At 64.8% G+C, this 114047-nt stretch carries 106 protein-coding genes, 1 tRNA gene and 1 pseudogene (1 of these 108 cut by a window edge); 45 read left to right on the forward strand and 63 right to left on the reverse strand.

The window, feature by feature from the left end; all coding sequences use genetic code 11:
* Positions 1–12 precede the first annotated feature (12 nt).
* Positions 13–1365 carry a metalloprotease PmbA gene (pmbA, locus tag AC56LK_RS08380; protein WP_497184091.1) on the reverse strand — a complete coding sequence of 451 codons (1353 nt, stop codon included), beginning with the start codon at positions 1363–1365 and terminating at the stop codon, positions 13–15.
* Positions 1366–1460: 95 nt separating this feature from the next.
* On the opposite strand from pmbA, the gene yjgA reads away from it, so the two are divergent.
* The 3 genes from yjgA to AC56LK_RS08395 are packed head-to-tail and all read left to right on the forward strand — an operon-like array spanning position 1461 to position 3336.
* A complete protein-coding gene (yjgA, locus tag AC56LK_RS08385) occupies positions 1461–2060 on the forward strand; it encodes a ribosome biogenesis factor YjgA (protein WP_436104211.1) in 600 nt (199 codons plus the stop codon).
* On the forward strand, positions 2038–2658 hold the full coding sequence (mog, locus tag AC56LK_RS08390; RefSeq protein ID WP_497184092.1) for a molybdopterin adenylyltransferase: 621 nt from the start codon (positions 2038–2040) through the stop codon (positions 2656–2658). Before yjgA ends, mog begins: the two co-directional genes overlap by 23 nt.
* A 9-nt stretch (positions 2659–2667) precedes the next feature.
* A complete protein-coding gene (locus AC56LK_RS08395) occupies positions 2668–3336 on the forward strand; it encodes an alpha/beta hydrolase (RefSeq protein WP_497184093.1) in 669 nt (222 codons plus the stop codon).
* A gap of 12 nt (positions 3337–3348) precedes the next feature.
* On the opposite strand, the gene AC56LK_RS08400 is transcribed toward AC56LK_RS08395, so the two are convergent.
* Complete coding sequence (locus tag AC56LK_RS08400) at positions 3349–4674, reverse strand: aspartate aminotransferase family protein (protein ID WP_497184094.1); 1326 nt, start codon at positions 4672–4674, stop codon at positions 3349–3351.
* A gap of 116 nt (positions 4675–4790) precedes the next feature.
* Between AC56LK_RS08400 and AC56LK_RS08405 the strand changes: the two genes are divergently transcribed.
* Positions 4791–5345: a carboxymuconolactone decarboxylase family protein gene (locus tag AC56LK_RS08405; protein ID WP_497184095.1), complete on the forward strand. Its 555-nt coding sequence runs from the start codon at positions 4791–4793 to the stop codon at positions 5343–5345.
* A 4-nt stretch (positions 5346–5349) separates the two neighbouring features.
* Here the strand turns inward: AC56LK_RS08405 and AC56LK_RS08410 are convergent, their stop codons facing one another.
* From AC56LK_RS08410 to AC56LK_RS08420, 3 genes are read right to left on the reverse strand one after another with little or no spacing between them, the layout of a single operon-like run.
* Entirely contained in the window at positions 5350–6198 is an 849-nt protein-coding gene (locus AC56LK_RS08410; RefSeq protein WP_497184096.1) for a fumarylacetoacetate hydrolase family protein, read from the reverse strand.
* A gap of 43 nt (positions 6199–6241) precedes the next feature.
* Complete coding sequence (locus AC56LK_RS08415; RefSeq protein ID WP_497184097.1) at positions 6242–6595, reverse strand: c-type cytochrome; 354 nt, start codon at positions 6593–6595, stop codon at positions 6242–6244.
* A complete protein-coding gene (locus AC56LK_RS08420) occupies positions 6592–7134 on the reverse strand; it encodes a c-type cytochrome (protein WP_497184098.1) in 543 nt (180 codons plus the stop codon). Before AC56LK_RS08420 ends, AC56LK_RS08415 begins: the two co-directional genes overlap by 4 nt.
* A 49-nt stretch (positions 7135–7183) precedes the next feature.
* Here AC56LK_RS08420 and AC56LK_RS08425 point away from each other — a divergent pair, with 49 nt between their 5' ends.
* Genes AC56LK_RS08425 through AC56LK_RS08440 form a run of 4 tightly spaced genes read left to right on the forward strand, consistent with a single transcriptional unit; the run spans position 7184 to position 11396 of the window.
* Complete coding sequence (locus AC56LK_RS08425; RefSeq protein ID WP_497184099.1) at positions 7184–7624, forward strand: c-type cytochrome; 441 nt, start codon at positions 7184–7186, stop codon at positions 7622–7624.
* Positions 7621–8559, forward strand: a complete 939-nt coding sequence (locus AC56LK_RS08430; protein ID WP_497184100.1) for a cytochrome c oxidase subunit II — start codon at positions 7621–7623, stop codon at positions 8557–8559. The genes AC56LK_RS08425 and AC56LK_RS08430 overlap by 4 nt, the downstream gene beginning before the upstream one ends.
* Entirely contained in the window at positions 8556–11063 is a 2508-nt protein-coding gene (gene ctaD / locus AC56LK_RS08435; RefSeq protein ID WP_497184101.1) for a cytochrome c oxidase subunit I, read from the forward strand. The genes AC56LK_RS08430 and ctaD overlap by 4 nt, the downstream gene beginning before the upstream one ends.
* A gap of 3 nt (positions 11064–11066) precedes the next feature.
* Positions 11067–11396 carry a hypothetical protein gene (locus AC56LK_RS08440; RefSeq protein WP_497184102.1) on the forward strand — a complete coding sequence of 110 codons (330 nt, stop codon included), beginning with the start codon at positions 11067–11069 and terminating at the stop codon, positions 11394–11396.
* Between the two features lie 6 nt (positions 11397–11402).
* Here the strand turns inward: AC56LK_RS08440 and AC56LK_RS08445 are convergent, their stop codons facing one another.
* From AC56LK_RS08445 to AC56LK_RS08460, 4 genes and pseudogenes are all read right to left on the reverse strand, one after another.
* Entirely contained in the window at positions 11403–12722 is a 1320-nt protein-coding gene (locus AC56LK_RS08445; protein WP_497184103.1) for a PQQ-dependent sugar dehydrogenase, read from the reverse strand.
* A 97-nt stretch (positions 12723–12819) separates the two neighbouring features.
* Positions 12820–14094, reverse strand: a complete 1275-nt coding sequence (locus AC56LK_RS08450) for an MFS transporter (protein ID WP_497184104.1) — start codon at positions 14092–14094, stop codon at positions 12820–12822.
* 20 nt (positions 14095–14114) lie between these two features.
* Positions 14115–15512 (reverse strand): KamA family radical SAM protein, encoded by a 1398-nt coding sequence (locus tag AC56LK_RS08455; protein WP_497184105.1) that lies wholly within the window; start codon positions 15510–15512, stop codon positions 14115–14117.
* A 147-nt stretch (positions 15513–15659) separates the two neighbouring features.
* Positions 15660–17633, reverse strand: a pseudogene (locus AC56LK_RS08460) (acyltransferase family protein).
* Positions 17634–17833: 200 nt separating this feature from the next.
* Between AC56LK_RS08460 and AC56LK_RS08465 the strand changes: the two are divergent.
* Together AC56LK_RS08465 and AC56LK_RS08470 are read left to right on the forward strand one after the other, a co-directional pair.
* Complete coding sequence (locus AC56LK_RS08465; protein ID WP_497184106.1) at positions 17834–18289, forward strand: cache domain-containing protein; 456 nt, start codon at positions 17834–17836, stop codon at positions 18287–18289.
* A gap of 27 nt (positions 18290–18316) precedes the next feature.
* Positions 18317–20020, forward strand: a complete 1704-nt coding sequence (locus AC56LK_RS08470) for a methyl-accepting chemotaxis protein (protein WP_497184107.1) — start codon at positions 18317–18319, stop codon at positions 20018–20020.
* Positions 20021–20023: 3 nt separating this feature from the next.
* Here AC56LK_RS08470 and AC56LK_RS08475 read toward each other — a convergent pair whose 3' ends face one another.
* Positions 20024–20593, reverse strand: a complete 570-nt coding sequence (locus AC56LK_RS08475; protein WP_497184108.1) for a DNA-3-methyladenine glycosylase — start codon at positions 20591–20593, stop codon at positions 20024–20026.
* 166 nt (positions 20594–20759) lie between these two features.
* Between AC56LK_RS08475 and AC56LK_RS08480 the strand changes: the two genes are divergently transcribed.
* The gene (locus AC56LK_RS08480) at positions 20760–21617 is read left to right on the forward strand and encodes an HDOD domain-containing protein (protein WP_497184109.1); all 858 of its coding nucleotides are present in this window, start codon (positions 20760–20762) and stop codon (positions 21615–21617) included.
* 67 nt (positions 21618–21684) lie between these two features.
* Positions 21685–22854: a tetratricopeptide repeat protein gene (locus AC56LK_RS08485; protein ID WP_497184110.1), complete on the forward strand. Its 1170-nt coding sequence runs from the start codon at positions 21685–21687 to the stop codon at positions 22852–22854.
* A 12-nt stretch (positions 22855–22866) separates the two neighbouring features.
* On the opposite strand, the gene AC56LK_RS08490 is transcribed toward AC56LK_RS08485, so the two are convergent.
* The 7 genes from AC56LK_RS08490 to AC56LK_RS08520 form a co-directional block, all read right to left on the reverse strand.
* A complete protein-coding gene (locus AC56LK_RS08490) occupies positions 22867–23406 on the reverse strand; it encodes a DNA-deoxyinosine glycosylase (RefSeq protein WP_497184111.1) in 540 nt (179 codons plus the stop codon).
* 45 nt (positions 23407–23451) lie between these two features.
* Positions 23452–24723: a glucan 1,4-alpha-maltotetraohydrolase domain-containing protein gene (locus tag AC56LK_RS08495; protein ID WP_497184112.1), complete on the reverse strand. Its 1272-nt coding sequence runs from the start codon at positions 24721–24723 to the stop codon at positions 23452–23454.
* A gap of 275 nt (positions 24724–24998) precedes the next feature.
* A complete protein-coding gene (locus AC56LK_RS08500) occupies positions 24999–26501 on the reverse strand; it encodes an efflux transporter outer membrane subunit (protein WP_497184113.1) in 1503 nt (500 codons plus the stop codon).
* Position 26502: 1 nt separating this feature from the next.
* Positions 26503–29688, reverse strand: a complete 3186-nt coding sequence (locus AC56LK_RS08505) for an efflux RND transporter permease subunit (protein ID WP_497184114.1) — start codon at positions 29686–29688, stop codon at positions 26503–26505.
* Positions 29689–29692: 4 nt separating this feature from the next.
* Positions 29693–30895, reverse strand: a complete 1203-nt coding sequence (locus AC56LK_RS08510; RefSeq protein ID WP_497184115.1) for an efflux RND transporter periplasmic adaptor subunit — start codon at positions 30893–30895, stop codon at positions 29693–29695.
* A gap of 343 nt (positions 30896–31238) precedes the next feature.
* Entirely contained in the window at positions 31239–32075 is an 837-nt protein-coding gene (locus tag AC56LK_RS08515) for an alpha/beta hydrolase (protein ID WP_497184116.1), read from the reverse strand.
* Positions 32072–32287 carry a hypothetical protein gene (locus AC56LK_RS08520; RefSeq protein ID WP_497184117.1) on the reverse strand — a complete coding sequence of 72 codons (216 nt, stop codon included), beginning with the start codon at positions 32285–32287 and terminating at the stop codon, positions 32072–32074. Before AC56LK_RS08520 ends, AC56LK_RS08515 begins: the two co-directional genes overlap by 4 nt.
* Positions 32288–32425: 138 nt before the next feature.
* On the opposite strand from AC56LK_RS08520, the gene AC56LK_RS08525 reads away from it, so the two are divergent.
* From AC56LK_RS08525 to AC56LK_RS08540, 4 genes are read left to right on the forward strand one after another with little or no spacing between them, the layout of a single operon-like run.
* Complete coding sequence (locus AC56LK_RS08525; protein ID WP_497184118.1) at positions 32426–33385, forward strand: LysR family transcriptional regulator; 960 nt, start codon at positions 32426–32428, stop codon at positions 33383–33385.
* A gap of 32 nt (positions 33386–33417) precedes the next feature.
* Entirely contained in the window at positions 33418–33864 is a 447-nt protein-coding gene (locus AC56LK_RS08530) for an Mpo1 family 2-hydroxy fatty acid dioxygenase (RefSeq protein ID WP_497184119.1), read from the forward strand.
* A gap of 45 nt (positions 33865–33909) precedes the next feature.
* Entirely contained in the window at positions 33910–34848 is a 939-nt protein-coding gene (locus tag AC56LK_RS08535) for a DMT family transporter (RefSeq protein WP_497184120.1), read from the forward strand.
* The gene (locus AC56LK_RS08540; protein WP_497184121.1) at positions 34845–35333 is read left to right on the forward strand and encodes a GNAT family N-acetyltransferase; all 489 of its coding nucleotides are present in this window, start codon (positions 34845–34847) and stop codon (positions 35331–35333) included. Before AC56LK_RS08535 ends, AC56LK_RS08540 begins: the two co-directional genes overlap by 4 nt.
* Positions 35334–35611: 278 nt before the next feature.
* On the opposite strand, the gene hutI is transcribed toward AC56LK_RS08540, so the two are convergent.
* The 9 genes from hutI to ada all read right to left on the reverse strand — a co-directional run bounded on the left by hutI (position 35612) and on the right by ada (position 46493).
* On the reverse strand, positions 35612–36832 hold the full coding sequence (gene hutI, locus AC56LK_RS08545; RefSeq protein ID WP_497184122.1) for an imidazolonepropionase: 1221 nt from the start codon (positions 36830–36832) through the stop codon (positions 35612–35614).
* On the reverse strand, positions 36825–37439 hold the full coding sequence (locus AC56LK_RS08550) for a HutD/Ves family protein (protein WP_497184123.1): 615 nt from the start codon (positions 37437–37439) through the stop codon (positions 36825–36827). Before AC56LK_RS08550 ends, hutI begins: the two co-directional genes overlap by 8 nt.
* Entirely contained in the window at positions 37436–38824 is a 1389-nt protein-coding gene (locus tag AC56LK_RS08555) for a formimidoylglutamate deiminase (protein WP_497184124.1), read from the reverse strand. Before AC56LK_RS08555 ends, AC56LK_RS08550 begins: the two co-directional genes overlap by 4 nt.
* Positions 38821–39627 carry an N-formylglutamate deformylase gene (hutG, locus tag AC56LK_RS08560; protein ID WP_497184125.1) on the reverse strand — a complete coding sequence of 269 codons (807 nt, stop codon included), beginning with the start codon at positions 39625–39627 and terminating at the stop codon, positions 38821–38823. The genes AC56LK_RS08555 and hutG overlap by 4 nt, the downstream gene beginning before the upstream one ends.
* 17 nt (positions 39628–39644) lie before the next feature.
* Entirely contained in the window at positions 39645–41192 is a 1548-nt protein-coding gene (gene hutH, locus AC56LK_RS08565; protein ID WP_497184126.1) for a histidine ammonia-lyase, read from the reverse strand.
* A gap of 10 nt (positions 41193–41202) precedes the next feature.
* Positions 41203–42906 (reverse strand): urocanate hydratase, encoded by a 1704-nt coding sequence (gene hutU / locus AC56LK_RS08570; RefSeq protein WP_497184127.1) that lies wholly within the window; start codon positions 42904–42906, stop codon positions 41203–41205.
* 81 nt (positions 42907–42987) lie between these two features.
* Positions 42988–44658, reverse strand: coding sequence for an amidohydrolase (locus AC56LK_RS08575; RefSeq protein ID WP_497184128.1), 1671 nt, complete (start codon positions 44656–44658; stop codon positions 42988–42990).
* A gap of 93 nt (positions 44659–44751) precedes the next feature.
* Positions 44752–45441, reverse strand: coding sequence for a 2OG-Fe(II) oxygenase (locus tag AC56LK_RS08580; RefSeq protein ID WP_497184129.1), 690 nt, complete (start codon positions 45439–45441; stop codon positions 44752–44754).
* The gene (gene ada / locus AC56LK_RS08585) at positions 45438–46493 is read right to left on the reverse strand and encodes a bifunctional DNA-binding transcriptional regulator/O6-methylguanine-DNA methyltransferase Ada (RefSeq protein WP_497184130.1); all 1056 of its coding nucleotides are present in this window, start codon (positions 46491–46493) and stop codon (positions 45438–45440) included. The genes AC56LK_RS08580 and ada overlap by 4 nt, the downstream gene beginning before the upstream one ends.
* 146 nt (positions 46494–46639) lie before the next feature.
* Here ada and hutC point away from each other — a divergent pair, with 146 nt between their 5' ends.
* From hutC to AC56LK_RS08635, 10 genes are all read left to right on the forward strand, one after another.
* On the forward strand, positions 46640–47356 hold the full coding sequence (hutC, locus tag AC56LK_RS08590) for a histidine utilization transcriptional repressor HutC (protein ID WP_497184131.1): 717 nt from the start codon (positions 46640–46642) through the stop codon (positions 47354–47356).
* 82 nt (positions 47357–47438) lie between these two features.
* Positions 47439–47858 carry a response regulator gene (locus tag AC56LK_RS08595; protein ID WP_497184132.1) on the forward strand — a complete coding sequence of 140 codons (420 nt, stop codon included), beginning with the start codon at positions 47439–47441 and terminating at the stop codon, positions 47856–47858.
* Positions 47859–48096: 238 nt separating this feature from the next.
* Positions 48097–48423 (forward strand): thioredoxin TrxA, encoded by a 327-nt coding sequence (gene trxA, locus AC56LK_RS08600; protein WP_436104159.1) that lies wholly within the window; start codon positions 48097–48099, stop codon positions 48421–48423.
* Positions 48424–48564: 141 nt separating this feature from the next.
* Positions 48565–49827: a transcription termination factor Rho gene (gene rho, locus AC56LK_RS08605; RefSeq protein ID WP_312512806.1), complete on the forward strand. Its 1263-nt coding sequence runs from the start codon at positions 48565–48567 to the stop codon at positions 49825–49827.
* A gap of 183 nt (positions 49828–50010) precedes the next feature.
* Positions 50011–50280 (forward strand): type B 50S ribosomal protein L31, encoded by a 270-nt coding sequence (locus tag AC56LK_RS08610; RefSeq protein ID WP_436104157.1) that lies wholly within the window; start codon positions 50011–50013, stop codon positions 50278–50280.
* Between the two features lie 124 nt (positions 50281–50404).
* Positions 50405–52120 carry an ArnT family glycosyltransferase gene (locus AC56LK_RS08615; RefSeq protein ID WP_497184133.1) on the forward strand — a complete coding sequence of 572 codons (1716 nt, stop codon included), beginning with the start codon at positions 50405–50407 and terminating at the stop codon, positions 52118–52120.
* Positions 52121–52359: 239 nt separating this feature from the next.
* Complete coding sequence (locus AC56LK_RS08620; RefSeq protein ID WP_497184134.1) at positions 52360–52827, forward strand: hypothetical protein; 468 nt, start codon at positions 52360–52362, stop codon at positions 52825–52827.
* Between the two features lie 60 nt (positions 52828–52887).
* Positions 52888–52972: transfer RNA gene (locus AC56LK_RS08625), tRNA-Leu, on the forward strand.
* A gap of 254 nt (positions 52973–53226) precedes the next feature.
* Entirely contained in the window at positions 53227–54162 is a 936-nt protein-coding gene (locus AC56LK_RS08630) for a tyrosine-type recombinase/integrase (RefSeq protein ID WP_497184135.1), read from the forward strand.
* 3 nt (positions 54163–54165) lie between these two features.
* On the forward strand, positions 54166–54519 hold the full coding sequence (locus tag AC56LK_RS08635) for a hypothetical protein (RefSeq protein ID WP_497184136.1): 354 nt from the start codon (positions 54166–54168) through the stop codon (positions 54517–54519).
* Between the two features lie 27 nt (positions 54520–54546).
* Here AC56LK_RS08635 and AC56LK_RS08640 read toward each other — a convergent pair whose 3' ends face one another.
* On the reverse strand, positions 54547–54915 hold the full coding sequence (locus AC56LK_RS08640) for a hypothetical protein (protein WP_497184137.1): 369 nt from the start codon (positions 54913–54915) through the stop codon (positions 54547–54549).
* 163 nt (positions 54916–55078) lie between these two features.
* Here AC56LK_RS08640 and AC56LK_RS08645 point away from each other — a divergent pair, with 163 nt between their 5' ends.
* Positions 55079–55543 (forward strand): PH domain-containing protein, encoded by a 465-nt coding sequence (locus AC56LK_RS08645; RefSeq protein WP_497184138.1) that lies wholly within the window; start codon positions 55079–55081, stop codon positions 55541–55543.
* A 220-nt stretch (positions 55544–55763) separates the two neighbouring features.
* Here AC56LK_RS08645 and AC56LK_RS08650 read toward each other — a convergent pair whose 3' ends face one another.
* The 19 genes from AC56LK_RS08650 to AC56LK_RS08740 all read right to left on the reverse strand — a co-directional run bounded on the left by AC56LK_RS08650 (position 55764) and on the right by AC56LK_RS08740 (position 75730).
* Positions 55764–56309 (reverse strand): hypothetical protein, encoded by a 546-nt coding sequence (locus AC56LK_RS08650; protein WP_497184139.1) that lies wholly within the window; start codon positions 56307–56309, stop codon positions 55764–55766.
* Entirely contained in the window at positions 56306–56770 is a 465-nt protein-coding gene (locus tag AC56LK_RS08655) for a glycoside hydrolase family 73 protein (protein ID WP_497184140.1), read from the reverse strand. The genes AC56LK_RS08650 and AC56LK_RS08655 overlap by 4 nt, the downstream gene beginning before the upstream one ends.
* A complete protein-coding gene (locus tag AC56LK_RS08660; RefSeq protein ID WP_497184141.1) occupies positions 56770–57150 on the reverse strand; it encodes a hypothetical protein in 381 nt (126 codons plus the stop codon). The genes AC56LK_RS08655 and AC56LK_RS08660 overlap by 1 nt, the downstream gene beginning before the upstream one ends.
* 106 nt (positions 57151–57256) lie before the next feature.
* Positions 57257–57679 (reverse strand): hypothetical protein, encoded by a 423-nt coding sequence (locus tag AC56LK_RS08665; protein WP_497184142.1) that lies wholly within the window; start codon positions 57677–57679, stop codon positions 57257–57259.
* A gap of 3 nt (positions 57680–57682) precedes the next feature.
* A complete protein-coding gene (locus tag AC56LK_RS08670; protein WP_497184143.1) occupies positions 57683–60586 on the reverse strand; it encodes a LamG-like jellyroll fold domain-containing protein in 2904 nt (967 codons plus the stop codon).
* A complete protein-coding gene (locus tag AC56LK_RS08675) occupies positions 60587–61420 on the reverse strand; it encodes a hypothetical protein (protein WP_497184144.1) in 834 nt (277 codons plus the stop codon).
* Between the two features lies 1 nt (position 61421).
* Entirely contained in the window at positions 61422–63293 is a 1872-nt protein-coding gene (locus tag AC56LK_RS08680) for a hypothetical protein (RefSeq protein WP_497184145.1), read from the reverse strand.
* Complete coding sequence (locus AC56LK_RS08685) at positions 63290–64759, reverse strand: hypothetical protein (RefSeq protein WP_497184146.1); 1470 nt, start codon at positions 64757–64759, stop codon at positions 63290–63292. The genes AC56LK_RS08680 and AC56LK_RS08685 overlap by 4 nt, the downstream gene beginning before the upstream one ends.
* On the reverse strand, positions 64756–68733 hold the full coding sequence (locus tag AC56LK_RS08690; RefSeq protein WP_497184147.1) for a DUF4214 domain-containing protein: 3978 nt from the start codon (positions 68731–68733) through the stop codon (positions 64756–64758). Before AC56LK_RS08690 ends, AC56LK_RS08685 begins: the two co-directional genes overlap by 4 nt.
* Positions 68730–69134 carry a DUF1799 domain-containing protein gene (locus AC56LK_RS08695; RefSeq protein ID WP_497184148.1) on the reverse strand — a complete coding sequence of 135 codons (405 nt, stop codon included), beginning with the start codon at positions 69132–69134 and terminating at the stop codon, positions 68730–68732. Before AC56LK_RS08695 ends, AC56LK_RS08690 begins: the two co-directional genes overlap by 4 nt.
* Complete coding sequence (locus AC56LK_RS08700; RefSeq protein WP_497184149.1) at positions 69086–69436, reverse strand: hypothetical protein; 351 nt, start codon at positions 69434–69436, stop codon at positions 69086–69088. The genes AC56LK_RS08695 and AC56LK_RS08700 overlap by 49 nt, the downstream gene beginning before the upstream one ends.
* 37 nt (positions 69437–69473) lie before the next feature.
* The gene (locus AC56LK_RS08705) at positions 69474–70451 is read right to left on the reverse strand and encodes a phage tail tube protein (protein ID WP_497184150.1); all 978 of its coding nucleotides are present in this window, start codon (positions 70449–70451) and stop codon (positions 69474–69476) included.
* Between the two features lie 2 nt (positions 70452–70453).
* On the reverse strand, positions 70454–70645 hold the full coding sequence (locus AC56LK_RS08710) for a hypothetical protein (RefSeq protein ID WP_497184151.1): 192 nt from the start codon (positions 70643–70645) through the stop codon (positions 70454–70456).
* Entirely contained in the window at positions 70642–71091 is a 450-nt protein-coding gene (locus tag AC56LK_RS08715; protein WP_497184152.1) for a hypothetical protein, read from the reverse strand. The genes AC56LK_RS08710 and AC56LK_RS08715 overlap by 4 nt, the downstream gene beginning before the upstream one ends.
* The gene (locus tag AC56LK_RS08720) at positions 71088–71390 is read right to left on the reverse strand and encodes a head-tail joining protein (protein ID WP_497184153.1); all 303 of its coding nucleotides are present in this window, start codon (positions 71388–71390) and stop codon (positions 71088–71090) included. Before AC56LK_RS08720 ends, AC56LK_RS08715 begins: the two co-directional genes overlap by 4 nt.
* Positions 71390–71719 carry a DUF2190 family protein gene (locus AC56LK_RS08725; protein ID WP_497184154.1) on the reverse strand — a complete coding sequence of 110 codons (330 nt, stop codon included), beginning with the start codon at positions 71717–71719 and terminating at the stop codon, positions 71390–71392. Before AC56LK_RS08725 ends, AC56LK_RS08720 begins: the two co-directional genes overlap by 1 nt.
* Before the next feature lie 58 nt (positions 71720–71777).
* Complete coding sequence (locus AC56LK_RS08730; protein ID WP_497184155.1) at positions 71778–73820, reverse strand: ClpP-like prohead protease/major capsid protein fusion protein; 2043 nt, start codon at positions 73818–73820, stop codon at positions 71778–71780.
* Positions 73821–73970: 150 nt separating this feature from the next.
* On the reverse strand, positions 73971–75503 hold the full coding sequence (locus AC56LK_RS08735) for a phage portal protein (RefSeq protein ID WP_497184156.1): 1533 nt from the start codon (positions 75501–75503) through the stop codon (positions 73971–73973).
* Positions 75503–75730: a DUF6148 family protein gene (locus tag AC56LK_RS08740; protein WP_497184157.1), complete on the reverse strand. Its 228-nt coding sequence runs from the start codon at positions 75728–75730 to the stop codon at positions 75503–75505. The genes AC56LK_RS08735 and AC56LK_RS08740 overlap by 1 nt, the downstream gene beginning before the upstream one ends.
* A 183-nt stretch (positions 75731–75913) precedes the next feature.
* Between AC56LK_RS08740 and AC56LK_RS08745 the strand changes: the two genes are divergently transcribed.
* A complete protein-coding gene (locus tag AC56LK_RS08745; RefSeq protein WP_497184158.1) occupies positions 75914–76423 on the forward strand; it encodes a hypothetical protein in 510 nt (169 codons plus the stop codon).
* 12 nt (positions 76424–76435) lie between these two features.
* Entirely contained in the window at positions 76436–77140 is a 705-nt protein-coding gene (locus tag AC56LK_RS08750; RefSeq protein WP_497184159.1) for a hypothetical protein, read from the forward strand.
* Between the two features lie 61 nt (positions 77141–77201).
* On the opposite strand, the gene AC56LK_RS08755 is transcribed toward AC56LK_RS08750, so the two are convergent.
* The 9 genes from AC56LK_RS08755 to AC56LK_RS08795 all read right to left on the reverse strand — a co-directional run bounded on the left by AC56LK_RS08755 (position 77202) and on the right by AC56LK_RS08795 (position 85632).
* A complete protein-coding gene (locus tag AC56LK_RS08755) occupies positions 77202–77477 on the reverse strand; it encodes a Mor transcription activator family protein (RefSeq protein ID WP_497184160.1) in 276 nt (91 codons plus the stop codon).
* Positions 77477–79552, reverse strand: a complete 2076-nt coding sequence (locus AC56LK_RS08760) for a phage terminase large subunit family protein (RefSeq protein WP_497184161.1) — start codon at positions 79550–79552, stop codon at positions 77477–77479. The genes AC56LK_RS08755 and AC56LK_RS08760 overlap by 1 nt, the downstream gene beginning before the upstream one ends.
* Positions 79549–80073: a terminase small subunit gene (locus AC56LK_RS08765; RefSeq protein WP_497184162.1), complete on the reverse strand. Its 525-nt coding sequence runs from the start codon at positions 80071–80073 to the stop codon at positions 79549–79551. The genes AC56LK_RS08760 and AC56LK_RS08765 overlap by 4 nt, the downstream gene beginning before the upstream one ends.
* 99 nt (positions 80074–80172) lie before the next feature.
* Positions 80173–80928, reverse strand: a complete 756-nt coding sequence (locus AC56LK_RS08770; RefSeq protein ID WP_497184163.1) for a hypothetical protein — start codon at positions 80926–80928, stop codon at positions 80173–80175.
* 242 nt (positions 80929–81170) lie between these two features.
* On the reverse strand, positions 81171–81593 hold the full coding sequence (locus tag AC56LK_RS08775) for a hypothetical protein (protein ID WP_497184164.1): 423 nt from the start codon (positions 81591–81593) through the stop codon (positions 81171–81173).
* On the reverse strand, positions 81568–81858 hold the full coding sequence (locus tag AC56LK_RS08780; protein ID WP_497184165.1) for a hypothetical protein: 291 nt from the start codon (positions 81856–81858) through the stop codon (positions 81568–81570). The genes AC56LK_RS08775 and AC56LK_RS08780 overlap by 26 nt, the downstream gene beginning before the upstream one ends.
* A gap of 389 nt (positions 81859–82247) precedes the next feature.
* Positions 82248–84761, reverse strand: a complete 2514-nt coding sequence (locus tag AC56LK_RS08785) for a VapE domain-containing protein (protein WP_497184166.1) — start codon at positions 84759–84761, stop codon at positions 82248–82250.
* The gene (locus tag AC56LK_RS08790; RefSeq protein ID WP_497184167.1) at positions 84758–85174 is read right to left on the reverse strand and encodes a hypothetical protein; all 417 of its coding nucleotides are present in this window, start codon (positions 85172–85174) and stop codon (positions 84758–84760) included. Before AC56LK_RS08790 ends, AC56LK_RS08785 begins: the two co-directional genes overlap by 4 nt.
* Positions 85171–85632, reverse strand: a complete 462-nt coding sequence (locus AC56LK_RS08795) for a YmfL family putative regulatory protein (protein WP_497184168.1) — start codon at positions 85630–85632, stop codon at positions 85171–85173. Before AC56LK_RS08795 ends, AC56LK_RS08790 begins: the two co-directional genes overlap by 4 nt.
* 494 nt (positions 85633–86126) lie before the next feature.
* Here AC56LK_RS08795 and AC56LK_RS08800 point away from each other — a divergent pair, with 494 nt between their 5' ends.
* The 10 genes from AC56LK_RS08800 to AC56LK_RS08845 all read left to right on the forward strand — a co-directional run bounded on the left by AC56LK_RS08800 (position 86127) and on the right by AC56LK_RS08845 (position 93372).
* A complete protein-coding gene (locus AC56LK_RS08800; RefSeq protein WP_497184169.1) occupies positions 86127–86855 on the forward strand; it encodes a S24 family peptidase in 729 nt (242 codons plus the stop codon).
* A gap of 1 nt (position 86856) precedes the next feature.
* Positions 86857–87144 carry a hypothetical protein gene (locus tag AC56LK_RS08805; protein ID WP_497184170.1) on the forward strand — a complete coding sequence of 96 codons (288 nt, stop codon included), beginning with the start codon at positions 86857–86859 and terminating at the stop codon, positions 87142–87144.
* 159 nt (positions 87145–87303) lie between these two features.
* Positions 87304–87444 (forward strand): hypothetical protein, encoded by a 141-nt coding sequence (locus tag AC56LK_RS08810; protein ID WP_497184171.1) that lies wholly within the window; start codon positions 87304–87306, stop codon positions 87442–87444.
* The gene (locus AC56LK_RS08815) at positions 87441–87770 is read left to right on the forward strand and encodes a hypothetical protein (protein WP_497184172.1); all 330 of its coding nucleotides are present in this window, start codon (positions 87441–87443) and stop codon (positions 87768–87770) included. Before AC56LK_RS08810 ends, AC56LK_RS08815 begins: the two co-directional genes overlap by 4 nt.
* 21 nt (positions 87771–87791) lie before the next feature.
* Positions 87792–89771, forward strand: coding sequence for a ParB/RepB/Spo0J family partition protein (locus AC56LK_RS08820; RefSeq protein WP_497184173.1), 1980 nt, complete (start codon positions 87792–87794; stop codon positions 89769–89771).
* On the forward strand, positions 89768–90055 hold the full coding sequence (locus AC56LK_RS08825; RefSeq protein WP_497184174.1) for a hypothetical protein: 288 nt from the start codon (positions 89768–89770) through the stop codon (positions 90053–90055). Before AC56LK_RS08820 ends, AC56LK_RS08825 begins: the two co-directional genes overlap by 4 nt.
* Before the next feature lie 183 nt (positions 90056–90238).
* Positions 90239–90538 carry a hypothetical protein gene (locus tag AC56LK_RS08830; RefSeq protein ID WP_497184175.1) on the forward strand — a complete coding sequence of 100 codons (300 nt, stop codon included), beginning with the start codon at positions 90239–90241 and terminating at the stop codon, positions 90536–90538.
* Positions 90531–90803 carry a hypothetical protein gene (locus AC56LK_RS08835; RefSeq protein WP_497184176.1) on the forward strand — a complete coding sequence of 91 codons (273 nt, stop codon included), beginning with the start codon at positions 90531–90533 and terminating at the stop codon, positions 90801–90803. Before AC56LK_RS08830 ends, AC56LK_RS08835 begins: the two co-directional genes overlap by 8 nt.
* Positions 90804–90917: 114 nt before the next feature.
* Positions 90918–92441 (forward strand): hypothetical protein, encoded by a 1524-nt coding sequence (locus AC56LK_RS08840; RefSeq protein WP_497184177.1) that lies wholly within the window; start codon positions 90918–90920, stop codon positions 92439–92441.
* Between the two features lie 7 nt (positions 92442–92448).
* Positions 92449–93372, forward strand: a complete 924-nt coding sequence (locus tag AC56LK_RS08845) for a DNA adenine methylase (protein WP_497184178.1) — start codon at positions 92449–92451, stop codon at positions 93370–93372.
* A gap of 217 nt (positions 93373–93589) precedes the next feature.
* On the opposite strand, the gene AC56LK_RS08850 is transcribed toward AC56LK_RS08845, so the two are convergent.
* A complete protein-coding gene (locus tag AC56LK_RS08850) occupies positions 93590–94348 on the reverse strand; it encodes a substrate-binding periplasmic protein (protein WP_497184179.1) in 759 nt (252 codons plus the stop codon).
* 245 nt (positions 94349–94593) lie between these two features.
* Here AC56LK_RS08850 and AC56LK_RS08855 point away from each other — a divergent pair, with 245 nt between their 5' ends.
* Both AC56LK_RS08855 and AC56LK_RS08860 read left to right on the forward strand, forming a co-directional pair.
* A complete protein-coding gene (locus AC56LK_RS08855; RefSeq protein WP_497184180.1) occupies positions 94594–97947 on the forward strand; it encodes an MHYT domain-containing protein in 3354 nt (1117 codons plus the stop codon).
* Entirely contained in the window at positions 97944–98936 is a 993-nt protein-coding gene (locus tag AC56LK_RS08860) for a response regulator (protein ID WP_497184181.1), read from the forward strand. Before AC56LK_RS08855 ends, AC56LK_RS08860 begins: the two co-directional genes overlap by 4 nt.
* Before the next feature lie 2 nt (positions 98937–98938).
* On the opposite strand, the gene AC56LK_RS08865 is transcribed toward AC56LK_RS08860, so the two are convergent.
* The 5 genes from AC56LK_RS08865 to AC56LK_RS08885 form a co-directional block, all read right to left on the reverse strand.
* Complete coding sequence (locus tag AC56LK_RS08865; RefSeq protein WP_497184182.1) at positions 98939–100108, reverse strand: glycosyltransferase family 4 protein; 1170 nt, start codon at positions 100106–100108, stop codon at positions 98939–98941.
* Between the two features lie 9 nt (positions 100109–100117).
* Positions 100118–101218: a glycosyltransferase family 4 protein gene (locus AC56LK_RS08870; RefSeq protein WP_497184183.1), complete on the reverse strand. Its 1101-nt coding sequence runs from the start codon at positions 101216–101218 to the stop codon at positions 100118–100120.
* A gap of 38 nt (positions 101219–101256) precedes the next feature.
* Positions 101257–102189 (reverse strand): GDP-mannose 4,6-dehydratase, encoded by a 933-nt coding sequence (locus AC56LK_RS08875; RefSeq protein ID WP_497184184.1) that lies wholly within the window; start codon positions 102187–102189, stop codon positions 101257–101259.
* Positions 102190–102201: 12 nt separating this feature from the next.
* On the reverse strand, positions 102202–103245 hold the full coding sequence (gene gmd, locus AC56LK_RS08880; RefSeq protein WP_497184185.1) for a GDP-mannose 4,6-dehydratase: 1044 nt from the start codon (positions 103243–103245) through the stop codon (positions 102202–102204).
* Positions 103246–103530: 285 nt separating this feature from the next.
* Positions 103531–105843: an NADP-dependent malic enzyme gene (locus tag AC56LK_RS08885; RefSeq protein WP_497184186.1), complete on the reverse strand. Its 2313-nt coding sequence runs from the start codon at positions 105841–105843 to the stop codon at positions 103531–103533.
* 170 nt (positions 105844–106013) lie between these two features.
* On the opposite strand from AC56LK_RS08885, the gene thiL reads away from it, so the two are divergent.
* Complete coding sequence (gene thiL, locus AC56LK_RS08890; protein ID WP_497184187.1) at positions 106014–106976, forward strand: thiamine-phosphate kinase; 963 nt, start codon at positions 106014–106016, stop codon at positions 106974–106976.
* On the opposite strand, the gene AC56LK_RS08895 is transcribed toward thiL, so the two are convergent.
* Entirely contained in the window at positions 106969–109617 is a 2649-nt protein-coding gene (locus tag AC56LK_RS08895) for an EAL domain-containing protein (protein WP_497184188.1), read from the reverse strand. The two genes, thiL and AC56LK_RS08895, sit on opposite strands and share 8 nt — an antisense overlap.
* Complete coding sequence (locus AC56LK_RS08900; RefSeq protein ID WP_497184189.1) at positions 109614–111656, reverse strand: sensor histidine kinase, YfiR-like protein-associated; 2043 nt, start codon at positions 111654–111656, stop codon at positions 109614–109616. Before AC56LK_RS08900 ends, AC56LK_RS08895 begins: the two co-directional genes overlap by 4 nt.
* A gap of 432 nt (positions 111657–112088) precedes the next feature.
* Between AC56LK_RS08900 and AC56LK_RS08905 the strand changes: the two genes are divergently transcribed.
* The 3 genes in view from AC56LK_RS08905 to AC56LK_RS08915 are tightly spaced (at most 33 nt apart) and all read left to right on the forward strand, a layout consistent with a single transcriptional unit that may run on beyond the window.
* On the forward strand, positions 112089–112571 hold the full coding sequence (locus AC56LK_RS08905; protein ID WP_497184190.1) for a CinA family protein: 483 nt from the start codon (positions 112089–112091) through the stop codon (positions 112569–112571).
* Positions 112572–112594: 23 nt separating this feature from the next.
* On the forward strand, positions 112595–113500 hold the full coding sequence (locus AC56LK_RS08910; RefSeq protein ID WP_497184191.1) for a metallophosphoesterase family protein: 906 nt from the start codon (positions 112595–112597) through the stop codon (positions 113498–113500).
* A 33-nt stretch (positions 113501–113533) separates the two neighbouring features.
* Positions 113534–114047, forward strand: partial view of a M16 family metallopeptidase gene (locus tag AC56LK_RS08915; RefSeq protein ID WP_497184192.1) — the 5' end (the start) only. It continues 2291 nt past the right edge of the window; only the first 514 of its 2805 coding nucleotides appear in the window; it begins with the start codon at positions 113534–113536; the stop codon falls past the right edge of the window.

The raw sequence follows: 114047 nt of genomic DNA on the forward strand, positions 1-114047 counted from the left end.
GCCTACTCCTGTTTAGCTGCCAGCAATGACCATCTTCTCGATCAGGATCGAGCCGGTGGACTTGTTGCCGCGGGTGAGGACATCGTTGCCGATAGCCACGATTTGCGTGAACATCTCGCGCATATTGCCCGCGATGGTGATTTCTTCCACCGGGTACTGGATGACGCCGTTTTCGACCCAGTAGCCGGAGGCGCCGCGCGAATAGTCGCCCGTGACGTAGTTGACGCCCTGGCCCATCAGCTCGGTGACCAGCAGGCCGGTACCCATCTTGCGCAGCATGCCTTCGAAGTCGTCGGCCCGTTTGGTTTGGGTCGAAACCAGGTCGAGGTTGTGCGAACCGCCGGCGTTACCGGTGGTCTGCATGCCCAGCTTGCGCGCCGAGTAAGAAGACAGGAAATAACCCTGCAGCACGCCGTTGTCGACCACCTTGCGGCGCGCGGTGCGCACGCCTTCCTCATCGAAGGGTGCGGAGCCGACCGCGCCGATCAGGTGCGGGTCTTCGACGATGTTGATGTGGTCCGGGAACACCTGCTTGCCCAGGGTATCGAGCAGGAAGCTCGACTTGCGGTACAGCGCGCCGCCCGAGGTGGCCTGCACAAAAGCGCCGAGCAGGCCGGCGGCCAGCGGCGCCTCGAACAGCACCGGGCAGGTGCGGGTGTCGAGCTTGCGCGCGTTCAGGCGCGCCAGCGCGCGCTCGGCGGCATAGCGGCCCACCGCCTCCGGCTTGGCCAGTTTCTTGGGGTCGCGCGCCGAGGTGTACCAGTCGTCGCGCTGCATCTTGTTGCCCTTGCCGGCGATCGGCGCCACCGAGATGGTGTGGCGCGAGAACGGGTAGCCGCCGATGAAGCCGCGCGAATTGGCGCCCACGAAGTGCGACTGCTGCACGTAGACGCTGGCGCCTTCGCTGTTGCCGATGCGCGGGTCGACCTCGAAGGCCGCGTTCTCGCAGCGCTGGGCGAGTTCGACGGCTTCTTCCGTGCTGATCTGCCAGGGGTAGAACAGGCGCAGGTCGCGCGGATCGGTTTCCAGCAGCGCGGCGTCGGGCAGGCCGGCGCAGTCGTCTTTGGCGGTGAAGCGGGCGATGTTCCAGGCCGCTTCCACGGTATCCTTCAGGGACTTGGTGGAGAAATCGGAGGTATTCGCGTTGCCGCGCCGCTGGCCGTAGTAAACGGTGACGCCGATGCCCTTGTCGCGGTTCTGCTCGATGGTCTCGATTTTGCCTTTACGCACGGAAACCGACAGGCCGCTTCCTTCGCTGATCTCGACCGAGGCATCGGTGGCCCCCTGCTCTTTCGCGAACGCCAAAACGTCGCGGGCGAGCTGTTTCAGCTGGTCCTGGGTGTGGGTAAAAGCGGAGTCGTTCATGTCGTGTTTTTCGTAGCGAGCCCTAAAACAGTTATCATAGCAGCCGTTTACAGTTTTCACTGATCGGCTCCCTGCCAATCGGATCAATCAATATCATGCCTAATCCAAACCGCGGCTCCGTCGGCTTCCAGTCCAACGAATTCGAGCAAGAATACGAACGCCCGTCCAAGTCAGAAGCCAAGCGCCAGTCGAACGAGCTGCAAAAGCTCGGCGAACAGCTTGTCGACGCGCCGCGCGACCGCGTCAAGCGCGTCGAGATGCCGGAAGACGTCAAGGAAGCCATCCTGACCTGCCAGAGCATCAGCAACCACGAAGGCCGCCGCCGCGCCCTGCAGTTCGTGGGCAAGAAGATGCGCACCCTGGACGAGGAAGAAGTCGCCGTCATCCAGCGCACCATCGACAGCTGGAAGGGCGCCTCCAAGGCCGAGACCGCCGCGCTGCACGCCCTCGAGCGGCGCCGCGAAAAGCTGCTGGCCGACGACAAGGCCCTGACCCAGCTGCTCGAAGAAAACCCGGAACTGGACGTGCAGCACCTGCGCACCCTGATCCGCAACGCGCGCAAGGAACAGGCGGAGAACAAGCCGCCCAAGGCCTACCGCGAAATCTTCCAGATCCTGAAGGACCTGGGCAAGAAGGCCAAGCAGGCCGACGCCGGCGACGAGGAAGCGGTCGATGACGAGTCCGACGACGAGTGACGCCGAACTGGTGATCGGCCTGGTGTCGGTCTCGGACCGCGCCAGCGGCGGGGTCTACGAGGACAAGGGCATTCCCGCGCTGGCCGACTGGCTGGCGCAGGCGATCACCACGCCCTATCGACTGGAAACCCGCTTGATCCCCGACGAGCGTGCAGCCATCGAAGGCACCCTGGTCGAGCTGGTGGACGACGCACGCTGCCACCTGGTCCTGACCACCGGCGGCACCGGTCCGGCGCGGCGCGACGTGACGCCCGAGGCCACGCTCGCCGTGGGCACCAAGGAAATGCCCGGTTTCGGCGAACAGATGCGCCAGATCAGCCTGCGCTTCGTGCCGACCGCCATCCTGTCGCGCCAGACCGCGGTGATCCGCGAGACCGATGGCCACGCGGCCCTGGTCATGAATCTGCCGGGCCAGCCGAAGTCGATCAAGGAGACGCTCGAAGGCCTGAAGGACGACGCCGGCAATGTGCTCGTCGGCGGCATCTTCGCGGCCGTCCCCTATTGCATCGACCTGATCGGCGGCCCCTACATGGAAACCAACCCGCTCGTCAGCAAGACCTTCCGCCCGAAATCGGCGCTGCGTCCTCCTGCGGCCTAAGGAACCTGAATGACTCAACTGCTGCAAAACATCGAGATCGAAACCGCACCGAATCCGCAAGTGGCGGTCATCTGGCTGCACGGCCTGGGCGCCGACGGCAATGACTTCGTGCCGCTCGTGAACGAACTGGACCTGTCCGGCCTGCCGGGCATCCGTTTCGTGTTCCCGCATGCGAAGACGATGCCGGTGACGATCAACGGCGGCTACGTGATGCGCGCCTGGTACGACATCACCGGCGCCGAGCTGACCCGCCGCGAGGACGAAGGCGGCCTGCGCGCCTCGCAGCGCGACGTGGAAGCACTGATCTCGCGCGAAAAGAACCGCGGCATCCCGGCTTCGCGCATCATCCTGGCCGGCTTCTCGCAAGGCTGCGCGATGACCCTGCAGACCGGCATGCGCCATCCGGAAAAGCTGGCCGGCATGCTGTGCCTGTCGGGCTACCTGCCGCTGGCCGCCTCCGTGGCGGCCGAACGCACCGAAGAAAGCCTGGCCACGCCGATCTTCATGGCCCACGGCACCCACGACAACGTGGTGCCCTTCGCCCGTGCGCGCGAGTCGAAGGAAGTGCTGGTGTCGATGGGCTACCAGGTCGAGTGGCACGAGTACATGATGCAGCACTCGCTGTGCCTGGAAGAGGTGCAGGATATCTCCAAGTGGATCCGGAAGGTGGTGGGCTGAGGCCTTTTTTCTTTACTGCCTCAGCGCCGCCTCCACCGCATCCGCCAGCCTTGACACGATCTCCGACAGATCCGCCGCCGTTGCAATGAAGGGCGGCGCCAGCAGCACGTGATCGCCGTACTGCCCGTCGATCGTCCCGCCCATCGGGTAGACCATCAGCCCGTTCTCCATCGCCTTGGCCTTGATCGCCGCATGCAGCTTGCGCTCCGGCGGGAAGGGCGTCTTGTCGGAGCGGTCCTGCACCAGCTCCAGCGCCAGGAACAGCCCGCGCCCACGGATGTCGCCCACGTGCTCGTGCACCCCGAAGACGTCGCCCAGCATGCGCCGCAGGGTGGCGCCGCGGCTGCGCACGCGCGCCAGCAGGTCGTCGCGCTCGATCACCTTCTGCACTTCCAGTGCGGCGGCGGCCGCCACCGGGTGCCCGATGTAGGTGTGCCCGTGCTGGAACACGCCGCTGCCGCCGCGCAGGCAGTCGACGATGGTCTGGTGCGCCAGCACCGCGCCGATCGGCTGGTAGCCGGCGCCCAGGCCCTTGGCGATCGCGATGATGTCGGGCGCCACGCCGTCCTGCTCGATCGCGTACATGGTGCCGGTGCGGCCCATCCCGCACATCACCTCGTCGGCGATGAACAGGATGCGGTAGCGGTCGCAGATGTCGCGCACGCCCTGGAAGTAGCCCGGCGTCGGGGGGATCGCGCCGCCGGTAGCACCCACCACCGGTTCGGCGACGAAAGCGATGATGTTCTCCGGCCCGGCCCCGAGGATCCGGGTTTCCAGCTCGTCGAGCAGGCCGGCGGTGTAGTCGTCCACGCTCTGGTGCGCGGCGCGTCCGCGGTATTCGTAGCAGGCCCCTACCCGCACCGTGTCCATCAGCAGCGGCGCGAAGGCCTTGCGGCGCCACTCGTTGCCGCCCACTGCCAGCGCACCCAGGGTGTTGCCGTGGTAGCTCTGGCGGCGCGCCACGAACAGCCGGCGCTGTGACTCGCCCGCCTCCACCCAGTACTGGCGCGCCAGCTTGAGCGCCGTCTCCATCGCCTCCGAGCCGCCCGATACCAGGTAGACGCCGCCGATGTCCTGCGGTGCGCCCTGGACCAGGCGGTCCGCCAGCTCCTCGGCCACGTCGGTGGTGAAGAAGGAGGTATGGGCATAGGCGCAGCGGTCGATCTGGCGGTGCATGGCGGCGATCACGTCGGGGTGCCCGTGGCCCAGCGACGACACGGCCGCACCGCCGCTGGCGTCGATGTAGGTCCGGCCGGCCTTGTCGCGCATGCGGATGCCATCGGCGGACACCGCGGTCGGCGGCACCTGGCGCAGGTTGCGGTGGAGGATATGGCTCATTGCGGCTCCCTTCGTCAGAACAAGGATTTGACGATAAGCGTGTCGCGCGCCGGTTCTTTTGATTTTTAGAGAACGCTGTGCAATTATTTTCTAATTACAACATCCAGGCCCATTCCATGAGCGACCGACTCGGACCGATCGCGCCAGACGCCATGACCCCGGCCCAGCGCGCCGCGGCCCAGGCCATCATCGACGGACCGCGCGGCGCGGTGTACGGTCCCTTCGTGCCGCTGCTGCGCAGCCCCGAGCTGATGGAGTATGCCCAGCGCATGGGCGAATACCTGCGCTACCGCAGCGCGATCGGGGTGCGCCTGTTGGAACTGGCGATCCTGGTCACGGCGCGCCAGTGGAACCAGCAGGTCGAATGGGCGATTCACGCGCCGATCGCGGCCCAGGTGGGCATTCCGGCTTCCGTGATCCACGCGATCGCGCAGCGCCAGCGGCCCGCGGACATGCTGGTGGACGAAGCGGTGGTGCACGACTTCTGCGTCGAGCTGCATGAGGGGAAATCGGTTTCGGACCGGATGTACGCCGACGCGCTCGCGCTGTTCGGCGAGCAGGGGGTGGTCGATCTCATGGGGGTCAACGGCTACTACACCTTCCTGGCCATGGTGATGAACACGGCCAGGACGGCGGTGCCGGCGTCGAGCGCGGAGCCGATGCCGGACTAGCGGCTTACTTCGGGAAGGCCAGCACTTCCTGCTGCTGCTCCCCCAGCCCCGCGATGCCGAGGCGCAGCTTGTCGCCCTTCTTGAGGAAGCGCTGTGGAGTACGTCCCATCCCCACGCCCGGCGGGGTGCCGGTGGTGATGATGTCGCCCGGCTCCAGGGTCATGAAGCGCGACACGTAGCTGACGATTTGCGCCACCGTGAAGATCATGTTCGCCGTATTCCCGGTCTGCATGCGCTTGCCGTTCAGTTCCAGGTAAAGGTCGAGGTCCTGCACGTCGTAGATTTCGTCGCGGGTCACCAGGAAGGGACCGACCGGGCCGAAGGTGTCGCAACCCTTGCCCTTGTCCCACTGCGAGCCCATCTCGAACTGGAAGGCGCGCTCGGACACGTCGTTGACCACGCAGTAGCCGGCCACGTACTTGAGCGCCTCGTCTTCGCCCACGTACTGCGCGCGGGTGCCGATCACGACGCCCAGCTCGACTTCCCAGTCGGTCTTCTTCGAGCCCTTCGGCAGCTGGACCGGATCGTCCGGGCCGGACAGGCAGCTGATGGCCTTGGTGAAGAAGATCGGTTCCTTCGGCACCGCGGCGCCGGTCTCGGCGGCATGGTCGGCATAGTTCATGCCGATGCCGATGAACTTGCCGACACCCTTGACCGGCACGCCCAGGCGCGGGTTGCCGGCTACCCGTGGCAGGGTCTTCCAGTCGGTCTTCGCCAGCTTGCGCAGTGCCTTGTCGGAAAGGACCGACCCATCGATGTCGTCGATGATCCCGGACAGGTCGCGCAGGCGGCCTTCTTCGTCGAACAGGCCCGGCTTTTCCTTGCCGGGACGGCCATAGCGTACCAATCTCATTCTTGTCTTCCCCGTGTTGAACAGGCGGCGATGATACCAAAGCTCAGCGGGTGAGGAGATACGCGCTGATATCCAGGGCATCGCGCTCGCTCACGCCCATGTTCGGCATCGCGGTGTCGGGATCGACCGATTGCGGGTCGCGGATCCAGCGCACCAGGCCGGCCTGGTCGGCCGGCACCGCGCCCGCCAGCACCTTGCGCCGCGCCATGTCCGACAAGGGACGGCCGACGTAGACCTTCGATCCCGGCACGCCGGGAATCAGGTGGCAGGACTGGCAGGCATACTGCGTCACCGCGATCTTGCCGCGCGCCGGATCGCCCTGCACGCCCACCGGCGGGCGCTTGGGCGAGCAGGCCGCCAGGACCAGGACCAGGGACAGGATCGTCCAGGGTTTCATGGCACCGCTTTCTGCGCTGTCCATGCCCGATAGTCCCGCGCGCTCATCGCCGGCAGCCGCGTGACGAAGGCCACCACCGCCCACAGCTCGTCCTCGCGCAAGTGGTATTCCCAGGCCGGCATGCCGCTCATCTTGATGCCGTTCCTGGTGACCCAGTACAGCTCGCGCGGCTCCCAGCGCTGGGTCGCGTCCACCAGCGGCCCCGGAATCGGCTGCATGCTCATGCCGATGGTGGACTGGGCAAACCCGGGTCCGCCGTGGCACTGCGCGCACTTGTCGCGGTAGACCCGGGCGCCCAGGCGCAGCTGCTGCTCGTCACCCAGGCGCGGCACCGCGATGTCCTGCGCGTGATTGCGCACCGAATGCTTCATGCCCTCTTCCAGCACCGTGTACACGAAGGGGAAATGCTGGGCCGTGGCACCGATGTTGTACCAGCCTCCGTACAGGACCGCGAGGCCGGCCGCGCCGGCGCTGACGCCTGCCGCCACCAGCGTCAGTACAGCGGTCTTCACGATCAGCCGTTGGCGGTTCGAGGGCATGGAAGGGGGCTGTCCGATTGGGTTCGTTAAAAAAATTGCATCATTCTTTGTGTATTATAAAAGCCACCCCAACAATGTCGATTCCCCAAGCGTGCGCACCTGCCCTTCCCGCGATTCCGTCCGCAGTACCCGGGTACTTGCCGCCATGATGCTGGCCGGCGCGGTGCTGCTCGGCGGGTGCAAGGAAGCGCCACCTTCGATCGTCCCCGGCGGCGAGGTGCGGCAGGGGCTGCGCCTGGTGACCCAGTACCAGTGCGGCGCCTGCCACACGATCCCGGGCGTGCAGGGCGCGGCCGGCCACGAAGGCCCGACGCTCGACCACATCGGCCGCCTGAGCTACATCGCGGGCGGCATCCCCAACCAGCCCGCCAACATGCTGCGCTGGCTGCGCGTGCCGCACGCCGTCAAGCCCGGCACCGAGATGCCGCAAATGGGCCTTACGGAACAGGAAGCGCGCCACATCGCGGCCTTCCTGTACACGCTGCGATGAGCACGACAACCCGCGCCCTGCACTCGGTCCTGCACCCGGCAGGCTGGGACGCAGCCATCATCAGCCAGTTCGCCTGGGTGATGTTCGGCGCCGGCGCCCTGATCTTCGCCGCCGTGATGGCGCTGCTGGCGCTCAGCCTGCGGCGCCGGGAACGGCCGGCGCGCGCGCTGCTGTGGATCGGCGGCGGCGGCATCGCCTTCCCGGTCGTGGTCCTCACCGCGCTGCTGGCCTGGAGCACCTGGCGCAGCACCCAGCTGGCGCCGCAGTCCTCGCACGATGCGCTGACGATTTCCGTAACCGCCAAGATGTGGTGGTGGGAAGTGCGCTACCACGACCCGGCAAGCGGGCGCGAGATCGTCACCGCCAACGAGATCCACATCCCGACCGGGCGCCCGGTCTACCTGGGCCTGAATTCGGCCGACGTGATCCACAGCCTGTGGGTGCCCTCGCTGGCAGGGAAACGCGACATGGTGCCGGGCCGGGTCACCGGCCTGAGCCTGCGCGCCGACAGGCCCGGCATCTACCGCGGCCAGTGTGCCGAATACTGCGGCGCCCAGCATGCGAAGATGGCCCTGCACGTGGTGGCGTCCAGCCCGCAGGACTTCGCGGCCTGGCTGGCGCGCCAGGCGCAGCCGGCCCTGCCGGCGACAAGCCCGGTGCTCGAACGCGGCCGCACGGTCTTCCTGGAACAGCGCTGCCAGGCCTGCCACACGATCCGCGGCGTGGCCGAAGGATCGCGCCTGGGTCCGGACCTGACCCACGTCGGCAGCCGCAACTACATCGGGGCCGGGCTCCTCCGCACCCACCGCGACACCCTGGGTGGCTGGATCGCCGACCCGCAGGCCGCCAAACCCGGCGTCTTCATGCCCGGTTCGCCGGAACTCGACCGCGACACGCTGCGCGCCCTGGCCACCTACCTCGAGCACCTGAAATGAATTTGCCCAGTTCTCTGCCGCGTCCGGACGGCGAATTCGAGCGCCTCAAGGAGGTCTGGCGCACCCCCACCGGCTGGCGCTTCTTCAAGTCGGTCAACAACACCAGCATCGGCCTGCTCTACATCGGCACCGCGCTGCTGTTCTTCATCCTGGCCGGCATCCTGGCGCTGCTGATGCGGGTGCAGCTGGCGGTGCCCGACAACACCCTGCTCGGCCCGGACACCTACAACCAGGTCTTCACCATGCACGGCACGGTGATGATGTTCCTGTTCGCGATCCCCATCGTCGAGGCGATCGCCGTCTACCTGCTGCCGAACATGCTGGGCGCGCGCGACCTGCCCTTCCCGCGCCTCTCGGCCTACGCCTACTGGGCCTATGCCTTCGGCGGCCTGGCCTTCTTCTGCACCATCTTCGTCGGGCTGGCCCCGGACGGCGGCTGGTTCATGTACCCGCCCTACACCGGCAACCAGTATTCGCCCGGCCTGAACGCCGACTTCTGGCTGCTGGGGATCGGCTTCATCGAGATCTCGGCGATCGCCGGCGCCGTCGAGCTGATCGTCGGCATCCTGCTTACGCGCGCGCCGGGAATGACGCTGCGCCGCATGCCGGTGTATGCCTGGGCCATGCTGGTGGTGGCGGTGATGATCGTGTTCGCCTTCCCGGCGGTGATCGCCGGCACCGCCCTGCTGGAACTGGAACGCGCCTTCGACTGGCCCTTCTTCATCGCCGGGCGCGGCGGCGACCCGATCCTGTGGCAGCACCTGTTCTGGTTCTTCGGCCACCCCGAGGTCTACATCATCTTCCTGCCCGCCGCCGGCATGGTCTCGACCATGATCCCGACCATCGCCGCCAGCCGTCTGGTGGGGCGGCGCGCCATCATCGTGGCCCTGGTCGGCGTCGGCTTCTTCAGCTTCGCGCTGTGGGCCCACCACATGTTCACGGCCGGTCTGGGCGTGCTCGAGATGAGTTTCATCTCGGCGGCGAGCATGGCGGTGGCGATCCCGACCGGCATCCAGGTATTCGCCTGGATCGCCACGCTATGGAATGGGCGGGTGCAGATGCGTTCCCCGGCGCTGTTCCTGATGGGTTTCATGTTCATCTTCGTGCTGGGCGGCCTGACCGGCGTGATGGTGGCGGTGATCCCCTTCGACTGGCAGGTGCACGATACCTATTTCATCGTGGCCCACCTGCACTACGTGCTGATCGGCGGGATGGTATTCCCGGTGTTCGCGGCGATGTACTACTGGCTGCCGCTGATCAAGGGCCAGCCCCTGTTGGAAAAGATGGCGCGCTGGGTGTTCTGGCTGATGTTCGGCGGTTTCAACCTCGCCTTCTTCCCGATGCACATTACCGGCCTGTATGGCATGCCGCGCCGGGTCTATACCTATGACGCGCAGCTCGGCTGGCAGCTGCTGAACATGCTATCCACGGTTGGCGCGTTCGTGTTCGCCTTCGGCGTGCTGCTGTTCATCGTCGACGCCGTGCGCACCCTGCGCCGGCCCGGGAAGGAAGTCGGCAATCCCTGGAATGCGCCGACGCTCGAATGGCTCACCTCGGAATCCTACGGCAACCGCAGCATCCCGCGCATTACCTCGGACGATCCGCTGTGGGACCAGCCGACGCTGTCGGAAGAAGTCGACCGCGGCCAGCACTACCTGCCCGGCACCGCCACCGGCCTGCGCGAGACCATCGCCACCAGCCCGGTCCAGGCCGAGCCGCGCTACCTGATGGTGCTGCCGGGCGACAGCTGGCTGCCGGTCATCGCGGCCCTCGGCACCGCCGGCTTCTTCCTGCTGCTGACCGTGAAGGCGATGCTGCTGGCCTGGCTGTTCGGCCTGATGGCGGTGGCCGGCACGGTGGCCTGGCTGTGGCAGTCGGACCGCAAGCCGCCGATCCTGCATGCCCGCGTCGCCGACGACCTGGTGCTGCCGGTGAACGCCAAGACCACGGCCTCGCAGTCGTGGTGGGGCACGATGGTCATGCTGGTGGTCGACGCCTGCATCTTCGCTTCCTTCGGCTACACCTATGTCCACGTGTCGATGCGCCTGCTGGTCTGCCCGCCGCCCGGCGCCGCCCTGCCGGACCTGCCCTGGCAGCTGGCCTCCGGCGGCCTGCTGCTGGCCGGCTCGGCGCTGATGCTGCTGGCGGTGCGCGCGCTCGGCAAGCGCCGCCTGCCCTGGCTGGTGCTGCTGGCGCTGGGCTGCACCGCGGCCTCCTTCATGCTGGACCTGCGCGGCCACCAGTTCGCGGGCCTCGACCCGACCGCCAGCGCCTGGGCCGCCGCGATCGGCGCACTGCTCGGCTACCAGGGCCTGCACGTGGTGGTGCTGGCGATTGCCGGCCCCTACCTGGTTCTACGCGCCTGGCGCGGCCACCTGGGAGAGCACAGCCGCGCCACGCTCGACAACGTCGCCCTGCTCTGGCACTACACGACGCTGCAGGGCCTGGCCGGCATGGCGCTGGTGCAGGGCTTGCCGGCTTTGATGCCGCTGCTGATGGAGTAAACGATGCACGACCAGTTCTTCCGCCAGCTCGTGCGCGGCACCCTGCCCTTGCTGGTATGGGCTGCGCATTTCACGTTCTGCTACCTGCTGGCGGCGGCGCAGTGCACCCCGGCCGCGACGCGCGCGGGCGGGCCGGACCGGCTGCTGCTGGGGGCGGCGACCGGCATGGCGCTGCTGCTGTGCCTGTGGCTGGCCTGGCGTGAGCGCGGCATCCTGCGCGATCCGCAGGATGCCGGGCTGCTGGACTGGGCGGCGGCGCTCGGCGCCGTGCTGGCGCTGGTGGGAATCGTGTGGACCGGGCTGCCCTTGCTGCTCGTCGAAGGCTGTGCCTAATGTGGGTCAACGGCCTGCCGGGGTGACGCGCCAGATCACGTTCCCGACATCGTCGGCGACCAGGATCGCGCCCTGCTTGCCTACCGCCACGCCGACAGGGCGGCCGAGCGCATCGCCGTTCCTGTCGACGAAGCCCGTCAGGATCTCGACCGGCTTGCCGGCCGGCTTGCCCTCCCTGAACGGCACGTAGACCACGTTGTAGCCCGCCAGCGGCTTGCGGTTCCAGGAACCGTGCTGGCCGATGATGGCGCCATTCGCGAACTGGGGCAGCAGCGAACCGGTGTAGAAGGCCAGCCCCAGCGCCGCCACGTGGGCGCCGAGCGCATAGTCCGGCGCGATGGCCTTGGCCACCAGGTCCGGGCGCGGCGGCTTGACCCGCTCGTCCACGTGCTGGCCGTACCAGCTGTAGGGCCAGCCGTAGAAGCCGCCGTCCTTTACCGAGGTGAGGTAGTCCGGCACCAGGTCGCTGCCGATCTCGTCGCGCTCGTTCACGACGGTCCACAGCACACCGGTCTCGGGATTCCAGGCCAGGCCGTTCGGGTTGCGCAGGCCGGACGCGAACAGGCGCGTCTTGCCGGTGGCGATGTCCACTTCGAGGATGGCGGCGCGGTCGACCTCCTTGTCCATGCCGTTTTCGGCGACGTTGCTGTTCGAGCCCGAGGTGGCGTACAGCTTGCGGCCGTCCTGGCTGGCGATGATGTTCTTGGTCCAATGGTGGTTCAGCGGGCCGCCCGGCAGCGGCGCCACCTGCTGCGCGCTCGCGCCGATCTCGGTGTCGCCTTCCTTGTAGGGGAAGCGCACGATGCCGTCGGTGTTCGCCACATACAGCATGTCGCCGACCAGCGCCATGCCGAAGGGCGAATTCAGGCCCTTCAGGAAAACCTTCTTCAGCTCCGCCACGCCGTCGCCGTCGGCATCGCGCAGCAGCGTGATGCGGTTCGCGCTCGGCACACCGGCGCCGGCCTTCGCCATCACCTTGCCCATGACGTAGCCCCGGATGCCTTTCTTGTCGTCAGGGCGCTCCGGCGCATTGCTCTCGGCGACCAGCACGTCGCCGTTGGGCAGCACGTGGAGCCAGCGTGGATGGTCGAGGCCGGAAGCCATGGCATTCACCGCCAGTCCGGCCGCCGCGACCGGCTTGCCGCCCTGCGGCCAGCCCTTGGCCGGGGCGATGTCCACGGTCGGGAAGATGGACTTCTTCGGCGCCACCAGGGTCGGCTGCGGACCGACGTCGGCGCCGGGAGCCAAAGTGGATTTTTCGGCGCAGGCAGCGAGCAGCAGGAGCGTGGCCCCCGCCGACAGGCGGAGCAGGGTGTGGTGGCGCATGGTGTTCTCTCGGTAGGTACGGACGGCGCCCGTTTTGCCGGCATACTAGCCAATCTGGCAATAGTACGCCGTCCGTTACCGCAGAGAAAACCGAGCCTCAGGTAGGCAGCGCCTGCACCTCGTCGGCCACCGGCGCCGCTTTCCGCCGGCGCCGCCGCACGAAGCCGGCCAGGCCCGGCAGTTGCACCAGCACCAGCATCGCGAAGGCGGCGCGGTAGGCCATGGCCGGGACCTGTCCCGCATCGTCGAGCGGCCACAGGCCGATCATCATCCCGAAGCCGGCCTGCACCACGAAGGCGCCGATGAAGATCAACAGGTTCAGGCAGGTCGCCGCGCGCCCGGTCAGCTCGCGCGGCATCGATTGCGCGATGATGGCGTACTCGATCCCGGTGATGGTGCCGACCAGGGTGAACAGCACCGACAGCAGCTGGAAGCTCGGCTTGTAGCTGACCACGAAGGCGGACTGCACCAGCAGGAAGACGGCGATGCCGGCGGCGGCGACGTCGAGCGGGGCGATGCCGCGCCGCCCGGCCCATTCGGTGATCATGCCCACCGCGATGGCGCCGAAGATCACGGCGGCCATTCCCATGTACAGCAGGTAGGCGACGGCGTCGTCGGGAAAGCGCGCCACGTCAGACAGCCAGCGCCCGATCCACAGGCCCTGGATGCCGAAGAACACCGCATGCGGGATCAGGACCAGCGAGGCGGTGGTGCGGAACACCGGCGCCCGGAACACCTGGCGCAAGGCCTCGCCGAACGGCCCGCGCCTGGGCGGCGCGGTCGTGTCGCGCGGGTACAGGAGCGCGATCAGGAGACCGGAGCAGATGGTGAGCGCGGCCAGCATGAGGAACAGGCCGCGCCAGTCGGTGTACTCGAGCACCAGGCGCACCGGCATGGTGGCGGTGGCCGCTCCCAGCCCCCCTACCGCGATCAGGTAGCCGTGCACCGAGGGCAGCTTGCTTGGGGTGATCCAGGTGGAGACCGCCTTGACCGCCGCCATGAAGCAGCCGCCCAGGCCCAGTCCCATGATGGCGCGCGCCGCCATCAGCTGTCCGAAGCCGCTGCCGCGCGAGAACAGCAGCGCGCCGATGGCGCCGACCAGCATCATCGCCAGCTGCACCTTGCGCGGCCCCCAGCGGTCGAGCGCGATGCCGACCGGCAGCTGGACCAGGGCGAAGGCGAAGAAGAAGGCGCTGGTGAGCAGTCCCAGCTCGGCCGGGGTGAGCGCGAGTGCGCCCACCAGGTCGGGGGCCAGCACCGCGTTCACGTTGCGCAGCAGCGTCGACAGGTAGTGTCCCAGCGCGAACGGCAGGAACACGTAGAAAAAAACCGCCACGCCGGACAGGCGTGGCGTGCTGGTCTGTTCCTGCATGGCCGGGCCTCGACCAGGTCTCAGGCCGCGTCCTGGGCCGTGTTGCCGCGCAACTGCCCCGCCGGCACCAGGGGGATGACGCGCCCGCCGGGGCCGCGCAGCGGGCCGCCGCTCTCCTGCTCGAAGAAGAACTTGTCGCGCCCGAAGGCGGGCTTGAGGTGGTCGAGCCAGGTGGCGTCGGCATCGTACTTGGCGAAGAAGGGACGGCGCACCCACTCCGGATTGCGCGCCTGCAGGAACTGCAGCGCGAACAGCTTCTCGCCGTTGATCGTGACCACGCCGTCGATCACCACCTTGCCCGGGAAGGCGCTCATCGAGGGACCGCGCACGGTGCGCGACAGGCCCGACACCATCGAATAGGCTTCCTGGAAGATCTGGTGGGCGCGCGCCAGCGGCAGCGCGAAGTAGTCGCGCGGTCCGGTGTCGCGCTCGACGAACATGTAGTACGGGATGGCGCCCAGGCGCACGCCGGTGGTCCACAGTTCGGCCCAGCTCTTCGGGTCTTCGTTGATGTGGCGGATCAGCGGGCCCTGCATGCGCAGCGTGGCGCCGGTGCCGACGATGCGCTTGACCGCCTGCTGGGCTACGGGCGCGCGCAGCTCCACCGCGTGGTTGTAGTGGCCCATGATGGCCAGGTTCTTCCCCGACCTGACCACCTTCTCGAACAGGCGCAGCAAATCGTCGCTGTCCTTGTCCGACACATAGCGCTGCGGCCAGTAGGCCACCGACTTGGTGCCGATGCGGATGTTCTGGATGTGGGCCAGGTTCGGCTCCAGCAGCGGCTCGAGGAACTCGGCCAGCGAACGGGTATTCATGATCATCGGGTCGCCGCCGGTGATCAGGACGTCGGTGACGCCGGGATGGGTCTCGAGGTAGGCCACCAGCTCGCTGCTTTCGCGGGCGTCGAACTTCATGTCGTCCATGCCCACGAACTGCGGCCAGCGGAAGCAAAAGGTGCAGTAGGCGTGGCAGGTCTGGCCCGAGCTCGGGAAGAACAGCACGGTTTCCTTGTACTTGTGCTGCAAGCCCTTGAGCGGAGCGTCGTTCACGCGCGGGACGTTGTGCGTCATCTGGCCGGCCGGGTGCGGGTTCATGCGCATGCGGATGCCGTGCACCAGCTTCGCAATGGCCGCCTCGTCCTTCTTGTACAGCACCAGTTCGCGCAGCTGCTCGTACTCGTTCGAAGGCAGCATGTCGCGGTGCGGGAAGGTGAGCCGGAAGATCGGATCGTCCGGCACCTTGTCCCAGTCGATCAGCTCCTCCAGCACGTAGGCGTTCACGCGGAACGGCAGCACATGGGACACCACCTGCACCGCTTCCTGCAGCTCCGGCGTCAGCCATTGCCACTGGCGCGCCAGGTGGATCGTCTGCCGGGTATAGGGCTTGAACTTGGAGGGAGTCGATTCGGTCGTGATCACGGGAGTTCTCCAGGAAACGAGGGGATGAAATATCCGGCATGGGTAAAACGTTGCCGACAAGAATTCATCTTACGTTGCGGAAATTAGCCCGGATTGCCGTCAATCAATCAGACAGTTCCTACGGTGGGGGTTAGAACAAGAGGAGCATTATTTCGACCCGCGCCGGCGCATCCATTCGGCGAAGTGCCGTCCGACCCGCAGGTCGCCGTCGTAGCTCAGGTGGTTGGCGTCGCGGTACATCAGGCGTCCGTCGATCATGGCGCGGCAGCTGCTGTCGTCGCACAGCGTGCTGGACGAATCGAATCAGGCGATCTGCGGGAATTCCCGGGCGAAGCCGCGCAGGACCTCGCGGTGCTGGCTGACCTGCTGTTCCCATTCGGCGCGCGTGATCGCGCAGGGCACGCGGGTGGCCGATGACGCGACCCCGGCGCGCTTGATGCACGAACGCGGATCGAAGCCGATGTTCGGCACGTCGTTCATGAAGATCACGCGCTTGCCGGCGGCGGTGAAGCGGCGGAAGGTCTCGCGCGCCGCATCCACCGGGACGCGGTGCTCGGGACCGGTGCCGAAGCGCAGGTGGGTCGAGAACACCACGGTCTTCACCGAGGGCATGCCGAGGGCCAGTTCCAGCATCGGTTGCGTGGCCTGCTGGTAGGGGTCGCCCTGGGGGTCGAGGCCCCAGTAGGGATGGCGGGTACCCAGCATCAGGAGGTTGTCGCCGACGCCGCTGTAATAGGTCGTCAGGCCGGCGACCACGTGGTAGGCGTGGCTGTCGCCCAGCAGCACCACGGTCGGATCCTTCGCCACGTCGGCCAGCAGGCAGTATTCGTAGGACGAATCGAAGCCGTAGCGCTTCTTGCAGGCCTCGGAATTGGCCTTGTCCTCGACCACCACCAGCGCTTTCTGGTTGGCCAGGTTGTCCTGCACCGGCTTGCGGCCCGGCAGGCCTTCGTTCAGGTAGATATATCCGCCGGTGGCGGCGCAGGCGGCCATCAGCACGCACAGCGCCGCAACCTTGCCGCGTCGGGCGCCGGGCCCGCCGCGCAGCGGGCGCTCCACCACCCGCCAGGTGAGCCAGGCCAGCAGGAGCGCCAGCAACAGCGCACCCGCGCGGATGGCCGGCGCCGGCTCGCGCGACTCGATGATCTGGGCGAAGGACAGCAGCGGCCAATGCCACAGGTAGAGCGGGTAGCTGATCAGGCCGATCCAGACCATAAGACGGTTCGACAGCACGACCCGGTTGAACCAGGCCTGCGGTCCGGCGCCGATGAGCAGCAGCGCACCGAGCGCGGGCAACAGCGCGAACCAGCCGGGGAACTGGTCCTTGCGCGTGATCAGCGCCAGCCCGGCGGCCAGCAGGGCGACACCTAGCCAGGCAAGCAGGTTGGGCGCGAAGCGCGGCAGCCCCATGGACCTGCCGGCCGGGCGCGCATGCAGGCAGGCCAGGCCGGCGCCCAGCAGCAGTTCCCAGGCGCGGCTGGCCGGAGAATAGAAGGTGGCGCTGGCGTAGTGGGCGACGCCGCCGACGTTGAGCGCGAACGAGGCCAGCGCCAGCAGTGCCGCCAGCGCGAGCAGGTTGGCGCGCAGCCGCCAGCCCAGCAGCAGGACCGCGGGCCACAGGATGTAGAACTGTTCCTCGATGCCGAGCGACCACAAGTGCAGCAGCGGCTTGGTGTCGGCCGCGGTGTCGAAGTAGCCGACCTGGGCCCAATAGAAGAAGTTGGCGGCGAAGCCGGCGCCGCCGACCACGTGCTTGCCGAGCTGCTGGTACTCGTCCGGGAACAGGGCCAGCCAGCCGAAGGCCAGGCAAGACCCCAGCACCAGCACCAGGGCAGGGAAGATGCGCCGCACGCGGCGCGCGTAGAAGCCGGCGAAGCTGAAGCTGCCCTGCTCCAGCTCGCGCAGCAGGATGCTCGAGATCAGGAAGCCGGAGATGACGAAGAAGATATCGACGCCGATGAAACCGCCCCGCAGCACCGATGGGAAGGCGTGGAACAGCAGCACCGACAGCACGGCGACGGCGCGCAGGCCGTCGATGTCGCGGCGGTAGGCCAGGTGGGCAGCAGGCGGCGGCGCCGGCGCCTGCCTATCCTCGAAGGGAATCTGTTTCTCTAGCTTCATGCCAACCCACCAACAAAACCGCAGATTCTACATGAGCTAATTTCATTAAAACAACTTTTCTACCTTAAATCCAACACCGCTTTCCACCCTTGCTGCGCAATGCAATTGCGCCACCGCAATCCCCGCCATTTCCACCCCGGTACATTTGCCAATGCACTTTAGCAATATTGGTCCCAAAAATTCCACTCGAGGAGTCAACAATGAAACTGTTCGCATCTACCGCCGCCCTGTGCCTGGCCATCGCCGCCGCCCCCGTCCTCGCCAGTGGCCCGACCGAGAAAGACGCCATCGCGATGGTCGAGCGCGGTGTTGCCCTGGTCAAGGCCAAGGGCAAGGATGAAATGATGAAGAAGATTAATGCGAAGGATGCGGAATACGTCCAGGGCGAGCTGTACATGGACATTCGCGACCTGAAGACCGGCATCGTGCTGGCCCACCCCTACAACCCCTCGATCGTCGGCAAGGACCTGACCGACGTGCCTGACGCGAACGGCAAGAAATACCGCCGCGAGATCATCGAACTGGCCGCCGCCAAGGGCAAGGGCTGGGTCGACTACCAGTACAAGAACCCGACCAGCGGCAAGATCGAGCCGAAGACGACCTTCATCCAGCGGGTCGACGATGTGGTGCTCGAAGTCGGCATCTACAAGAAATAAGCTGTTCGTCCACGCCCGGAGCCAAGCATGCTGAACAAACTACGGATCGGCCCGAAACTGCTGCTTGCCCCGGGCCTGGTGCTGGTGCTGCTGACGATGCTGTCGGCCGCCGCCTATTACGGCATGGTGCGCCAGAACGCCTCGCTCGAGCACATGGTGCAGGTGCGCGCCGCGCGCCTGCAGGCCGTGGCCGACGTGGCGGGCGAAGCGCGCTTTGCCCATGCCAACATCTACCAGCTGCTGGCCTGGGTGAACGGCAGTTTCGCCCAGAGCCGCCTGGCCGCCCTCACCGCCGACATCCACAAGAAGCACGCGTCGATCGCGACCAGGCTGGGCGAGCTGGCGAAACTGGCCGAGCCATCCGAGCGCGCACCGATCGAGAACTCGCTGGCGGCGCTGGCGAGCTACCGCAAGATGGTCGGCGAGACCATCGAGCTGGCCCAGGTCGACCAGTCGATCGCCACCAACTCGATGCAGAAGGCCGAAAAACAGTTCGTGGCGCTCGACGCCGGGCTGCAGAAGCTGGCGGCGCTGGAAAAGAAGCTGAGCGTGGAAGCGCACGCCGCCGCCAAGGCCGAATTCCGCTCGCTCGGCCTCACCATGGCCGGCCTGGTGCTGCTGTCGATCACCCTGTCGCTGGTGGTGACGATGCTGGTGCGGCGCGCCATGCTGGCCGACATCCGCTCGATCGCCACCGTGGTGAACGACCTGGCCGACGGCCGCCTGCGCGCCTCCGGCACGCCGGGCGGCGGCCGCGACGAAATCGCCGACACCTCGCGCGCGCTCGACCACAGCATCACGCGCCTGGACGGCGCCCTGCGCAGCATATTGAACTCGGTGCGCTCGATCGACACCGCCTCGAAAGAGATCGCCAGCGGCAACCTGGACCTGTCGACCCGCACCGAGCTGCAGGCCGGTTCGCTCGAACAGACCGCCAGCACCATGGAAGAACTGACCACGGCAGTCAAGGAAAACGCCAAGAACGCGCGCCTCGCCTCCAACCTCGCGGCCGAGGCGCAGCAGCTGGCCTCGAACGGCGGCCAGGCGGTCGGCCGCGCGGTGGCGACGATGGAATCGATCCAGGCCAGCTCGCGCAAGATCGTCGAGATCACCGGCGTGATCGACGGCATCTCGTTCCAGACCAACCTGCTGGCTCTGAACGCCGCGGTGGAAGCGGCGCGCGCCGGCGAGCAGGGGCGCGGCTTCGCGGTGGTGGCGGCCGAAGTGCGCACGCTGGCGCAGCGCTCGGCGGCGGCGGCGCGCGAGATCAAGGCCCTGATCGCCGACTCGGTGAAGATCATCGAGGACGGCAGCGCCTCGGTGAGCGAGGCCGGCGCCAGCATGGGCGACATCGTCGCCTCGGTGAAGCAGGTGAACGACATCATCGGCCGCATCAGCATCGCCAGCACCGAGCAGGCCGACGGCATCGCCGAAGTGAACAAGGCGGTCGGCCAGATGGACGGCATGACCCAGCAGAACGCGGCGCTGGTGGAAGAAGCCGCCGCCGCCGCCGAAAGCCTGCACGAACAGACCGTCAACCTGGCCAAGGCGGTGTCGATCTTCAAGTTCGACGGTATCGATGCCGCGGCGATCGAGGAAGAGGAAGGCGACGAAGGCTTCCAGGGCCTGCAGGAGCGGCGCGCGCCCGGCAGCGCGATGCGCGGGCGCGTGCTTGCGGCCCTGCCTGCGGCTGGCAAGAAGGCCGAGGCTCAGCGCCGGCGCAGTGCCTGAGGTTTAACGAAACGGACGGCTGACGAAGCGGGATCCGGCCAGGCCGAAGCGCCACGGGACGTCCATCGCCTTCGAAATCCCGATGCGCGGCCCGGTCACGACTTCCAGTCCAGGGGGACCGGGCAGCAGCTCGAAGGGCGCGCCCGACAAGGCCATGCCGTTGTGGGCACGGGTCACGCCCAGGGCCTGGCACAGCTTGCCGGGACCGGAACACAGCAGCCACGCGTCATCCGCATCGCGGCGCCGGCGCATCTCGTCCAGGCCGACGAGCGGCTCGAGCGCCCGGATCAGGACCCCGGCGCCGTGTCCCTCCTCGCGGCACACGAAATTCAGGCACCAGTGGATGCCGTAGGAGCGGTAGACGTAGGCATGGGCGGGCGGGCCGAACATGGCGGCGTTGCGTTCGGTGGGACCGGAAAAGGCGTGCGAGGCCGGGTCTTCGCGGTCGTAGGCTTCGGTCTCGACGATCCGTCCGCCGACGCCGTTTACCAGCACCGTCACCCCGATCAGCTGGCGTCCCACATTCTGCGCCGGCTGGGAAAAATCGATTCCTGCTATTGTCGAAATGGCCATGCGCGGATTCTAACCCGGGCCAATTTTCCTTGTCGCGTTGGTGTAGTGACACAAAATATTGTTCTGAAAATAATACTTTTACATTGCTTTGCTGCAATGAAATCAGCACTGGGGTATAGTGGCACGGTTGTTCGTTTCTCTTCCGCAACTCGCCCTGCCCCTGCCCATGAATACCGTCGCCGATCCCGTCCCGCAGCTCGACCAGGTCGATGCCCTGATCAAATCGATCCGCATCCCACCACGGCCGAGCCTGCTCGCCGACATGCAGCGCGAACTGTCGTCGGAAGACCCCTCGCCTGAAGCGATCGGCAAGATCGTGGCGAGCGACGTCGGCATGTCGGGCGCACTGCTCAAGCTGGCCAATTCGGCGGTCTACGGCGGACGGCGCAAGGCCAAGTCGATCGAGCAGGCGATCCTGTTCCTGGGCATCAACCAGGTCGCGGCCCTCATGACCGGCCTGCTGGCGCGCCAGGCGATTCCCGCCAACAGCGCGGCGCTGGCCAGTTTCTGGGATGTCTCGACCCGCCGCGCCCAGGCCATGGTGTTCCTGTCGCGCCGCCTGCGCATCGGCGAACCGGACGTGGCCCACACCTTCGGCCTGTTCTGCGACACCGGGGTGCCGCTGCTGATGGAGCGCTTCCCCGACTACGCCGCCACCTATGCCGCCGCGTCCCTGGAAGAGCAACGTCGGTTCACGGCGCTCGAGGACGAGCGCCACTCGACCTCCCACACCGCAGTCGGCTGCCTGCTGGCGCGCAACTGGGGCCTGTCGGCCGACGTCGGCTGGGCCATCCTGCACCACCACGATTTCGCCGTACTCGACGATGCCGCGAGTGCCGGCGCGGTGCGCTCGCTGGTCGCCCTGTCGGTGCTGGCCGAGAGCGCGATCTGCCGCTACCAGGGCCATGGCGAGTCGCTCGAGTGGAACAAGGGCGGCGCCGCCGCCTGCGCCTACCTCGGATTGTCGGACGAGGAAACGGCCGAGCTGCTGGACGAGCTGGTGGAAGCCTTCCACGAGGACTAAGCGGTCTTTGACATCGCCCTTGCAGAGGCAGATACTTCGCTGTAAGTACGCCCCCTGGGAGTGAGTCATGAAATGCATCGCCATCCTGCTGTCCCTATCCCTGCTGGCCGGTTGCGCCAGCGTGGAACCCGTCACGGCGCCCCCTCCCCCGCTGGCGGACGCGCGCTTCGCGCCCCCTTCCGAAAAAGTCGGCGCCGACGGCCTGTTCGCCGTCAGTCCCGCGATGCGCTCCTACCTGGAGAGCGCGGCCTTCTCGCGCCACCTGCGCGAGAGCGGCCAGCGCCACGGCCTGGTCAACGCCCTGTACAGCAAGACCGACCTGAAGCTCGAATACGAATCCACCAAGACCCGCACCGCCGCCGAAACCTATGCCGACCGTGCCGGCAACTGCCTGTCGCTGGTGATCATGACCGCGGCCTTCGCCAAGGAACTGGGCATGCCGGTGCGCTTCCGCAGCATCGACGCCGGCAGCACCTGGAGCCGCACGGCCGGCCTCTACCTGGGCAACGCGCACGTCAACATCGCCATCGGCAGCAAGCCGGAAATCGGCCTGCGCAGCAGCGACCTGGGTGAACTGCTGGTGGTCGACTTCATCCCGCAGGACGAAGCGGCCCGCCTGCGCGCGCGCGAGCTGGACGAAGACGACATCGTCGCCCTGTACATGAACAACCGCGCCGCCGAAATGCTGGTGCAGGGCCGCACCGACGATGCCTACTGGTGGGCGCGCGCGGCGGTCGGCAAGCGCCCGGGCATGGTCGCGGCGCTCAACACCCTGGCCGTGATCTACGACCGCCACGGCGACGTCACGCTGGCCGAGCAGACCTACCGCGCGGCGCTCGCGCGCGAGCCGGAAAACCTGATGGTGATGCGCAACCTGCAGCCCTTGCTCGCCGTCCAGGGCAAGCACGCCGAGTCGCAGGCCATGGCGCAGCGCATCGCCAGCATCGAGCCCTTCCCGCCCTACCACTTCTTCGACGAGGGGATGGTGGCCCTGCGCGCCGGCGACTTCGACCGCGCCAAAGGACTGTTCGAGCGCGAGGTGAAGCGCGCGCCCTTCAACGATGAATTCCGCTTCTGGCTGGGGGTGAGCCACCTGCGCCTGGGCGATGTCAAGCACGCGCGCGAGCAGATCGCCAAGGCGGTGGACGCCAGCACGCGGCAGGAGATGCGGGAGCTGTACTCGGCCAAGCTGGCCTATCTGCGGCGTGTCAGCGCGACGGGATCGCGCATCCAGTGATGCCTGGCCGGTTCAGAACAAGGAAGGCTGTGTAGTCGGGGACGCTTCCTGGTCCGGCGCGCCGGCCAGCCGGCGCCAGACCGCCAGCTTCTGCTCGAAGCTCATCGCCAAATGCGCCGGAGAACTCGACGGCAGCACCACGGTCCGATAGCCGGCCGTCGCGAACTGCGGCGCGAACTTCCCCGAAGCTTGGCCGTTGAAGCCAACCGTTTCCAGGTCCGGACACAAGCTGCGCAGGCGCTCGAAATCGTTGGCGGCAGGCTTGCGGATGGCGGAATCGAGGCTGCCTTCGCGTTCGCAACCGGCCAGCACGTCCCATAGGCCGACGTGGTGCGCCAGCAGGCGCCTCAAGCGTGTTTCATACGGCATGCTGGCGAGGTCTTCCCCAATCACCGCCGAGATCAGCGGCCAGAACTGATTGCGCGGATGCGCGTAATACTTGCCCGCTGCGAGCGACGCCGCGCCGGGAAAACTGCCCAGCACGAGGATGCGTACGTCGGCGTCGATGACCGGCGCGAGCCCGGTGAGGGTGGAGGACGGTGGGGTCGTCATGGCCGCATTGTAGCGGCGCCATGCGTGTCCCGCCGTCCTCATACCTTATTTCATCCAGACCGCGTAGTTGCTGCCGGAGGTCTGCAGCGTCCAGCCGGCGCCCGGGCTCCAGCTGTTCGGACCGATCTTCATCGCCAACTGGCGGGTGCTGCCGGTGACGATCGCCGCGTACAGGCCCTGCGTGGCCGCCTGGATCGCGACCGGCGAGGTGGAATGCACGCCCGCCGTCCGGCGCGCCGCCATCAGGGCGCTGATCGGCGTCTTCAGGTTCCAGTTGTAGACGTGCGGGTAGTAGACGGTCGGAATGCCCGGATGGCTCAGGATGTAGGCGTAGCCCTGCATCACTGCGCCGCAAGGCACCGGCCAGTGGTTCTGGCCGGTGCCGCAGCTTTCGGACGGGCCGGTATCGTGGTTGTCGACGAAGGTCACCGCCATCGCCGGCCACCAGCCAACGGCGCCCTGCGGCTTGCCGGAAGCATCGCGCAGGCGCCAGTAATTGCCATTGGCCAGCGCATCGTTGAGCAGGCCCTTGGTCGTGAAATCGAAGGCGCCGCAGCTGTTGCCGGTGCCGTTGATCCAGTTCATGATCTGCTGGCGGTGGCCGTCGATGTTGTTCAGGTCGAGGTCGGTCCACAGCTCGCCCACGCAGAACTGGGCGCCGAAGGCATTCGCGTACTGCCCGGCGTACTGGGCGCCGAAGCCCTTCACGTAATCGAAGCGCAGCCCGCTGAATCCGACCGGCTTGAGGGTGTAGTTGAGCCAGTTGATGATGCCGTTCTGGGTTTCGCCGACATTGGTATGGTCGATGTCGCGGCCGGCGTTGAAGCCCGATCCGGTATCGGCATTCCCGAGACCGCAATTGCATTCGTCGTTATTGGCGATCGTGTAGCGGGTCCAGTTCGGGTTGGTGAAGTCCGACCATCCGGTCGAGCCGACACGGTGGTTGACCACGACGTCGGCGACGGCGTGGATGCCGTTGTTGGTGAAGGCGCGCACCACGTTGGTCAGTTCGGCCGAGCTGCCATAGCTGGAACTCAAGTTGTTCAGCTGGCGCGGCAGGTAGCCCTCTGTTGCCGCCGAGTCGGACGGCGGCGGGAACCACACATGGCTGAAGCCCATGGCCTTCAGGTCGGCGACATTGCCGGCTAGGGTGTTGTACCAGTTCGGGTTGCTGTACCCCGCCGAGTTCCAGTGGAAGCCTTGCAGGACGGCGGAACTGTTGCCGGCCTGGGCCTGCGGCGTGGCAGCGCCGGCATGGGCCGACAGCATCAGGGCACTCGTTGCGAGCAGGGCTGTAACGCTGACTTTCTTCTTCATGCCTCCTCCGTGTTGTTGTTGCGGATTGTGATGAAAATCTTTTTTAGAAAGCGGTAACAACGGTCAATAGCCATGCGCAACCGGTAGTTTAACTACCAGAGCCATCTGACACATTCGTACATACATGGAATTGACGGGGGAATTCTCTGCTCAGCTCGTTACAGTGTCAATTGAATTCTGGATCAGTTTTGTAGTTTCACTACCTCGACATAAAAAAGCGGCGGTGCGCTCACGCGCACCGCCGCAAAGGGCAACAGCCTCAGGAAAAAAATGAATCAGTTGCTGGCCAACGCCACCGCCTCCGGACGGGACGAATCCCAGCCGCCACCCAATGAGCGGATCAGCGCCACCGTAGTCACCGCGCGGTTGCCGCGCAGCTGGACCGCCGTGCGTTCGACCGCCGCCAGGTTGCGCTGGGCATCCAGCAGCTCGAGATAGCTGGAACGGCCGGCGTCGTAGAGCTTCTGCGCCAGGTCGGCCGAGCGGCGCGCCGCCAGCCGCGCCGCCTCGATCTGCTCGGCCTGGCCAGAGAGGATGCGCAGGCCGGCCAGGTTGTCCTCGACTTCGGCGAAGGCCGTGAGCACGCTCTGGCGGTAGCCCCCCACCGACTCTTCCAGCACCGCTTCGCTGCGTTCGACGTTGGCGCGGTTGCGGCCGCCGTCGATGATCGGCATCGAGGTCAACAGGCCCAGCACCCAGGAGCGGCTGCTCCACCTGAACACCTCGGAGAAGGCGCCACCGATGCCGCCACCGGCCGCGCTGATGGTCAGCGCCGGGAACATCGCGCCGCGCGCCACACCGATGCGGGCATTCGAGGCTTCCATCGTGCGCTGTGCGGCGACGATGTCGGGACGGCGTTCCAGCAGCGAGGACGGCAGGCCGGCCGGGATCGCCGGCAGCGTGGTGGTGTCCAGCAGCGGGCTCTGGCCGGCCACGTAATGCGCGGCCGGCTTGCCCAGCAGGACCGCCAGCGCATGCTCTGCGGTGGCGCGCTGGCGCTGCAGGCCGATCGCTTCGGCGCGCGCCGTCGCCAGTTCGGTGCGGGCGCGCGACAGGTCGAACTCGCCGATGTCGCCCAGCTCGAAGCGGCGCTGCGTCACCTTGACGCTCTCGTCCCGCAGGCGCACGGTCTGCGCCAGGGTCTCCAGTTCGGCGTCGAGGGCGCGCAGGCGGAAATAGGTCTGGGCCACGTCGGCCTGCAGGGCCAGCAGCACCGAGCGGAAGTTGGCCTCCGAGGTCGCGGCATCGCTGCGCGCCGCCGACACGCCGGCCGCCACGCGGCCGAACAGGTCGACCTCGTAGCTGGCGCTCAGCTGGGCCGAGTAAGTCGTCGCAGCCTGGGTCGGCGTACCTTGCGGCAGGCCGGATTCCAGTGCAGATGGGCGGGCACGCTGGGCGCCGATGCCGACGCCGACCTGCGGCACGCGGTCCGCTGCCGCAATGCCGGCGATCGCCCTCGCCTGCTTGACGCGGGCTGCGGCCACCGCCAGGTTGGCATTGTTGGCGCTGGCCTCCTCGACCAGCGCGGTGAGCGCCGGGTCATTGAAGGCCAGCCACCACTGGCCGCGCGGCTGCTGCTCGGCCGGTTGGGCGGGCTTCCAGCGCGATCCTTCGATGCCGTCCACTTCCGTGGCGGCAGGCAGTTGCGTGTTACGGAAGGCGGTCGGCGTCTCGACCGACGGCTGCTTGAAGTCCGGGGTGGCGCAGGCGGTGAGCAGCAGTGCCGCCAGCAATGTGGACAATGAGGGTGCCACGCCCCTTGCGATCATGCTTGTCATCTCAATGCACTCCTTCCAGGTCCAGGACCGGGGCTTTCGCCACCGGGGCTTTTTTCTCGAAACGCTTGCCCAGGGTACGCAGCAGGACGTAGAACAGCGGCGTCAGGAACAGGCCGAAGAAGGTCACGCCCAGCATGCCGGCGAACACCGCGACGCCCATCGCGTGGCGCATCTCGGCGCCGGCGCCGGTCGAGAACACCAGCGGCACCACACCCATGATGAAGGCGATCGAGGTCATCAGGATCGGACGCAGGCGCAGGCGGGAGGCTTCCAGCGCGGCGTCGACGACGCTGCGGCCGTGGTCTTCCAGCTCGCGGGCGAATTCCACGATCAGGATCGCGTTCTTCGAGGCCAGGCCCACCAGCACGAACAGGGCGATCTGGGTGAAGATGTTGTTGTCGCCACCGGTCAGCTTGACCCCCACCAGCGCGCACAGGATCGACATCGGCACGATCAGGATCACGGCCAGCGGCAGGGTCCAGCTTTCGTACTGGGCGGCCAGCACCAGGAACACCAGCAGCACGCACAGCGGGAACACGTAGACCATGGTGTTACCGGCCAGGATCTCCTGGTAGGTCAGCTCGGTCCACTCGTAGGCGATCCCCTTCGGCAGCGTTTCCTTGGCCAGCTGCTCCATGATGGCTTGCGCCTGGCCCGAGGACACGCCCGGCGCCGGACCGCCGTTGACGTCGGCCGCCACGTAGTTGTTGTAGCGCTGGACGCGGTCCGGGCCATAGCTGTCCTTCACGCTCATCAGGCTGGACAGCGGGATCATCTCGCCCTTGTCGTTGCGGACCTTGAGCTGGGAGATCTGCTCCGGCTGCGAGCGGAACTGCGCATCGGCCTGCACCCGCACCTGGTAGGTGCGGCCGAACTGGTTGAAGTCGTTCACGTACAGCGAGCCGAGGTTCACCTGCAAGGTCTGGTAGATGGTCGCCAGCGGCACACCGAGCTGCTTGGCCTTGACGCGGTCGACGTCCGCGAACAGCTGCGGCACGTTGATCTGGTAGCTCGAGAACACGCCCGCCAGCTGCGGCGTGCCCCAGGCCTTGGCCTGCAGCGCCTGGGTGGCTTTATACAGCTCGTCGTAACCGAGGTTGCCGCGGTCTTCCAGCATCAGCTTGAAGCCGCCGGTCGTGCCCAGGCCGTTCACCGGAGGCGGCGGCAGCACCATCACGAAGGCGTCCTTGACTTCGCCCATGCGCTTGTTGATCTCGGCGGCGATGGCTTCGGCCGACTGCTCCGGCTTGCCCTTGCGTTCGCTGAAGGGCTTCAGGCCGGTGAACACGATGCCGGCGTTCGGCGCATTGGTGAAGCCGTTGATCGACAGGCCCGGGAAGGCGATCGAGGATTCCACGCCCGGGATTTCCTTGGCGATGGTCGACATCTTGCGGATCACCTCATCGGTGCGATCCAGCGAGGCGGCATCCGGGAGCTGGGCGAAGCCGATCAGGTAACCCTTGTCCTGGGCCGGCACGAAGCCCGGCGGCACCACCTTGAACATGAAGACCGCGGCCACGCCCAATACCAGGTAGACGCCCAGGGTCGCGATCTTGCGGCGCAGGACCGTCTTCACCCCGCCTTCGTAGCTGTGCGAGGCACGGCCGAAGAAGCGGTTGAAGGCGGCGAAGAAGCGGCCGAAGATCTTGTCCATCACGCGCGTCAGGCGGTCCTTCGGCGCATCGTGCGCCTTGAGCAGCGCGGCCGACATGGCCGGCGCCAGGGTCAGCGAGACGAAGGCCGAGATCACGGTGGAAATGGCGATGGTCAGGGCGAACTGGCGGTAGAACTGGCCGGTCAGGCCGGACACGAAGGCGATCGGCACGAACACGGCGCACAGCACCAGGGCGATGGCGATGATCGGGCCCGACACTTCCTTCATGGCCTGGATGGTCGCGTCATGCGGCGACAGGCCGTTGCCGATGTTGCGCTCGACGTTTTCCACCACCACGATGGCGTCGTCGACCACGATACCGATCGCCAGCACCAGCCCGAACAGCGACAGGGTGTTGATCGAGAAGCCGAACATCAGCATCACGGCGAAGGTACCGACCACCGAGACCGGCACTGCCAGCAACGGAATGATCGAGGCGCGCCAGGTCTGCAGGAACACGATGACGACCAGCGCCACCAGCACCACGGCTTCCAGCAGGGTCTTGATCACCGAGTCGATCGACTCGCGCACGAACTGGGTCGGGTCGTAGACGATGCTGTACTCGACGCCTTCCGGGAAGTCCTTGGACAAGGTCTCCATGGTGGCTCGCACATCCGTCGACAACTGCAGCGCATTGGCGTTCGGTGCTTCGAAGATCGGGATCGCGACCGCCGACTTGTTGTTCAGCAGGGAGCGCAGCGCATACGAGCTCGATCCCATTTCCAGGCGCGCCACGTCCTTCAGGCGCGTGACGGCGCCATCCTCGCCGGCCTTGACGACGATCTCGCCGAATTCCTCGACGCTCGACAGGCGGCCCTGGGTGTTGACGGTCAGCTGGAACTGGGCGTCCTTGCTCGGTCCCTGGCCGACCACGCCGGCCGCGACCTGCACGTTCTGCTCGCGGATCGCGGCGACCACGTCGCCCGCGGTCAGGCTGCGCGCGGCCACCTTCTGCGGATCGAGCCAGACACGCATGGCGTAGTCGCCCGAGCCGAACAGCTGGACTTCGCCCATGCCGTTCAGGCGCGCCAGCTGGTCCTTGATGTTCAGTACCGCGTAATTGCGCAGGTACAGGTCGTCATAGCGGCCGTCCGGCGAATTCAGGTGCACCACCATGGTCAGGTTCGGCGAGCTTTTCACGGTGGTGACGCCGATCTGGCGCACCTCCTCGGGCAGGCGCGGCAGCGCGCGCTGCACCCGGTTCTGCACCTGGCTCTCGGCACGGTCGATGTCGGTGCCGATCGCGAAGGTCAGGGTCAGGGCCAGGGCACCGTCCGAGGTGTTTTGCGAAGACATGTAGAGCATGTCCTCGATGCCGTTGATCTGCTCTTCCAGCGGCGCGGCCACGGTTTCGGCGATCACCTTCGGGTTCGCGCCCGGGTACTGGGCGCGCACCACCACCGACGGCGGCACCACTTCCGGATACTCGGACACCGGCAGCTTGAAGATCGAGATCAGGCCGCCCACGAAGACGATCACCGACAGCACGACCGCGAAGATCGGCTTGTCGACGAAGAAGCGTGAGAAGTTCATCGGATTACTCCTTGCCTGCGGTGTTCAGGGCCAGCTTGGTGCCGGACTTGGCGGCGGCCAGGTCGGCATCCATCGGCACGATCTGCGGCGTGACCGGCGCGCCGGGACGCACGCGCTGCAGGCCGTTGACGACGATCTTCTCGCCCGCCTTCAGGCCGGAGCGCACCACGCGCATGCCGTCCACCACCGGGCCCAGGGTCACCGGGCGGTATTCGGCCTTGCCGTCGGCGCCGACCACCACCACGAACTTGCGGCTCTGGTCGGTGCCGACCGCGCGCTCATTGATCACGACGGCCTGGTTGGCCACGCCGCTGCCCACCTGCACGCGGGCGAACAGGCCGGGCGCCAGTGCGCGGTCCGGGTTGGCCAGGGTGGCGCGCATGCGCACGCTGCCGGTACGGGCGTCCAGCTGGTTGTCGACGAATTCGAGCTTGCCCTCGTGCGGGAAGCCTTCTTCGTTGGCCAGGCCGATCTTCACGACCGCGCCCTTGTCACGCTGGGCGCGGGCGCCGACCCGCAAATAGGTCTGTTCGTCGCCGTCGAAGCTGGCATAGATGCGATCGAGCGAGACCACGGAGGTCAGCACGGCGCTGGCGTCGACCAGGTTGCCGAGGGTGATCTCGGCCTTCGACACGCGGCCGTCGATCGGCGCGGTGACGCGGGTATAGGCCAGGTTCAGGCGTGCCGACTCGTATTGCGCCTGGGCGGCGCGGGCATTGGCGTCGAGTTCCTTCTGGGCTGCGGCTTTTTCGTCGAACTCGCGCTGTGCGATGGCTTTGTCTGCCAGCAGGCGCTCGGCGCGCTGCAGTTCGAGGCGCGCCAGGTCGGCGCGGGCACGGGCCGCGCTGGCGGCGGCGCCGGCGCGGTCGGCTTCGGCCTGGTAGGGGCGCGGGTCGATCACGAACAGGACCTCGCCCTTCTTCACTTCGGCGCCCGGCTTGAAGTTGACGGCCGTGATGTAGCCGCTCACGCGCGGACGGATCTCGACCACTTCCACCGCCTCCAGGCGGCCCGAGAATTCCTGGGTCTCGGCCACCGGCTTTTCGATGACGACTGCCGCGGAGACCGGCGGTGCGGCCGGCGCGGCGGCTGCCGCATCGTCCTTGCTGTTGGCATCGGCGCAGCCGGTCAGTACCGCAGCTGCCAGGCCGGCGGCCGCGAGCAGCCCCACGAGAGTTTTTACTGTGCCCATTTGTCGGTTGTTCATGATGAACCTTTCTTATTGAGAGACAAAACAATCCCTATCGCAGCCGGGTTCGCGCCGGATGCGAGGAAAACAGGGGGCCTGTCCGCGCCCGCAGGCGTGGATGCCGTATTCCTTACTGGTCAGGAGGCCGCGCGCTCAGCGCGGCGGCGATACTGGCGTCAACAGCGCATGCTGCGCAGCTGGACGCCGGTGTCGACTGGTGTTCTATTCATGGCACACCTCTTTCGCAAAAACGGTCCCTCACGTCGCGTGGGCGACGACTTTTGGGCAAAACGGGGCCTCCCCGTGCCTGCGGCACGGTGTTCTCGGGAAGGCAGTGTCGGTAAGGGCTGGTGCTGAACGGTCAGCGATCCAGTCCTGCAAGGAAGGTTGCGATCTCCGCAAGCGCGTGCACCTTGCATGCACATTCGTTGCGTCCGCCCGGCTCCACCAGGGGCGCCGGCGGCATGCGCCGTACGGTGGTGCGCACGCCGGCGTTGATCAGTTTGGCGCCGTACTGTTCGGCCTCGTCGCACAATGGGTCGTCCTCGGCGGACAGGATCAGGGCCGGCGGCAGGTTCTTCAAGCGGGTCGAACGCAACGGCGAGGCATACGGGTGCGCACGGTCGGCGGCATGCGGCAGGTAGCCGCGGTAGGCTTCGGCGCAGGTGCTGGTCAGCTTTTCGCGGTCCGGGCACTGGTTCATCTGGCGCATCGAGCAGGTGGACAGGCCCGGGTCGAGCATCGGCATGATCAGGATCTGGCCGGCCAGCTTCGGCGCGGCGCGGTCGCGCGCCATCAGGGCGCACACGGCCGCCAGGTTGGCGCCGGCCTCGATGCCCATCACCACCAGCTTCTTGCCGGACCAGCCGAGCTTCGCCTTGTGCTTCATGGTCCACAGCAGCACGGCGTGCGCATCCTCTACCGCGGCCGGGAAAGGCTTCACCGTCGCCAGCGTATAGTTCGAGGCGAGTACCGCGCGCTCTTCATTGCATTGGGCCATATAGCGCAGGAACTCGTCGGCTTCCTGCAGGTCACCCGAGACGAAGCCGCCGCCGTGGAAGAACACGACCAGCGTGTCGCGCCTGGCCGGGTTGCCGGCCGTGTAGAGGCGCGCCGCCAGCGGGCCTTCGGCGCCGCCGACGTCGAGTTCGCGCACCTCGACCAGGCTGGCCTGGACCTCTTCGAGCACCGCGCTCATGGACGGGCTCCTTCATTGGCCACGGCCCAGCGGTCGGCTTTGGCTTCCGGGCACGCGTCGCACTGCATCTCGACTTGCATCGACAGCGCCTTCAGGCCGCGCGCTTCCGCGCCGGCAGCCTGCGAATAGGCGTCGGTCCCCAACAGGCCCGCCAGCGCTACCCCGCTCAGGGCGACTGCTACCGTGGTGAAGATCCCGTCCCGCATGCTCATGGCCAGCTCCGTATGTGTTTACATTTTGTTGCGATGCACACACTATAGTCTTCAACTACAATCGGATAAAGATGGCAATACCGAATTGATTATTCAGATTGCTGAACAATGCGCGATTCCTGAACGAAAAGGACCATCATGAACAAGCTCCAGGCCATGGAAGTCTTCATCCAGGTGGTCGACTGCGGCAGCTTCACCAAGGCGGCGGAAATGCTGAACCTGCCCAAGGCGACCGTCTCGACCCTGATCCAGACGCTCGAGTCGACGCTGGCGGTCAAACTGCTGCACCGCACGACGCGCCAGGTAATGATCACCTCGGACGGTGCCGCCTATTACGAACGCTGCGTGCAGATCCTGTCGGACGTGCGCGACGCCGAGGAATCGCTGTCGCGCCACCGCCTGAGCCCAACCGGACGCCTGCGCATCGACACCCCGACCGGACTGGCCTCGGAAATCCTGATCCCGGCCCTGCCCACGTTCTTCGAGCGCTACCCGGACATCACCCTGGAACTGGGCAGCACCGACCGGCCGGTCGACCTGGTCGAGGAAGGCGTCGATTGCGCCGTGCGCGGCGGCGAGCTGGTCGATTCGAACCTGATCGCGCGCCGCATCGGCGTGATCAACTTCGTCACCGCCGCCGCTCCCGCCTACATCGAGCGCTTCGGCATGCCGCAGCACCCGCGTGACCTGGAGCGCCACCGCTGCGTGAACTACTTCTCGGCCAAGACCGGCAAGATTTCGAATTGGGATTTCAGCCGCGACGGCGAGCGCATCGAGGTGGCCCTGCCCGGCTCCGTCGCGCTGAACGATTCGAATGCCTACGTGCAGGCGGGCCTGGCAGGCCTCGGCGTCATCATGATGACGGACTACCTGCTGCTGCAGCACATCGCGGCCGGGCGCATGCTGCAGGTGCTGCCCGAGTGGCGCAGCGATCCGCTGCCGGTGCACGTCGTCTACCCGCAGAACCGCCACCTGTCGGCCAAGGTGCGCGTGTTCGTCGAATGGATTTCCGAGCTGTTCGCGGCCCATCCGAACCTGCGCCTGCAGGGGCCGCGGAGCGCGGCGGCGGTAGCGGAACCGGCGCTGGAGACGGTGTAGAATCGTCGCAAACAAGAATGCCGGAGACAGCCATGGACCATACCTCGCAACCCCGCAACATCGACATCCTGCTGGCGCGCTACGCCGAAAGCCACCGCAACCACACCAACGAGATCATCCACTTCGTGTGCATCCCGCTGATCGTCCTGAGCCTGCTGGGCGTCCTGTGGGCGCTGCACCCGGTGGTGGCCGTCGCGGCGACGCTCGCCTCGCTCTATTACTACACCACGCTGTCGCGCGGCTTCGCCATCGGCATGGGCGTGATGAGCGCCGCGATGCTGGGCCTGCTGGCGCTGATGCCGCCGATGACGCTGCTGCCGCTGTCGATCGCGGTCTTCGTGGTGGCCTGGATCGGCCAGTTCGTCGGCCACAAGATCGAAGGCAAGAAGCCCTCCTTCTTCGACGACCTGCGCTTCCTGCTCATCGGGCCGCTGTTCGTGCTGTCCTTCCTGTACCGCCGGATGAAACTCGCGTACTGAATATCGCATCGTGCGGGAATGCGCGGGAGCACGTATACTCGCCCGATGCCATCTTCCGTCCTCTTCACCGTCGCCTCGCTGATCTGGGGCTCCACGTTCTGGGCCATCACCCTGCAGCTGGGCGAAGCGCCGCCCGCCGTCTCGGTGGCCTACCGTTTCTTCCTCGCCGCCGCCACGCTCTTCGTGATCTGCCTGGCGCGCCGCGACAGCCTGCGCCTGCCGCTGCGCACCCATGGCTGGATGGCCGTGCAGGGCGTACTCACCTTCTGCATCTCTTACATCTGCACCTATCAATCCGAGCAGTACGTGGTCTCGGGCCTGGTGGCGGTGATGTTCGCGCTGATGGTGTTCTGGACTCCGCTGCTGAGCAGCCTGTTCTTCGGGACCGTCATCAGCCGCCGCACCATCGCCTGCGGCGTGGTCGCCTTCGCCGGCGTCGCCCTGCTGTTCTGGCAGTCGATCAGCGCCGCCTGGGCCGATTTCCAGGCCGGCGGCAGCCCGGCATTCATCGCCGGCGTGGTCCTGGCGCTGGCCGCGACCATCGCCAGTTCGGCCGGCAGCATCGTGGTCAGCAAGGTGAAGGAAGAATGCGCCAACCTGCCGCTGACCATGGCCTGGTCGATGCTGTGGGGCGCCTGCCTGGTCACCGTGTGGCTGCTGCTGCGCGGCGACCGCTTCGTGCTGCCGTCCAGCCCCACCTACTGGGCCGGCCTGGTCTACCTGTCGATCTTCGGCTCGGTGATCGCCTTCTTCGCCTACTTCACCCTGATCGGGCGGATCGGCGCCCAGAAGACCGTCTACATCGGCGTCATCACGCCGGTGCTGTCGGTGCTGCTGTCGATCAAGCTCGAAGGCTACCGTCCCGGCCCGGTCGAATTCGCCGGCATGGTCCTGTGCCTGGCCAGCGTGGCCTGGGCCCTGCGCGCACCCGCAGCCAAACCTGTGCAATCCGCAAACCTGAACAATCCACTCGAAACGCCATGAGCACTTTTTCCATCCGTCCCGCCGTCCCCACCGACATCACCCACATCCACGCCATGATCGTGGAACTGGCCGTGTTCGAGAAACTCGAACACCTGGTCGTGGCCACCGAAGACCTGCTGCACGAAGGCCTGTTCGGCGAGCGCCCCTCGTGCGAAGCCATCATCGGCGAGGAGGACGGCGAGGTGGTCTGCTTCGCGCTGTTCTTCCATAACTTCTCGACCTTCCTGACCAGGAAGGGCCTGTATCTGGAAGACCTGTATGTGCGCCAGTCGCACCGCGGCAAGGGCTATGGCACCCGGATGCTGACCCGTCTCGCGCAGATCGCGGTCGAGCGCAACTGCGGCCGCTTCGAATGGTCGGTGCTGGACTGGAACGAGCCGGCCATCAATTTCTACAAGCAGATGGGCGCGGACATCCTGCCCGACTGGCGCATCTGCCGCCTGACCGGCGACACCCTCGACGCGCTGGCCGAGCGCCGCGCCTAAGCGCGCAAAGAAAAACCCACGGGGCCGGGAGGCGCCGTGGGCGAACCCATTTTCATCAAATGGGGAGGGGAGATGGTGAATCACACGCTTACACTATAGGCGTGGATCCTTAATGATCAATTAAGCCTTACATTCGGTTACCCTTGTTACGAGCGTGTTTGTGCTGCCCTTGAAGTGATCATTCCTGAGCTGGAATTGCGCGGCTTGACGAGAGTCAAACGGCTTGGATTCTGGAAGGGATTGCTTGTGGATGCGTAAGGAATAAGGGCCGGGCGCGCCTAGACGGCGATGTGCGCCTGCCTGAGGACGCCGCCGTTGACCACGCTGCGGCAGGGATTCGAGCCCATGGCATAGGCCAGGTCGGCCGGACGGGCGATGTTCCACAGGGCCAGGTCGGCACGCTTTCCGACTTCCAGCGTCCCGATGTCGGCGTGCAGGCCGAGCGCCCGCGCCGCGTGGCTGGTTGCGCCTTGCAAGGCTTCCTGCGGCGTCAGGCGCCACAGGGTGCAGGCCATGTTCATGGCCAGCAGCAGGGAGGTCATCGGCGAGGTGCCGGGGTTGCAGTCGGTGGCGACGGCCATCGCCACCCCCGCTTCGCGCAGCGCGGCAATCGGCGGCTGTACGGTCTCGCGCAGGAAGTAGTAGGCACCCGGCAGCAGCACGGCCACCGTGCCCGCGCGCGCCATCGCGTCGATGCCGGCCTGGCTCAGGTATTCGAGGTGGTCGGCCGACAGGCCGCCATGGCGCGCCACCAGTTCGGCGCCCTGCTGGTCGGACAGCTGTTCGGCATGCAGCTTGACCGGCAGGCCCAGTGCACGCGCCGCGTCGAACACGCGCGCGGTCTGGGCATTGGTGAAACCGATCCGCTCGCAGAACGCGTCCACCGCATCGACCAGGCCCTCCTGCGCCAGCTGCGGCAGCATGCGTGTGCACACCTCAATCACGTAATCGTCGGCGCGGCCCGCGAACTCCGGCGGCAGCGCATGGGCGCCGAGGAAGGTGGTGGCCACCCGCACCGGCAGGCGCTCGCCGACCAGGCGCGCGGCGCGCAGCATGCGCGCCTCGGCGTCCAGTTCCAGGCCATAGCCCGACTTGATCTCGAGCGTGGTGACGCCTTCCGACAGCAGCCTGGCCACGCGCGGCAGGCTTTGCGCCAGCAGCGCCTCCACGTCGGCCTCGCGGGTGGCGCGCACGGTGGACATGATGCCGCCGCCCTGGCGCGCAATGTCCTCGTAGCTGGCACCGTTCAGGCGCGCTTCCCATTCGTTGCTGCGGTTGCCGGCGTGGACGATGTGGGTGTGGCAGTCGACCAGGCCCGGCGTCATCCAGGCGCCGCCGCAATCGTGCTCCGCCAGGGCGGCGGGAGCGTCGCGGCGTGGGCCGAACCAGGCGATGCGGCCATCCTTCACGGCCAGCGCGGCGTCGCGCAGCTCGCCGTAGCCATCCACCATCGTTGCCAGGTGCACGCTGGTGAACAGCAGGTCCGCCACTTCACTCATAGCTTTCTTCGTCCTCTTCCTCGTGGTACCAGATGTCCACGATGTAGATCACGCCCTGCCCCGCTTCGAGCCTCCAGCGCGAGCCCGGCTCCAGCACCACCGCGTCGAAGCGCACCAGGCCGATGCGCTCTTCTTCGTTGCGCAGTTCGAGGGCGTCGCCCTCCGCCAGGAACAGCACGGTCACGTCGGCGCGCGCCACGAAGTTCGATGCGGCGCCGGCGTCGCCCAGCAGCCGGCGCCGGCCGAAGGTGTGGTAGCAGCGCTCGCTGCGCGTCATGGCATTGAAATCGGTGCTGCCGCCGCGGTTGAGCTTCGCGATGACCTGCGAGCTGCCGTCGAAGGCCACCACCGGATCGAGATCGGTCACCATGGTCGGCTCGCCGTCGATCTCGAGCGTCATGCCGTGGCCCTCGACCAGGGCCAGGGTGCGGTCCACGCCGGGGAACAGCGAGAAGGCGCCATCCTTCTCGATGGTGGCCAGGCTGACGCGCCAGTCGAAGTCCTCGAAACCGGCGTCCGGCGGACCGATGGCGATTTCGGTCGTGCTGCCGCCGCCGTTCTTCCACGGCACCGGCGACAATCCTGCGAATGGAATCAGTACGGTCATTGGCCCACCTCACTCGACTCACGTAATTCGTTGATGGCCTCGCGGTAGCGCTGCGCGACCCTGTCCTGCGCCACGTGGCGGCCGCCCTGCACTACCCAGCGTCCGCCGCACAGCACGTCGCGCACCAGGTTGTCGTTACCGCAGAACAGGAAGCGCCCGAGCACCTCCTCGTCCGCCACGCCGTCCAGGTTCGGATGGCTTCCGTCCAGCACCAGCAGGTCGGCGCGCATTCCTTCCGCGAGCGCGCCTACCTTGCGGCCCGCGGCCTGGGCACCGCCGCGCAAGGAAGTCTGCCACAAGTACTGGCCGACGTCGCGCTGTTGATGTGCGGGGTTGGTCGATACTGCGATATTGCGGCGCTGGTGGACCAGGCGCTGGCCGTATTCCAGCCAGCGCAGCTCCTCGACCGGGCTTTGCGACACGTGGCTGTCGCTGCCGATGCCGAAGCGCCCACCGAGCTCGATGAAGCGCTGCAGCGGGAACAGGCCGTCGCCCAGGTTGGCCTCGGTGGTCGGGCACAGGCCGGCAACGGCGCCGCTGCGCGCGATCGCCGCCACTTCCTCGTCGTTCAGGTGGGTGGCGTGGACCAGGCACCAGCGCTCGTCCACCGCGAGCTGCTCCATCAGGTACTCGACCGGACGGCGTCCGGAGAACTTGATGCTCTGCTCGACCTCGGCCTGCTGTTCGGCGATGTGGATGTGCAGCGGGCGCCCGGCCGGCAGGCCGGAGACCAGCTCGCGCATCTGCTGGATCGTCGCCGCGCGCAGCGAATGCGGCGCGGCGCCCACTTCCAGTTGCGGGCCGCGCAGGGGCTGGAGCGCTTCGGCGATGCCGAGGATGTCGTCGACACCCGTGCGGAAACGCCGCTGCTCGGGGCGCAGCGGCTGTTCGCCGAAGCCGGCGTGGCTGTACAGGACCGGCAGCAGGGTCAGGCCCATGCCGGTGGCATGGCCGGCGGCGGCCACGCGCTCGGCGGTTTCGGCCGGCCGCACGTAGGTCTCGCCATTGGGCCCGCGCTGCAGGTAGTGGAATTCGCACAGCGAGGTATAGCCGTGGCGCAGGCATTCCACGAACAGCTGGGCGGCGATGGCCTCGATCTGTTCCGGGGTGATGCGGGCGGCGAAGCGGTACATCAGGTCGCGCCAGGTCCAGAAGCTGTCCGGCCCCTCGCCGGCGCGCTCGGTCAGGCCGCCCAGCGCGCGCTGGAAGGCGTGCGAATGCAGGTTGACCATGCCCGAAATGACGTAGTCGGCGCGCGCCACGCCCAGGGGCGCCGCGGCCTGCGCGTCGACCCGGGTCAGGTCGCCCTGCGCATCCCATTCGAGCAGCACGTCGCGCCGCCAGCCGTCGGGGAGCAATGCATGGCGTGCGAACAGGGCTCTCATGCGCGCACCCACTCAGTTGCCCACCCTGCGGCAGCACCGATCATGTCCTGCAGCAGCGGCTGCACCTGCGCCGCGACCTCGGGACGGTATTCGAAGGGCGCCGCTTCATTCATGTACAGGCACTGGCACATCTCGAGCTGGATCGCGTGCACGCCGTCTTGCGGCTGGCCGTACTTGCGCGTGATGTGGCCGCCCTTGAAGCGGCCGTTCAGCGCAATGCTGAACCGGTCCTGGGCGCGGGCGACGCCCACTACCGCAGCTTCCAGTCCGGGATCGCAGGACTTGCCGTCCGCGGTACCGAAATTCAGGTCCGGCAGGCGGCCTTCGAAAAAGCGCGGCACTTGCGATGCAATGGAATGCGCGTCCCACAGCACCACGCGGCCGCTGCCCGACATGCGTTTGAGGCGCGCGAGTTCGGTGCGCAGCTGTTCGTGGTAGGGCATCCAGTAGCGCTCCAGCCGGCGCCGCACCTCGGCCTCGTCGGGCGTGCGGCCCGGCAGGTAGAGGCTTTCGCGGCCGAAGGTGTCGACCGGGCACAGGCCGGTGGTGTCCATGCCCGGGTAGAGATTGGTGTTCTCGGGCGGGCGGTTCAGGTCGATCAGGTAGCGCGACCAGCGCGCAGAGATGGTCGACACGCCCATCTCTTCCAGGAAGCCGTACAGCTCGGGCAGGTGCCAGTCGGTGTCGGCGCGCGCGGCGGCGCAGGGCGCCATGGCGGCCAGCACCTCGTCCGGGATGTCGGTGCCCGCATGGGGCATCGACACGAGCATGGGAAGCTTGCCTGCCTTGAACCGGAAATCCATGTCCTCTCCTGTCGAGATTAAGGGTGCAGTACGGTGAACAGTTCCTTGCACGATGCCGACAACTCGCCGTGCACGACCATCAGGCGAGCGGCCTCGATGTCCGGGGCGAAGAAGCGGTCCGCATCGTAGGGCGCCACGCGCGCGCGCAGCTGGGCGTGCACGTGCTCGAGGTGCTCGGAACTCCGCAAAGGACGGTGGAATTCGATGCCCTGGGCCGCCGCCAGCAGCTCGATGCCCACGATCACGGACGTATTGTGCGCCATCTGGTGCAGACGGCGCGCCGCGAAGGTTGCCATGCTGACGTGGTCTTCCTGGTTAGCCGAGGTCGGCAAGCTGTCGACGCTGGCCGGATGGGCCAGCGACTTGTTTTCCGAGGCCAGCGCGGCGGCGGTGACGTGGGCGATCATGAAGCCGGAGTTCAGGCCGGGTTCCTTCACCAGGAAGGCCGGCAGGCCGGACAGGTTGGCGTCGATCAGCAGCGCGATCCGGCGTTCCGACAATGCGCCGATTTCGGCGATCGCCAGCGCCAGGGTGTCGGCGGCGAAGGCCACCGGCTCGGCATGGAAGTTACCGCCGGAGATGATCGCACCGTCCTCAGGGAACAGCAGCGGGTTGTCGGTGACGGCATTCGCCTCGATCAGCAGGGTGCGGCCGGCGTTGGCGATCAGGTCCATCGCCGCGCCCATCACCTGCGGCTGGCAGCGCAGGCTGTACGGATCCTGCACGCGCTCGTCGCCCACCAGGTGCGAGGCGCGGATCGCGCTGCCCTTGACCAGTTCGCGGTAGATGCTGGCCGCGGCGATCTGGCCCGGCTGGCCGCGCACCGCGTGGATGCGCGCATCGAAGGGTGCGTCGCTGCCGCGGGCGGCGTCGACCGACAGCGAACCGGCCACCATGCCCGCTTCCAGCAGGCGCTCGGCCATGAACAGGCCGTGCAGCGCCAGCGCGGTCGAGACCTGGGTGCCGTTGATCAGGGCCAGGCCCTCCTTGGCGGCCAGGGTCACCGGCTCGATGCCGGCGGCGCCCAGGGCCTGCTTCGCCTCCATCAGTTCGCCCTTGTAACGCACCGGACCCACGCCCAGCATGGCGAGGGTCATGTGGGCCAGCGGCGCCAGGTCGCCCGAGGCACCGACCGAGCCTTGCGAAGGGATGGCCGGCATGATGCCGGCGTTGTACAGGGCGATCAGGGTCTCGATGATCAGGGGCCGCACGCCCGAATAGCCGCGCGCCAGGCTGCCGATCTTGGTCAGCACGATCAGGCGCACGACATTGTCGGCGATGAGCTCACCGGTGCCCACCGCGTGCGACAGGATCAGGTTGCGCTGCAGCGCTTCCAGCTGGTCGTTCGGGATGTGGGCCTTGGCCAGGATGCCGAAGCCGGTGTTGATGCCGTAGGCCGGGTCGCCCTTGGCGGTGATCTTTTCCACCAGCGCGCAGGAGGCCTTGACCGGCTCCCAGGCTTCCGGTGCGAGGCTCAGGGGCAGGTGATCGGCCCAGACGGCGCGCAGCTCGGACAGCGTCAGTTCGCCGGGGCGCAGGGTAATGGTGTGGTGCGAGTCGTTCATAGCTAAAACCTTACTTGATCATCGGGAGATTCAGGCCGTTGCGCTTGGCCGTCTCGATTGCACTTTCATAGCCGGCGTCGGCGTGACGCATCACGCCCGAGCCGCTGTCGTTCACCAGCACGCGGGCCAGGCGCTCTGCTGCCGCCTCGGTGCCGTCGGCCACGATGACCACGCCCGAGTGCTGCGAATAGCCCATGCCCACGCCGCCGCCATGGTGCAGCGAGACCCAGGTGGCGCCGCCGGCGGTGTTCAGCAGGGCATTCAGCAGCGGCCAGTCGGACACCGCGTCGGTACCGTCGCGCATGGCTTCGGTCTCGCGGTTCGGGCTCGCCACCGAGCCGGTATCGAGGTGGTCGCGGCCGATCACGATCGGCGCTTTCAGCTCGCCGCTGCGCACCATCTCGTTGAAGGCCAGGCCGGCCAGGTGGCGCTCGCCCAGGCCGAGCCAGCAGATGCGTGCCGGCAGGCCCTGGAAGGCGATGCGCTCGCGCGCCATGTCGAGCCAGCGGTGCACCCGCGCATGCTGCGGGAACAGCTCCTTGATCTTGGCGTCGGTCTTGTAGATGTCCTCGGGATCGCCCGACAGCGCCACCCAGCGGAAGGGACCGCGGCCCTCGCAGAACTGGGGACGGATGTAGGCCGGCACGAAGCCCGGGAAGTCGAAGGCATTCTCGACACCCTCGTCCTTCGCCACCTGGCGGATGTTGTTGCCGTAGTCGACGGCATAAGAGCCCAGGGCCTTGAAGTCGAGGATGGCGCGCACGTGCACGGCGCAGGATGCCGCGGCGGCGGCCTTCAGGCGCGCGTGCTGCGCAGGATCCTGCTGCGCGGCCTTCCACTCTTCCACGGTCCAGCCGGAAGGCAGGTAGCCGTTGATCAGGTCGTGGGCCGAGGTCTGGTCGGTGACCAGGTCCGGCACCAGGCCGCCGGCCTTGGCGCGGCGCACCAGCTCCGGCAGGATGTCGGCGGCGTTGCCGAGCAGGCCGATGGAGACGGCTTCGCGCTTGCCGGTGTATTCCTTGACCATCGCCAGCGCCTCGTCGATGTCCTTCGCCTGCTTGTCGAGGTAGCGGGTGCGCAGGCGGAAGTCGATGCTGCTCTGCTGGCACTCGATGTTCAGCGAGACCGCGCCGGCGAAGGTCGCGGCCAGCGGCTGGGCGCCGCCCATGCCGCCCAGGCCGGCGGTGAGGATCCAGCGGCCTGCCATGTCGCCGCCGAAATGCTGGCGGCCGGCTTCGGCGAAGGTCTCGTAGGTGCCCTGCACGATGCCCTGGGTGCCGATGTAGATCCAGCTGCCGGCGGTCATCTGGCCGTACATGAACAAGCCCTTGCGGTCGAGTTCATTGAAGTGTTCCCAGTTGGCCCACTTGGGCACCAGGTTGGAGTTCGCCAGCAGCACGCGCGGCGCGTCCGCATGGGTGCGGAACACGCCGACCGGCTTGCCGGACTGGATCAAGAGGGTCTCGTTGTCTTCCAGCGTGCGCAGCGAGGCCAGGATCTGGTCGTAGCATTCCCAGTTGCGGGCGGCGCGGCCGATGCCGCCGTAGACGACCAGGGCCTGCGGGTTTTCCGCGACCTCGGCGTCGAGGTTATTCTGGATCATGCGGTAGGCGGCTTCGGTCAGCCAGCTCTTGCAGCTCAGCTGGCTGCCGCGCGGTGCGCGGATCACGCGGGCGGGATCGAAACGGGGGTCGTGGGGCATCGGTGAATTCATGGCGGCTCCTCAGTTGGAATCAGCAATGAGTCTAAGTTGTCTATACAACCAAGTCAATCCATTTTATCAGCCCCAGTCTGCTTACTTTTTGAACACCTGCTTCCCGCCGACCCAGGTCTCCAGCACGCCGGTCTTGAAGATGTCGTAGGTCGGCATGCGGAACAGGTCGCGGTCGATCACGATGAAGTCGGCGTGCTTGCCCGGCTCCAGCGAACCGAGGCTGTTTTCCTGGTGGCCGGCATAGGCGGCGTCCAGCGTGAAGCAGCGGAAGGCTTCTTTCAGCGACATCGCCTGGTTCGGGTACCAGCCCGCCACCGGCTGCCCGGCGTGGTCCATGCGGGTGACGGCGGCGTGGATGCCGAAGAAGGGATTCGGCGACTCCACCGGGAAGTCCGAACCGCAGGCGATGCGCGAACCCTGGTGCAGGAAGCTGCGCCAGGCGTAGGCGCCCTTGATGCGTTCCGGGCCGACGCGGGTCTCGGCCATGTTCTTGTCCGAGGTCGCGTGGGTCGGCTGCATCGAGGGGATGATGCCGAGCGACTTGAAGCGCGGGATGTCCTCGAGCGTCACCACCTGCGCATGCTCGATGCGGTGGCGCTGCCCTGCGCTCTTGGTCGCGCCCAGCTCCTTCTTGTAGATGTCGAGGATCTGCTTGTTGCCGGCGTCGCCGATGGCGTGCACGTTGACCTGGTAGCCCTTGCGCATGGCCTTGCTCATCATGGCGTCCATCTGCGCGGTCTTGAAGAACAGCAGGCCGTGCGAGTGCGGCTCGTCGCTGTAGGGCTTGAGCAGGGCGGCGCCGCGGCTGCCCAGCGCGCCGTCCGAATACAGCTTTACTGCACGCAGCGCATACATGCCATCGGCATAGTTGAGGAGCGGGCCATTTTTTGCCAACTGGTCAAAATCCTTGTCGGTGCCGCCGATCATGCCGTACACGCGCGCCGTCAGCTTCTTCCTATCGGCGTAGTGGCGGTACAGGCGGTCTTCCGCCACGCCGACGCCGGCATCGTGCACGCTGGTCAGGCCCATGCGCGCGATCTCCTGCAGCGAACGGTCCAGCATCGTGCGGCCCTCGGCCTCGGTCTGGGCCGGCATCACCTTGGTGACGAGTTCCTGGGCCGCGTCGACCAGCACGCCGGTGGCTTCGCCGTTCGCATCGCGCATGATCTTGCCGCCGGCCGGGTCGGGGGTGGCCTTGGTGATGCCGGCCAGGGCCAGGGTGCGGCTGTTGGCCCAGCCGGCGTGGCCGTCGACGCGCTCCAGCCATACCGGGCGGTCCGACACCACGGCATCCAGCTCGGCGGCGGTCGGGAAGCGGCCCAGTTTCCAGTTCTCCTGGTTCCAGCCGCGGCCGCGGATCCAGGCGTGGTTCGCGTTCGCTTTCGAATACGTGGTGATGGCCTTGATCGCATCGGCCAGCGAGGTGGTGCCGGAAAGGTCGAGCTGGGTCAGCTGCTGGCCCAGGCCGAACACGTGGCCGTGGGCGTCGATCAGGCCCGGCAGCACGGTGCGGCCCTGCATGTCGACCTGGCGCGCGCCCTTCGCCTTTGCACTGACGTCGGCATTGCTGCCGACGGCAAGGATGCGCCCCTTGTCGTCGAAGGCCAAGGCGCTGAACTGCACCAGCTCGCCCCTGGCGTTCAGGGTGTAGCCGTTGGCGTTGGTGATGACGGTGTCGGCCCGGGCCGACGAGAGGACGCCGAGGCCGGCAAGGACGATCAGTGAAGAGAGGGGTATCTGGCGCACGCGCATGCTTTCTATTCTCCGTTTTTATATGGTGACCGCGCTTCGTGGGCGCGGCACCAGGGAGTGTATAGAAAATCAAGGATGGGGCATAGCCGCGCTCTAGCCCGCGTCGTGGAAGATGATCCCGAGTGTGTGCCGGGTGCCGCGCCGCAGCCGGCTGACCCCATGGCGCATCGCCACCCGGTAGACCCCGCGCGTGCCCTGCACCGGCCGCTGGTTGACCGCGAACACGACCGCATCGCCCTGCCCCAGCGGCACCACCTCGGCACGGGATTGCATGCGCGGGCGCTGCTCCGTCAATACGAATTCGCCGCCCTCGAAATCCTCGCCGGGCCGGGACAGCAGCAGCGCCGCCTGCAGCGGGAACACCAGCTCGCCGTACAGGTCCTGGTGCAGGCAGTTGTAGTCGCCTTCGCGGTAGCGCAGCAGCAACGGGGTCGGCTTGACCTGCCCCGCCGCATGGCAGCGCGCCAGGTAGTCCGCATGCGCGTCCGGGAAGCGGGTGTCGATGCCGAGTACCTCATGCCAGCGGTTGGCGATGCCTGCCAGCGGCGGGTACAAGGCCGTGCGCAGCGCCGCCAGCGGCGCCGGCAGCGGATAGGCGAAATACTGGTACTCGCCGCGACCGAAACCATGCTGCTGCATCAGCACCCGGCTGCGGAACAGCGCGGGACGCTCGTACAGCGCCGCCGCGGCGGCGCAATCCTGCGGCGCCAGCAGGCCGGGAATGACGGCGCAGCCGAAGGCGTCAAGGTCTTCGGCCACATGCTCCCAGTCGACAGCCTTCACTGCCCGGCCTCGCGGTCGAGCAGGGTGCGCTTGCGTTCGATCCCCCAGCGGTAGCCGGACAGCGCGCCATCGGTACGCACCACGCGGTGGCAGGGAATCGCCACCGCCACCGGATTGGCGGCGCAGGCGCCGGCGACCGCGCGCGCCGCCGTCGGCATGCCGAGCCGTTCCGCCAGCTCGCTGTAGCTGACGGTGGCGCCCGCGGGAATCGCGCGCAGCGCTTCCCACACGCGGCGCTGGAAGGCGGTGCCGCGCACGTCGAGCGGCAGGTCGAGCCCGAGGCGCGGCGCCTCGACCAAGCCGACCACCTGCGCCACCGTGCGCTCATAGCCGGCCTCCGCGCCGATCAGCTCGGCGTGCGGGAAGCGTTCCTCCAGGTCCCGCACCAGCGGCTCCGGTTCGTCGCCGATCAGGATCGCGCAGATGCCGCGTTCCGTGCTTGCCACCAGGATGGCGCCGAGCGAACAGGCGGCGACGGCGAAGCGGATGGTTTCGCCCGGCCCGCCCGCGCGGTAGCGGCCCGGCGTCATGCCCAGCAGGCCGGTACTGGCATCGTAGAAGCGCCCGCTCGAGCCGAAGCCGGCCTCGTAGATGGCGTCGGTGACGCTCGGCGCCGCCGCCAGCCCCTGCTGCAAGCGGGCGGCGCGGCGTGCGCCGGCATAGGCCTTCGGCGTGATGCCGGTGTAGGCCTTGAAGATGCGGTGGAAATGGAAGCGGCTCATGCCCACCGCCTGCGCCAGGCTGTCGAGGTCGGGAGCCTCCTCGGCGGCGTCGATCAGGCGGCAGGCCTGCGCCACGGCGGCTGCCTGGCGCTCGGCCAGCGGCGGCTGCCCCGGCTTGCAGCGCAGGCAGGCGCGAAAGCCCGCCGCTTCGGCATCCGCCGGGCTGGCATGGAAGGCGACGTTGGCGCGCAGCGCGCCGCGCGAGGGGCAGGAAGGCCGGCAGTACACGCCCGTGCTGCGCACGGAATAGTAGAACTGGCCGTCGGCGTCGCGGTCGCGGCGCTGCACGGCGGCCCAGCGCGCCTCGTCGGTATCAAAGATGCTGGTCATGGCTGTCATGATGGTTCCCGGTTGCTGATGGATGCACACAGCGTAGCGCCCGGCCTGCGCCGGGGCACTCCGGGTCTTGCTTTCGAATTGCGGTGCTAGAATCCGGTGTCGCGGCAGCTCGCCGCCCATGCTTCCCGGAGAGTAGTTTGGAAGAACCGATCGCGCAAGACAGCACCCCCATTTTCCAGCGAATCAAGGATTACCTGGTCGGCGAGATCGCGTCCGGCCGCTGGAAAGAAGGCGACCTGGTGCCCTCCGAGCAGGCGCTGGTGCGCCAGTTCGGGGTCTCGCGCATGACCGTCAACCGCGCGGTGCGCGAGCTGACCGCCGAGCAGGTGCTGACCCGGCGCCAGGGCTCGGGCACCTATGTGGCGCCGCAGAAGTACCAGGCGACCCTGGTCGAGATCCGCAATATCGCCGACGAGATCCGCGCGCGCGGCCGCGCCCACCGCAGCCATTTGCGCCTGTTGCGCGCCGAGATCGCCACCGACGAGCTGGCGGCCGAGTTCGAGCTGGCGCCCGGCGTCACGCTGTACCACTCGATCATCGTCCACTTCGAGAACGACGTGCCGATCCAGGTCGAGGACCGCTGGGTCAACCCGGACTGCGCGCCGAGCTACCTGGAGCAGGACTTCGGCAGCATCACCCCGAACGAGCACCTGATGGCGGCGGCGCCGCTGCAGGGCGCGACCTATGGCATCGAGGCCCAGCCGGCTCCGCCGGAAGTGGCCGGCATGCTGGCGATCGGCGCAGGCCTGCCCTGCCTGGTATTGCACCGCCGCACTACCTCGGGTGGCCGGGTCGCCTCGGTGGCCACGATGTGGCATCCAGGCCACTTGGCGCGGTTTACGGGCAGCGTTTGAGGCCAGGGTTGTTCAATATCTCCACGAAAGTGGAAAACTTCGCCATAATGGCTCCCTTCCAAACGCCACCTACCCATTCCGCATGAAGCCATCCTTCTCGCCCGCACCGCATGCCGCCCCGCGCCGCGTGCTGCTGCTCGACGATGACCGCTTCATGCTCGATGTGCTGCGCGACATGCTCGACCTGCTCGACACGGGTGACGGGGCCGGTCCTTTCGACATCCATGCCGAGATCGATGCGCGGCGTGCGCTGGCCGCCCTGCCGCGCCACGCGCCCGAGCTCCTGATCTGCGACCTGGCGATGCCCGAGATGGACGGCATCGAGTTCCTGCAGGCGGCGGCGCGCCAGGGTTTCAATGGCCGCGTGATCCTGGTGTCGGCGCTGGAAGACGGCGTGCGCAACGCCGCCACCGAACTGGCGCGCGCCCTCGGCTTGCAAGTGGCGGGGGCCTTCCGCAAGCCGCTGGCGATCGAGCAGTTGCGGCTGGCGGTGCAATGTTGAGATTTTGTACAAACCGACCCACACTTTTTGAAAAAATGGGGTATTATTCGGCACATCCCCGCCTGACACCCCCTGCCGTCTTTCCATATTGAATTTTGCACACAGTGCCTCCACCATTGTGTAGCAGCCAATTATTTGAGACTGCGCGTTAAGCAGTACGCGGAAGCCGGCCAGGACCACGCAGGTTCGGCATTGGCCGCCAGGCGTTAATTGATCCTTACCTCTTTTGAGGAACATAATGAGCGAAAATATTAAACACATCACCGATGCAAGCTTCGATGCCGAAGTGCTCAAGTCCGAGCTCCCGGTCCTGGTCGATTTCTGGGCCGAGTGGTGCGGCCCGTGCAAGATGATTGCACCGATCCTGGAAGAAGTTGCCCAGCAATACGCTGGCAAGCTGGTGGTGGCCAAGGTCGACGTCGACGCCAACCAGGCCGTACCGGCCCAGTTCGGCATCCGCGGTATCCCGACCCTGATCCTGTTCAAGAACGGCGAAGCAGCGGCGCAGAAGGTCGGCGCCATGGCCAAGGGCCAGCTGGTTCAGTTTATCGACAGCAACATCTGATACTGTTACCATGAGCGGCGGCAGCGCGCCCGCGTTGCCGTCATGTCGGGAAGCCTCGGCTCCGGTGCTTCCCAGCTTTGAATAAACCACGTAGTTCCCTCCCCTACCTTTACTTTCCCGTCACGGGACACCCACACAAACATGCATTTATCTGAACTGAAGGCAATGCACGTCTCCGCACTGCTGGAGATGGCCATCGGCCTCGACATCGACAACGCAGCCCGCCTGCGCAAACAGGAACTGATGTTCGCGATCCTGAAGAAGCGCGCGAAAGGCGGCGAACAGATCTTCGGCGACGGCGCCCTCGAGGTGCTGCCGGACGGCTTCGGCTTCCTGCGCTCGCCGGACGCCAGCTACATGGCCTCGACCGACGACATCTACATCTCGCCGTCGCAGATCCGCCGGTTCAACTTGCATACGGGTGACTCGATCGAAGGCGAAGTACGTACGCCGAAGGACGGCGAGCGCTACTTCGCGCTGGTCAAGGTGGACAAGGTCAACGGCGAATCGCCGGAAGCCTCGAAGCACCGCATCCTGTTCGAAAACCTGACCCCGCTGCACCCGAACGAGCCGCTGCGTCTCGAGCGCGACATGAACGGCGCCGAGAACATCACCGGCCGCATCGTCGACCTGATCTCGCCGATCGGCAAGGGCCAGCGCGGCCTGCTGGTGGCTTCGCCGAAGTCGGGCAAGTCGGTCATGCTGCAGCACATCGCCCACGCGATCACCGCCAACCACCCGGACGTGACCCTGATCGTCCTGCTGATCGACGAGCGTCCTGAAGAAGTGACCGAGATGCAGCGTTCGGTGCGCGGCGAAGTGGTCGCCTCGACTTTCGACGAACCGGCCACCCGCCACGTGCAGGTCGCCGAGATGGTGCTGGAAAAAGCCAAGCGCCTGGTCGAGATGAAGAAGGACGTCGTGATCCTGCTGGACTCGATCACCCGCCTGGCGCGCGCCTACAACACCGTGATCCCGGCCTCGGGCAAGGTGCTGACCGGCGGTGTCGACGCCAACGCGCTGCAGCGCCCGAAGCGCTTCTTCGGCGCCGCCCGTAACGTCGAGGAAGGCGGCTCGCTGACCATCGTCGCCACCGCGCTGATCGAGACCGGTTCGCGCATGGACGACGTGATCTACGAAGAATTCAAGGGCACCGGCAACATGGAAGTGCACCTCGAGCGCCGCCTGGCCGAGAAGCGCGTCTACCCGGCAATCAACCTGAACAAGTCGGGTACCCGCCGCGAAGAGCTGCTGATCAAGCCGGACCAGCTGCAGAAGATCTGGATCCTGCGCAAGCTGCTGTACTCGATGGACGAGATCGAGGCGATGGAGTTCATCCTCGACAAGATGCGCGCGACCAAGAACAATGTCGAGTTCTTTGACATGATGCGCCGCGGCGGCTAAAAAGCCGACGCAGCGAGCGCGCGACAGGGCGGCCCACGGGCCGCCCTTTTTCTTGCCCGACCCGCCAATCCACTTTATAATCGCCGGTTCAGTCCAACCCCTGGCAAGTGATCGGCAATCGGGTCAAGAAGCAGGACGACCGACGAAGTGCCGTTTGGCTACCAACTCAGAGAAAGCAAAACCATGAAGAACGATATCCATCCGGATTACCGCGAAGTTGTGTTCCACGACCTGTCGTGCGATTTCAAGTTCATCACCCGCTCGACCATCAACACCCGCGACACCATCAACTTCGAAGGCAAGGATTACCCGCTGATCAAGATCGAAGTCTCGGCTGAATCGCACCCGTTCTACACCGGCAAGCACAAGATCGTCGACACCGCTGGTCGCGTCGAGAAGTTCCGCCAGAAGTTCGGTACCGTCGGTTCGAAGACCTCGGTCGCCAACGGCTAATCGCCCAGGCACTACGCAAGCCCCGGGCGCCAGCGTCCGGAGTTGCCAAAAAAGAAGCCGGTTCTCCGGCTTCTTTTTTTTTCGCGGCTATACTACGCGACTATTCTTTCCGCTTCACTGAACGATGAAACCCGTCCGCCTTCCCGCCGCCGCCACACTGGCGCTGCCCCGCTGGGCCCTGCTCGCGCTGGGCATGCTGTACATCCTGCCGGGCCTGATCGGCCGCCATCCCTGGAAAGAAGATGCGGGCAGCTTCGGCATCATGTGGACCATGGCGCATGGTGGCCCCGCCGACTGGCTCTACCCCAACATCGCCGGCCTCGCCGCCGCCGAGCAAGGCCCGCTGGCCTTCTGGCTGGGCGCCCTGTGCATCAAGCTGTTCGGCTGGGTCCTGGGCGACGTGCTGGCGGCGCGCGTCTCGACCATCGGCATCTTCGTCACCGGCGCCGTGTCGCTCTGGTACACCGCCTTCCATCTGGGCCGTCGCGCCGAGGCCCAGCCGCTGCGCCTGGCCTTCGGCGGCCAGCCCGAGCCGGACGACTACGGCCGCACCCTGGGCGACACCGCGGTCCTGATCTACCTCGGCTGCCTCGGCCTGCTGGTGCAGAGCCACCTGACCCTGGCCGCGACCCTGCAGGGTGCCCTGCTCGCCTATTTCCTGTACCGCGCGGTGCGCTACGTCGAGACCGCCTCGACCCGCAATGCCGTGCTGGTCGGCCTGGCGCTGGGCGGGCTCGCGCTCACGCGCGGCGTCCTGGTGCCGGCCGTGCTGGTGCTGGCGCTGTACGCCTGCACCCGCTACCTGAACCTGGCCACCCGCGAAACCCTGCGCCACATGGCGATCGCGGCCGGTGTCGGATTTCTTATCACCCTGGTCTGGATCGTACCGGCCGCGCTCGCGCAACCCTATGGCCTGTCGCCGGTCGGCGAATGGCTGGACTGGAACGCGAGCCAGCTCGGCCTGCCCGGCCTGGCCTCGCTGAAGGGCTTCTTCCGCATCGGCGTGTGGTTCTTCTGGCCGGCCTGGCCCTTCGCCCTGTGGGCGGTCTGGGCCTGGCGGCGCCAGCAGCACCTGCTGCACATCGTGATGCCGGTGATGTTCTTCATCGCCCTCACCCTGCTGCTGCTGTGCGACCCGGAGCTGGAAAACGGCGACTTCCTCAAGATGCTGGCGCCGCTGGCGCTGATGGCCGCCTTCGGGCTGCCGACCATGAAGCGCGGCGCGATCAATGCGATCGACTGGTTCTCGGTGATGGTGCTGACCATCCTGGGCGCCCTGGTCTGGCTGTTCTGGATCGCCAAGCTCACCGGCTGGCCGGCCCAGCTGGCCAAGAACGCGCTCAAGCTGGTGCCGGGCTTCAAGCCGGAAGTCGGCATCATCGCCTTCCTGGTCGCGGCGGCGGCCAGCATCGGCTGGATCATGCTGGTCCATTGGCGCCTGTCGCGCCAGCCTTCGGTGCTGTGGCGCGCGGTGGTACTGTCCTCGAGCGGGCTGATCCTGCTGTGGGTGCTCCTGATGACCCTGTTCCTGCCGGACCTGAACTACAGCAAGAGCTACGCCGGCGTGGCCCAGCAGATCGCGGCAGCCCTGCCGCACGATGCCGACTGCATCGAGACCAATGTCGGCCCGGCCCAGCGCGCCTCCTTCGCCTACTTCGGCCGGCTGCCCTTCGCCGGACTGGCGGGCGGGCGCTGCAACTATGTGCTACTGCAGGACAATATCAAAGACCGCAATGACGACCTGCTTGCGCGCCGCCACGGCTTGCGTAGCCCGGCACTGTGGGAAGGCCGGCGCGCTTCCGACCGCAGCGAACGCTTCCGCCTGTTCCAGCGCCGCTGATTTTTTTCGCTCTCCCCGCAGGCCGCCCGCCTCACCGCCGGCGGCCGTTTTGCGTCTGGCACGATTCCTGCATGTTTTTCACCGGTGCGCGGCAAGCCAGCCTGATATGAGAATCTATGCATGCAAGGCGGCGCAATTGAGCGGAGTCAACGGTTCCGAAGGGCTGGGCGTCACAATAAAACAGGTCGTTTTTTGTGTCACACAGGCCAACCGTTCAAGCAGCGCTGCGAGGAGACACCATGAAAAGCGTTACTTTTTCTGAAATCGTAAGGATCCGTGAACGGCCCTTCTTTTTGCGCCGTCCCGCCACCTGGCGGCAGCTGCTTCCCTGGGCCCTGACCCTGGCCGTCGGCCTGCCGCTGCTGATGCTGGCGCTGCACGCCATCGACCCGGAAACCCCGCTGTCCTTCATCGTGCTGCCGGCCCTGGCGGGCGGGCTGATGCCGGTCGCCATGATGGGCCCGGGCCGCTTCGAAATGCGCACCCGCTTCGATGCCCATCACATGATGGTCGCGCTCGACGAAGCCCTGGTCTCGCTCGGCTACCGCCGCACGGAGTCCGATCCCGACCGCATCAGTTATTTCCGTCCCCAGCCCTGGCTACGCGGCCGCGAGGGCTCGATCCGGGTGGCGGTCCAGCCGCACACCCTGGAAGTGGTCGGGCCGGTAGGCAGCCTGCGCCTGCTGCAGCAGCGCATTGCATGCTGAGCGGTTCGCGCTACTGGTCATTCCTGCAATCGATGTGCTAAGATGCGCCCCTGCTATTGGGCCTCTGTGGCGGAATTGGTAGACGCACTTGACTCAAAATCAAGCGCCGTAAGGCGTGCCGGTTCGATTCCGGCCGGAGGCACCAACAACACCCAACGCAGCAAACCGCAATTTCCCGCTTCCTAAGTAAAAACAAGCACTTAGGAAGCGCGGCGGGCCGGAAGGCCCTCTACACTTTCCCGCAATTCACCGCTTTATCTCCCCACTCATTACGCACGTTTTACGCAATAATTACGCACGGAACACTCAGCAGGAGTTTAAAGCGTGGCTTCATATGCAAAACGAGCGGGCGGCTGGCGGGCCCAGGTGGCGATTCAAGGCGTCCGAGACTCAAGAGTAATGTCAACGAAAGCTGAGGCGATCGCCTGGGCAACGGCACGCGAGGCCGAAATTCGTTCCGGCAAGGCGACTGGAATCCAGTCCGGTAGGACAGTCGGCGACGCCTTTGACCGCTATGAAAAGGAGGTGTCAGCCACGAAGCGCGGCCATCGCTTCGAGCAGCTTCGCCTTGCTGCAATCGGCAGATGGGAGATCCGTGATAAGCCGTTCCGCGATATGAAGCTCGTCGATGCCACATCCGACGTGCTGGGAAAGTGGCGCGACCACCGGCTGAACACTGACAAGGTCAGCGGCTCAACGGTCAACCGCGAACTGAATTTGCTGTCGAACATTTTTACAGTCGCGGCGAAAGAATGGAAGTGGATTGCATCGAGCCCGACCACCGACGTGCGCCGACCCAAGGATTCGGAGGCGCGCGATCGCCTGTACACCGAGGACGAGATCGAACGCATCTGCCTCGCCCTTGGCTTCGACCTGGACGACGAGCAGCCGGCCGCCACGGTCAGCCAGCGGGTTGCCGTCGCGTTCCTGTTTGCGATCGAGACCGCCATGCGGGCCGGCGAAATCTGCGGCCTGCTGCCGCGTGACATCGTCGGCCGCGTTGCCACGCTGACCGAGACGAAGAACGGAACAAAGAGGAAAGTGCCACTATCGAAGCGCGCGGTCGAGCTGCTGGAGCTGCTCCCCGCTCCGGCGGAAGGTGCGACCATATTCGGGATCACGACCAAGTCGCTCGATACCCTGTTCCGCAAGGCGAAGACCCGAGCCGGGATCGAGGATGCCACGTTCCACGATTCACGCCACCTGGCCATTACCAGGCTTGCGAAGAAGCTGCACGTGCTCGACCTGGCGCGCATGGTCGGGCACCGCGACCTCAAGCAGCTGCAGGTGTACTACAACGAAACCGCCGAAGAGATGGCAAAGCTACTGGACTGAACCATGTTCATCGAGAGACTGCAACACCCAACCATCGAGTTTGATGCTGAAGCCGGCCAGGAGTCACCGACCCTTGTGCATTACTTCAGCGACCGCGCGGACCCGTTTAAATCCGTTCTACCATTGCTGATCGAGGGCGCTAGCCAGGATGGACAGCGTGTTCTCGTCATTACGTCACCATTGAGCGAGCTTCTTGACGAGACCATTCGACTCCATCGACTTGCCGACTTCGCCGACCAGATCGTTATCGACAAGAAGCAGCAGCCGTTCTTCGACGCGATAAAAGCGTCGCTTGCGCAGGCAGTGGCGAAACTGGACTCTATCGAGTATGCAGCTCTAGACGATGAGGTTGACTGATCAGGTCCCGATGCGAGCACCACCTTGCTAGTGGCACGTAACCTTATCGATTACAAGATAGCTGCCAGGCTCACTGGCGGCCAAGAACGTTTCGCGGAACTTCTGCCCCATCGTGACGTTGTACTTCTGCCCAAAGATAAAACCACTCAACTGTACGCCGTCGTGGGAATACGGGTTACCCATCACAGCCATATTCCGGCACGGTTTTAAGGCTTGATACGTGATCGTTACGAGGCGACCACCCCCCATATCTGCGCCCGCTTCTACGCTGATGGGCTTGATCGCTGCCCCAACCTCTGCAGTCCACTTAACTACAGGCGCATCGGACTTAGCTGGGGCTGCGAATAAACTGGCAGAAATCAACGAGGTAACGATAAAGACAGGCAAATATTTCATAGTTTCTCCATGGCAAGAAACGGTATTTTACTTTTCATAGTTGAGTACGACCACTGCATTGATTGCACTGTGGAAACTATGCAACATACTTCCTACCGTTGTAATGCTGCTATTCGAACAGCATAACCCTTTGATACTAGTTGTTGCTTTCAGTTAATGATGTATGATTTCCGCATTACAACTACTAGGGATTTTTGAAATGGGATCGTATGTCAATCGCAACTTGGCCAACGATGAGAAGGTCGTCTACGAGGCGCAAGTCTCATGGGCGTCACAGTGGCTCCTCATCCTTCTCGGCGTCGGCACCATCATGATGGGGATCGGCATTGTGTTTCTTCTTGTAGCCGTGATCAACGTATTCACGACCGAACTGGTCATCACGAACAAACGTGTGATCGCGAAGTTCGGCCTCATTAGCCGCAAGACAGTCGAGCTCAAGAACAGCAAGGTGGAAAGCGTCCAAGTCGACCAGTCGATCATGGGTCGCCTGCTGAATTTCGGCAGCATCGTGGTCTCCGGCGCCGGCGGCCCGCAGGCTCCAATCCCCAACATCTCGGCACCTCTGCAGTTCAGGTCGAAGCTGAACGAGATGACTGAGGAGCGGGAACCTCAGCGCGCTGCAGCGTAAGCGAAAAGGGCCAGCACTGCTGGCCCTTCTCTTTTGTGCAGACGTCTGCACAGACTTTACCGGCACCAGGCCCTAGAACAGGCCAGCTGGCTCCGCTGCGCGATCCCAGCTGTAGATGATTACCTCCGAACGATCGGCGCCCCTGCCGGCACCACCGCACGTGTACGTGATCGGCGCAGGTTGTTGACGCAACCGGCGCCGGCGCCCTGTCTTTTGCGCGTTATCGGCCTACTTCGTAGAAGCCGTGGGTGCGCGCCCATTCTTGAATTGCCGCTAGTTTTTTGCTGAGCCGCTCGGCGTCGCGGTCGGCGTCTTCGGCGAGATCTCGAAGACCCCGCTCAATCTGGACTGGTAGCTCGATTTCCTCGGCGGCTCCGGCTCCATCAACTCGGATGGCACCTGGGGCTTCGGCGGCTCCGGCAAGGGTGCACACACGAGCTGGGATTGCGATCCGCAGCCGGAGACGGTCAGCAGCAGCGCGCTCAGCAGTAATGCGTTGTTCAGCTTCATTGAGATTCCTTTTGTAGGTGGCCAAGGTGGCGCGTGTCGCAGCGAGATCCTTTTGCCGCTTCTCTTCGTTGCGCGCCACAGCACCGAGCACGCTGCGCAGCTCGACGTCTGCTCGAGCGATCTTCTCGTCGTTCCAGTCCGCTTCGACGACCATCGCGCCGACCTGGTAGCCGGCGCCGCCAGCTGCGGCCAGCGCTGCGAGGAGCGCGAGCGCGAACACCGGGAGCTTGTACTTATCGGCAATCAACCCGATCACGGCAGCACCCTCGCCGGCGCATCGTACTGATCCATTTTCCGGCCACGCATCACTGCGATCAGCTTCTCGGCATACGCCGGGTCGGTCGCGTAGCCGGCGGCCGCCATGGCGCGCGCCCAGCCTTCGCCGGTCGTCTCGCAGAAGCACTTCGCATAGCGCGGGTTCGCCTTAAGGAAGCGAGCCCGGTCCATGATGCATTCGGCCCAGCTATCGTAGGCGCGGAACTTGTCGACCACGAACACGCGCTGACCCTTGGTGACCTCGTGGGTGGGCACGTCGACGGTCTTACCCTTCCATGCCTTGTCGGCTTTGATGCCGAACAGGTTGTTTCCGCGCACGCGCTCGCCCCAGGAGGATTCGAGCGCGGCCTGGGCGATGGTGACGCTCGCCGGGATGCTGGTAGCACGCTGGCATTCCTGCGCGCCGGACAGCAGCATGGCGATGAACGAGGTTGGGGGCATCAGATCACCTCCTTCACGTCTTTGATCAGCTCGGCAATATCGGCGTCCTTCTTCTTCTCCGTGTACTTGAAGAATGCGCGAACCAGCAGCCAGGCCGGCAGGCCGCAGCTGAGCATTACGCCGCCCATGCCCATCAGGCCGATGGGGTCGTGCGCCCAGCTCTCAATGCCCAGGTATTTGATGGCGGCCGCACCGCCGCCCAGCGAGCCGGCGATGGTACTGGCCAGCGCCGCGCGAAATTCGCGGTCATCCTTCGGTTTCGTCGACGTCATCACGATGTACGACGCGACGCCGGCGCCAATGCCCGCAGCACCGGCCAGGCCACCCAGGGCCTTCCAGCCAAACAGGCCGGCAGCGGTGCCGGAAATGGGTTCGCTCATTTGTCTTGCTTTCATAATCGGTAAGTGTCCGGAGGTTCACAGTGTCTCGTTCGCCTAGTCCCATTTCTAGGGAGAAATGGGACGAAATCCAGCACGCTCCTTTCGACTATGGCGCGACTGCCGGCGGCTCATCACCGCCTGCAGGTGGATCGTGTGGCACCGGCACTACTGGCTCTTCTTCTGCAGGCGCCGATGGAGCACGCAAGACCGCCAGGGCGATGACCTCCTCCGCTGCTGTAGCGACCACCTGCTGAGCCGCTTCGAAGTTGAGCACCTTGGCCAAAAGAGCCATATCTGCGCGCGCTGCAACACCTGCCTCGCGAGCTGCCAGGCACACTTCGTTGTAGCGCGTGACCTCGGCAAGTTCCTCCTCGGTCAGCTGATACATGCCGGCGGCCGCTGCTGTGACGATGCGGTTAATAATTGCAACCTGGTTCGGCGGGAACTCGGCCGCGATCATGGCCTCGGTGCGGTTGACGATGTCTGCTTCGGACCAGCGATGGCTGGCCATCATGTCGATGAAACTCATGGTTTAGATGCTCCTGTTGGCGGTGACTTGAATCCAAGTAGCGCCCGGCGACACGCCGAACACGACCGTTTCACGGTAGCCGTCGAAGGTGACGGTGTAATCCTTCGTGGAACCGCGGCGCTTCTTTGTCCCGGCGACCCACACTCCCCTGACGGTGAAGCCGATTGGTAGCGGGAATAGGGTTTGTGATGCCTGACCGTCGAAGTCCAGCGGGATTTCGGCGGCAGCCATTGCCAGGCGGGCATCACGCCGGCGACGCAACTCGTCGCGTAGCAGCAGGGGCGGCTGGAAGAACCTGGTCGTATTGCTGCCTCCATACAGGATCGAGCCACCGGCCGCGCTCAACTGCAGGTTATTGCCTACTCCTTCGCCGGCCGCCCAGACGGCGTCGACGCGCTGCAGGCCGCAGAACGCGCTCCGATAGCTGAAGTCCGAAGCGACGTGCAACAGCTCGGTCACATCGTCATATGCCAGACTGCTGATAGTCTGACCCGCTTCGCCTGCAACCGCGCATTGCGCGCCAGGTTGGAACAGTGCCAGCTCGTCGCGGTAGATTTGCTGAATCTGGTCTACAGACGGCGTGGTCGCGGTGATGCGCATCAGGGCGATCGCGCCTTTCAGTGGTGCGGTGCCATTATTGTGCAGGCCGACACGGAAGTTGTTCGGCCGGGTGACGTTTGTACCGGCGCCCTGGTCAGCGTTGACGATCGTACCGTTCACAAAGAAGTATCCCTTGCCGCCAGTCCTCCAGTAAGCGACAAGACTTGGCGTGTTCAGCGGGACTTTGAGCCCCGACTGCACATCCGCGACGTTCTGGTAGGTGAACTTTAGGTTGTTCGATTCATCGGTGAGCATTGACCAGTCGCCGGCCACAGTAGCGGCAATACTGCGGTCGCAAATGAAACCCGCACCAGCGACCGTCAGCTTGACCCAGCACATCACGCAAAAGTCACCAGTTCCGAAATCCAGAAGGCTCGTATAAGGCTGCTCGAGGTAATTGACCGCACTGAAGCCGGAATAGGCAACCAACTGGGCGCCGGCCGCTACTGGTGCCTTGGTGATGGTGCCGTGAATCGTCAGCGCCGAAGCCTTGAAGCTACGGTCAGGGTCGGCTTCCTTAATTTCGATCAAGTCGAACTCTGCATAGCTTGAGTCCTGAATGCCCGAGAACACAACGCCCACCTTACTGTTAGCTTCGGCCACGAATGTCGCGCCAATGGTCCGTGCAGGCCCATCGACAAGCGGCGACAGGTAGCCGTTGTACCGGGCGCCGCCACCCTGATAAATTCCTACTTGGTGCGCCTTGTCGCCGCCCAAGTATGCAAGTGTGATTGCGTAGGTGCGGCCCGGTACGAAGCGGCCGTCAAGGAAGAAATAGAACTCACCGTAGTAGTTCGTGTTGTTCTTGGTCGCGCGCAGGCGACCGCCGACGACAGACAGCGTACAGCCGCTGACCTCGTTAATCGAACTCAGGTCGCCAGTTCCGAAATCGCTGTTCGTGACCTTGTTCGTGGACGCGATCGCCTCGGCCACCGTATCAGCCAGCCAGGCTCCACGCCTGTCACCCACCATCCAACCGCTGGTATAGGTCCGGTCGATGAATGCCACCATCGACTTTGCCGGCGATGCCTCGTTGTACTTGAAGAACTGCAGGTGAACAGGGGTCGCCGGGTTGTTGCTCGAGAAGGCCATGTGCCCGCGAGTCCTTGCCGCCCGGTTCAGCTGGCCAGTGGTCCCGTCAGTCCCAGGGCGCGCTGGGATCAAGCCATCGGCATAGACGTGATCGGCGCCATTGTCGATGCTGACAGTCGGGACAAAGTTCTTGAACCACACCTTGTAGGCCACTGTGCTTCCGCCAGCGGCGCACAGTCGTCCGGCCTGGTCAATCGTGATGTCGGCGATGTAGCCGGCATTGTTTAGCCACCACGATGCCGTGCCGTCCTGGCGCAGCAGGGTGGCGCCCGCCGTTGTGCCAACGGCGATGGTCGGAATCGGCAGGCCGTTGGCCGGATCGATCGGCGCATCAGAAAGCGCAGCTGCACACACGCACATCACCGTGTTGGCCGACAGCAGCGGAAGGCCTGTCAAAGATTCGCCCGCCCTGAAGGTATGCCCAGCCGCACTGTTGCGCAGGGCGATTCCGGCGCGGTCGACGCCGCCATAGTTCGGGCTGCTGCAATAGGCTTTCGAATGGTCGCCCACGAAGTCAATCACGACCAAGCCCTGAGAATTGCCGTTTTCGCCTACGAACAGCTTGCCGTCGAGCGCGTATAGACAAGAGGTAGTCGAGCCGATCAGTACGGCGGAATTCCACGCGGCCGCATGCTGGAAAGCCATCCACATGGGCAAATCAGGTTTGGTAGCGTCGTAGATCACCACGCGGCCAGTTTCAGCAACGATCACGGTCAGGGCTGGGAACTCGCGCGTGTTGCCCCGATAGACCTCAGCACCGCCCTGTGCGGTCAGCATGAAGAATCGGCCGGCCAGGCTCGAACTTTGGTAGTAGTCACCAATCACCGCGCCAGCTGCCGAAGCAGCGCCGGTGCTATCAAAGATGCCAACGTACTTGCCCGGTACCAGTACCTCATTTTCCCAGCTGGTATGCCGGCATCGCTGACGCCATGCGCCTCCGTCGCTGTCCTTGCTGGTGTCGTACAAGAAGACGTCGACCACGGCGCCCTTATGCGCCGAACGGGAGATGCCTGCCAGCTGCTCGGCAGGCGCCGTACTTGCGCCCCACGCCTGCAGTGCTGCATCGCGCGCTGCAGCCGCCTGCGCAGCGCTCTGGGCAGCGCTGGCCACGCCAGCCACCGTCGCGTCCTTCACAGCCTGGACGTCGCTGTTCAGGCCATTGAGCTGGCCCATTGCTTCGGTGGCTTTCATTCCCCGATAAAAACGTTCTGGCATTCAAACTTCCTCAAGGTCAAGAGTGGTCGCATACCGCTGGAAGTGCGGTGTGCTCATGGGGCCGATGGTCGAGAACTTGCTCCAGAGCTGGTATGCCTGCTCGAGCCTCGGGTCCTGGTGGTTGGGGTACAGACTGAACAGCAGCGGCACGCGCATGCCGTTGCGGCGAACGATGTCCCACAGCGTCGCCCTGTCGGCCGGGCTCATCGTCGAAAGGTTGATGGAGTGCTTGCGGGTGCGCGTACCAGCTTCCGTGACCAGGTCGCCGGCCTCGGTGCGCACGTGCTTGCTGTTGTCGACGGCCGTCATCGGCGCACCGTAGTCCGCGTTGTCAGCCGGCTCCCAATAATCGCCACATACCAGCCGCGACGCCTCGAGGTAAGCGGCCGGGTTCGTAGGGTCGACCAGGTCGATCACCAGCTTGGCAACGGCGCCAGGCACCGGGATCCAGACGCGACCATAGGTGCCGCCGCCGTATGCAAACGCATTCGATCCAAGGCGCTCGACACCCCAGCCCCAAAGCTCGAGCGGCGGAGCTGGGCAGGCTTCCACGGCACCGGTATCGAAGAGCGGCACGGCGTCGCCGATGTTGGCGTAGCCGCGCACACGGATCGTGGCGTCGTCGGTCAGGTTGCAGAACGGAAGCATTACGCCACCAATTACTTCCTTGCTGGGCCAGGTCGCAGTTAGGGTTGCGGTCCGGCCGGCGCTGCGCCAAACGTCGGCCTTCGTGTCGGTCAGCAGGTTGTTGACGCCCATCGCGCCGGCCGTGCTCGAGGCGACCAGTGCCGCGCGATCGGCGGCGTTGTCGAAGATGATGCGAAGGTTGGGCAATTCAGCCTCCAAGGTAAATGCAGGGAATCACGGCGACCTGGTCGGCCGCCGCGAATGTGATGTGCTGGCCCTTGGCCACGCGGGCCTTGGCCACGGTGCAGCGACGCACCAGGTCGTCTGCAGGACCGATGTCGAGCTGGCCGACGTTCTGCCGCATGGCCACGCCAGGAATGGAGGAGGTCACCAGCAAGTCGTCGGGCCCGATCGGCCCGCTCTGCCCGCATACCTTGATCAAGCCTTCACCCACGGCATTGACGGCCACCAGGGTGTGTGTGTCGGCGAGGACGTAATAGCTGCCACTCATGATGTCCATGGTGACCTTCTTGTCGCCTTCCACCGTCGCGGTCGCTTTCCCCTCGATCATGGCGGCTGGGGCGTGTTCGCTCAGCCGCCCGACGATTGCTGCAGCAGGACCGCGCACACCCAGCTGGTAGGGTTTGCTCGACCGCTCCATCGTGAATAGCGAGTTCGAATAACCGCGCTGGCTCACACACTCGACGTCGACCATGAGGTCGCCCAGCTCGAGCGCGGCATCGTTCGGAACCAGCCCATCGTGGGCGCCCGTAAACGGGCCATAGTTCGTGCCGCCGCCGTCCGCGTAGAAGTCGTAGGATCCCGCCATACCAACGATTCCGGACGTACCGTAATTCGTATTGCTGGCCTGCAGGCCGTGCGCGGCCGCGTAGCTTCCGCTGCTCTTCGCAGACAGCGCCGGCTGCAGCGAGTTGACACTCGCGTTGACAGCGAAGGAAGGCAAGTATGGCGCCGAGCCGTTGTCGGCCTCGCCGACAACCAGCAGCGGGCTGTATGCGACCATTTCCCCGCTCGCACCGCCAACGCTGAAGTTGCCGCCGGCGATGTTGATGGTCGACGAGGTGATCGAGCCGCCAGAAATCTTGTTGGCCGAGAAGGTGCCATCGACGACCATGTTCCCGTTGATCCAGGCCGCGATCGTGAGCCAGCTGCCACCGTCGTAAAAGCGGGTCTGTGCGAAGCCGGAACCATAGAGCGTCACGCGGTCCCGGTTCTGCGGGTACCCATAGCCGGCACTGATCACTGCAGAAGTTGCCGCGCTGTCGCTCCAGGAGCTGTATCCGCCAACCGCGATATCGACGTTGCCACGGCTGCCGTCGTAACCACGCGGACCTGGCGCGCCTTCTGGCCCCGGCACGCCCTGATCGCCCTTGAACTTGCTCCAGATGTAGTCGCCTGGCGTACTCGATTCTGCAGCCGAAGGCTTATTCGTCGCGATGCCGATGTACAGCGTCGAGGCGTTCGGGATGTCGTATAGGCCGGTACCGCTCGGATTGTCCGCGTACTTGATCCAGGTATAGCCCTGCGGCCCCTGCACGCCCTGCTCGCCCCTGATTAGCGACCAGCTGTAGTCGCCTGGAACATTCGACTCCTGGGGAGTGCTCTTGTTGTATGCCAGGCCGATATAGCTCTTGTCAGTCGGGTCGTTAGAGATCCCGGCGCCGGCGGCGGTGTCCGCATAACGGATCCACGTGTATCCCACTACGCCGTCGGAGACCTTGACGACGGCCTGGGTGGCCTCGTAGGTCGCACCGTCCCTGACGATCTTTGCCTTGACGATCACCGACTGGCCGCTGCCGAACGCGCTCGCCGCAATGACCGCGGTGTTGCCGTTGATGGTCATTTCCAGCGCCGGGACCGCGCTCCAGGTCACATCGCCGGCCATGTTCAGCAGCGTCGCGGTCAGGGTCACCGATGCCGGCGCCGGCGCGCTGCCATCGCTTGCCGCGCGGATGACCGAGGTGCTTGCGGCAAGCAGGAGCGCCCGATCCAGCGCAGGCGTCGTGCGGTCACCAGCGCTGCGCAACCGGACATCGCGGTCGTTGACGATCACGCTCATACGACAAACCTCACTTTCACGCGCCCCGTCTTCCAGTCGCGCCCAAGCATGATCACCATGCCGCTGACGCCCTGCTGCATCCCGTAACGCGGGTGGTACACACGGATCGCCTGGCCCAGCTCGAGCAGCAGCAGCTCTGGCATGCCTTCGAACTCAAACGTCATGCGCGGGACCTTCCACAGGTCGAGGCGACGCTGGGCCTCGGCACTGGCGTCGATTCGACGCAGCAGCATCGTGTCTTCCTGCTTCGGCTCGCCGTTCAGGCGGTGCGCGGCCTGCACTGCGGCGTCGGCCTTCGTTGTCGTCAGCCACTCGCTGGAGAACATGTCCCTGTGTTCTTCCGGGATGTTGGTGACCAGGCCACGCTGAACCGTCCAGTTCTTGTTGAACCCGAGCTTCACCGCGCCCACGACAGCTGTGCGGCCGGTGGGAACCAGGGAGCGCTCGATCATGTGCTGCGGCCGCACGTCGACCACAGCCCCAGGCGCCGGCAGCGCGAGCTGGATGAGGCGCAGCTTCCCAAGGCGAGACATCGAGAGCTGCGCACCCACGCTGCCGGTCAGCATTTGGCACGCGGCCAGCACGTTCAAGCGATCGGGTGCATACAGGCCAACAGGGGCCGGGTGCTGCGCGTCGAACGCGTCCAGGTTGGCCGTGTCCAGATCAGCCTCGGTGAACCGTTCGGTGGCCTTACCGTAGCCCGTCACGAGGCGGCGCACCAGGGCGGCCACGGTGTTGGCATAGGCGCCGGCCTTATCGCCCTGCAGGGAGACCGTCACGGCTCCCTTCAAGTCGTGCTGCAGCGTGAAGGTGCCGGCCGCATTGTTCACGGTCACGTCGACCGGGACCCCGTTGTCGCGCACTTCGAAGATTCCCTCGACTGCGCTGGCGTGGACCTGGTACTGCAGGGTTGCCGGGTCGACCAGCAGAGGCGTGACGTTGTGCACCTCGCCGAAGGCCAGCGGGATCGGCGCATCGGCATTCTCAGTGCCGCCGCCGAGCTTGGCCTCGCTGAGAGGTGCATTCAGCCGCTGCAGCTTGTCGCGCAGCTTCAGCAGCAGCTTCTCCCGCCCACCTGGGGCGATGTCTGCGACGATGCCGTCGAAGATCGGCCGGAAGCTCGCGCGCGGCCAGCGCACGTCGCCGATGTAGGCCTTGAACGGCCGGTTCGTCCAAACGTAGTCGAGCCAGGCGTCACGCTCGCCATTGTAGTTGTCGATCTCGATATCGCCGGCGGACAGTGCTCCGTCGCCGGTGAGCGAAAGCTCCTCGGTGAACAGCACACCCACACTCGCGATCGGCCGGTAATGCGTGTTCGCCGGGACGTCGGCCGGCGCCGTGTTGTAGGCGACCGTCGACATGTAGATGGTCGTCTCGACGTTGCCGATCCTGGCCACAGCCTCGATCAGCACCGTGCGAACGGCCGCCTGGTCCTTCAACCAGGTGAGAAATTGTTGATCGGTCATTCTGGGAACACCCTCGTTTCACGGGATTGCGCTGCCACCCTGGCCAGCTCTGCGGTCGCGGCCGCAATCTTTTCAGCCGAGCTATCAGCCGCCATGGCGTTCGCCTGGATCGAGTCACCAGTCTGCCGCTCGGCGTCGGCGCGCAGCCTGACCACTTCCTCGTTCAGGCGCTTGATCTCGCTGACCAGGGGAACCATGTCGACCGTCCCCATGCGGCTGAAGTCGGGAAGCGGCGCCGGGGCAGCGAAGCCGCGCATGTTGAGCGCCTCGTCGCTCAGGCTGATCGCCTTGGCGATATCGCTGATCGACGCGCCCGAAGACATCTGCTGCTGCCAGTACTTGAGGCCGTCGGCGTCGGGAGCGCGGCCCAGGATTGACTGGTACAGCGACGGCAGGGCGCCGGTCTGCGAGGCATTGACCGCCGGCGTGCCGGCTGCACCCATCGTCGCGGCCAGAGCCTTGATCGCATCGGTGACGGTCAACACCGCGTTCTTGACGGACACCAGGCCGGTCACCTGTGCCTTCATCGCATCGAGACTTGCCTTGCTGACGTCGACCTGCTGCTCGGCCCACTGGATGGCCTCCTCGGTCGCTGCCTGGGCATAGGCGAAGTCGCGCTGATACTGCGCGCCCGATGCGTTCACCAGCTGCGACGCTTCCAGGAAGGCCCTGTACGCGTCCGCGTACCGGCCCTGGGCGGCTTCATCGCCGCCGCGCGCGGCCGCCAGCGTGCGCTCGTACTGCGCTCGCGCCTCTACATATTTCTGCTGCGGAGTTAGCGGCGACAGGTTGCCGAGAAGCGAACTGTCACGCAGCGAGCGCAAGCTGCCGGCGAACGCCCCCATACGGCCCATGGTCGCCTCGATCGCCTCCCGCTCTGCGTCGTACGCTTCGGTGAGCGCTGCCCGAGCCTCAGCCTGGGCATCAGCGGCCGACTTGACGGAGTCGGTGACACCCGTCGTTGCGTCAGCCAGTTTGTCCAGCTCGGGATGGAGGTCCGCAAATGCCTGCTGCCAGCGGAGCAGGACAGCCACGGCCGGCGCCCCTGCTTCGCCGAGGGCCAGCTGGGCCTCGAACAGTTTGCGGAACTCGGCGCGGTTGGTCGGCATCTGCAAGCTCACGGCGCCCAACGCAGCGGTCATCTGCTTCGTGACCGTCGCCGTCTTCTCGGCCTCGGTGTAATAGTTCTGCATGAAGGATGCGGCGCCGTTGGCCAGGGCTTCGATCCCGCCAGTTGCCTTCATCAGTGCGGCCACGGCCGTGTCGCTCAGGCCGGCGAACCCGATCAGCTGCTCGCCGAGCATCCTGAGCGCGCCCTGAGTCGCATTGATGCCGTCCACCACCTTCGCCAGCTCCTCGAGCCCTGCGCCCTCGCCTACGGCGTCGAGCATCTGCTTGGCCCACGACGGCAGGCCGATGGTGTCGAGCGCGGTACGGACGGACTTGCTCAGCGCCTCGAGGTACTGTTTCTGGCCAGCTTCACCGTTGGCGAACTCCTTCGGTGCCCAGCGGGAGGTGCGGGTATCCTGCCAGTCGACGATCTTCTCGCCGAGCTTGGAGATCACCAGCGCGCCCCATGCGCCGTCCTTGCTGGTGTCGTCGGCAAATGCGGTTGCAGCCGTGTAGCCGGCGGCCTTGCCGAACGCCAGCGCGGCCGAGTCCAGGATATTCACCACGCCGCCGGCCAGCTGGCCGACGAACTTCTCGGTGTCCGCGTTCGTGCGCGTGCGCTCGAAGCGCAGCTGCTCGGCACGGATCGTGGAGACCGTGCCGCCGGTGGCCGATGCGGCGCCGCCGGTGTGGTAGGTGCCGGAGGTGTCCAGCTTCTTCCAGATGGCGACTGCAGCGCCGATGCCCAGAGCGATCGGGCCAAGGGCCCCGGCGATTGCACCGAGACCGTTGGCGATGCCGCCACCGAAAAGCGCACCACTGTTGAGCAAACCCATGACAGAGCCTTCAGCCCCCCATGCGGACAGCCCGGACATCAGGCCGCTGCCAAATGATCCAGACAGGCCACTGAGGCCGCCGAGCAGGCTACCAGCACTTCCCATGCCGCCGCCTTCAGCGGCGCCCGCAGCCTGTGCAGCCCCCGAAAGGCCAAGCATACCGGTCACGGCGCCGGCCACTGGGTTGACGATCGCCGCAATGACCGGGCGCAGCACGAGCGTGCTGAACATGTTCTTGAGCGTGCTGATCAGGTTCTTGCCGATCGACTGCCCCGACTCGAAGCCACGTAGCAGCGCATCGGTCAGCGACTTCTCGATACTCTCGGCGCCCCGCTTCCATTCTTCCTCTGCCGACTTGGCCTCGTCGGCCGCGATCTTCTTGCGCGCGCCCTGACGCTGCTCACCGGCGAGCGCCCGCAGCGCTGCCGCCTCGTCGCGGTACTGCTGCGCGAGCTCGCCGCTCAGGTCCAGGCCTTCCGCGATCTCGGCATTTTCTTCGGCACGCACTGCGCGGCTTTCCAGGCGCACGGCGTTGAGCTCGGCCAGCTCGATGGCGTTCAGCCCGATCTGCTCGTTCTCGTCACGCTGCGCCTGCAGGCCTGCCAGTGCGCGCGCCTTAGCGTCGGCCGCCAGGTCGAAAGCCTTGGCGAACTGCTCAGCCGCCTCGGTCATCGCCTTACGCTGGGCAGTTTCCTCTTCCGCTGCAGCTTTGACAGCCGGTTGCTTGGCAAGGAGGTCTGCCTGCGCCTTCGTCAGCTGCTCGAGCGAGATCCGGCCCTTGGCATATTGGGTGCTGAGCTGGTCCCATTCCTTGGCAAAGGAACCGGTCAGACCCGCCAGTTCGGCCAGCACCTTCGCCTCCTCTTGGTGCGCCTGCGCTGTCTTCTTCGACTGCTCGGCGACCTCTGCCGCACTCAGTCCCATCACCTTTGACTGCCGGGTGATATTGACCATCGAATCGACCATCTTGCTCGAGCCCTCACCCCACACATTGGAAACGCTCGTCATGCTGTCCGACCATCCTTGCCCCACATCCTTCGCGGTGTTGACAACTACGCTGCCAGCCGCCACGGCTGTGCGCTTCAAAGCCGCAAAATATCCTTCGAAGTCACCCTTTAACAGGAAGCCCAACTGCTCCGCGGCGCCAGAGAGGCTGGTCGTGATATAGGCTGCCACACCGCCAATTACCTTACCAACGGTCGAGAAGACCTCAACGATCGCTACGCCAGCGGTGTAGAGCACCTTCAAACTTGCGCTCAGGAAGTCTGCGGTTTTCTTCAGGCCCTCACCGCTTGTCATCGTGGTGAGGAATTGGCCAGTCAGGTTGCTCAAGGTCGGCAGCAGCTCGGCCGCGATTCCTCGCGCAACACCCTGCCCGCCCAAGGCGAGCAGGTCCAACGTGTCGTTAAAGTTCCCTGCCTGCTCGACAGCTTCTTCGCTTAAGGACAGGCCCAGCTTGCGCGCCATCTCGTCCATCTCGCGCAGGCCTTCCGAGCCCTCGTTGAGCATCGGGATCATGGCCGCGCCCGACTTGCCGAAGATTTCCTGCGCGAGTGCCGTCTTCTGGACGCCGTCCTCCATGTTGGCGAACTGGTCGGCCAGCTCGTACAGCATGTCCTTGTTTGATTTGAGCTGGCCGGTCGAGTCCTTCGTTTTCAGGCCGAGCTTTTCGAACGCACTGTTGCCGTCCACGATTTGCTTGGACAGCTTCGACATCGTTCCTTCGAGGGCGCCGGCTTCCATGCCGCCCTTCTGGAAGGCCAGTTCAAGGCCCGCCAGATGCTCGATCGCGATGCCGGTCTTCTGCGACAGGTCGCTGGCGGCATCGGTGGCGTCGATCGCGGTCTTGATCCAGCCGGTGAATGCAGCGATCGACAGCGACGCACCGACCCCGGCCAGCAGGCCGCCGATGATGCCGCCGGCCTTGGATACCTGGTCGAGGGCGCCGACGGCCTGGGTGCGGAACCGTTGGAACTCATTTACCGCGCGGTCGGCATCTGCTGTAATTACTACTCGGGATTCGCTCATTTCTTCTTTTCTCTCCACGCCGCCAAGGTCGCGCGCTCCATCGCCTGGATCTCAGAAAACAGCTTCGGCCATTCCTTGCGCCGGATGCCCTTCGCATCCCGCACGACCAGCACGCCGGCGTAGTTCAGCCCGACGACGCCGGTTGGGCCGACATGCCACTGGGTCGAGACATCCTGGAAGAAGTTCCAGGCACCCACGTTTTCGGGCCACAGGTAGATCGGCTCCGCTTGCTCCTGCTGGAACACTGGCATCAGGCCGAACGCGGCAGCGGCCTCGTCGACCGCTGCCTTGTCTTCCTCGAGCTGCTCAGGGCTGACCAGCTGGCCCAGCGCAGCGCAGCGCGCGACCTGCGCTAGTTTTTTTCGTTCGCGCTCGATTCCTTGGCGAACGCGTTGAAGCACACCAGGGCCATACCGCTGATGTCCAGCAGGGCGTCGAACGCTTCAGGGCAGAACTCTGCCGGCTGGCCGGTCTCCTGGTCGGTGATGAGGCGCTGGCCCTTCCAGTCGGTCGTCACTTCCTTCATGACTTCCTTCATATCGAACTCGCCGCTGTTGATGCGCTCCTTCAGGTTGCTCGCCGGCAGACGGTTGCAGGTCAGGGTGAACTTGAAGGGCACCGGCTGGCCGGCGGCGTCCTTGGTGGAGCCCTTGACGGTAACGAGCACGGTCGCGCTGATGACGGGGATAAAACGTTTGTTCATGGTGTCTCTCGAATTGCGGGCCCGGAGGCCCTGGTTGTTAGGCGAAGCTGGTGAAGATGCGGAATTCATCGTTGCCGGCGACCGGCAGCGCGCGCAGCTTGTAGCCGCACAGGCGCTCGCCGTTGAGCTCTTCCTTCGTCGGTTCCTTGAATTGCGCCGCCGGCAGGAAGACGCCAACCTTGTCGTTGGCGACGGTGCCATGGATCAGGCCGATGCTCTTCTTCGCGGCGCTCTTGACGTCGGCCATGAACGCGACTTCCTGCGCGGCAGTCAGCTTCAGCTTGACGGCGCCGGTCACTTCGCGGTCGGTGATGGCGATCGACTTCTCGCCCAGCAGCTTCTGGAAGGTTGCGCTGATGCCCAGGTCGATGGTCAAGCCCTGGCTCGGGTACGCTTGGCCGGTTGCGAACGCCGGCACCGTGGCCACGGCATGAGTCGCGCCGATGGTGATGTCGCCCGAGTTGTCGTCGGTCACGATCTGCGGCACGCGCCATGCAGTCAGCGTTGTGGATGGATTCGCAACAGCAGCGATGCCGCCGTCGACACCCATGAACTTGAAGCTGATGGTTGGCTTCTGGCCCACGGTCAGGTCCAGCGTCGCAGTGCCGCGCACGCCGAGCAGCTTGTGCAGCACGCCGTCGTCGTAGTAGTAGATGGTCGACGATTCGAAGGCGCCGGAAACTGGGGTGTAGTCCACGCGGACCCCTGCCGTGATCGTTTCGGCAAAGCCGATGGAACGCATCAGCGGGCCCCAGGCCGGCGCAGTAGCCAGGGTGCCGGCGCCGACCAGCTCGATGTCGAAGCCGCACTCGACATAGCTCGCGCCAGGCAGCTCTTCCGAGCCGCCCAGGTATTCGCGGATGATGTCGCGCTTGATGTACTCGGCGTTCAGCGGATTGACGGTCATGTTACTGACCAGCAGGGCGTTCGCCGCCGGGGTCGGAGCCGCATCCTGAGCGTAGGTGGTTTCCAGCTTGCACAGGATGACGGTCTTGCGTACGAGACGTTCAGCCATGCTTATTCTCCTTCGCTTTCTTCAGCTTGCGGCTCCTGCTTGACCAGGTCGCCGGTGTCGGGGTTACGGATATAGCTGCCGCCCAGGGCAGGCTCCTTGTGCACCACTTCGGCTGCTGCCTGTGCAGACGTCTGCACTTGGCCCTGGCCGGTGGTCTGCAGCGCCTCGTTGGCGCCGTCGATCTGGTCGTTCATAACTTCAGGGTTCTCCCATTTGTTTGGTGTTTCACTACGAAGCGCGCGGTCACGCACGCCATGCTGTTGTCCAGCTGATCGAAGTCCCAGGCCAGCGTGTCGCCGGCAAGGGGCTCGATGTCCATCACGCCGTAGCCGAGGCCTGGGCCGGCGTCGAGGTTGTCGAAGACTGCCTCGGTCACCTGGTCGACGACGGTGCCGGGCACGTCGTCGGCGCCGTCGCGGCCGTAGCACTCGATCTCGATCAGCGTGTGCCAGGTGGTGCGGCCGCCCAACTGCGTCACCTCCTGCGACAAGGAGCGGCCGAGGCGGACCACGACCGCGCGCGTCACGTTGGCCGCGATCGTGCGCCGGCGGTTGAGATAGCACTTGGCATCGGCCAGGGCCGGCTCCTGCTCCAGGCGCTGCGCGATCGCCTGGACGATGGCCAGATGCTGGCTCGTCATGCTTTCTCCAACAGAGCCACGCTGAGGCCCGCCTCGTCGCCGTCCGGCTGGCAGTCAGCCACCTTCCAGGCGGCACCGTTGACGGTGATGCGCATCTCGCTGAAGTCGTCCGGCACCCGGTCGCTGGCGATGACCATCTGCGGTGCCGCAGCGCCCATGCCGAGACCGACCATGCCTGCCTTGTACTCGGCGTCGAAGATGACTGGGATGTCGCCCTCGACGCCTGGGATGCGCGCGATGGCATTCGCCAGGCGTTGCATCACCAGGCGATTGGCCCGAGCCTCGAGGTCAGCGAACATCAAGCGTTGATCTTGATGCGGACGGTGGCGACGCCGGCGGCGGCCGGCGCTGCAGCGTAGCCGGCGACGTTGAGGGCGCCGGCGGTCTCGGTCAGGCGGTTGTTGGCCGGGTCCCAGTACAGCGGTTCGCCCTGCTGGATGTCATCCGTTGCCAGCTTCGTGACGGTCCATACGCCGGTCACCGACACCGCGGCGGTGCTGTTGGTTGGGATGTCAGCCAGTGCGATACCGATGCGCTTGCCCATCGCCACGACGGCACCGGAAGCGATAGCAGCGCCGGTGTTGGTGAAGTCGAGCACGTCGCCTTCGCTCACGTAATTCTTTGCCATTACTGGCTCCTTTTCGATTCAGGGAGCGCCGCTTGCGCGGCGCCGTGGGTGGTTGGGGTTATGCGCCCGGGTTTTTGGCCAGGGTGCGGAAGTCGAGCGCCTTGACGCCGGCATCCATGCGCACCTTGAACTCGACGCCGTCGCGGGTCCAGCCGTCCTGCTGCTCCAGCGTCGGGGTCTGGTTGCCGTCCAGGTACTGCACTTCCACGGTGTCGTGGATGTTCTGGTCAGCGGCGCCGTACCAAACTGTCGGGGCTTTGTCCAGACGTGCGTCGCTGATGACTTCGAAGGTGCCGCGCACCGAGTTCGGCACGGTGTTGTTCTTAACGCCGGCACCGACTTCGTACTCGCTGTCCTTGACGACCTTGGCGGTACCTTCCAGAGCCACCGGAACCAGCAGCTTGGCCAGGCGGATGTTCAGCGCGCTCGCGACACCATCGGTCTGCTTGGCCATGACGACGCGCATCGCGTCGACTGCAGCGGTGTTGATGCCGGCGCCTGCCAGCAGGTTGTTGTGGTCGGCGTGGAACAGCGTCGTACCGTCCGCCATCACCGGATTGCCCGTCAGGATCGCGTACACCAGGTCACCAATGGTGCGGATAGCAGCGCGGCCCATGCGACGCGGGATCTTCGTGAAAGCGTCCAGGTCGTCGTTGATGATGGTGTGGCGGGTCAGCGAGAACATCTTGCCGTAGGTGGCAAGCTGCACCGTCTCGCCGCGCTCACCCACGTTGGCGTACTGGTACTCGCCGCCGTCCTGGATCTTGTCCAGGGACGGAAAGGTGTTCAGGTCCAGACGCTTGCCCGGTTTGAAGTCACCCAGGGTGCCGGTCGAGGTCCACAGCTGGAAAGTCTCGTCTGCTTCTTCGTAGCCCTTCAGCATCGCCTTGCTCGCGACGTTGGCCAGAAGCAGCGGGAAGTCCGAGCTGGTGTGGGTGAAGGCGGCAGCGACCACTGCCATCTTGTCCAAGCCGCGCGCGTTCACGCCGGCGTGGGCCAGGCACTCGCGCGCCAGGTCCATCAGCGAGAAGCCGCGATAGTTGTTGGCACCGTCGTCCTTGGCCAGGTTGCTGCGAGCGAGGATCGAGGCCTGGGCACCAGCGCGGAACTTGTCACGCTCGTCTTCCAGGGTGACGATGTAGCTGCCGGCCACCGGCGTCGAGCCCTGGCCGAGGTGGGCCAGCAGCTTGGTGTTCGCCTGCTCGACGGTGCAGCCATGGTCGTCGGCGCAAGCGGCCTGCAAGGTGGCGACGCCTTCGACGCTGGTGAACTTCGAGAACGCAGCAGCGATACTTGCGCGGCGAGCCTTGTCGGCGGCCAGTGCGTCATTTGCGGCAGCCTGGGCAGCGGCCTTTTTCTCTTCTTCGTTCATCGTATTGCTCTCTTTCGATTGTGGTTGAGGCGCGGCAGCTGCCGCCGGGGGAGTCGGCTGCGGAAGCGATGCATACCGCGCCTTGATTGAATCTTTCATGTGCGCCATGGCTGCGATGGGGAGGCCAGTGATGACGGCGTCGACGAACTTGGCTTCGAGCGCTTGCTCGGCCGTGTACCAGTGATCTTTCCCGTCCGTGAGCAGGGCCAGCATCTCGGCCTTGTCGGTGCCGGTCTTCGACGCATAGGTGGTCGACATCGCGTCGGCCCAGCTGTCGAGCATGTCCGCGTATTCGCGCATGGCCGTGCTGTTGCCGGAGTTCCAGCCCCACGGTGCATGAATCATCAGCTGCGCGTTCTCGGCCATCTCGACCGTGTCGCCAGCCATGGCGATGAGGCTGGAGATCGACGCGGCGATGCCGTCGACGACAGTGGTGACGTGTGCCTTGTGACGCTTCAGCGCGTTATGGATGGCAATACCGTCGGTAACCGAGCCGCCATAGCTGTTGATCCGGACGGTCAACTCTTCCACGTCAAGGGCGGCCACGTCGCGCACGAAGTTGCTGGCAGCGATCGTGTCGCCGTACCAGCTTTCGCCGATGTCGCCGTAGATCAGGATCTCGGCCGCTGCCGCCAGGGCGGCGCCGGATGCGCTCACGCGGGCTCCCGCCTTGGCACGGATGGTGTACCACTGCGGCGTCTTGTTCTTGTCGTCTGTCGGTGTTGCCATCGTCAGTTCCTTCGTCGGTTGATGGTCGTGTTGAAGCCTGTAGTGTGTTTGTCCGCGAGTCCCATTTCTAGGGAGAAATGAGACAGTTTTTGCATCGAGCGCCCAAAGAAAAAGCCGCCCAGGGGCGGCTTCGGTTGGCGGTCCGGACGGCTACTCGTCCTTCGCTTCTTCCGGTGGCGGCGCAGGCGGCGTGCTCTTGTTCTGATTGGCGAAGTTGGACTTGAAGACCAGGCCCTTCTCCGCGCACTCAGTGCGGTGCGCCACGATCTGCTCGAGCACGTCGCGCGGATTGACACCGCGCTTCCGCATGACCTCGACCTCGCTGGCGAAGCCAGCTTCGACGAGGGCCTCCCATGCAAGGGCTTCCTTGAGCGGATCGATCCAGGGCATCGACTGGCCGACGAAAAGCGCATCATCGGCGGTATCCGGATCAACGTCCGCCGGCATGGGAACAACGCCGGACAGGCGTGCCGCCAGCACGAAGTCGTTCCAGGTCGGCTGCACGAACTGCCCTACGAATTCGTCGCACAGGACCGCGTAGTGGATCCACTGTTCCACCAGCTCCTGCCGTTGAGAAGAATAGGTCCCACTGTAGTCGCGCGAGATGCTCGAGTAGCTACCTCCCAGGCCGGCAGCGACTGCGCGCAGCTGGCCCTGGCGGAACGTGATCAGGTTCGGGTTCGGGCGGTTGGAGTCGATCATGCCGATCTCCTCGCCCACCGCCAGGCTGTCGATGATCATGCCGGGTGCGAGGTTCAGCTCGCGCGGTTGGCCGGCAGGCGTATCGGGATCCGCGCCGAAGCTCTCGGGCGATCCCTTCTTGACGTACGCGGTCAAAGAGGCCGCAACCTTGGCGGCAATGCGCTCGGACTCCTCGTAGTCCTTGATGTCCTCGAGGCGCGTGATGACGCTGGCAAATTCGGAGACGCCGCGCAGCTGGCCGATACGGTCGAGCGAGGCGATATGGTGCATGCGCCCCGCCTCGATTCGCTTGAGCTCGTAGCTCCGCTTCGTCCACACGTCGCCGCATGGGCATTCCTTGTAAGCCCAGTAGCCGGTCGGCTTGCCCCAGGTATTGCGCTCGATCCCCTGCTGAATTCCGCGCGCGGCATCATGGTGGTCGAACGGGATCAGGTCCGGCTCGATCAGCTCAAGCGAGTACGGGACCTTGGTGCCGTGGTCGAGCAGCGGAACTGCGCCGATCAGGCGCTGCGCAAAGCACTCGCCGTCGCGCAGCCAGGTCTTCGCAACCATGCGCTGCACCTTGCTCCAGTGATGCCGCTGCGTGACCTCGGGCGTCTGGGCCCAGTTGCGGTATGCCGTGCGCAGCGCGGCCGCGTACTCGACATGGATAGAGCCGTCACGGCGACGCGGCTGCGGCTCGATTCCGATACCGCTCGCGCCCACCACGTTGTTCACCAGGGTGCGCAGCGCACCGCGCGCGATGTCGTGGTTCGCCTCGAGATTGCGGGCAAGGCCACGCAGGCCGACTGCGCCCATCTGCGGGCCAGAGTTCGGCGAACCGTTGGCCTTGCGGCCTTTGCGCAGGCGGGAGGGCTTGGCCGCTTCATAATGGCTCAGCACGTTTCGCGCGGCGAGGCGGCGCACGCCGGCGCCTGGGAAGAAAAACGCGATCGCTTGGTCGACGAAGTTGAGGTGCACCTTCGGGTCGGCTTTCATCATCAATCCCCGAACCTGGCCACGGAGAACGACATGCCGCCGATCGACGGGCGGCAGCTGGCCACCCGGGACTCCTGCGCTGCACGGGCTTCCCATTCCCGGCGACCGGCACGGATTTCTTCCAGGTTTTCCATGCCCATCGAGCGGCCCTGGAAGGAGATGGTCTTGCCGGCCAGGACGGCCACCTCGGCCTTCATGTACTCGGAAACCATGGTTGCTGCTGTTGTCATTGGACGCTCCTTGATCTGAGCGCCCAACACTACCGCTGGCGCAGTCCCATTTCTAGGGAAAAAGTGGAACAGATTACTGCAACTGCCCAGGACACACCGTCAACATGTCGGTGCCTAAGTGATAATGTGTGAACTTCAACCGGTAAATACCATGTAACGTTGTCGCTGTTAAAGGAGAAACATATGCATCTCAAAAATTTGCTTTTTGTTACGCTCTTCGGTTTAGCCGTCCAGACAAACTGTATTGCCGCAGATACTCCTCAACTACAACTACCTTCCGTGGATTCAGTGTCACACATCGAGTTGATGCTGATGCCAGAAGGAAATACTACGATTAGGCCTTTACGCGAGGAGGATTTGCCTACTTGGGGCTGCACTTTCTCGGCAGCTGGCGATGTGAAGCAATTAGGCGACATCCTGTCGATATTGGGCGAAAATGTTATCGTTTCCGATAAATCAGAAAAATATGCGCTTCGAAATGTTGTTGTGATTTTTTTGAAAAACGGAGGGAAAATTAGGTTTCTATTGAGCGACGTGAGAACTCCGCAAGGAAAAACGCTTGGAACATTCTATGGCGATAAGAGCGCCGATGCCTTATTTATCACATCTGACCGAACATTGTTGGAGCAATTACGCAATGCAGCACGCAATGTAAAAACGCGGAAAAATTTTTCCGAATCCTGTGTTAATTAAAATGGAGACAATATGCCGGACAATTCGCAGCTAATGGTGTTCTTCAAAAATGGATCTGATCAAGACAGAGCAAATTTTATGAAGGCTCTGGATTATATTAGTACAACTCCGGAGGGCGCGTTTCTCCGAGACCAACTGTTCAATAATCATGTATGGGTAAATTTCACGGACGAATTAAAGGCTAATTTTTCACCAAGCACGAATACCATTACATGGAACCCAATGTATTCTGTCAACGTTGTCGACAAAGCTGGTAGCCTCGGTGCAATTTCTCCGGCGTTAGTACTTGCCCATGAGTTATATCACTGGTTCTACGGTCCAACGGGGCCTAATAGTACTTTTGAAGAAGATGTTGCTACCGCGTATGAAGCTAGAATAGCGGCAAGACTTGGTGAGCCGGAGCGACCATCTCATGATTCTTTTTACGGTTCAAACCCAGACGTAAGGGTTTACGACACCACTGCCAGCGCTAAGCAGCAGACTGGAGGATGGAGAACCGTAGAGGAAGGGACAATCAAGCCTGGGCCGCAATATGATCCTAATGTAAAGGTAATTGCCCCCTTATATCCGATATATGACGACGATGGCAATGAAATGCCGATGATCGTAATCGGCGATCCAGATCAGGGATCAGATATTTATAGCTCCCAGGATATGAATGATACATTTATCCCACCGCCAGTTGCCTTGATTGGTGTACCCGATTTGGTTTTGTAGCCTCTCTAGCATTATTTTGGGCCCGCGCACTATCATAACGCGCGGGTCAGGCCTTACGGAATTACTCCCCCTTGATAAACCTATAAAATTGAGATCGACTAATCCCGTATTGCGCCATTAGTTCGATCCGATTGCGCCCGTTATATTTTGCTTTGACTTCCAATGCGCGCTTTTCGAAATCTATGCTGTTCTTCTTGACATACACTTCTTGTCCACCCCATTGGGCGCGGATAGTCGCATCGATCGCACGCTGCATCTCGGGCGTGAATACGGCGTAGCCGAGCGTGGCACTCACCAGGCCGACTAAGGCGCCCACAATGTCGTTTTCGTTCTGCATCAGCTAAATCCCCTACTGGACCAATCGTCGGACGCGAATCTGTTGCCCGCGCTCCTGTTTTGTAGCGACGCCGGCGGTGCAGCCGGTGCCGGTGGTTTGTGCTGCGCCGGCGGCGCCGGCCTCACCGGCTCGGCTGCGGCTGCAGCGGGCTGGCTGAAGAGGTCGCCGATGGCGGGCTGGACTTCGGCCTCGAGGGCGTCCCACCACTTGGCCGGTTTCTTGGCCAGCTCCAGGTGGGTTTCGAGCCAGACCGCGTAGACCGTGCAGTCCCATGCTTCCACTCGCCGGCGCAGCGCCGTCCAGCGCGATTCCTTTCCGCCAGCGGTAGCCCGCTCCACCCGAGCCTCGCCTGCCATTTGCGCAAAATACTCATCCGTCGACTCCTTCGAGAAGTGCATATAGCCGGGTCCCGGCTTTGTGATCTGCAGGCGGCCGTAGATCAGGTCCTTGGCCAGGTTGGTACCGACCTGCCACAGGAACAGGCCGCGCTTCTTGGTCTTGCCGCGCCAGTCGATGTCCACCTTCGAGACGCCGTCCTTGATGTGCTTCTCGCGCCCGGAGCGCCCCTTGACCGCGAAGATCTTCCGGCCAAGGGCGGCGTGCTTGGCCACGAACGCATAGACCGCCTGGGTGTGGTGGCCGCCGGTATCGATCGCGGAGGCGTAGATGCGCAGCAGCTGGCCGCCCGCGTGCGGTAAGTCGGCCTCGAACAGGTATTCGGCGACGTCCTCCCACACCTGGTCTTCGCTCGGGTTGCCGTAGAAGATGCGATGGTCGACCTTCCAACTCTCGCATCCGCGACCGTAGCCGCGCACGGTGACCTCGATCCGGTTGTCCTGGGTGTCGCAGCCGGCCAGCAGCCGCACGCACCCCATCGGCACGGTGCCGAGCTTGTAGGGCTCGGCGCGCTCCTTCAGCTGCTCGGCGTCGCTTTTCTCCTGCTCCAGGGCCCAGACCTCACCCAGCGTCGTATTGGTGAATGCCTTGAGCTTGGTGATGTCGCCGCCCTGCGCCTTCTCGTAGGCCTCCATGAACTCCTCGACCAACCGCGACCAGGTCACCAGCGGGCTGTACGCGGTCCAGACATGGAACGCGATATGCTCGAGCGCCGGGATCTCCTCGCCTGCAGCGTTTCGGAAGATGCCGGCTGCGTCGACCGTGATGCTGCCGTCCTCGTTCTGCCACCACCCCTGGTCGGCCACGGCCAGGTACTGCGCCTGGGTGATCAGGCAGTGGCAGTGCGGACACAGGTGACGCACCGTTTCCGGATCGCCGTTGACCCACTTGAAGCCGTGCTGCTCGTCCTTCTTGCCCCAAGAGAGTGCATGGAACTCGCCGCATTCTGGACAGGGGATTGCGTACTTGAGGCGCACGTCCGCCGCCTGGTGACGGTCATCGATGAGCGAGAACCCCTGCAGCTTTGGCGTCGAGCCGGTGATGATCTTCGGGAAGGTCGCGCCTTCCACCCGCTTGGCCGCCAGCACGTCGGGCGAGCCTTCCTTCTCGACGTCGCGGTCGAACGCGTCCAGCTCGTCCAGCAGGGCGACGTCGACCGAGATCCGGCGATACGCGCGCGCGGTGGTGCCGCCGCGCGTATGCAGCAGGCAGCCAAGGAACTTCTTCTGCGCGAGCGTGTTGTCCTTGTGCCTGGACACGTGGGCAGGCATCGCCTTGCGCATGACCTTCACGTCGCGCAGCATCGGGTCGAGCTCGGTCTTGACGAACTCGTCGCTGTCTCCGTCGGTCGGCTGCCAGAGTGCTTGGTTGCGGCGCTTGTGCTCGGCGAAGTAGCCGACGGCCGCCAGTAGCATCTTCGTGTAGCCTACTCGGGCCGACTTCTTGAAATCGATCGCACGGATGTCGTCGTTGCTGATGCACGCGAGGATCGCGCGCTGAAAGGGCCACGGCCGCCATGCCTGCTCGACGTACGACGATTCGGCCGACAGGTAGAAGTGCTCTGCCGCCCACTCCTCGAGCGTCATCGGCGGTGGGACGCCGAACGTTCCAAGGCCACGCGTGACCGTCTTGGCCAGCGCAGGCGAGTCCCAGTTCAGGACCTCGTGCATGCTGCTCATAGCTCGAGCTCCTCTTCGGCGCCTTCGCCATCCCCGCCCTCCTCGTCAGGCTCGCGCAAATCGTCGAGCGACATGCCGGCGACGACGTTCCGCACGCGCGCGATCTCGCCCGCGATGGCCTTGATTTCCTCACCCGACAGGCTGGGAACACGGCGCTTCACGGCGCCAGGGATCGCCTCGAGGATGCCGGCGATTTTGCCGCCGGCCTTCGACAGGACTTCCTCGATCAGTGCGACGGGCGCCAGCTCGTTGCGCGTGACCGCGTTCTGCATCTCGATCTTCTCGCGCTGCGCCTTGGCCAGGCCGGCTCGCTCGGTGGCCAGGTCGAGGCCTTCGTTCGCCGCGCGGCCGGCGGCCTGCTCGCGAAGGTGCGAGCAGTACACCTGCAGCATCTGGTGGCCGTCCATGTCCTTGTCGAGAACACCTCGGCCCACCAAGTTACCGATGGCCTGCTGGCTGACGCCGACGAGCGCGCCAAAAGCAGCCTGCGTCATCGGCTTGGTTAGGTCAAAGTGTGACAATACAACCCCCTTAGGACGGGTCTGTGACTAGAGAAAACTCGGGGTTCGAATTACCCTTGAAGGCCCCCCCTCGCGGGAGTACCTTGGAAATCGAAAAGGTCAGCGCTGAGTTGCTCGCGCCTCGGCCAGCGCGCGGGTGAACTCGCCGGCGAAGTGCTGCTCGATGGTCGACGTGGCCACGTAGCCGAAGTCGAATGTCTTCTGGTAGACGGCGTCGCGGACGAAGATCATCACCGCCCTGATCGCTGTGCCTCCAGCGAACTGGACGCGCTGGTAGATGCCGTGCGGGAGGCGATCGCCAGGCCTTCCGACGAAGTACGCGAAGCCCTGACGCGTCCTGCTTCCACGCTGCAGCGCCTCCCGGCGCTTATCGCTCATGTTCGCCTTGTACCCAGCCTCGGGGAACGCCTTGAAGTACGAGAGGATCTGGACGATCTGACCACGGCTCATGTTGCCGTGAGCGTCCAGCTGCGCCCCCTCGCCTGGGACCACGCGATATCCAGGTGGCAGAGCGCCGATCGACTCCAGCGCGCGCTCGAATCGCTTCTGCCTGCGTGACCCGCCCTTGATCTGAGCTTCCAGGTATTTCGCTGCCGGCGTGCTGCTCTTGCTCGCAAAGTCCTTGAGCTTGACCTCAGCCGACAGGTTCGATGCTGTCGCTGGCCGCACGAACGTTCCCGTCAAGGTGAAGTTTGTCGGCTCGTGGAAGCTGTCGCGCATCTCGTGTTGCTCAGCAACCTCGACCCTCTTGGCCGTACGGGTCAAGGCGACCCGAGTCGCGAACTTGACCTGCTTCTCCTCGACCAGCATCCCGCTTGTGATCTGCCTGATCGCATCGCGCACGTCGACGGCCATCTCGATTCCTTTGTGTAGACGTCTGCACAAGACGCGGCACATCGCACTGACGACCGTCATCCACAACCGGCACCGATTCGGCGTCCAGCTTCTGCTTGAGGTTTGGGATTGGAGCCACTACCATGGGCTCTGACGGTTGGCCTAGTGACGGCGCTGACCTGCTGAAAACAAAAAAGCCCGCTACCTTTCGGTGCGGGCCTTGGCTCTATGTAGACGCAAAATTGGCATCTAGCACGGATATCCTAATGGAAATATCGTCTGGTGGCAATATTCCGCTGCATTAACCTGCACAGCCTGCGCTCCGCTTCCATTAGTGCCTGCTCATATGAGTGCTCAGGAAACCGCCATACCGTCGCAATCCCGAACGCCTTTCGTACTGCCCACCACTGGATACGAGGCAGGCCGTCGATCATGATCTCGACAGCAGACCCACACGCCATGAACTCCTTCACATCTTGCGGGTGAGCCCACCCGTTGGAGTGCTGCTGGTCCGCCAGCGTCATCCAGCGCGCCCACGTCTTCATCACCTTACTGAAAGGACTGTCGGGCTCACCCTGCTCCCGGCCGGCCCTCTCACCTAACACCACCACCTTGCAATCACCGTGCGCAGCAGGCTCCTTCCCGAGCTCCTGCCACGATTCACCTTCTATCCGCATCACTTCCATCTCTTGCCCCTTTACTGTTCTCACGTCCATCGTCATCACCCTGCACTACCCTCGTCGGGTTTCCCCGCTCGTCCTTCAATACCCGCCAGCCCCGCTTCGGCTTCGTCCCCACCGTATGCCCGTTCTCGCTGGCGTAGAACACTGGCTCGCCGTTGATCCCTGCCCTGATCTGGCCATCGATGTGGGCCTTGCCGAACACCTCCCGCATCTTGTCTACCCAGTCGGTCACGACCGGCATCTGATCCCTCAAGCTACCTTTGCTCATCACTGCTCCTGGTCTTTGTCCGTCCAACCGCTGAAGGGTTGGCGGAAAGGTTCGACGGCTGGAACCCGCATGGATGCTGTGTCTGCCAACCTCCCAACCTACCTAACCTATTTTCAAGTTTTGCCAAAAAGAGAGAAGGCTGCGCCGACCCGTCGCGCACGTATACGCGGGTGCGCGCGGGTGCGCATGTCAGTTGGCGAGGTTGGGAGGTTGGGAAACCCACTATCCATGCGGGTTTCAGCCGTCTAACCTCAAAAATGGCAGGTTGGACGGATAGCCGACGTTGGACAGCAATCGCCGCCTGGACTACCGACGACCACACCTTTTCCGCCTGCGCGCAATACGCCCACGATCCCTGGTGAGTCGCCGCCATGGCCATGGCCGCGTGTTTAGATTGGCAGGTCATCATCTGCCTCGACTACTGCTGCTGGAGCCGCTATGGGGCGCTCGTAGAAGTACTCTCGCGCGCCTTCCGTGCTCCGGTCCTTGGTCCATCCCAGCTTGCGCATGATCGCGCCGATACGCATCGTTTCCGCCCGCGCCGGACCCATCTTCGACAGCTCAAAGTGCAGCGCCCTGGTGAGAAGCTCGCGCGCGGTGACGCGCTGGATCTTGCCGGCCATCGTGGCCTTACCCTCGGAGTCGATGCCCTCCAGGTATTCGTACACGCGGCCATGCCACGGATCCGGGATCTCGCGACTTTCCTGCATCGGGCTGATAAGGCGCTGCTGCTGCTCGTAGGTGGGCCACCACTGGACGCCGGCATTCATCAGGGCGATCGCCTCGCCATACAACTGGTCGCGATCGGCGATCAGGGCGTCGATGTCCAGGCGCCCCGTCTCTACTGGCCAGAAGCGCCGGTTGCCGGTGGAATCCTTGAAGTAGGCATCCTCGTTCGTCGTGGCGGCGAAGGCGCAGCGGCGTGGCATGTTCTTCATTCGGCGGCCGTACGGCTCGCGGAACCGGTCGACGGTACTGGACATGAAGGCCTTGATGGCCGTGACCTCGGAACGGTTGAACTGCTCGAGCTCAGCGACCTCGTACAGCAGCACGCCCTGGATCGACAGGTAGCCGTCCTTCTCGCCCATCCTGAAGGGCGTGTCAGCGAACCAGTCGCCGCCCAACACCTTGAGCGCAGTCGACTTGCCGCGGCCCTGCCCGCCCTCGAACACTGGTGCGTGGTCGTTCTTTACCCCCGGCCTGTAGCCGCGCACCACGATCCCGATGAAGAACATGGTGGCGATCAGGCGCAGGTACTCCGAATCGGCCGCGCCCCAGTACCTGGTGAAGGCCGTTGCGATGCGCTCCTGCCCATCCCACATGGCGGCGCAGCGGTCGAAGTAGTCCACGACTGGATTGAACGAATGTTCGCGCGCGGCTTGGGCGACTCCACGCTCGATGTCGCCGATCGACGCCAGGACAAGGCTGTGGTGCTCGGCCATGTACATGCCCAGGCGGAAGTCGTCGGACTCGGTCCATTCGCCCGGCTCGCTCGGCCATGGCGTCTTACGGCGCTTCATCTGCAGGCCCGAGAACATGTCCAGGCCGACCAAGCCGATGAGGCGCGGATCATTCTCCATCACCATGTAGACGTTTTCCCGGCATCCTTTGACGCCGCCGTTTGCGGTCTGGATCAGTATCTGCCGGAGCTGCTTCTTCGACACGCCCGCGCCAGCCGGCAGTGGGGTGGAATCCCCGACCGGCGCCGAGCCGAGCTGCTCCGCAACCCATGCCGGCACGTCGTCCTCAGCCGGCTCCGGCGGCACCGCTACATCACCAGCCGCTTCCTCCTGGTCGACCCGCAGCCTGGTGAGCCATGCGATGACGTCAGCCTCGGTGGCGCCTTCGTCAATGAGGTCGGCAATGTCCCACCCGTCGGCCACTTCACCAGGAGCGGGGATGTCGACGAAGAAGACGTTGCAGCCTTGCGCTTCCAGGATCGCAGCGACCTGGCGCATGGCCACCATCCCCGGCTGCTCGCACTCGGGCATGATCTGGCCAGCGTACTCGTGGTTTTTCTTGTAGACCTTGGCGTCGGCGTCGGCCCACAGGATCGCGTCCCGGTTGCGAATCGCGGACCAGTTGGACTTCTTGACGGCATTGCTGCCGCCTGGCCAAGTAAGGACCTCGAAGGCCTCACGTACGGCCGGCACCGCATCCGCTTTGTCGACGCACTTCTCGCCCTCGAGGATCAGCAGTGGCAGCTCGGGGCGGTGCGGACCACGCAGGTACAGAGGCCTCGGTTCAGGGAAGGCCATCCACCGCCACTCCTTGCGGCCGGTCTCTGGATTGCGCGCGTAGACGCATGGGAGCACTTCCTTACTCTCGCCATCGGAGCACAGAAACCGGTAGATCATGCCAAGCAGCCGGCCTTCGACGTCGCGGTATTCCCACGACGCTTCGGGGCGGCCGCGCACCACGTGTGCTTTCGGAGGCGGCCCAGCGTCCTGGGGGACCGGCAGAAGTGGCTCCCAAGGCGTGCGAGATTTTTTCTCGGCCGGTGCTTCCACCCCTTGTCCGGCTTGCGCAGGCGCGCGATTAGGGGACTGTTTCGGCTTCAAGACGATTGGGGCGCTCCCTGTGCCGGCGTACTTATCGCGCGGGGTCAAAGGAATGCCGAGACGCTCGGCCAGGGCCGCGCAGGCGCGGCCGGGAGAGAGATTCTTGACGAAGGCGTAGAGCGAGATCAGATCACCGCCGGCTTCGCCGTCGGAAAAGTCAGACCAAACCCCGGCCTTGTCGCCGGTAAGGCGGATGCGCAGGGACTGGCCCTCCTCGCCGTCGCGCGAACCGATGCAGAACTCGTGGCCCTGGCGAACTCCCTGCGGGAACCACTCGGCCAGAAGTACTTCAATCTGGTTGAGCGCTGCGCGCCCAACGTCTACAAAATCCTGGCCGGTCACGCAGCCGCCTTTACAACATGGTCGACCAGTGCACCAGCCATGCGCGACGGGATGTCACGGTAGTCCAGTGCACCGGGGCGCATCGGGGGCTTAGGACGGTTCGCGATCGAGAGCGGCCGGATCGGCGCAACATAGCGCCCGAGCACTGGTGGCGTAGGCGTACCCATATCTTGGGTTGGTGGATCAATGAACAGGCGGCCACGCGGCGTCAGTTCAACGCCTTCTTCGTTCGTCGCTGCCAGCCCTTGACGTACCAACGAGCCAATAACGTTTTCATCGAAGTCTTTGCGCGCCCGCCCGCCGCCCAGGGTGCGGTACAGGACGGACTCGTCGCAGGCGACGCCATGCTTCAGTAGCTCAAGCAAGACGTGGTGCGCCAAACAACCAACACGAGGTCCCTTGTAGCGGCTCATTCCGACTCCCTCCCGCCCTGCGGTGCGTAGATGCGCAGGGTAAGCGCGAGCAGCTCGGCGACCACCTTGTGCAGCTCGGCCGCGTCATGCTCTAGGATGGCCTGCTCCCGGCGATCGATCAGGTCATCAGCCGTGGCTGCCGTAAAGTCCTTCGAGAATTCGCCGAGACGCGCGTACAGTGCCTGGAACTTCGACATCAGCAGCTCGTTGCCTTCATTCAGGTCATCTGGCAGCTTGAGGAACGTACCGGCGCTGGCGGTAGCTACCGCCTCGGCAAAGTGAGTCGTCTGCGAGAAAGCCTGGATCTGAAGCGCGGTTTCAACCGTCACCCCTTGGCCCTTACGTTCGTACACCCGGTTTTCGAGCGCGTCACGGCTCATGCCAAGCGCTCCTGCCATCGCGTCCCAGCCGCCCGGGAAGGCCTTGATCATGGACAGATAAGATTGCCTAAGGTTCACAACTACCCCTCTTTTTCGGTGGTTGCCGCAGACTTCGCGCCAACTTACTCTTGCTAAACAGAAAATAAACTTCGGATTAATTTCCCAAGGGAAATATTCTGGACGTGACTGTCCCGCGACCGCGTGTACCTTGCTGCCGTAGAAGGGTTAGATCAGGATGGATGAGAGGCGACGCTGATCGCGTCGCCCTGGCGCCTCTTGCGATCGGCGTTCTGATGGTCTAGCGGGGGGATTTTGTCCCGCAAAAACAAGTCGGGATGATCGAGCTTCACCTGAGCGGGGATTCCTCGTACCGTCCAGTTCTGAACACGCTGCACCGAGCAACCCAGCAGCTGAGATACCTTTGTAGGTCCTCCCAGCTTCGCAATCGTTTCCTTATCGTTCGACATAGACCCGCCAAATTCGTTGTGGTTAGCCTCCATTAAACATCATGTTTAATGAGGTTGTCAACGCCATGTGTAACACATTTTGTTTAGTTCAGCGATAATCGCGCGATGCATATCCAGATGGAAAGGCTGTACCAGGCGGCCAGAGAATTACGCGGCATTGAGGGCCAGACGGAGGTCGCGCTCGCGCTCGGCCAGTCTCCTCAAACAGTTAATAACTGGGAGAGTCGCGGGATATCCAAACTAGGCGCTCTCAAGGCACAAAGCGTGCTTGGATGCTCTGCCACATGGCTGCTAACTGGTACGGGCTCGATGAGCCTTTCTAGGCCTCCCGATGAGCAACTACCTCCGACCGACCATTTGGGATTGGGCATGGGAGCTGGCTTCGTTCGCGTACGAGTGATCGATCCGCCGTCAACGGTGCCAATCAGATTCGTCAAGCTCACCCTTCGGGCTGGCGCAACTGGCGTAGCGAACGAATTTGAACCCGACGACGGAGGCATCTACGAGCTCCCTTCGCACGCTCTAGCGGAGATCGGAATTGAGCCTCAGTGGCTGCTAGCGGTCCGCGTGCAAGGGGACAGCATGCGACCAATGCTGTTTGACCAAGAGACAGTTATCGTGAGCAGGAAAGACGTGCAGCTCGTCGATGGCCTGATCTATGCGCTCAACTTTGATGGCGAACCCCTTATCAAACAGTTAGTTAAGAAGGGAAAGGAATGGTATCTACATTCCTTTAATACGAAATATGGCGATGTCAATGTCCGAAGCGGCCAATGCGATATCGTTGGCGAAGTAGTGTGGCAGCCGCCACGCGCGCTTAGGAAGCACATGTAAGATGCTGGTCGATACAGCAGTCGTCGAGATTCTAGGAATTCGGATCGCGCTTGCCTTCCCCGATCCAAGTTTCATCCGACCAGGAGTCGGAGACCAGCTTCTCCAGCGCCTACAGCCATTCTTCCCGACTATTGGCATCATGCTACTAACGCTAGAGTGGGGCGAAGAACGTGCTTACGCTACGTTTGAGACTGGAAAGCTGCTTGCAGCGCTCGATATTGATCAGATTTTCATCAAAGAGATCGACTTAGAGCACCCTCCAGAAGATGACAGCGCCCCTCCCTTCTAGCTCGTGACCACTAGCCCCGCCTCGCGGGGCTTTTTTTTGCCGTGGTTTTTTAAACACAACGCGAAGTTCTCGTTTTGCACTAAACGTCTTGTTTGACGATTCTTTAAACATCGTGTTTAATGGCGTCTGTTCTACGTTTAGTCAACCACCGAGGACAACATGATTCCGTTCCGCGTCACCGTCGCGACCGAATGCGGCCCCCTTACCTTCTTCGCCATCTCGAAGTCGAGCTATCACGCGTGGCTTGATGCGGCCAATCGTTTTGAACAGCCTCGCCCGATCTCGGTGGTGCGCGTATGAACGTCACCGCCCCTGCACGCGTGAAGCCGGCAGCCGTACCGCTCGGAACCGGCGCACTACATCAAGCCCTCGAAGCCTCAAGTGCCTTGATTGCTCTCCAGTCGTTCTGCCAGAACACCGGCATGCGCCCTGACGAAGTTTCCTCCGACGGCGTTCACCTGGACATTCTGCGCGTCTTCGACGCTCTCCGCACGCGCGGCTACCAGGTGGCCCAACCACAGCGGCCACAGCATCAACCCAAGAAAGGCTTTACCGCGTGGTGGGTCCACGTCCGGAAGGCCGGTGTCGAGTTCGCGCTCGGCTTTTACACGGCCGACGCGCCGTAATCCACACCATAAGGAGAATCCATGACCACGACTACATCTGATTCCGCTCTCGCCAACGGCGCCACCTATCGCGATATCGAACTCACCAAGATCCGGATCTCACCTGATAACCGCAAGCGATTCAACGAAGTCGCCCTGCAGGAGCTGGCGGCAAGCATCAAATCGATGGGCGTGGCCCAGCCGATCCTGATTCGCCCGGTTACCCCGACAACGGAACAGCCCGAGGAGTATGAGATCGTCGCTGGCGAGCGCCGCTACCGCGCCTCCAACATTGCCGGCATGGGCACGGTCCCGGCCATCATCCGTCAGCTCAGCGACCTCGACGCGGCCAAGATCCGCATCCTGGAGAACCTACAGCGGGAGAACCCACACGAGATGGAAGAGGCCGAGGGCTACCAGCTGCTTATGCTGCAGCATGGCTACAACGCCGATCAGCTGGCCGACGAGGTCAAGAAAAGCCGTGCCTACATCTACGGCCGGCTCAAGTTGTGCGCCCTGACCACCGAAGTACGCGAGCAGTTTTTGGATAACAAGATCCCGGCGTCGACTGCCCTCCTGATCGCACGCATCCCGGTACCGGCGCTCCAGATCCGCGCCCTGGGCGAAATCCTGAAGCCGCCGGCATGGATGGGATCGGAGCCGATGTCCTACCGCCAGGCAGTGCAGCACGTGCAGTCGACCTACATGCTCGACCTGAAAACGGCTGTATTTAAAATTACTGATGCGAAGCTGCTGGTCGCTGCCGGGGCCTGCACCACCTGTCCAAAGCGGACCGGAAACCAACCTGAGGTCTTTGCCGGAATCAGTGCAGACGTCTGCACTGATCCTGACTGCTTCAAGGAGAAGCGCGCGGCGCACTTCGCCGCAACGATCGTCAAAGCAAACAAGAAGGGTATTCCAGTACTTGAAGGCGATGAGGGCCTGAAGGCCTTGCCGAACACCTGGGATAGCAGCAGCGAACTGGTCACCGACACCCACTCGCTATACAACTTCCCGCGTAACGCGCCGGCCACCAAGAACAACGGCTCACCTCGCGACTATCTGGACGAGAAGACACTGCCACCTGTGGTCAAGTATGTGAAACGCCAGGATGGCTCCCTCACGCCTCTTTACCTCCGTACAGCCATGCAAGCGGCCCTCGAAGCGGCCGGCGTTTGCGAGACTACTGAAGCCCAGGCTGCACGCATGGCCGAGATCGAAGCGAGCCCTAGTGCTAAGGCAGCCAAGGCAGAGGCAGCGAAAAGGCAAACCGCAGAAGAAGCCGAACGAGAAGCCAGGGAGAAGAAGGCCGAACGTGAGAGTTCCTTCCGCATCGAGCTGTACAAGCGCCTACGACGTCGTGCGAGCAATGGCTTTTGCCTTCAGTCGTTGCGCGAGCTGACCAAGCTGGCTCTGGAAGATCATCCTCTTCCGGACGATCTTTTGGCAGACGAGTACAAATTTAACGCCAGCAGCGACAAGGCGGTCGCCGAGTACATCGATACCGCCGATCTAGCCGAGGTACAGCTGCTTCTCATCGATTTGCTGGTCGGAGAAAAGCTCTCGGTCAATAGCTGGGATGTTCACAACGACGACCACCTGCAAGACTCCTTCCAGTTCGTTACTACCATGGCTCGCCACGAAGGGATCGATCCCGATGCAGTACGTGAGGAGTTGCATCCGACTCCCATCGATGTGACGGGCATGGGCGGATCTGACCTGGTGGAGTTCATCACCAAACACCCGCACCGGTTGGACGAGCTCACCAAGGTCATCATGACTCACTCGCGGGGCGAGTTGACCGGCATGTTGGAGACGGCGTGCGGCATCCTTGGCTACACCTGGACTGGTAAGCAATGGGTGCGGTCCGCCGGCAGCGCAACGGTCGACCAGGTCAACTGCGTAGCGCCCGCCGATGCTCACGTCGATGGGCCGTGGACATTCCCGAAATCGGCCGGTGCGGTATCGAAGCCCGCAAAGGCGGCCCGGAAAACCAAAGCTGCTGAGGAGACTGCAGCATGACGTACGTGAGCACGGAAACTCAGGGCGCCGTAGCCAGCGCGCTTATCAATCGTCGCAAAGAGTTGAAAGACTCCCTGGCGTACTGGATCGATCAAGCGGCCTCCCCTGGCGCGGTCGCGGTCGATCGTCAAGCCGAAGCAAACACTCGCGCCTTCCTTGAGGCCACGGAGGGCGCGATCATCGAGATCGACAAGCGTGTCGTCCCATGGCTTCACCTGCATCCTGACTGCTGCGACCTCTTCGTTGGCGCGGCGCCAGGCTCAGCGGACGAGGTTCCAGCATGACTTGGTCGACTACCCGCTCCCCGGCCGTATGCGTTCGCTGCGGCCAGCCTCCGGGCACGCCACACTTGCCGGCATGCCCGCTCAAGCGATTCACCATCGACGTACAGGTAGAAGCATTCGACGCAGAACGCGAGATAGAAAATTCGTGAGTTCTCACGAAAATTCCTAGTGGGATTATTGACCATGCAGACCGTTGAAGATGTAGATGAACATGCAAAAACTGATCGAGGCCGGGGCAGGCCATCGACAGGAAAAGCGCTGAGCGCTACCGCCAGGCAGGCACGAAGGCGCGAAAAATTGGAGGCAGAAGGTATGACCTTGCTTCCCAGGGTGAAGGTTTCAGTAGAGGTTCAGCAGGCGCTCGCGAAATACGTTCAGTTCAAAGACATGACACTAGGCGATGCACTGGACCGCATTGTCCGCGATAGGCTGCTGAGGAAGCGGTCAGGAAAGAGAAAGAAGAAGGAGCCAACATATGGCTGACGACAACGATCTGATTAATCGCTTAGCTGCAGCCGTCGCCGATCGCATCCGGCCGCAAATCCCATTCGACTACGAGATGTGGGACATCGCGACGATTGCGGCATGCATGAAGCTCAGCGAGGCTCAGGTGCGCGAGCGCCTAGCGCCGCAGCCGGACTTTCCAAAAGCGGTACGCCTGCCGACCGCTAGCGGCGGCAGAGGGCATGCCCGTTACCGTGCAAAGGACGTTTGGGCATGGATGATGAAGTACCAAGACAAAAATTGATTCTGTGACAATTCTTGTAGAACATTGATAGCGATTTTGTTACTCTAGGTGAACGTTCAGTCAGCACTGGCAGCATTTGTTGCAAGTTCACCTTAGCTCACAGCAGGAGTAGTAATGCCCGTTACGAAATCAATGTCGGTTAAAGACCTTTCCCTTGACCTTGCGAACTTTCGTACGGTCCATCAGAAAAATGAGCACGACGCCTTACAGGCGATGATCGCTGTAAGCCCAGAGTACTTTTGGGCACTGATGGATAGCCTACTAAATGATGGTTATCTGCCGACCGAGAACATTATCGTTCTAGAGCAGAACTCTGGAGCCCTGCTGGTCAAAGAAGGGAATCGACGAGTTGCCGCCATGAAGATCATCCATGGATTTCTTAATGTTTCGTCACTTGATTTCCCGGCAACGATTCTGGCTAGGATTGCAACTCTCCCGGCACAATGGAAATCTGAAAATCTTGAGGTTCCATGCGCAATTTATCCTTTGAAAGACGCAAGTCTAGTTGACAAGATTGTAACTCTGACCCACGGCAAGGGCGAGAAAGCCGGGCGTGACCAATGGAATGCAGTTGCACGAGCCCGGCATAACAGGGACATGAACAACGGCAGCGAACCAGCGTTGGATTTGCTTGAGAAATATTTTCTGTCTGGAAACAACCACACGCCACAGCAGGTAGATCGTTGGAGTGGGGATTTCAGTCTTACTGTACTCGACGAAGCCATGAAACGCATTGCTGACAAATTTGGTGCTAGCAGTAGCCCCGACCTAGCCAAGAAATATCCATCTGCGATCACTTACAAGACTGTCTTGGATGACATTATTTTGGCGATAGGAATGAAGACACTCGGCTTCAAGAAGATCCGAGCTGCCGAGGACTTTACGCTTGATTACGGCATGCCCCCGCCCGCGCCACCGGCTCCCCCGGCGGCCCCAGGTGCATCCTCGGCAACAGCCTCGGGGACTAATTCCGGCATGCATGGAGCCACAGGTTCTTCAAATAGCACAAGCGGAGCTGCCGGCGGTCAAGGCGCGCCTGGGACGGCTGGCAGCTCGTCTACTGGGCAAAGCGCACTTGGGGCAGGCGCAGGATCTGCAGCTGCCTCATCTAGTACCGCTGGAAGCAGCGGCCCAGCTACGCCCCCAGGTAAAACAAAAGTAGCAGCGTTGCCAATAAACGACGAGAAGTCCGTCCGACGCGCGCTCAAGAACCTAAAGCCTCTGGGTCAGAATCGCGCGAAATTAGTCACATTAAAAATCGAAGCAGGCAGGCTCAAGTTGAAGGACAATCCTATTGCTTTCTGCTTCTTATTGCGCAGTATGTTTGAGATCGCCGGTAAGGCGTATTGCGAAGATCACGCCGCTTCAGGAGGACCGACAGCCAAAAAAGATGGCAAGGACAAGTCCCTTCTCAATCTGCTGCGTGATATCACGACGCATTTAACACAGAACAACACCGACCAAGCAATGTTGAAGAAGCTTCACGGTCCACTCACCCAGTTGGCGAAACCCGACGGCATTCTTTCGATTACATCAATGAATCAGCTCGTACACAGCCCATCCTTTACAATCACTGACAGCGACATCTGTTCGCTGTTCGCAAACGTCTTCCCTCTCATGGAAGAAATGAACAGGTAGCAACTAAATGGCAAAGAACAAGACTCCACTACGATACCCTGGTGGCAAGCAACGTCTTACACCCTTTATCCTCGAGCTCCTCAGGGCTAACGGATTGGAGGGAGGACACTATGTTGAGCCGTACGCGGGAGGCGCTGGGGTAGCTATGGAGCTGCTGGTATCAGGCCACGTACAAACAGTTCATCTGAACGATTCATCGCTTCCGATTTATGCGTTTTGGCAGGCGGCCGTCAACGATACTGAGGCTTTCTGCAACCGAATCTCTCGCGCAGATCTGAATGTCGACGAATGGCGTCGACAACGAGAAATCTTACGACATCCGACTGAGCATAACGAGCTTGACTTGGGATTTGCAACCTTTTACCTGAATCGTACGAACCGCTCAGGTGTACTGTCCGGCGGTGTCATTGGTGGCCTAGCCCAAACCGGGCAATGGAAAATAGATGCTAGATTCCCTCGGAACGAGTTGATCCGCAGGCTGGAAGTCATCGGATCCTTCAGGGACGTCATCCATATGCAAAACTCCGACGCAGAGCACTTCATAACGGAGTACATTCCTACGTTGCCGGCGAACACCCTCGTGTACTGCGATCCTCCCTATTTCGAAAAAGCTAGCCGACTGTATCTGAACCACTATGCTCCAAGTGATCATGAGAGGATCGCAGGCATCATCCAGGCGCAACAGCAACGTACATGGGTAGTGTCATACGACGCGGTTGACCAAATTTTGGGCTACTACTCCGCACGACGTAAGTTTTTGTATTCACTGCAATACAATGCTGCACGTGCTTACAAAGGAAACGAAGTTTTTGTGTTCTCGGATGATCTGGTAGTACCAAGGAAATCGTCACTTCCGTTTATTGCTGCAGCTCTTAGCCAACAAACTATTGCCTTGCACGGGACAACTCGACAACTGCCGGCAGCTGCCTGACGTACAGCGACCTCAGAATAACTGCTGAGGTTGGCATTAATCAGTACGCACGTTTTACGCACTCCTTCTGTAACCCAATGATTTTGTTGAGTTTTGGATTCCGGCCGGAGGCACCACGGTTCACATTTCGTAGCAAACTGAAAACCCGCATCCCTGCAAGGAGAGCGGGTTTTTTGTTGTCGATATTTCTTACACCTAAGATATAGGCAAGCTGCCCTCACGGCTGCCTGAGCGGCTGTCCCCAGTTCTCGTAGCTGCGTTCGATGCGGCGCCCGGTGCCGTCGCGCGCGATCGATTCGAAGGCCGCGTTCAGGCGGGCGACCACGGGGTCGGGCACGCCATGGTTGCAGGCCAGGTAGAGCTCGATACGGTTGAACACCAGCAGCGGCAGGATCTTCTTGTCGTAGCCATAACGGGTCAGGATGGTGCTGCCGCTGCGCAGGCTGGCCGCCCACAGGTCGATGCGGTCGAGCAGCAGCTTGCCGGCATTCGCGATGTCTTCGTTGGCGGCATCGACGCGGAAGCCCCGTGCCCGCAGGTAGACGTCGCGGGCATCGCCATTGTAGGTGCCGATGCGCAGGCCCCTGGCATCCTCGATGCTGCGCAGCTTCAGCTTGCTGTCGGCGCGCCCCATCAACACCCATTCGCCGATGTCGGTCGGCCCGACCCATTTGAACAAGCCCTCCCGCTCCGGCGTGCGCGACGTCGAATACACGCAGGCGTCCGGGCGTTGCTGCGCGGCCAGGTAGGCGCGCTTCCACGGCAGCAATTCGATGCTGTAGTCGACCCCGGCGCGCTGCATGGCTTCGCGCACCTTGTCGGTGGCGATGCCGATCACGCGCTTGCCGTCCAGCATGCTCGACGGCGCCGAGGTTTCGGTCGTGATATATAGCCGCGGCCTGGTGGCGTCCGCTTCGACGGCGCCGGCCACACCGCTGACCATGGCAAGTACGATCGCTACATATCGAGTAAGCAAGATATTTCCCTGACTGGAAGGCTGCTCGGGCTTCGGGTTGATTTATTAATCAGGGTAGCATTACCCAGAATTTTTCCGCAATGCATGTCATTACGCGAGGCTTTCGGGTGGCATATGCGCGACACATAAGCGGGTCAAACCCGCATGATTCCTGGCTTCAACGAGACTTTCCTTTACGAAAGTGAGATACTGCTGAGACCATCCCCGGGCGCTGTCCACTGCCCAACCACCGCACAAGCCGCCCCATGCTGCAAATATTTTCAATTCCAGAAGATCCGTCGCTGCTCGCCTTCGGCATCTACGAACCGCGCTTCGTGCTGCTGTCGGTCCTGATCGCCATTTTCTCGTCCTGGATGGGCCTGCAGATTGCCGGCCAGGCGGCCGCCAGCCGCACCCACCGCGCCATCGTGCTCGGCAGCGGCAGCCTGGCCCTCGGCGCCGGCGTCTGGGCCATGCACTTCATCGGCATGCTGGCATTCAAGCTGTGCACGCCGATCACCTACGACCCCATGGTCACCATCCTGTCGGCCCTGCCCAGCATCGGCGCCTCGGCGGTGGCACTGTCGCTGATCTCGCGCCAGCGCCTGGGTGCGGCCGGCCTGCTGGTGGGCGGCGTCGTGGTCGGCGCCGGCATCGGCGCCATGCACTACTCGGGCATGGCCGGCATGCAGATGAACCTGCAACTGCGCTACGACCCGGCCATGTTCGCGCTGTCGATCGTGGTCGCCGTGGTGCTGGCCACGCTGGCCCTGGGCGTGCGCTTCGGCCTGTCGCGCCTGAAGTCGCTGAGCGAATCGCGCCGCCTGCTGCTGGCGGCCGTCGTGATGGGCTGCGCCATCGCCGGCATGCACTACACCGGCATGGCGGCCGCGCGCTTCGTCGGCCAGGTCGAACCGGGCGGCACCGGTTCCTCGAACAGCGACTTCCTGGCGCTCGCGATCTCCCTCATTACCGTGGTCTTCACCGGCCTGGTGGTCGCCGCCAACGGCCTGCTGCGCTATCGCCAGATGTTCCTCGAACTGCAGCGCAGCGAAGCCTGGATGCGCGCCCTGCTCACCACCACGGTGGACGGCGTGATCACTATCGCGCGCGACGGCACCATCACCGAATTCAACGCCTCGGCCGAACGCATCTTCGGCTGGCAGCGCGACCAGATCGTTGGCAGAAGCGCCAGCCTCCTGATCGCCGACGACGATGCCGCCTCGCACGACGGCCTGCTGGGCATCATGCGCGACGGCTATACCGCGGCACTCTCGAATAGCAGCGAGCTCATGGGCAAGCGCAAGGACGGCAGCCTGGTGCCGATCCGCCGCGCGATCGGCCACGCGCGCCTCGGCACCCAGGACCTGTTCGTCTGCTTCATCACCGACATCAGCGAACGGCGCGCCATCATGCATGCGCTGCACGCCAGCGAGCAGCAGTTCCGCTCCCTGATCGGCAACATCCCGGGCATTTCCTTCCGCAGCAAGGTGGATGGCGACTGGCCGATGGTCTTCATCAGCGATGCGGTCGAACGCATCACCGGCTATCCTCCGGCCGACTTCATGGGCGATCCGCCGCGCCGCCCCTACGGCACCCTGATGCACGCGGCCGACCGCGTGCGCGTCAACGAAGAACTGGACGCCGCGCTGCGCGAAGACCGCCCCTACCTGGTCGAATACCGCCTGCTGCACCGGGATGGCAGCGTGCGCTGGCTATGGGAAAACGGCAGCGGCGTGCGCGACGACGACGGCAAGGTGGCCTGGCTCGACGGCGTCATCCTCGACATCACCGAGCGCCGCGAAATGGAAGACGCACTGCGCGAAGCCAAGGACAAGGCCGAGCAGGCCGCCGCCGCGCGCGCAAGCTTCGTGGCCAACATGAGCCACGAGATCCGTACGCCGATGAATTCGATCCTGGGCTTCACCGACGTGCTGCTCGACGGTGAGCTCAACAAGGAACAGCGGCGCCACCTGGACACCATCCGCAATGCCGGCCGCTCCCTGCTGCGCCTGCTCAACGAAATCCTCGACACCGCCAAGCTGGAAAAAGGCGCGGTGGAGCTCGAGCAGAACGACTACAACCTGCTGTCTCTGATCGACGAACTGTCGTCGACCCTGGCCGCCAACGCGCGCGCCAAGGGCCTGCACCTGGACATCCACTATGATCCGGCGCTGCCGACCGGCCTGCGCGGCGACGAGCTGCGCGTGCGCCAGGTGCTGACCAACCTGCTCGACAACGCGATCAAGTTCACCCCCCAGGGCACCGTCACCCTGCGCGTCCGCGCCGAGGGCGACCAGCTGTGCATCATCGTCAGCGACACCGGCATCGGCATCGCCCCGGATCGCCTGCAGGCGATCTTCGACCCGTTCACCCAGGCCGACGCCTCGATGACACGGCGCTTCGGCGGCACCGGCCTCGGCACCACGATCTGCAAGCAGCTGGTCGAACTGATGGGCGGCCGGATCTGGGCCGAGAGCGAACTCGGCAAGGGAACCAGCTTCCACGTGCACCTGCCGCTGGTGCTGGCGCGCTTCGCCCAGCAGGCGCCGCGCGTGCGCAGCGCCGCCGTGCTGCCGCCGCTGCGCGTACTGGCTGCCGACGACGTGCCGCAGAACCTGGAACTGCTGCAGCTCCTGATGACGCGCCGCGGCCATACCCTGACCGCCGTGTCGGACGGCGCGGCGGTGCTGGAACAGGCCAGGAGCGGCGATTTCGACCTGGTGCTGATGGACTTCCAGATGCCGACGCTCGACGGCCTGAGCGCCACCCGCGCGATCCGCGCCTTCGAGGCCGCCACCGGCAAGCGCCGCACGCCGGTGATCGCGATGACCGCCAGCGTGCTGGCCGAGCATCGCCGCGCCAGCGTCGACGTGGGCATGGACGGTTTCGCCACCAAGCCGGTCGACTGGTTCACCCTGTCGCACGAGATCGCGCGCGTGCTGGGCCTCGACCAGCAGCAGGCCGACAAGGATGCGCTCGTGCTCCCGGCCGCGGCGCGCGAAGTGCTGAACCGCCGCGCCGGCCTGCACCGCTGGGCCGACAAGGCCGACGTCTACGCCGAGGCGCTCGAGCACTTCGGCCGCCAGTACGGCGACCTCGCCACCACGCTGCAGATGCACGCGGCGGGCGGCGCGCACCAGGAATTGCGCATGCTGGCGCACAAGGTGCGCGGCGTGGCCGCCAACGTCGGCCTGGAGCAGCTGTCGGACGCCCTGTCCAGGCTGGAGCAGGCCACCAATGCCGTACCGACCGACGAGCGCGGGGCGGCCCAGGCGCTGGAAGCCTCCACCGCGGCCCTGGCCGAGGCGCTCGCCGCGATCCGCGCCGGCAGCCCGCAGCCGACCATGGCGCCCGAGGCGGCTCCGTTCGACCTGGCGCGCGCGCGCCGCGCGGGCGGCGTGCTGCTGCAGGCCCTGCGCCGCGGCGCCCTCGACGATGCCGCGCTGGCCGGACTGGCGGCGGCGCTCGCCGGCCACCCGGTCGCGCCGCGCGTCGCCCAGATCCAGGGCGCGATCGGCGACTTCGAATTCGACTCCGCCCTGGAACAGCTTGAAGCCGTGATGGCCACCCTGGGCGAACACGTACCACAGGACGCATCACTGGATACCTCCGCATGACCCAACCGAACAACCGCCCGCTGATCCTCGCGGTCGACGACGAGGCCAGCAACCTGCAGCTGCTGCGCCAGATCCTGCAAGACCACTACCGCCTGCTGTTCGCCAAGGACGGCGCGCGCGCGCTCGAGCTGGCGCGGCAGGAAGCCCCCGACCTGGTGCTGCTCGACGTGATGATGCCGGGGATGTCCGGCTACGAAGTGTGCGCCTCGCTCAAGGCCAACCCCGATACCGCGGCGATCCCGGTGATCTTCGTGACCGCCCTGACCGACACCGCCGACGAGCTGGAAGGCTTCGAGGCCGGCGCGGTGGACTACATCACCAAGCCGGTCAGCCCGCCGGTGGTGCGGGCGCGCGTGCGCATCCACCTGTCGCTGGTGCGCATGGAAGAACTGCGCGCGACGCGCCTGGAGATCGTCCAGCGCCTCGGCCTGGCGGCCGAGTACAAGGACAACGAGACCGGCCTGCATGTGATCCGCATGAGCCACTTCTCGCGCATTCTCGGCATCGCCGCCGGCATGAGCGAGGTCGAGGCCGACGACCTGCTGCACGCCGCGCCGATGCACGACGTGGGCAAGATCGGCATCCCCGACCGCATCCTGCAGAAGCCCGGGCCGCTCGATCCGGAAGAATGGAAGGTCATGCAGAGCCACGTGACGATCGGCGCCGAGATCATCGGCGAGCATGAGAGCGGCATGCTGGCGCTGGCTTCGCAGATCGCGCTGACCCACCACGAGAAGTACGACGGCAGCGGCTACCCGCAGGGGCTGCGCGGCGATGCGATTCCGCTGGCCGGGCGCATCGTGGCGATCGCCGACGTGTTCGACGCCCTGACCTCGGTGCGGCCGTACAAGAAAGCCTGGACCGAGCAGGAGGCGATCGACTTCCTGCGCGAGCAGAAGGGCCGCCACTTCGATCCGGCGCTGGTGGACCTGTTCATCGAACAGATGCCGGCGGTGCGGGCGGTCCAGCAGCGCTGGGCCGAGGCCTAGACCTAGCGCGTCGGCGGCACGCCCGCCAAGCCCACACCCGCCCCCGCATTCGCGGTCGCCCTGCGCGCCACCAGCTCCCTGTACAGGTCGGTATAGCTCGCCGCCATCTGCTCCGACGTGAACAGCTCGTGGTAACGTTGTTCCGCCCGTGCGCCCATGCGGCGCGCCAGTTCCGGATCGTTCCACAGCATCTGCATCGCAAGGCGCAGCGCGGCGGGGTCCGAAGGCGGTACCACCAGTCCGGTCTCGTCGGCGAGGTTGATATAAGTGGTGCCGGTGCCGATCTCGCAGGAGATCATCGGCTTGCCGTACATCGCGGCTTCCAGCAGCGAGATGCCGAAGGCTTCCGAGCGCAGGTGCGAGGGGAAGACCAGGCCGTAGCACAGGCTCAGCAAGGCCGCCTTGTCGGCGTCGTCCAGCGCGCCGGCGAACATCAGCTGCTTCAGTCCCAGGCGCGCAGCCTGTTCCTTCAACGCCATTTCTTCCGGCCCGGTGCCGACGATCACGATCGGATAGTCCAGCCCCTTGGCCGCTTCCAGCAGGAAGTTCAGGCCCTTGTAGTAGCGCAGCACGCCCACGAACAGGAAGAATTTCGGCCCCACTTTGGCGCGCCAGTGCGCCAGGCGGCAGGGCTCGACGTTCGGATAGGTGCTCTTGTCCAGGCCGTAGGTGATGACGCGCGCCTTGTCGCGGTAGCGCTGCAGCACCGGTGACGACGCCAGGTAGTTGGGCGAGGCGGCGACGATGGTGTCGACGCTGTCGAAGAAACGGTACTTGAGCGGCTGGTAGAGGCGCAACCAGCGCTTCTGGCGCACGATGTCGGAGTGATAGCTGACCACGGTCGGCTTGTTCACGCGCGCCAGGAAGTGTGCCAGGTCCATGAAGGGCCAGGGGAAGTGATAGTGGACCACGTCGGCCTCGCGCGCCATGCGCGCCAGCGCGCCGATCGCCTGCAGCGAGCAGCCGTTCGAGGCGATCTCGAAGTTCAGCGGGGCACGAACCACGGTGTGGCCGTCGAACTGGAAGGGCGCCAGGTCTTTCCGGCGCGACAGCGACAGCACGGTATTGCTCACGCCCAGGCGCGTCGTGCCGACGCACAGCTGGCGGATCACCTGTTCGATGCCCCCGAGGGAATCCGGATAGTACGTCTTGTAGAAATGAAGGACACGCATGTTGGAAGCTTACTGCGAAAGTACTGCACGGTACACCTCGGCGGTCTGCCGTGCGGTGGCATGCCAGGTCAGTTGTTCGGCGCGCGCCCGTCCGGCGGCGATGCAGCGCGTGCGCTCACGGACGTCGACGGCGAGGGTCCGCAGTGCGTCGGCAAGCGCGCCCGTGTCGAGCGGATCGACCTCGAGGGCCGCGCCTTGCGTCACCTCGGGCAGCGAGCTGGCATTCGATGCGACCACCGGCACGTGCGAGGCGAAGGCCTCGACCACCGGGATCCCGAAGCCTTCGTAGAGCGAAGGAAAAGCGAACACGCCCGCGCCGGCATAGATGTGGCGGAGCGCCTGCGGATCGGTGAGCCTGTCGAGCCAGACCAGGTTCTCGCCCCCGGCCTGCGCGGCTTGCAATCGCACCACAAGTTCTTCGCAGCGCCAGCCGCGCGCCCCCACCACCACCAGGGCGCGTTCGTCGCGCAGGGACTTGGGCAGGCTCAGCCAGGCGTCGAGCAGGCGCCCGACGTTCTTGCGCGGTTGCAGCGTACCGACGGTGAGGAAATAGCCAGGCTCAAGCCCGTATTCAGCGAGCGTGGCGGCCACGGCGGCTTGATCCGCAGGCAGGAGCCATTCGTCATCGACGCCGCAATAGACCACCGAGACGCGGTTCGGGTTCACGCCGAAGCAGTCGACCAGTTCGTCGATGGCGAAGTGCGAGAGCGCGATCACGTGGTCGGCCTTGGCCGTGGCCTTGCGCTGCAGCCAGTTTTTCACGCTGCGCAGGCGCGGGTTGCACCACTCGGGATACTTGATCGGCAGCGCGTCGTGCAGGGTGGCCACCACCGGGCAGTCCATGCGCACGATACGGTAGTCGGTGACGTGGAACAGGTCGGCCGGCATGTGGACGCGGTGGGCGCCGGGCGTGGCGAGGTCGACCAGCGAGGCGGTTTCGAAGGATTGCGGCATGGGCTGGCCGATGCTGATGCCGGTTCCACCAGAGCGCATGCGCGGCCAGGAATACGGCAGCACGGTGCAGCCGGCGCGCGGCAGGTGGCGCATCAGCGCGCGGGTATAGACCCCGATGCCGTCGAGGCGGCCGCCGGTCAGGCCCGGTTCGATCATGGTCGTTCCGAGTCCGACGGTGAGACCGCCCGTACCACTCACGCCCGGTACATCCAGCGCAGCGTCTCGGACAGCGGCGTCGGTTCGAGTTGGCCGATGACGGCGGTCAGCTTGCTGTTGCTGCCCGACAGCGTGAGCACGTCGTTGGCGCGGACGAAGGCCGGGTTGACGTGCACGTCGATGTGGTAGCCGGCAATCTCGCTCATCATGTCGATCAGGTTGGCCAGCGAATGCGACGCCCCCGAGCAGACGTTGAAGGCTTCGCCGGCGGGCGCCACGGCCATCAGGCGCCGGTAGGCGCGCGCCACCATGCGCACGTCGGAAAAGTCGCGCGCGATCGCCAGGTTGCCCAGCTCGATGCGTTTTTCGTTGCGGCGGAAGTGGGACACGATCTTCGGCAGCAGGAAGTTGTCGGTCTGCCCGACGCCGGTGTAGTTGAACGGGCGCGCGATGGTGATCGGCAGCTTGTCCATCCACAGGCGCGCCATGTATTCCATGGCCAGCTTGCTGACGGCATAGTCGTTGGCCGGCGCCGGCGCGACGTTCTCGTCGATGACGGGCACGCTGGCGTTGCCGTAGATGTTGGCCGAGGACGCCAGCAGCACGCTGGTGGGCCGGTGCTTGCCATTTGCCAGCGCTTCCAGCAGGTTGCGCGTGCCGACGACGTTGACGCGGTAGATCAGTTCGGAATCCGTATGGGCCACGAAGGCGATGCCGGCCAGGTGGGCGACCACGTCGGGCCGCACCTCGTCGACCATGCGCGCCACGGCGCCGCGGTCGCACAGGTCGACCGGGAAGATGTCGGGGCCGAGCTCTTCGCCCGGCATGACGGTGCCATAGACACGGTAGCCGGCGGCCGTCAGCTCCTGCGCCATGTAGTAGCCGGTGAAGCCGCGCAAGCCCGTGACGAGCGCGCGGCGTCCCTCGCCTTCCCTCCCGCCGATGAACGCCGGGATGTCATCCGTGGCCATGCGTTCCATGGTTTAGAACGAGAATCCGATTTCGTTGCGACGCAGGTCGGCGTCGACCATCATCTGGCACAAGTCTTCGAGCGTGGTCTTCGGCTCCCAGCCGAGCACGCGCCTGGCCTTGGCCGGGTCGCCGATCAGGAGGTCGACTTCGGCCGGGCGGTAGAACTTGGGCGACACGCGCACCAGGGCCTTGCCGGTACGGGCGCAATGACCGACTTCGTTCTCGCCTTCGCCGCTGAATTCGACGCTGATGCCGGCGCCCTTGAAGGCCATGCTGACGAAGTCACGCACGGTCTCGGTGCGGTTGGTGGCCAGTACGAAGGTGTCGGGCTCGTCGGCCTGCAGGATGCGCCACATGCCTTCGACATATTCCTTGGCATAGCCCCAGTCGCGCTTGGCGTCGAGGTTACCCAGCTCAAGCACGTCGAGCTTGTTCAGGACGATCTTGGCGACCGAATCGGTGATCTTGCGGGTGACGAACTCGCGGCCGCGCAGCGGCGATTCGTGGTTGAACAGGATGCCGGAGGAACCGTAGATGCCGTAGGACTCGCGGTAGTTGACGGTCATCCAGTGCGCATACAGCTTGGCGACGCCGTAGGGGCTGCGCGGATAGAACGGGGTTTCCTCGACCTGGGGGATGGCTTGCACCTTGCCGAACATCTCGGACGTGGAAGCCTGGTAGAAGCGGATCTTCGGATTGACGATGCGGATCGCTTCCAGCAGGTTGACGGCGCCCAGGCCGGTGATCGATGCGGTGGTGACGGGCTGCTCGAAGGATACGCCGACGAAGCTCTGCGCCGCCAGGTTGTAGATCTCGTCCGGCTTCGCGCTGTCGACCAGGCGGATGCTCGAAGACAGGTCGGTCAGGTCATACTCGACCAGCGCCAGGTTCGGGTGCTTGTCGATGCCGAGCTCCTCGATACGCCAGAAGTTGACCGAGCTGGAACGGCGGAAGGTGCCGGTCACGTGGTAACCCTTTTCCAGGAGAATCTGCGCCAGGTAGGCGCCGTCCTGGCCGGTAATGCCAGTGATGAGGGCTCTTTTTGTTGTATGCATATTCTTGGGTACTTGAATGGTCTCGCAGGCCGCCAGACTCAGGACAGCCGGGATTGTATCAGAGAGGAGATGTTGTCACTCTTTCTTGCATGGAAGAAACAGCTGCAATAAATGCAACAATTTATCTCGACATTATGCCCTGAAACGGGGGACACCCGTCGCCCGCTTACGGTTTGTTACCGTTGTATTTGTGCGAAGACAAACAATGAAACTTAAAGACAAACACGCCTGATGCAGCGCCAAGAGCCGCATCAGGCGTGTGTTTTACTGCTCGTCAGTACTTACTTACCTTTGGGACACTGCATCCACAACACATAGGGCCGTCATGTTCACGATGCGGCGCACCGTCGCCGACGGCGTCAGGATGTGGACCGGGCGCGCGCAGCCCAGCAGGATCGGGCCGACCGCGATGCCGTTGCCGGCCGCGCTCTTGACCAGGTTGTAGGAGATGTTGGCGGCGTCGATGTTCGGCATGATCAGCAGGTTGGCGTCGCCCGTCAGCGCCGAGTTCGGCATGATCTTGACGCGCACCTTGGCTTCGATCGCGGTATCGCCGTGCATCTCGCCGTCGATTTCCAGGCCCGGCTTCATGGCCTGCACCAGCGGCAGGACCGCACGCATCTTCTGGGCCGATGCGCTGTTCGAGGTGCCGAAGTTCGAGTGCGACAGCAGGGCCGCGCGCGGCTGGATGCCGAAGCGCTCCATCTCCTCGGCGGCCATGACGGTGATCTCCGCCAGTTCCTGCGCATCCGGGTTCTCGTTGACGTGGGTGTCGACGATGGCCAGCTGGCGGTCCTGGGTGATCAGGAAATTCATCGCCGCATACACGTTGCTGCCCGCGCGCTTGCCCAGCACCTGGTCGATGTAGTGCAGGTGCATCTGGGTGGTGCCGTAGGTGCCGCAGATCAGGCCGTCCGCATCGCCCTTCTGGACCATCATGGCGCCGATCAGGGTATGGCGGCGGCGCATCTCGAGCTTGGCCATGTCGATGGTCACGCCCTTGCGCATGCCGAGTTCGTAGTAGGACTGCCAGTAGTCGCGGTAGCGCTCGTCGAAGTCCGGGTTGATCACGTCCACGTGCTGGCCGAGCTTGAGGCGCAGGCCGAACTTCTCGATGCGCTTTTCCAGCACCGCCGGACGGCCGACCAGGATCGGGCGCGCCAGCTTCTCGTCGACCACCACCTGCACCGCGCGCAGCACGCGCTCGTCCTCGCCCTCGGCGTAGACGATGCGCTTGGCTTCCATCGGCGCCTTCTTGGCGACCGAGAACAGCGGCTTCATGAAGGTGCCGCTGCGGTACACGAACTGCTGCAGGCTGTCGGCGTAGGCTTCCATGTCGGCAATCGGACGCGTCGCCACGCCGCCTTCCTGGGCCGCCCTGGCCACCGCCGGGGCGATGTGGGTCAGCAGGCGCGGATCGAAAGGCATCGGGATCAGGTATTCCGGGCCGAAGGACAGGTTATTGATGCCGTAGGCCGAGGCCACGATGTCCGACTGCTCGGCGTGCGCCAGGTCGGCGATCGCATGCACCACCGCGATTTCCATTTCGCGGGTGATGGTGGTCGCGCCGCAGTCCAGCGCGCCGCGGAACATGTAGGGGAAGCAGAGGACGTTGTTGACCTGGTTCGGGTAGTCCGAGCGGCCGGTGGCGATGATGGCATCGCTGCGCACCGCCTTCACATCCTCGGGCAGGATTTCCGGGTTCGGGTTGGCCAGCGCCAGGATCAGCGGGTTCGGCGCCATCTTGGCGACCATGTCCTGCTTCAGGACGCCGCCGGCCGAGAGGCCGAGGAAGATGTCGGCGCCCGGAATCACTTCGGCCAGCGAGCGGTGCCCGGTCTCTTGCGCGAAGCGTTCCTTGTCCGGGTCCATCAGCTCGGTGCGGCCCTTGTAGACCACGCCGGCCAGGTCGGTGACGAAGATGTTCTCGATCGGGAAGCCGAGGTCGACGATCAGGTCGAGGCAGGCCAGCGCGGCCGCGCCGGCACCCGAGACCACCAGCTTGCAGCTCTTGATGTCCTTGTTGACGACCTTCAGGCCGTTCAGGATGGCCGCGCCGACGATGATGGCGGTGCCGTGCTGGTCATCGTGGAAGACCGGGATCTTCATGCGCTCGCGCAGCTTGCGCTCGATGTAGAAGCACTCGGGCGCCTTGATGTCCTCGAGGTTGATGCCGCCGAAGGTCGGCTCGAGCGAGGCGATGATGTCGACCAGCTTGTCCGGATCGTTCTCGTTGACCTCGATGTCGAACACGTCGATCGCCGCGAACTTCTTGAACAGCACGCCCTTGCCTTCCATGACCGGCTTCGATGCCAGCGGGCCGATGTTGCCCAGGCCAAGAACGGCGGTGCCGTTCGAGATCACGGCGACCAGGTTGCCGCGCGCGGTGTACTTGTACGAATTGGCCGGGTCCTTGACGATCTCCTCGCAAGGCGCGGCGACGCCCGGCGAATACGCCAGCGCCAGGTCACGCTGGTTCAGCAGGCCCTTGGTCGGGGTGACGCTGATCTTGCCGGGGCGGGGAATCTGGTGGTATTCGAGCGCTGCAGCACGCAGTTGTTGACGCAATTCTTCTTTCTTGTCCGATGACGAGTCCATGCCTGGCAGCCTTCCTGATACTAGAGGGGAACCTCCAATTTTATCAGACGAACAGTTGACAAAGGCTACGTATTTTCAACAAGCTGTGGTTTGATTTATAAGTTTATCTAATAAGCTAATTACTTTGTGTGCCAGGCTTATCGCTGAACAGGGCGTTTACAATCCGCTCCATGCTCTCCGAATTCGACCTCATCAAACAATTCTTCCAACGCGCACGCCCCGGCCGGGCCGAGCTCGGCATCGGCGACGATTGCGCGCTGTTGACGCCCTCCCCCGGCCGCCAGCTGGCGATTTCGTCCGACATGCTGGTCGAGAACCGCCACTTCTTTGCCGGCGCCGATCCCTTCATGCTGGGTCATAAAAGCCTGGCGGTGAACCTGTCGGACCTGGCGGCGATGGGCGCGCGCCCCGTGGCCTTCACGCTGGCGCTCGCCTTGCCGGCAGCCGATCCGGCGTGGCTGGACGGCTTTTCGCGCGGGCTGTTCGCACTGGCCGACGCGCACGGCTGCGAGCTGGTCGGCGGCGATACCACCAAGGGGCCGCTGAACATCTGCATCACGGTGTTCGGCGACCTGGCGCCGGGCCATGCGCTGCGGCGCGACGCGGCGCTGGTGGACGACGACATCTGGATTTCGGGAACGCTGGGCGATGCGCGCCTGGCGCTGGCGGGCTACTGGAAGGAGCTGGACCTGCCTGCCGACGATCATGCGCAGGCGGCGCAGCGGATGCATATGCCGACGCCGCGCGTGGCCCTGGGCCTGGCGCTGGCCGCCCGGCCGGTGGCGCATGCGGCGCTCGATATCTCGGACGGGCTGGCGGGCGATCTCGGGCATATCCTGGCCGCATCGAAGGTCGGAGCGACGCTGGACGTCGACGCGCTGCCGGCCGGGCCGGTGCTGGCGCGGCAGGCGCCCGCACTGCGGCGCAGGTTCACGCTGGCGGGCGGGGATGACTACGAGTTGTGCTTCACGGCGCCGGCGGCCAACCGGGAAGCGGTGCTGGAAGCCGGAAGGGCCGGCGGCACGGCCGTCACGCGGGTGGGAAGGATCGACGCAGCGCCGGGCTTGCGCTTCGTGGATGCCCAGGGCAAGCCGCTCGACCTCGCGGTGAGCGGCTGGGATCACTTCAGCTGAGGTTTGCTTTTTCCCCATCCTCGCGCGGCGTCTTGCGGTCATCGTAGGGCCCATAGGTCAGCCAGTAATGCCGGAAGGCCAGCCGGATATTCTCGCGCAGCTGCAGGTCGTTCCAGGGCTTGGTGTAGAAGCGGTAGATCGCCCCGCGGTTGATCGAATCGAGCACCGTCTCCACGCCCGTGTAGCCCGACAGGATGATGCGGATGGTCTCCGGATACATCTCCTTGACCTTGCTGAGGAATTCGGTCCCGCTCATGACCGGCATGCGCTGGTCGCACAGGATCACCTGCACCCGGTACAGCGCCAGCAGCTCGAAGCCCTCGGCCGGCGAAGACGCCGTCAGCACGCGGTAGTTGTCGCGCCTGAACAGGCGGTGCAGCGCGGTCAGCACGTTGACGTCGTCGTCGACGATGAGCAGGGTCTGCACCTTGTCGTCCTGGGCCGGCGGCTGGTCGGGCTGGGCGCGGTTGTCCTGCACCAGGCGCGCCAGCTCCTCGCTCGGCAGCGCGCGCGAGAAGTGGAAGCCCTGGATCTCGTCGCAGCGGTTGCGCCGCAAATACGCCATCTGCGCGCGCGTCTCGACGCCCTCGGCGATCACCTGCATGTGCAGGCTGTGCGCCATGCTGATGATGGCCAGCGCGATCGCCGCGTCGTCCGGGTTGGTCACGATGTCGCGCACGAAGGCGATGTCGATCTTGAGCTTGTCGATCGGGAAGCGCTTGAGGTAGGCCAGCGAGGAGTAGCCGGTGCCGAAGTCGTCGATCGCGATCCGGATGCCGAGCTCCTTCAGGCGCCCCAGCACCTCGATGGTGTGCTCGGCATTCGACATCAGCGCGCTCTCGGTCAGCTCCAGCTCGAGCAGCCCCGGCTCGACGCCGTGGCGTTCCAGCGCGGCGCGGATCACGCCTTCCAGGTCGCCCTCGACGAACTGGCGGCTCGACACGTTCACCGCCACCCGCACGTCGCGCACCCCACTTGCGTTCCAGGCCGCGATCTGGCGGCAGGCTTCGTCGACGATCCACTCGCCGACCCGCACCACCAGGCCGGTCTCCTCCATCACCGGCACGAACTCGGCCGGGTAGACCAGCCCGAAGCCGGGACGGTTCCAGCGCAGCAGCGCTTCCACGCCCGAGATGCGGCCGGTGTTGAGTTCCAGCTTGGGCTGGTAGTACAGCACGAACTGGCTGTCTTCCAGCGCACCGCGCAGCGCCAGCTCGAGGTCGAGGCGCGCCAGCACCTGCACATTCATGCCGGCGGTGAAAAAGCGGTAGCCGTCGCGCCCTGCTTCCTTGGCGCGCACCATGGCGGTGTCGGCATACTTGATCAGGGTGCCCGGCTCGGTCGCGTCTTCCGGATACATGGCGATGCCGATGCTGGCCGTCAGCGCGGCCTGCTGGCCCTGCAGGTCGAAGGGTGTGCGCAGGGTCTCGCGGATCTCGTTGGCGACCGTGACCGCCTCCTGCTGGTCGCGCGTCATGGTCAGGATCAGGGCGAACTCGTCGCCGCCCAGGCGGCCGACCGTGTCGCGCAGGCGCACCACGCGCACCAGGCGGGTGCTGAACTGGCGCAGCAGCTCGTCGCCGAGCGCGGTGCCGAGCGAATCGTTGACGATCTTGAAGCGGTCGAGGGTGATGCACAGCACCGCCACGCGCCAGTGCTTGTCGCGCGCCAGCTCGATCGCGTCGCGCAGGTTCTGGAAGAACAGGGTGCGGTTCGGCAGGCCGGTCAGGGCATCGTAGCTGGCCATGTGGCGCATGCGTTCCTGCGCATGCAGGCGCTCGCTGATGTCGCGCGCCACCGCGATCAGCATGCGGTTCTTGCCCAGGTCCTGCAGCTTCCAGCTGATCTCCACCGGCACCGCGCCCTGGCCGCCGGCGCGCAGAAGCTCGGTCTCGACGATATCACCCGGCAATGCCCCGAACTCCACCTTGCCGTCCTGTCCGTCGACCTCCGGCGCGGCGGAGACGCTGCCCCCGTGGGCCAGCGCATCGGCCGCCAAATGGCGCTCGAGCAGCGCGCGCGTGGCCAGGCCCAGCGCCACCGGGTCGATGCGCAGCAGCGCGTCGCGCGAGAAGCCGAGCATGCGGCAGGCGCCGTCCGAGACGTCCACCATCGCCATCGAGGCGGTATCGATCAGGAAGATCGCATCCGGGGTCGCATCCATCGCGCCGCGGAAGCGCGCCAGTTCGGCGGTGCGCTCGCGCACCTCGCGCTCCAGCTGCACACCGTAGTCCTGCGATTCGCGATGCAGCAGGCGCACCTCGAGCAGGTTGCGGATGCGCGTCATGACCTCGACCGTGTCGAAGGGCTTGCCGATGAAGTCGCGCGCGCCGGCTTCCAGCGCGGCCAGCTTCTTGTCCGGCTCCGCCGTCACCACCAGCACCGGCAGCCAGGAATCGCTCTCGAGCGGCTTCAGGGCTTCCATCACATCGAAACCGTCCATGCCCGGCATGTGCAGGTCGAGGATGATCAGGTCGAAGCGGTGTTTCAGGTGCATCGACACCACCTGGCGCGGGTCGTTGGTGCTCGAGACGTTCTCGTAACCGGTGGTCTTGAGGAGGTATTCGAGCAGCTGGACGTTGACGGGTTCGTCGTCCACGACGAGGATGCGCGCGTGACGGATGTCTTGCAGTGAAATCATTCGGCCTTCCTTTCGGCTGGTTCAGCTTTCGCGCCCTTCCCCGGGGGATGCAGCTGCGCCAGCGTACTGTTGATCGCCTCTGTGAACTTGTCGATGTCGATCGGTTTGGTCAGGTAACGGTTGAAGCCCGCCGCCATGCCGCGCTCGATGTCGCGCGGCATGGCGTTGGCGGTCAGGGCAATGACCGGGATGGCGGCGGTCAGGGGGTCGGCGCGCAGCTGCCTGAGCACCTCGATGCCGCTCATGCCCGGCAGGTTCAGGTCCATCAGGATGATCTCGGGCTGGTGCGCGCGCGCCAGCGACAGGCCGATGTGGCCATCGAGCGCAGACAGCAGCCGCAGGTCGGAGCGGAAGCGCACGATCTCTTCCACCAGGCGCAGGTTGGCCGGGTTGTCCTCGACATACAGGACCAGGTGGGGCTCTCCTTCATTGGGTGCGGCCTCGACCTCGGGCGTCTCGGCCGCCGCGCCTTCGGTCGGCGCCGCCAGCGGCGCCGTGGTGGCCAGCTCGATCCAGAACACGCTGCCCACGCCGGGGCTGCTGCTGACGCCGATCTCGCCACCCATCAGCTCGACCAGGCGCTTGGTGACCACCAGGCCGATGCCGGTGCCCTCCTGGCTGCCGCCTTCCTGGCCGAGCCGGTTGAAGGGCTGGAACAGGCTCGCCACCTGCTCGGCGTCGAGGCCGGCGCCGGTGTCCTGCACCGACAGGCGCAAGCGGGTCGGGGCCACCTGTTCGCAGGTCACGACCACGGCACCGGCTTCGCGGTTGTACTTCACCGCGTTCGACAGCAGGTTGAGCAGGACCTGCTTCAGGCGCGTGCGGTCGGCCAGCACCACCGCCCCCGGGGTTTCCGGGAACAGCACCCGCACGCCGCGGCCGGCCGCGATCGGCTCGACCATCGTGCGCGTTTCGAGCAGGGTGTCGCTCAGCGCCACCGGCTCCATCGACAGGGTCACCGTGCCCGATTCCACCTTGGCCAGGTCGAGGATCTCGTTGATCAGGGTGAGCAGGTGGCGGCCGCTTTTCAGGATGTGATTCGCGAACTCCTTTTTCTGCTCGAGCGTCGAGGGCAGCGAGTCCGAGGTGAGGATCTGGGCGAAGCCGAGGATGGCGTTGAGCGGCGTGCGCAGCTCGTGGCTCATGGAGGACAGGAAGGCCGATTTGGCCTGGTTGGCGCTGCTCGCCTCCTCGATCGCATTGGCCAGCTCGGCGTTGGCCAGCGCCAGCTGCAGGGTGCGCTCGTCCACGCGCTGCTCGAGCTGCTCGTTGAGCCGCATGACTTCCTGCTGGGCGCGCGAGCGCTCCGCCACCTCGCGCGCGATTTCGCTGCTGGAGGTTTCGAGCTCGCGCGTGCGCCCCTCGATCTCGGTCAGCATGGCATTGAAGGAATCGACCAGTTCCCCGGCCTCGTCGTTGCTGATGCGCGGCGCGCGGCGCGAATAATCGCGGGTGGCGACGACGTCGCGTGCGATCTCGGTGATGGCCACGATCGGCGCCGTCACCACGTGCCCCATGCGGCGCATCAGGAGGTAGGCCACGCCCATCGCCAGCAGGGTCACCCCGAGCGCGATGCTGAGGTAATCGAGGGTACGCGCCAGCAGCCGGTTCTCGGCGCGCAGGTAGACGGTACCGAGCGTGTCGCCGTTCTCGACGATGCGCTGGTGGATGACCAGGTCCTCGGCGTCGGCGGCGGGAGCGCCCGACAGGGAAGCGGGCAGCGCACGCGCCTCGCCGGCCGCCCGGTAGGAGGCGAACAGGTCGCCGTTGGCATCGTAGATGGCGGCCGCGCGCACCTGCGGGCGGGTGCGCAGCAGCGCCAGGTTTTCGTTGGCCAGGCGCGGGTCGTCGAAAGTCAGCGCGGCCGAGCTCATGTGCCCGACCAGCTCGGCCTGGGTGGCGAGGTCGTTGAGCAGGCTGCGGTGGTAGCTGCGCAGGTCGTAGACGATGATGATCGCCACCGACACCAGCAGGGCGACGAGGGTGGTCGTCATCACCGCCCTCACCAGCTTGCTGCGGATCGAGCGGCGCTGGGTCATGCGGCCTCCGGCGCGGGCCGGGCAGGCGCGCGGGTGCCGCCGGCGCGGCAATGCCGGTCCATCGGCCGGAAGGCAGGGAGCGCGGCGGCAGTGCCGCGGGCTTGCGCCGTCCCCATCCGGTCACGCGCAGTTCGTTCCAGCGGCATCCAGGGTCCTGCAAAAAGCGAAACAATCGGGTGTCCATGCAGCCCGCCGGGTAAACGCGGCGGCGCGTACAGCATAACCGACGACTTCGTGTCATGTCGCACGGAACTTTTCACGATTCAGGCCTCGGCGACCCGTCAATACGGACATGCGTAATGGGTAAAAAATGCATCTTGCTTTAAGTGTGAGCTTTCCGTGTCGGACGAGCACGGACCGCGCTAGAATGAAAGCGCGCCGCTTGCGAGCGCCCCAAGGAACCGGTCCAACCCGTACTCAAAGGAGCCTCACGTGACGAACGATATCCTAGATCTTGCTACCAAAGTTGGCCGGGCACTCGAGGCCAAGCGCCTGGTGCTGGTCACCGCCGAATCCTGCACCGGGGGCGGCGTGTCCCAGGCGATCACCGAAATCCCGGGTTCCACCGGCTGGTTCGACTGCGGCTTCGTCACCTATTCCAACAATTCCAAGACCGAGCTGCTGGATGTGCCGGCCGCACTCATCGCGCAATTCGGCTCGGTGAGCGAGGAAGTGGCCGGCAAGATGGCCGAGGGCGCGCTGTCCAGCAGCACGGCCGACGTGGCGGTGTCGACCACCGGCATCGCCGGCCCCACCGGCGCCGTGCCGGGCAAGCCGGTCGGCACCGTCTGCTTCGGCTGGTCGCGCGGCGACACGACCTATACCGAGCGCCTGGTGTTCCAGGGCGACCGCAAGGCGGTGCGCGAGCAGACCGTGGCGCATGCGCTGCAGGGCCTGCTGCGCTTCATCGAATAATAGCAGCGCCGAAAGATCCCGCGATGATCCCGATGGCGCCACGCCTGCTGGGCGGCCTGGCGCTGCTCGCCGCCGCCGGGCCGGCGTTTGCCTTTACCGCTGCGTACACCGTGTATGCGGCCGGCGACATCGCACGCTGCAAGCATCCCGACCCGCGCTGGTCCGGCGCCGCCGCCACCGCCGCGCTGGTCGAGGGACTGCTGCGCACCGATCCCGCCTCCGCCGTACTGACCCTGGGCGACCATACCTACCAGTATGGCACGGCGGCCGAGTTCGAGCACTGCTACGGGCCGACCTGGGGGCGCTTCCGGGACCGTACCTGGCCGACGCCCGGCAATCACGAATACGCGACGCCGGGCGCCGCCCCCTACTTCGCCTATTTCGGCGCACGCGCGAAACCCGCGGGGAAGAGCTGGTACAGCCTGCGGCTCGGCAGCTGGCTCGTGATTTCGCTCGACAGCAACCTGCAAGGCGCCGCCCACGCCGCCCAGATCGCCTGGCTGCGCGAGGAGCTGGCGCGCCTGAAAGCCAGCTGTACCCTCGCCTTCTGGCACCATCCGCTCTACACCTCGGGCGGGCATATCGGCCCGGGGCGCATGCGCGACGCCTTCGCGCTGCTGCATGCGGCCGGCGCCGAAGTCGTCCTGTCCGGCCACGACCACGACTACGAGCGCTTCGCGCCGCAAGACGCCGACGGCCGGCTCGACCCGGCCCGCGGGCTGCGCCAGTTCGTGGTCGGTACCGGCGGGGCCTACCCCACGCCCTTCCTGCAGTACACGCCGCACAGCGAAGTGCGCGAAGCCAGTTATGATGGCGTACTGGCGCTGCGCCTGCTGGACGGCGCCTACGAGTGGCGCTTCCTGCCGGCCGACCCGGGCCGCGTGCCGGCCGGCGCCACGCTCGACCATGGACGTGGAAGCTGCCACTGAGTCGATCCGGCGCCGTCACCCACGGAGCACCCCATGAAATTCTTCCGGCTCCTTGTTCTTATCCTGATGATGACTACCCTTGCTACGCCTGTCGGCGCCCCATCCGTCCAGGCGCCACTGCCCACCGTCGCTTTCGACAAAACCGTGCTGGCCAACGGCCTGCAGCTAATCCTGGTCGAAGACCGGCGCCTGCCGATCGTGGCCGTGAACGTCTGGTACCACGTCGGTCCCGCCAACGAGGTCCCCGGGCTGACCGGCTTCGCCCACCTGTTCGAGCACATGATGTTCTCGGCGACGCGCCACATCCCGCGCGGCATGGCCGACCGCCTGCTGGAGGGCGCCGGCGCCACCGACAGCAACGGCGGCACCGGCTACGACAGCACCAGCTACTACGACACCGTGCCCTCGAACCAGCTGGAGCTGGCGCTGTGGGTGCACGCCGACCGCATGGGCTACCTGCTCGACGTCCTCGACCAGAAGGCACTCAGCAACCAGCAGGACGTGGTGCGCAACGAACGCCGCCAGACCGTCGAGGACGAGCCCTACG

It is taken from the genome of Telluria sp. ZB4P36 (assembly GCF_059685865.1).

Coding starts and splice junctions, on each gene's coding strand:
- pmbA (WP_497184091.1), bottom strand. CDS start 1,365: ATGAACGACTCCGCTTTTACCCACACCCAGGACCAGCTGAAACAGCTC.
- yjgA (WP_436104211.1), top strand. CDS start 1,461: ATGCCTAATCCAAACCGCGGCTCCGTCGGCTTCCAGTCCAACGAATTC.
- mog (WP_497184092.1), top strand. CDS start 2,038: ATGACGAGTCCGACGACGAGTGACGCCGAACTGGTGATCGGCCTGGTG.
- AC56LK_RS08395 (WP_497184093.1), top strand. CDS start 2,668: ATGACTCAACTGCTGCAAAACATCGAGATCGAAACCGCACCGAATCCG.
- AC56LK_RS08400 (WP_497184094.1), bottom strand. CDS start 4,674: ATGAGCCATATCCTCCACCGCAACCTGCGCCAGGTGCCGCCGACCGCG.
- AC56LK_RS08405 (WP_497184095.1), top strand. CDS start 4,791: ATGAGCGACCGACTCGGACCGATCGCGCCAGACGCCATGACCCCGGCC.
- AC56LK_RS08410 (WP_497184096.1), bottom strand. CDS start 6,198: ATGAGATTGGTACGCTATGGCCGTCCCGGCAAGGAAAAGCCGGGCCTG.
- AC56LK_RS08415 (WP_497184097.1), bottom strand. CDS start 6,595: ATGAAACCCTGGACGATCCTGTCCCTGGTCCTGGTCCTGGCGGCCTGC.
- AC56LK_RS08420 (WP_497184098.1), bottom strand. CDS start 7,134: ATGCCCTCGAACCGCCAACGGCTGATCGTGAAGACCGCTGTACTGACG.
- AC56LK_RS08430 (WP_497184100.1), top strand. CDS start 7,621: ATGAGCACGACAACCCGCGCCCTGCACTCGGTCCTGCACCCGGCAGGC.
- ctaD (WP_497184101.1), top strand. CDS start 8,556: ATGAATTTGCCCAGTTCTCTGCCGCGTCCGGACGGCGAATTCGAGCGC.
- AC56LK_RS08440 (WP_497184102.1), top strand. CDS start 11,067: ATGCACGACCAGTTCTTCCGCCAGCTCGTGCGCGGCACCCTGCCCTTG.
- AC56LK_RS08445 (WP_497184103.1), bottom strand. CDS start 12,722: ATGCGCCACCACACCCTGCTCCGCCTGTCGGCGGGGGCCACGCTCCTG.
- AC56LK_RS08450 (WP_497184104.1), bottom strand. CDS start 14,094: ATGCAGGAACAGACCAGCACGCCACGCCTGTCCGGCGTGGCGGTTTTT.
- AC56LK_RS08465 (WP_497184106.1), top strand. CDS start 17,834: ATGAAACTGTTCGCATCTACCGCCGCCCTGTGCCTGGCCATCGCCGCC.
- AC56LK_RS08470 (WP_497184107.1), top strand. CDS start 18,317: ATGCTGAACAAACTACGGATCGGCCCGAAACTGCTGCTTGCCCCGGGC.
- AC56LK_RS08475 (WP_497184108.1), bottom strand. CDS start 20,593: ATGGCCATTTCGACAATAGCAGGAATCGATTTTTCCCAGCCGGCGCAG.
- AC56LK_RS08480 (WP_497184109.1), top strand. CDS start 20,760: ATGAATACCGTCGCCGATCCCGTCCCGCAGCTCGACCAGGTCGATGCC.
- AC56LK_RS08485 (WP_497184110.1), top strand. CDS start 21,685: ATGAAATGCATCGCCATCCTGCTGTCCCTATCCCTGCTGGCCGGTTGC.
- AC56LK_RS08490 (WP_497184111.1), bottom strand. CDS start 23,406: ATGACGACCCCACCGTCCTCCACCCTCACCGGGCTCGCGCCGGTCATC.
- AC56LK_RS08495 (WP_497184112.1), bottom strand. CDS start 24,723: ATGAAGAAGAAAGTCAGCGTTACAGCCCTGCTCGCAACGAGTGCCCTG.
- AC56LK_RS08500 (WP_497184113.1), bottom strand. CDS start 26,501: ATGACAAGCATGATCGCAAGGGGCGTGGCACCCTCATTGTCCACATTG.
- AC56LK_RS08505 (WP_497184114.1), bottom strand. CDS start 29,688: ATGAACTTCTCACGCTTCTTCGTCGACAAGCCGATCTTCGCGGTCGTG.
- AC56LK_RS08510 (WP_497184115.1), bottom strand. CDS start 30,895: ATGAACAACCGACAAATGGGCACAGTAAAAACTCTCGTGGGGCTGCTC.
- AC56LK_RS08515 (WP_497184116.1), bottom strand. CDS start 32,075: ATGAGCGCGGTGCTCGAAGAGGTCCAGGCCAGCCTGGTCGAGGTGCGC.
- AC56LK_RS08520 (WP_497184117.1), bottom strand. CDS start 32,287: ATGAGCATGCGGGACGGGATCTTCACCACGGTAGCAGTCGCCCTGAGC.
- AC56LK_RS08525 (WP_497184118.1), top strand. CDS start 32,426: ATGAACAAGCTCCAGGCCATGGAAGTCTTCATCCAGGTGGTCGACTGC.
- AC56LK_RS08530 (WP_497184119.1), top strand. CDS start 33,418: ATGGACCATACCTCGCAACCCCGCAACATCGACATCCTGCTGGCGCGC.
- AC56LK_RS08535 (WP_497184120.1), top strand. CDS start 33,910: ATGCCATCTTCCGTCCTCTTCACCGTCGCCTCGCTGATCTGGGGCTCC.
- AC56LK_RS08540 (WP_497184121.1), top strand. CDS start 34,845: ATGAGCACTTTTTCCATCCGTCCCGCCGTCCCCACCGACATCACCCAC.
- hutI (WP_497184122.1), bottom strand. CDS start 36,832: ATGAGTGAAGTGGCGGACCTGCTGTTCACCAGCGTGCACCTGGCAACG.
- AC56LK_RS08550 (WP_497184123.1), bottom strand. CDS start 37,439: ATGACCGTACTGATTCCATTCGCAGGATTGTCGCCGGTGCCGTGGAAG.
- AC56LK_RS08555 (WP_497184124.1), bottom strand. CDS start 38,824: ATGAGAGCCCTGTTCGCACGCCATGCATTGCTCCCCGACGGCTGGCGG.
- hutG (WP_497184125.1), bottom strand. CDS start 39,627: ATGGATTTCCGGTTCAAGGCAGGCAAGCTTCCCATGCTCGTGTCGATG.
- hutH (WP_497184126.1), bottom strand. CDS start 41,192: ATGAACGACTCGCACCACACCATTACCCTGCGCCCCGGCGAACTGACG.
- hutU (WP_497184127.1), bottom strand. CDS start 42,906: ATGAATTCACCGATGCCCCACGACCCCCGTTTCGATCCCGCCCGCGTG.
- AC56LK_RS08575 (WP_497184128.1), bottom strand. CDS start 44,658: ATGCGCGTGCGCCAGATACCCCTCTCTTCACTGATCGTCCTTGCCGGC.
- ada (WP_497184130.1), bottom strand. CDS start 46,493: ATGACCAGCATCTTTGATACCGACGAGGCGCGCTGGGCCGCCGTGCAG.
- AC56LK_RS08595 (WP_497184132.1), top strand. CDS start 47,439: ATGAAGCCATCCTTCTCGCCCGCACCGCATGCCGCCCCGCGCCGCGTG.
- trxA (WP_436104159.1), top strand. CDS start 48,097: ATGAGCGAAAATATTAAACACATCACCGATGCAAGCTTCGATGCCGAA.
- rho (WP_312512806.1), top strand. CDS start 48,565: ATGCATTTATCTGAACTGAAGGCAATGCACGTCTCCGCACTGCTGGAG.
- AC56LK_RS08610 (WP_436104157.1), top strand. CDS start 50,011: ATGAAGAACGATATCCATCCGGATTACCGCGAAGTTGTGTTCCACGAC.
- AC56LK_RS08615 (WP_497184133.1), top strand. CDS start 50,405: ATGAAACCCGTCCGCCTTCCCGCCGCCGCCACACTGGCGCTGCCCCGC.
- AC56LK_RS08620 (WP_497184134.1), top strand. CDS start 52,360: ATGAAAAGCGTTACTTTTTCTGAAATCGTAAGGATCCGTGAACGGCCC.
- AC56LK_RS08630 (WP_497184135.1), top strand. CDS start 53,227: ATGTCAACGAAAGCTGAGGCGATCGCCTGGGCAACGGCACGCGAGGCC.
- AC56LK_RS08635 (WP_497184136.1), top strand. CDS start 54,166: ATGTTCATCGAGAGACTGCAACACCCAACCATCGAGTTTGATGCTGAA.
- AC56LK_RS08640 (WP_497184137.1), bottom strand. CDS start 54,915: ATGAAATATTTGCCTGTCTTTATCGTTACCTCGTTGATTTCTGCCAGT.
- AC56LK_RS08645 (WP_497184138.1), top strand. CDS start 55,079: ATGATTTCCGCATTACAACTACTAGGGATTTTTGAAATGGGATCGTAT.
- AC56LK_RS08655 (WP_497184140.1), bottom strand. CDS start 56,770: ATGCCCCCAACCTCGTTCATCGCCATGCTGCTGTCCGGCGCGCAGGAA.
- AC56LK_RS08660 (WP_497184141.1), bottom strand. CDS start 57,150: ATGAGCGAACCCATTTCCGGCACCGCTGCCGGCCTGTTTGGCTGGAAG.
- AC56LK_RS08665 (WP_497184142.1), bottom strand. CDS start 57,679: ATGAGTTTCATCGACATGATGGCCAGCCATCGCTGGTCCGAAGCAGAC.
- AC56LK_RS08670 (WP_497184143.1), bottom strand. CDS start 60,586: ATGCCAGAACGTTTTTATCGGGGAATGAAAGCCACCGAAGCAATGGGC.
- AC56LK_RS08680 (WP_497184145.1), bottom strand. CDS start 63,293: ATGAGCGTGATCGTCAACGACCGCGATGTCCGGTTGCGCAGCGCTGGT.
- AC56LK_RS08685 (WP_497184146.1), bottom strand. CDS start 64,759: ATGACCGATCAACAATTTCTCACCTGGTTGAAGGACCAGGCGGCCGTT.
- AC56LK_RS08690 (WP_497184147.1), bottom strand. CDS start 68,733: ATGAGCGAATCCCGAGTAGTAATTACAGCAGATGCCGACCGCGCGGTA.
- AC56LK_RS08700 (WP_497184149.1), bottom strand. CDS start 69,436: ATGAACAAACGTTTTATCCCCGTCATCAGCGCGACCGTGCTCGTTACC.
- AC56LK_RS08705 (WP_497184150.1), bottom strand. CDS start 70,451: ATGGCTGAACGTCTCGTACGCAAGACCGTCATCCTGTGCAAGCTGGAA.
- AC56LK_RS08710 (WP_497184151.1), bottom strand. CDS start 70,645: ATGAACGACCAGATCGACGGCGCCAACGAGGCGCTGCAGACCACCGGC.
- AC56LK_RS08715 (WP_497184152.1), bottom strand. CDS start 71,091: ATGACGAGCCAGCATCTGGCCATCGTCCAGGCGATCGCGCAGCGCCTG.
- AC56LK_RS08720 (WP_497184153.1), bottom strand. CDS start 71,390: ATGTTCGCTGACCTCGAGGCTCGGGCCAATCGCCTGGTGATGCAACGC.
- AC56LK_RS08725 (WP_497184154.1), bottom strand. CDS start 71,719: ATGGCAAAGAATTACGTGAGCGAAGGCGACGTGCTCGACTTCACCAAC.
- AC56LK_RS08730 (WP_497184155.1), bottom strand. CDS start 73,820: ATGGCAACACCGACAGACGACAAGAACAAGACGCCGCAGTGGTACACC.
- AC56LK_RS08735 (WP_497184156.1), bottom strand. CDS start 75,503: ATGATGAAAGCCGACCCGAAGGTGCACCTCAACTTCGTCGACCAAGCG.
- AC56LK_RS08740 (WP_497184157.1), bottom strand. CDS start 75,730: ATGACAACAGCAGCAACCATGGTTTCCGAGTACATGAAGGCCGAGGTG.
- AC56LK_RS08745 (WP_497184158.1), top strand. CDS start 75,914: ATGCATCTCAAAAATTTGCTTTTTGTTACGCTCTTCGGTTTAGCCGTC.
- AC56LK_RS08750 (WP_497184159.1), top strand. CDS start 76,436: ATGCCGGACAATTCGCAGCTAATGGTGTTCTTCAAAAATGGATCTGAT.
- AC56LK_RS08755 (WP_497184160.1), bottom strand. CDS start 77,477: ATGCAGAACGAAAACGACATTGTGGGCGCCTTAGTCGGCCTGGTGAGT.
- AC56LK_RS08760 (WP_497184161.1), bottom strand. CDS start 79,552: ATGAGCAGCATGCACGAGGTCCTGAACTGGGACTCGCCTGCGCTGGCC.
- AC56LK_RS08770 (WP_497184163.1), bottom strand. CDS start 80,928: ATGGCCGTCGACGTGCGCGATGCGATCAGGCAGATCACAAGCGGGATG.
- AC56LK_RS08775 (WP_497184164.1), bottom strand. CDS start 81,593: ATGGAAGTGATGCGGATAGAAGGTGAATCGTGGCAGGAGCTCGGGAAG.
- AC56LK_RS08780 (WP_497184165.1), bottom strand. CDS start 81,858: ATGAGCAAAGGTAGCTTGAGGGATCAGATGCCGGTCGTGACCGACTGG.
- AC56LK_RS08790 (WP_497184167.1), bottom strand. CDS start 85,174: ATGAGCCGCTACAAGGGACCTCGTGTTGGTTGTTTGGCGCACCACGTC.
- AC56LK_RS08800 (WP_497184169.1), top strand. CDS start 86,127: ATGCATATCCAGATGGAAAGGCTGTACCAGGCGGCCAGAGAATTACGC.
- AC56LK_RS08805 (WP_497184170.1), top strand. CDS start 86,857: ATGCTGGTCGATACAGCAGTCGTCGAGATTCTAGGAATTCGGATCGCG.
- AC56LK_RS08810 (WP_497184171.1), top strand. CDS start 87,304: ATGATTCCGTTCCGCGTCACCGTCGCGACCGAATGCGGCCCCCTTACC.
- AC56LK_RS08815 (WP_497184172.1), top strand. CDS start 87,441: ATGAACGTCACCGCCCCTGCACGCGTGAAGCCGGCAGCCGTACCGCTC.
- AC56LK_RS08820 (WP_497184173.1), top strand. CDS start 87,792: ATGACCACGACTACATCTGATTCCGCTCTCGCCAACGGCGCCACCTAT.
- AC56LK_RS08825 (WP_497184174.1), top strand. CDS start 89,768: ATGACGTACGTGAGCACGGAAACTCAGGGCGCCGTAGCCAGCGCGCTT.
- AC56LK_RS08830 (WP_497184175.1), top strand. CDS start 90,239: ATGCAGACCGTTGAAGATGTAGATGAACATGCAAAAACTGATCGAGGC.
- AC56LK_RS08835 (WP_497184176.1), top strand. CDS start 90,531: ATGGCTGACGACAACGATCTGATTAATCGCTTAGCTGCAGCCGTCGCC.
- AC56LK_RS08840 (WP_497184177.1), top strand. CDS start 90,918: ATGCCCGTTACGAAATCAATGTCGGTTAAAGACCTTTCCCTTGACCTT.
- AC56LK_RS08845 (WP_497184178.1), top strand. CDS start 92,449: ATGGCAAAGAACAAGACTCCACTACGATACCCTGGTGGCAAGCAACGT.
- AC56LK_RS08855 (WP_497184180.1), top strand. CDS start 94,594: ATGCTGCAAATATTTTCAATTCCAGAAGATCCGTCGCTGCTCGCCTTC.
- AC56LK_RS08860 (WP_497184181.1), top strand. CDS start 97,944: ATGACCCAACCGAACAACCGCCCGCTGATCCTCGCGGTCGACGACGAG.
- AC56LK_RS08865 (WP_497184182.1), bottom strand. CDS start 100,108: ATGCGTGTCCTTCATTTCTACAAGACGTACTATCCGGATTCCCTCGGG.
- AC56LK_RS08870 (WP_497184183.1), bottom strand. CDS start 101,218: ATGATCGAACCGGGCCTGACCGGCGGCCGCCTCGACGGCATCGGGGTC.
- AC56LK_RS08875 (WP_497184184.1), bottom strand. CDS start 102,189: ATGGCCACGGATGACATCCCGGCGTTCATCGGCGGGAGGGAAGGCGAG.
- gmd (WP_497184185.1), bottom strand. CDS start 103,245: ATGCATACAACAAAAAGAGCCCTCATCACTGGCATTACCGGCCAGGAC.
- AC56LK_RS08885 (WP_497184186.1), bottom strand. CDS start 105,843: ATGGACTCGTCATCGGACAAGAAAGAAGAATTGCGTCAACAACTGCGT.
- thiL (WP_497184187.1), top strand. CDS start 106,014: ATGCTCTCCGAATTCGACCTCATCAAACAATTCTTCCAACGCGCACGC.
- AC56LK_RS08895 (WP_497184188.1), bottom strand. CDS start 109,617: ATGATTTCACTGCAAGACATCCGTCACGCGCGCATCCTCGTCGTGGAC.
- AC56LK_RS08900 (WP_497184189.1), bottom strand. CDS start 111,656: ATGACCCAGCGCCGCTCGATCCGCAGCAAGCTGGTGAGGGCGGTGATG.
- AC56LK_RS08910 (WP_497184191.1), top strand. CDS start 112,595: ATGATCCCGATGGCGCCACGCCTGCTGGGCGGCCTGGCGCTGCTCGCC.